Consider the following 115,343-nt stretch of genomic DNA (forward strand, 5'->3'; position numbering starts at 1 on the left):
TAAGTAAGGGTCAGTCCTGTCAGGTAATTCGGTTGGTTTGTAAAACTTTGCTTCAAGAACTTCCACCCCATCTGGCTTCAATTCTCCCTCATACTCCGTGCAAACATAACCAATGACCACATTGTAGTATTCATGCCCGTTTCTTAATTTCGTATATAACTCTTTTCCTGAGAAGACGCCATACAGATGAAGTTTCTTAATCTCTATCCCAATCTCTTCTCTGACCTCTCGTATTGCAGACTCTTCCACCGATTCGCCGAGCTCCATAAATCCACCCGGTAGTCCCCAAGTGTCATCCAGATGTCGAACCAATAGAATCTCACCCGTCTTATTCAAGATCAAAATACTCGGTCTTACCAAAATAACAGGAGCATTACCAACCATTCCTCGCAACGTTTCAATGTAACCCATGGATTGTTCCCTCCCTTATGTGAAGCCATGACCTCATTATAGGCATGTTATATATTTCCATATAGAGAAAGAATCTTCTTCGTTTTTTCCTATTTTTAAAGCTCTTCCTTTGAAAAAAAGATCACAAAAAATAACCCGTCTGCACAATTAATGTGCAAACGGGCATTTCATTGGTGCATCTCCGGCCTGTGGCTGGGGATGCTCTACCTGTGCATTCTGCTGCTCGCTGCTTCGCAGCTCTGCGGCAGATGCCACGCCATCTTTCAGCGTATACGCCTGATCCTGATGGAAAAAGTTCGGCTTCACAATCTCATTGCGATAGGAGCTGTGGAAAATATGCGTTGTCGCCGGAGATACCGGCGGAATCAGCCACACCCAATCTCCAGTCAGCTCACGTCCAGCCTTCTCTTCCCGCTGTTCAAACATCGCAAATTGCGCTGCCGCCGTGTGGTGATCCACAATGCTCACACCTGCTTTTTTGAACGAATGCAGCACAGCGACATTCAACTCCACCAACGCCCGGTCCTTCCACAAAGTTGTTTCACTTGACGTATTCAACCCAAACGCTGCCGCCACCGCAGGCAGCTTGTTATACCGGAACGTGTCCGCCAGATTACGGGCACCGATCTCGGTACCCATATACCAACCATTAAACGGCGCTGCCGGGTAGGATATACCACCAACCTCCAGACGCATATCAGCGATCATCGGCACACCGTACCAGCGCATGCCAAGCTCAGCAATCTCCTTCTGCTCCGGGTGCTCAATCATCACTTCCACAATCTCTTCTTCGGGTATAACATACCACTCTGGCGCTTGTCCTTGTGCCTGAATTATGAGCGGTAACACATCATAAGAGCCACCTGCTCCCTGCCAGCCAAGGGACATGGCCGCCTTGGTCAGCTCCACGGAAGCAGGATCTCCAATAACGCCTTGCTCTGTCTCATATCCTGCATATCGAATAAGCTGATGATTCCAGAGACGTACCAGAGCTCCATTTGGTCCATCCGGTGGAAGGATCGTAATCATCGGAATGACCTTGCCTCCGTTGGATGCCACATGAATATGGTTCAACACAGCATCCGCTGCCGTTCCTGCTGTATCGGCATGACGAGCATCCACGATCCGCAGTTTATCCCAGAACAGCCGCCCGATGCAACGGTTGCTGTTCCGCCAGGCCATTTTGCAACCTTGTTCCAATTCTTCTGTGGTATGCACATAGGTACCTGTTGCTTCGATCTCGCCCATAACGGCAACAAGCCGGGCCTGCGCGTCTTCACGCGAATGGCCCAGCTCTTCATAACATGTATATATAAACCGTTCAGCTTCTTCCTGCAATTGTTCCAGGTCTGACCGCATCATTCATTCCACCATTCTGTACATCTTGGATGCCATCATTATACGGCAAGCGCACCGGATTTGTAAGCGAACGGATACTTTGTTCACGGACTCTACATATCGTTGTCAGGATGAAGGGTGACTTTGCTTATTTGCCCAGAAATGCGTTTAACATCCAGACCTCTTTATCCAGCGCAGCGGTGAATCCAATTAGCATATCTTCCGTTGCGTTATCTTCTGCTTCTCCCGCTTCGTGAATGCCTTGATGAATCACTTCTACCATTGTACGCAGATCAGCAACCACCGACTCTACCATACGCTCAGCAGACAACTGGCCTTGTGCCTCTTCAATTGGAGACAGACGCAGTTGTTCAGCCATTGTAGCCACCGGACGTCCACCAATAGCCAGCAAACGTTCTGCAACTTCGTCCATATTTGCCGTAGCCAAGTTGTACAACTCTTCGAATTTGGCATGCAGTGTGAAGAAATGAGGTCCTTGGACATACCAGTGGAAGTTATGCAGTTTCGTGTACAATACGGACCAACCTGCAATCTGACGGTTCAGGACATCTTGAAGTGCTGTGGCATTGTTAGCAAAAGTGTTGTTTCTAGTTTGGATTGTGCTCATGGAATTTATCCCCTCTCGAATATAAAAATAGAATTTGAATGATTGTAATGGCGTTGCTTTAATTCATCATTTTAATTTAGACTTAATCTAAATCTTGTTTTAATTATAACACTGCATATACGGTTTGGGAAGGCTTTTGTACGGTCTTATAAATGAAGATTCCATGAAGTACAGCTTCATAGAAACGATGGCAAAGGCAGTTAACAAAGTGAGAGTTGTAAACAAACTATTCCTCAACGATTGGAGCTATGATAGACTCATCTGATTGGGTTTCCATATCTTTTTGGAGTAGGATGATACCATCATAAGGAACGTTGCCATTGTAGGAAGTTAACTTAGTCACGATTGCGGAGGTAAACATGAGGATATTTCAATTTAAACGAGAGTCCGGGAAGAAGATTACCAAATTCGATTCTAATTTCGTCATGTCACGTATTACGCAGACCGACAAAACAGCTCATATCGGGTGTATGCACTTGCCCGAGGGTGGAGTAGTAGGTTATCACCAAGCAGTGGTTCCTCAACTCCTTTTGATCGTCAGCGGAGAAGGCTGGGTTAGAGGCGAAGCAAATGAATACATCAAAGTTCATTGTGGCGAAGCGGTTCTGTGGGATACACATGAATGGCACGAAACCAAAACAGAAACTGGACTCATGGCCATTGTAATTGAAAGCAAAGAGTTAGACACCTCATTATTAATGCCTTTATAGAAGGTATAACGTAAGAAATGAAGTCCTTCTTTAACACCAAAAAGCAGACCTGCACCTAAAACGGTAACAGGACTGCTCCTTTAAAACATAAATCTCCTTAAACACGGACATATTCAAAAGTCAGAATACGACTGATCTCTTCATAGCTTGATGCTACAAAATGAGGTTGATGATCGGACTCCGGCAGCGCCTCCCGATGGTTGAACCAGATAATTGTCCACCCCGCATCGACCGCACCTACCACATCATTACGCCACGAGTCTCCAATATAATAGCTGGAACGGGCATCTGTCCCGGACTGCTTACTCACATATTCGAACAACCTGCGATCCGGCTTCGCATAACCAGTCGTACCGGAAATGAAGATCAGATGCTCGTCCACGAGACTGAGCACATCCAGTGCTTCAAGTTTGCGACGCTGATGCTCTCTTTCTCCATTGGTGATCAGACCAACGGTATGGCCCTCTGCCTGGAGCCGTCTAATCAACTCATAGGCTCCTTCAAAAGGCACAATCTCAAACTGTCTGCTCAGATACTGAGCTTGCAGTTCTTCAGCCTGACCCGATTGTAGAGGGAGTCCAAACTCTTCCATCGTCAGCTCAAACCTCCGACGCCGCATTCGCTCCACCGCATCCGGCTCCGGTGCAGCAGACAGATCTTCTTTTGCAGACAGCCAGTCACTATAATAACGAAAACGGTGATAGGCATCAGCAAAAGGAAAATCATCTGATAGGCCGAGAACATCCTGCAACGCCCCGCGAAGCGGCTGTAAGTGATCATATAAAGTATCATCCACGTCGAAAAATATGGTCTTGGCATCATTTTTTATATTCATAGTTGTAACTGATCCTCCTGCTCCTGTCTCAAACATTCTCTTCTTATTACTATATATGTAATCCTATGCCTCGTCCAAAAGGGATTTGGTAAACGTGGACAATCCATGATTGCCACATCCCAGTTACTGGAATATAATTTATTAAAGATCACAACCAAAATCATGAAAAGGTGGAATGAACATATGAGTACTACAATAGAGAAATGCACCGATTGTGGAGGCACGTCCTTCGTACAGGCATCCGACTTCATCAATCTTCGTCCATTGGATAAGAAATTGTCGATGGGTTCAGAAAGAGTATATACCGTGTGTTTGGACTGCGGAGAAGTGGTCTCCATTAAGGTGAAGAATCCAGAGAAATTAAAATAAGCAGGGTTCGTATTTAATATAATTACAAGAACATGATAATACGAATATGAATCCGTGAAAAAGAAGCCCTGGCTCACCTGAGTGAACTGGGGCTTCTTTTTCTTATGGAGCAAACAAACGATATAACAACGAATCATCTAATGAATTATCGGAAGAAGACCACCAGATGTCTCTATCCACTTATACAATCAACGATACAACCTTACCTGCATTCACATCAATCAAGCCATGGTCCGTGATCTTCAGCGCCGGACTTACCGCAAGAGAGTGAGTACTGATCGACATGATCGGGTTGTAATGTACATACCCAAGAGACAACATGGCTGCGCGCAATTCCTTCACTTGATGGGACACCACTGCGAGTGGTTCTTCCGTCAAAATGCCACCTACGGGAAGTTCCAGATGGGACAGCACCTTGCCGTCTTCTACCACGCAGAAGCCACCCTGGCTCGAAATTACGGTGTTAGCTGCCAATATCATATCTTCACGATTACGTCCTACCACCAGCAGGTTGTGATTGTCATGTGAATATGTCGTTGCAATGGCACCACGCTTGATGGTGTCTCCACCGATCAGACCATGTGCTCGATTGCCGTTCACGCCATAACGTTCAAAGGTCGCAATCTGCGCATATCCGCTTTCTTCCCACAGCAATTCGCCATCCGAAGACTGAACCGGTGCAATATGTTCTTCCACAAAAGTAGAACCATCCTTCACCATCATGACACGGCATTGGTACTCACCTTCACCAGCGAGATCAACACCTGATCCAATGACTTTTGGGTCTGACAACTGAATTGCAAAATCAGCTACGCCCAGCTTCTCCAACTGTACACTCTTATAGAAGTGAGGTGGGAACTGCCCGGTTATGCGTTCCTGCTTATACGGTTCGTAATCGTCATAAGCTTTGCGGCCGTTTTTGTACACCTGATCAATAGCGAGCTCCTCCAGGTTGGATAACAAAACATAATCGGCCACTTTACCTGGGGCCACGCTGCCACGATCGGTCATTTTCATCCGGGAAGCAGGGGTTGATGTTGCTGCGTAGATCGCATCTTCCGGACGCATCCCCATCTGAATTGCTTTACGTACGATATGATTCAGATGACCATGCTCCACCAGTGAATCCGGCATCACATCATCCGTTACGAAGCAGAAATGCTGCGCCACATCATGTTGAATCAGATACTCCATGACTTCCGGGGTCATTGATTTCTCCTGAATTTCAATAAACATACCTGCCGCAATCCGCGCCTGTAATCCCTCAATGCTCTGATGAGTATGATCGGAATCAATACCTGCGTATATAAGTCGATGTAGATCAAGTCCAAGCAGTTTCGGTGTATGACCTTCGATCACAAGATCGGGATAGTTTTTGCGGATATGCTGTAAAATCTGGTTGGTCTTGCACTCCGGATCACGGATGACATCGACATAGTTCATGATCTCGCCCAGACAGATAATCTCGCCAGTGGCGAGCAGCACGTCCATATCTTCAATCTCGATCGAACCGCCTGTTGTCTCCATCGGGGTTGCCGGAACGGAACTTGGGATCGCATAGAACATATCCACGGTGGTGTCCCGACTCACAGCCATCATCTCCTGCACACCTTCCAGCCCGAACACATTTGCCATCTCATGCGGTTCTGCGACAATGGACGTTACCCCGCAGCCAATCAGACCATGAGAAAAGGTTTCCGGTGTCACCATCGTACTTTCGATATGCAGATGGATATCAATCAAGCCAGGAATCATGTATCTTCCTCGTGCATCAATGACTTCGTCCGCCTGAAACATCTCCGTTCCACCGGGTCCAACATATAGGAATCTGCCGTCCAACACAGCAACGTTATTCATCTCAAACCGTTTATAATAACTGTTATACACATGTACATTCACAATTAGTTGATCTGCACGCATGGGGCATAATCTCCTTCTTCACAAACATTTCACCGCGATCCGGACTGGACAATGAACCTGTACTTTAATCTGATGTACTGCACTTGATCGCGTACCACTGCCTCGTCCAGAAACATCGTATGAAATGTCTTCTTTACTGCTCTTATTTCTTCAAGCTATTCCTACATTTCACGGCTACTCCACCAGTACAAGCTTGTCCTGTGGGAAAATCAGGCTAACACGCTGTCCACTAAGGTACGGTGTTTCCATCTCCTGATTTGCTGTAAAGTCACCCAGTTCCGTCTCAATCACATACTGATAACTGCGTCCCAGATACGTGCTGACCTTGATAATCCCCGGCAAAGCATTCACCACTTCCGCAGAGGTATCTCCACTAACGATTAGATCATCCGGGCGAATCGCACCTTTACGTGCACCGGGACGTGCTGTTCCAGGATGCGCGGTTGCTGTAAATGTGCGTCCACCCGCATGCAATGTGATTAATTCACCTGCATCGCTGCGATCCGCGAATTCAATAAAATTATGGAAGCCGATAAATCGTGCGACAAACTCCGTTGCCGGATATTTAAAAATCGTTTCCGGGCGGTCGAGCTGCTCGACCACGCCTTTGTTCATAATCGCGACCTGATCCGAAATCGAGAAGCATTCTTCCTGGTCATGAGAGACATACAACGTTGTAATGCCCAGCTCCTGCTGAATCCGGCGAATCTCCACCCGCATGTTAAGACGCAGGTTAGCATCCAGGTTACTGAGTGGTTCGTCGAACAAGAGCAGGTCAGGCTCAATGACCAAGGCACGAGCAATGGCCACACGTTGACGCTGTCCACCGGACAGTTCTTGTGGAAAACGTTTCTCAAATCCGTTCAGGTTAACAACTTCCAGGATTCGCATTACACGTGAAGAGATATCCTTGTCTTTCACTTTGCGCATCCGCAGGCCAAAGGCCACGTTGTCATAGACAGACAGATGCGGGAATAACGCATAACTCTGAAATACAAATCCGAAGTTCCGCTTGTTCGCCGGAACCTTCGTATAATCCTTGCCGCCGAACATAAACTTGCCCTGTGATGCTTCCAGAAATCCGGCGATGAGGCGCAGCGTAGTTGTTTTGCCGCAACCGCTCGGTCCGAGCAGGGAGAGCAGTTTACCTTTTTCCAGCTCCAACTGAAAATCCTTCAGGATTGTCTGCTTATCGTATGCCACGGATACGTGGTCTAATGTCAGCAATGCCATAGCGTTCTGCGCCTCCAATTAACGTTTAGTAAAGTATGAAAATCCGCCCATGATCCGTTCGATCACGAACATTAAGAGTCCAGTCAGTACCATCAATAGCACGGAAATCGCTGCAATCGTTGGGTCAAAGTAATTCTCCACATACGTCAGCATCTGAATTGGCAATGTACTTACCCCTGGTCCGGTCATGAACACCGAGATATCCACGTTGTTGAACGACTCCAGGAAGGCAATCAACACCGCAGCGATAATGCCTGAGCGGATGTTGGGAAGTACGATCGTGAAGAACGTTCTTACCCGTCCCGCCCCAAGACTCAGCGCAGCTTCTTCCACGGCGAAGTCAAAGCTCGACAGACTCGACGCGATAACCCGAATGATGAATGGAAGCATGATAATCGTATGACCGATCAACAATCCGAGATACATCGGCAGATGGTAGATTACGATCAGATATTTCATCAATGTAAAACCAAGCACGATTCCCGGGATCAGTACCGGGGAAAGGAACAGTGCGTTCAGCACGGACTTGCCTTTGAAATCGTAACGACTAAGCGCATAAGCAGCCGGAACTCCGAGTACCAGTGCCAACAGGTTCCCCAGCAGGGAAATGATGATGGACGTCTGGAATGTGCGGAGGAAACCGCCTGTGTTGAAAATATTCTCATACCAGCGGAAGGAGAACCCTTCCGGTGGAAATTTGAGTACCGTTCCCGGTTCAAACGAAGTGACCGATATGATCAGAAGCGGGCCCAGCAGAAAGATAAAGACCAGCAGACTGAACAGGCCCAGCCCGATATGTTTCTCCCGCATATGTCTACCCCTTCGGATTTAAAGTTTTGGCCATTTTGTTCATGACACCGACCACGACAAATGTAATTACAATCATAATCGCGGCAACAACCGAGGCCAGATACCAGTCGTTGAGGGTCATGGCGTTCTGATACAGGAACGTAGCAATCACGCGCTGCTTGCCTCCAAGGAGGGCAGGTGTGGTATACGCCGTCAGGCTTCCGACAAAGACAAGCACGGCTCCGATCACAAGTCCTGGCACAGCCAGCGGGAACACAACCCGGCGGAATGCCGTAATGCGTGATGCGCCCAGACTTTGTGCCGCTTTGAGCAGATCACCGTCAATATTCTCGAGCACACCCACCAGAGAGATAATCATCAGTGGCAGGAACAAATGCGTCAGACCGATCATCATCGCTGCCGGCGTGTACAAAATGTCCAGCGGCTTGTCCACGATACCCAGACCAACAAGGGTGTTATTAATCAGCCCTTTTCGTCCAAGAATGATCATCCAGCTAAACGAGCGCACGACCGGGCTCGTCAGCAGCGGGAAGATCGCCAGTGCCAGCAAAATGCCTTTGCGGCGTGGCGCTTTCTGCGAGATATAATAAGCTGTCGGGAATCCGAGCACCACACAGACGATAGTGGTGACCACGCTGACTTGCAGCGTCGTAAGCAATATTTTCAAAAAGTATGGGTCTCTGAAAAAATGCATGTATCCTTCAAACGTGAAGGAGTTTTCTTGGAAAAACGTCGACCCGATCGTCAGGACAATCGGAATGATCATAAATGCCGCCAAAAACACGAATCCCGGCAGCAATAGCCAGTAGATTACTGATTTCTTCATCGCGATACTCCTGACTTGTAAATTTAATTCGAGATTGATACTTGAATACTCCGATTGAAGTACCGTCCTTCGATCCCTGTTATCCCCCGATTTATTGATTGATTTTCATAGGTGAAAATCGAGGGATAAAGGGGAACGCTTCGCTTCTCCAGATCGGTTCTGCACTCTCCGCAAGCGTATAAATATCTAATTGGGGCAGAGCAGCTACGCGTTTAACGCGTTGACAAATAGTTCAAGGAACGCTTCTGCGTCCACGGTTTCGCAGACGAGGGTGTTGGGCTGCTCGCCCAAACGGTTTTGGAAGTCACATACCATCTGGCCATCGCACAGGCGGCTGGCGGTTTCGACATCCACGTAATACGATTTACGTCCTACCAGTTCAGGGGCAAGGGCTACGCCCACGGCTAGTGGATCATGTAAAGCGCAAGCGCGGACGCCGTTCATTTGTTCGTAACGGTTGATGTATATCTCCGTGCTCTGAGCGACGTATTCACGAATTACAGGATCTGTGAGACGCTCAATCGTTGCTTCATTCAGCAATGTTTGACGCGTTACATCCAATCCGACTTGGGTAAGCTTCTCGATGCCTGCGTGCAGTACAATGCGTGCCGCCTCTGGATCAGCGTATGTGTTGTACTCGGCGGTCGGTGTAATGTTGCCATGTCCGCGAACCACACCACCCATGAAGATGACTTCCTTCAATAAAGAAGGCAATTCAGGACACTTCATCAGCGCGAGTGCCAAGTTAGTTAAGGGTGCGGTCATGATCAGAGTCAGTTCGCCGGGATACAACTTGGCTTGCTCCACGATAAAGTCTGGCGCAAAACCTTCCTCGGCTTGCTTGGACACCGCCGGATCAGGCAGCGCACCGCCCAATCCGTCCTGTCCATGTACCCGGTGTTCATAATGCGACTTGCGAGTGAGCGGTCCAGCTGCTCCGGCAATGACCGGAATTTCAGGTGCACCCGCTAGTTCAAGAATTTTGCACGTATTCTCTGTTGCCTGCTGGAGTGATACGTTCCCACAGACTGTGGTGATACCGAGAATGTCCAGCTTCCGGCTTTTGACCGCCAGCAAAATTGCCAGTGCATCGTCAATCCCCGTGTCCACATCCATAATGATGCGATTCCGCGATTCATTCATCCGTTCTCAACTCCTATATGGTGATTGGTTGCTTGCTGCAAATGATAAGTTGAACTAAAGAATATTTACACTTACCACTCCGATTACAGAATAACCTTCCGATCGCTGTTATCCCCAGATTTTTTTGAATCCCCTTCTTCAAAGGGAAAATCCGGGGATAGCGTATGCTTCCGAAGCAGCTTTCTTTCAGAAAGCTTTTAGGCGAACGCTTCGCTTCTTCACGTTATTTCTGCCCTCTCCGTTCTCGTGTAAAAAGTTTAGTTAAACTATATAGATCAAAGATAACTATTTAGTCGGTTACTTGTTTTTATTGTGCAATCTCGCGGTTCCAGCGATCTGTCCAGCCTTTAACCTGTTGATTCACAAATTCCATATCCAGCTTGTTCAGCTTCTCAACAACTTCAGCGCCGTATGTTACGCCTTCTGCTTCTTCAGCAGTCAGTTCAACTTTTGTGTTAACCGGGGAATCGACTTTAGCTTTGGCAGATTTCGCTTGTACATCCTGGCTAAGCTGCCAGTTGATGAACTCTTCAGCGAGTTCTTTGTTTTTGCTGCCCTTCACGACATTGATTGTGTTCATCACGGCATATGCACCTTCGCTAGGTGTAACAAACTTTGCATTAGGCACGGCTGCTTTCAGATCTTTGAAATACATTTCCATGATCGGTCCGCCCGCAATCTCTTCTTGGGAGAACATGTTCACGAACTCGGAAGTTTGGCTGTAGAATTTCACCACATTGCCGCTCAGTTTTTTCAGTTCAGCAAATGCCGCATCTTCATTAAACGTATCGTTTCCGGCTACACGGGAAGCTGCATCCACAACCATTGGGCCTGCTGTTGCCGTAATATTCGGGATGGTCAGGTTACCTTCGAACGCCGGGTCCCACAGGTCACTCCATGAAGTCACTTCTTTGGATACGAGATCCGGATTATAAGCGATACCGAGCTGTCCAACCGTGTAGGCCGGGCCATAATCTTCACCAAGTGGTGCTTTGGCAATATCATAAATGTCATTTACATTTGGAATTTTGGAACGGTCGATTTTCTCAAACAGACCTTCATCGATACCTTGTTGTGCATAGTAGTCAGACAGGTAGATGACATCGACATTGGATGTACCCTGACGGATTTTGTTCAGACGTTCAGCGTTATTGCCGACTTCGAGCACGATGTCTACATTATGTTCTTTTTCAAAGGGACCAAATACTTCTTCATTAAAGAAATCTTCGGAGAAGCCCCAAGTGGAGATAACCAATTTGTTCGCTGCGGTTCCTCCACTGCCTGATCCGCCTGTTGCATCATCCGTGCTGCTGCCACAACCTGCAAGTAATACTGATGTCATTGCCACTGCTGCCAAACCGCTAATCCACTTTTTCATCATGATCCTGATTCCCCCTGATATATGTGATGTGTATGAAAAAACAAAAAGAAAAGCATTCTTGTATAAACAAGAACACTTTTCTTCGTAAACAAAGGAAAGCGACACCCGCTGCCGGTACATCATCGGTTTCTGCTTCAGAATCAATCCGAAGACAAACGCCATCATATGAAATTGTACGGAACCTGGTCATGAATCCGGGTCATAACCTCCATATGCATCAACAAGAATCTATCCTTCCGATCCATCCTTAGGCCTGTTCCAGAATCACATTTGTGATAGCCCACTGAGTGGACGCATCATAATCCCGCAATATAGCTTCAATTGGCAAACCCATGTGTTGCTCGAGCTTCTCCCGGAATTTCTTCTTATATAAGACAGACATGCGGAAGTCCACTTCCAGCTTTAAGCCGGGGGCCTCCCCTTCCAGGGCGTCAGAGCGCGGTGAACGTCGGTGCTTCGCGTAGAAGGTCACAATGTTCTGGTCAATGGTCACTCTCAGGAGAGTGGTGCCAAATCCGAACAGTTCCTTCGAGATTTCGTTATAATACTGGCACATCTTCTTCTTACTCTCATTGCTGTCCAGTAGTTCCATGAACTCACCCACATCTCTTACTACCGTACATTCGACGTGTTAACACGATTGATTATACATAAATCTTCTGAAATGAGCAACCCAAAAGATATACTTAACATGTAAATCACACACAGAAGCGAACGATAAGACATTTACCTCCAAAAACAATTCGTCTTAAACCACAGTAAATTTACATTAATATGCCTGCATGTCAGTCCTATACTATTGTTACTTCTAAACTTCGTTTTAATACACAGTAATCGAGTCTTCGTTTCAACTTTCCCTATAAGGGTATTAATTCCTGCGAAACATAGACAAACTTCGTCAACAACCGTTAAAATGAGACACAATGTTGACATGTTTTTATTTTCTAGAAATTGGAGGCTTAACCCATGCAATGTCCAGTATGTAATCATGAAAATGGAGATGCCCAGTTTTGCGAGAGGTGCGGAACTAATCTAACGCGAACTACCTCTTCACCCTCACTTGTAAAGAACCCGGAATCTGCTGCTGCTTCAGAACCCGAATATACTCGCTGGTCCAGCACGCAGGCTACCTCTTCCCAGGCATCCGTTCCATCCAACACACCATCCGTCTCCATCCACAAGGAACAGGCGAGAGAATCAACAGGTACCAATGACCATGCTTCTGCGGGAGACAACAGCTCCAATCAGTGGAATAATATCGTGCAGAATGAGAAAGTTCAGCAAGCCAAAGAAGTAAGCAAACAGTACCTATCCTATTTCCTCAGTGTATTAGCCCGTCCTTATCAGACGATGAAAACCGTTGGTGACCAGCATTCACTAAACGGATGGCTAACAATGGCGCTGATTGCAGTCCTATCTTCTACATACTTCTTAATTACCTTTAGTCGTATAGGCATGGATGGCTTGTTCATTGGTGGATTTATCCGGCCGCTATTGTTCACCGTCATTATCCTGATAGCCTCAATTGCACTGATGTACACTATTCTGAAAATTGAGAAAATAACCTTCCGTCCCAAAACACTGGTTGCCCAGTTCGGTACATTGCTTGTTCCTGCTGTCGTATCCCTTGTTCTGGCGAATCTGTTTATTATCATCTCGTATTCCATCGCGATCGCCTTGCTTGTGGTCTCGTATATCATCATATTTGTCGCTCTAAACTCGGTGCTATTCCAATATCCATTGAATCGTACCAAAGCAGCCATCGACAGTATGTACAGTGTACTCATCGCCAATGTGGTCGTATTCTTTATTCTGTATCGTTTGTTGGGTGAGGTTATTATTGGACTGATCCGGCTGATGCTTTCGCCGTTTGGCCGTCTGTAAACACTTGTTATTTCGATGACAGAAACCTGCCGATCGCTGTTATCTCCAGATTTTTTTAATTCACTTTTACAAAGGTGAAAATCTGGAGATAAAGGCGACCGCTTTCGCTTCTATTCCAATAGATATAGATTCCTCTGACTCTTTAGAGTTATATAAGGCGCTCCCTGCTCACGTGGGGGACGCCTTTTTTAGTTTCCCAAGGCAGCATTGCACTGTGCATGTATCATACACTATAATGTGTAGTGCTAGAGGTGTGTTCTTATTTACGTAATAAACTAATCCAGCAACTCCCGTTACGTAATAAGATGATTCATCTTTGCCATCAACACTACATCACGTAGTGTTATGTCACTCATTTTATAAAGAAAGCAGAGGAACTCTCTATGGACATGACTCATATGAATCATATGCAAATGGAGCACGAGGTAGGTACATCCTACCTGTGGCTCTTCGTAGGTGTAATCGTGTTGCTGTTCTCCATCGCCGCCTATATCTGGGCATCGCGCACACAGGGAAAAATCCTGGGCCACATGAAAAAGAAAGAGCGGGCGGACATCCAGAAAAAAAGTCGATCCCTTCGGCTGGCTGCACATGTAATGATGGCTGTGTCGATTATTACGTTTGGCCTGTTCTTCATGCAAGGAGCAGGTAAAACATATAATGTAGCCGATCTGGAATCCAACGCGACAATCGACGTGACTGACGATAAATATTATGGGGCTGACCATACGGAGGACCCCATTCAGTATGAGATGACAATTCCAACATCGGGGCCGCATAATCCGCATGATATCAAGTTTGGATTTTACACCGACTTCCCCGGCTATAATTACCTGGTACACAATCTGGAGCACGGGGATATCATCATCTATTATCGGGAGAACGCAAGCGAGGATTTGAAGGAACATCTGAAATACCTCGCTAAATTCCGCGAAGCCGGAGCAGGTATTCTGGCTGTACCAAACAAGGATATTCCCGAAGGCAGTGAAGTCGTGGTGACCGCATGGACCAAAACGATGAAACTCGACCAATTCGACGATGCCAAGGTAGGTACTTTTATCAATAAATATATTAATCAGGGACCTGAAAAGATTCCTGCCTCTGTTCGCCAGGGCGGCGGAACGATGTAATGACGTAATCACTCAGTCATGTGAAGCCCCTCTAAGTAGTAACAATCGGGTGTGTCCCAATGATGGGCATGGTCAATATAGGATTGAAACGAAACTAGCTCCCGGATCAAATTGACTCGGGGGCTAATTCTTTATCGAACAGATGCCGATATTTCAAGTAGAAAACTGTATATTTGATATACAATACATACGAACCAAACAAGAACGACAAGCACCAAGTAAAGAGACAAAGAGACGATTGATTCAACAGATCAAGGGGGAACACTTTTACCAATGAACAGTTTGTTTATGAGGATCTTTTTATTTTTTTCCTGTCTGATGCTGGCTGCGGGTGCGGTTCTTGGCATTACCATGTACCGTTCATCGGCTCAACTGGTCGAACAATCCATGGGGATGCAGGCACAGGCTGTGGCTGAACGGGCTGCTGCATTAATTGACACCTCTCTGTATGCACCACTCAGTACCGGACAGGACGAGACAGCGTATTACGGCACATTGCGTGAGCAGCTTAGTCAGCTGCGCGAGGCCAATGGACTCAAGTATCTGTACACCCTTGGTACACGCGAAGAAAATGGAACAAATACATATTTCTACGTTGTAGATGGGGCTGCTGCGGATGTGGCAGAGGATGACTTCTCCCCTTACGGCTCCGCAGAAGAGACCCATTATGAAGGAATGCTGCAAGCTTTTGAACAGAATGAGCCTACTCGGGGTGAACTCACACAGGATGAATATGGCGCTACCATTACTGCGTATGTGCCAATCCATGGAGATGACGGGAAAGTACTCGGATTGGTCGGTGCAGATCTGGACTCCACTGCGGTCTATGAACTGATGTCCCGCAACCGTATGACCATGATCTGGACAGCCTTGGCTATTGTTCTGCTGAGTGTCTTGTTGGTGTATGGATTCGCCCATTACTTGACCCGACCATTGGTGAAGTTGAAGAAGTTAATTACCCAGGTAGGAAAAGGCGACCTGACCGTCAACGTTGAACTTAGTCGCAAGGACGAGGTGGGACAGCTCGCTTCCGAGTTCAAACATCTGGTTACAGGTACCCGTGATGTCATGACGGGCATCCGTCAAAGCTCCGATTCTCTGCTACAGGCTGCAGAAGGTGTATCGAAACATTCACAGGCGACTGCAGAAGCCAGTCAGCGTATTGCCGAGCATACGAATCATACGGCCAGTGGAGCTGCCGAACAGGTAGCTCGTGCGGGCGAAGTTACGGTAGCCATGGAAGAGATCACGCGCAGCATGCAGCACATTGCGAATTCTTCTTCTATGGTCGCGGATGTATCACAGGAAACGACCAATAACGCGGTGCAAGGTCAAGCCAACATCAACACGGCGATGGACAGCATGGACAAAATTCATCAAGCAAATGTGCAGATGGTGGCCTCCACCTCTCAGCTGGAGCAGTACTCAGGTAAAATTGAGTCGGTGGCACACCTGATGAAAGGCATCGCTTCACAGACCAATCTGCTTGCACTTAATGCAAGTATTGAAGCGGCTCGGGCAGGAGAGTATGGCAGCGGGTTTGCGGTGGTTGCCTCAGAGGTTCGCAAGCTTGCGGGGGAATCAGAGCAATCGTCCCAGCATGTCACCGAACTGATCGCCGAGATGACACGCCAGACTGCCCTGTTGTCAGAGCATATGTCTGCCAGCACATCAGCAGTCCAATCCGGTCTCGCTGTTGTTCAGGAGGCAGGCCGTTCATTCACATCCATTCATACCGGGATTGAGACGATGAATGAACGTCTGCACGAAGTATCCGCAGCATCTGAGCAGCTGTCTGCGAGTGCAGAAGAAGTGTCCGCTTCCGTGGAGGATATGGAACATATCTCACGCGAATCCTCTTCAAGTATCCAACAGGTGTCTCATGCTACCGGAAGCCAACTGCAATCCATGGATGAGATGAGTGCATCCGCTGAATCTCTGCGGGTACTGTCCAGTGAGCTGAACGGATTAATTAGTCGATTTAAAATATAACGTGCAGCTTAGATTGTTAGATATCAGCCCAAAACAAAAAGCCGCACGGCAGGGAAGGGATCATGGGGTTCAACCCCATACCCTGACCACTGCCTGCGGCTTTATTTTTGTACCTTTAATGTTGGCACGCCCTGAGGCTGCCTGAATTAATAGCGCTGCGGAGCAGCTTTTTTACCCAAATCCGTCATGTACGTAAAGAACGCTTCCGGATCGGTATCATACACCAGTTGTACTGGACGTCCGTCTGCTTGCTCCACCGTGCGGCCCTGGCTAGGACCATCCGGGATAACAATACAGTTTACGGTTTTTTTCTTCACGATGTCCTCGCGTCCAACGGAAGCCGTTGTCAGCACATCCCACAGATAGTATGTGGAATTTGTCTCACTGTACACCAGTGGCGGACAACCTGCGTAACAGTTACCCAGGAAATCAACGCCTTCGAAGCGACGCTCTGCTGCCCAGCGGTTACGAACGGCTGGAGTCAGAGGTACTTTGTTCGTGCTTTCCAGTGCAACCAGATCGATCTGGATACCACTCTGCCATACACGGTAAGCCGCTTCCGGGTCCCAGAATACGTTCCACTCTGCTGTGCCATCATGCTCAGGCTCTTCTACGTTACCACGCTCGAATGTACCACCCATCCATACCAGCTTGTCGATTTTCTCTTCAATGTCTGGTGCTTCGTCCAGTGCACGCGCAAGGTCAGTCAGTGGGCCTGTGAACAGGAGCAACGTTTTACCTTCGGTATTGCGCACTTTCTCGATTAGATGCTGGTGTGCAGGAACTGCAGAAAGTGGTGCTTCCATTTTGCCGGACTCGTTCAGTACAGGAAGTGCATCTACATAGAAGGAATGCAGTCTCCACGCCGCAGGAAATGGATTTTTCCCTCTGGAGTTGGATTTGGATACCTCTACGGAATATGTACCGAAACGATCGATGATTTTACGGCTGGCATCTGTTGCTGGCTCCAGATATCCGTCTGCCGGAATAACCGATACACCGGTTACATGTACATTGTCCATTTGCAGAAGCATGAACAGCGATACGAGGTCATCCACGCCGCCGTCATGGTTAAAATACACATTAAGTTGGTTCGTCATGCTTGCTTTCATCCTTCCCCTGGTTGTCCCATTGATGTTGATCATCCGTCTGCCCCAAGGCCGACGCTCTCTCTATTATGTCCCATAACCCTTGGCTACGTAAACCTTCCCCATGCAAAGAAAACAAGGATCACGCCTCATCATGCGGATATTTTACAGTTCCACCATTCCATCTCAGGAGCAGACCCGTCCAACTCAATTCCGTGCCATTGTTGTGCAAAAAGAAATGGACAGCAGGCTTGAAGCCCCGCCGTCCATCTCACCCCATCCATGCATTACATGGACTGGTTTTGTTTCTGTTTCTGTTTCTTCTCATTCTTCTCAGCAATCGGAATATACTTGCCTGGCCAGAAGGCCCATTTGCCCAGCAATGTGGTGATTGCCGGAACCATGAACGGACGTACCAGGAATGTATCCAACAACACACCAACAGCCGTTATAATTCCGAATTGCACCAATACTTGAATCGGCAGAGTCGCAAGTACCGCAAAGGTTCCTGCCAGAATCAGGCCCGCAGAGGTAATAACGGAGCTCGTCTCACCGACGCCTTCCTTAATGGCTTGACGAAGCGGCATCGTTTTGCGTTTTTGCCAGATGCTTGAGATCATGAAAATGTTGTAGTCTTCACCCAATGCCACCAAGAATACGAAGGAATACAGCGGAATCGCTCCCTGAATTGCATCTGCTCCAAGTCCATAGTGAATGATGATCCAACCCAGACCCAGTGCAGAGAAATACGAGAGAACAACCGTTGCAATCAGGTACGCTGTAGCTACAACAGAACGCAAGTATAATAGCAGCAACAATGTAATCATGCCAATGACCACTGGAATAATGATCTTGGCATCCCGTTCTCCTGCCATTTCAATATCATATTGTTCAGCCGTCTGACCATCAATCCAGACCTGACTGTCCACATTGGTTACTCCAGCATCTTGAAGCGCCTGTTCCGCAGTAGCCCGCAGATCCGGAATATGCTGCATCGCCTCCATGGAATATGGATTCAGATTAAATTCCACGTCATAAGCCGTAATGTTAGCATTCTTGGCACCCTGTTGGGCATCGCCTACTTTGCTAATGTAATCCAGCGATTCTAGCCGCTGCTTCAGATCAGTTTCTTTACCTTCGGCATCAATGATCACTTTCACTGGAGCCAGCTCACCTTGGGAGAATTGTTCGCCGATGACGGTGAAACCTTCGCGGGAAGGTACATCCTCCGGGAAGGAAGACAACAGATCATACGTGAATTTAACCTGAGTAGAGAATGCCGCCAGTCCTCCCAGCAATACCAACGTAATTGCAAGAACGGTCCATGGCTTCGTTACTACAACACGGCCAATCCAGCTTTCCTTCACTTTGCGCGGGGCAGGAGCCGGTTTGCCTTTTTTCTTCGCACGTTCGACTTCCATCTCATGTGTACGTGGTACGAACGGGTAGAATGAACCCCGACCGAAGATCGCCAAGAGCGCCGGAACCAGTGTCAGACTTGCAATAAACATAATAAAGATGGACAGACTGAACGGTACGGCAAAGCGATGATACGCACCATATTCAGCCAGCAACAGCACCAGTAGTGCTGCAACGACCGTGAATCCACTCATGGCAATGGCGCCGGAAGATCCCGTAATGGCCTGGAAGATGGCTTTCTTTTTGTCCGGCTCATGGTAGAGAATTTGGCGGTATCTGGAGATCATGAACAGGCAGTAATCCGTTCCTGCTCCGAATAACAATACAGTCATGATTGAGATTGACTGTGCGTCCACCGTAATCCAGCCTTGATCCGCCATGAATCCGAGAATCGGACTGGTCACCATATACGCGAATCCAACCGCAATAATTGGGATAATCGCTAGCACTGGCGAACGATAGATCAATAGCAGCAGCACCAATACCAGTACAACCGTAGCGATAAGCAAGGATACATCGGCGGAAGAGAATAGTCCGCTCGCATCAATGGATATCCCTACTGGCCCTGTTACACGAGCAATCAGTGTATTGGCATCATCTATAGCTACATCGAACGGGTTTGCCCCGAAGATGTCTTGTGTTTTTTGCTCAAGTGCTTCAATGCCTTGCTCTAATTGTTCTGCATCGGCACCTTCATTGAAGAAAAGCGGCATAACCAGGGTGCTTCCGTCTTCCGAAAGCTGGCCTTTCAACGCCTGTGGCGGCAATTGATAGAGTGGCACAACGGACTGCTGTTGTTCTACCGGATCTTGATCCAGTCGCTCCGTTAATGCCTGAATGTTCTCAATCTGCTCATCCGTCAAACCGCCTGCTTGACGCCATACGATCAGCGCGGGCAATCCTTCACCACCAGGGAATTCCTTCTCGGCAAGTGCAGCTGCCTGAACCGATGGTTTGGATTCACTCAGATCCTGTGCGTTATTAGTTTCACGATCACCAACAGCAGGCCATACCATGCCAAGCACAACGGCGATAATGATCCATACCAACAGTGTAATCCATTTGCTTCGTTTGCCAGCAACCCAGCGGCCATAACCCGAACCTTCTTGCATTGTCTCTTCATCTCCCTATTCTGTTTCTATGAAGCCCTATTTATGTGATGGTGTAGTAATGAACCATGGGTCATAGTATAATTGAGTTAATTATATATACCGGAAGGTTAATTTTGCAATGCCTAATTTGTGAACATGCTTAGCCAGCGATTAAATACGTAAAGAGGTCAGTGATTATGAGCAAAAAAACAAACATCCCCCGGTCACCGGGCAGACCCAAAACGGGTGCCGATCAAGCATCTGTCCAAACCAACATATTGATGACAGCTTCACGTCTGTTTATGGAATATGGGTATGAACCCGTCTCTCTCCAACAGATTGCTTCATTATGCAATGTAACCAAAGCATCAATCTATTATCACTTCACCAGCAAAGCCGATCTGTTCACCGTTGCCATTACCCGCATAATGATGATGAGCATGCAGCAGACTTCGCTCCGCTTGGATGAACCCGGCACATTACAAGAGCGGCTGATCAAGGTTGCGCAAGCGAAGATGCAACACTCCCATATTGAGACGGAGAGCATGATGCGAGAAGCCGAGAAACATCTGAATACGGAGCAACTCAGCCAGATTCGAGAAGCTGAGGTTCAGATCTTCGAAGTGCTTGCGACCCACTTCAAGCAGGAGATGGACAATGGTTATTTGCGTGTTGCCAGTCCCATGCTGCTTGCCCATGCATTTACGTCACTGCTCATGCTCGCGAACCGCGAAGATGTGCGCAGCATGAATGGCGGCAGCATTGAGGAACTTGCACGGGAACTTGTGGCGCTATTTCTGGATGGAGCAGTTAAGCGGAGCGAGAATATATAGCTGTATCTCTAAGCAGTTATGCCAAAAAACCATCGGGCGATGTAATGAACACACCTACCGATGGTTTATTGGTTGAAATATAAACATGATTATAGGACTCTGCTCCCGACAATGTTGAATTGATTCTGTAATTACTTACCTGTTACTTAGTCAACAGTGATATAAATAGATATATTAGGGCCATCACTACTATTCTCCGTATAGAATTTACCTTCACCCGTTGGTCTTCCATTCTTAAACATGCCCACATAGACTAACTTACCGTTCAAGTACCCTTTACCTTTGCCGGTAATAGCTCCATTTTTAGCCTGCCCATCATAGATGATTACACCATCTTCGTACAATTTAATTTTGCCAGAATACGTGGGTACTCCTTTATCAAATGCACCAACATAGGCAATTTCTCCATATTGATATGTTTTACCTTGTCCCTGTGGCAATCCATTCTTAAATGTGCCCTGATAGAACATCTCACCAGATTCTGTATACCACTTACCTTGACCATGAAACGAACCCTTCAAAAAATCGCCCTTATATTTAACTGTTCCATCTGGATAATATTCGGTGCCCTTACCTGAAGGAAGCCATGTTTCCATATCCACCTTACCAACATAATTAAACTTTCCATTTGGGTAGTAGAGCTTTCCCTGTCCATTAGAAATATCCGAGTACAGTTTTCCATCTGCGTTATACCTTTTTCCTTCATGAGGCCTTCCCGCTACAAACTTACCTTCAAAGCTCTTCTTCCCATTTGAAAAATAGGATATTCCTTTACCATTAGGTACGCCATTTTTGACTTCTCCCACATATTTGTGTTTTTCACCAGAAAGAGTAATATAGATCTCTTTTTTCGCTGCTGAGACCTGTCCCGGTGAAGTAAACAGCGGTGTAACCAAAATTAAAAAAACAGTAAACCACTTCAAACAATTCTCTAACTTTCGCATTTCTGTAAATCCCCATTTCTATTTTTATAGAATCTATCGGCCTGCTAAGATTAAACTGATATGCCTCTTTAAACTATGAATGTCTGGTTTACTACAACACAGCTTTGTATACAGTACAGCAAATCAAAATATGTAATTCGAGCAGAGTAATACGAATCTTCAAAAATGAGTTTCTCTTCGACTTAGCAAGCACGACAATACTTATATCGACCATTATAGCTACAAGCATGAGAAAATATGGTAAAGTGTTGTTAATTATCTATTTCCCGTTGACTTATACGATACATAACATGATTAATACAAACCTTGAACCCATAGGAGGAAAAACCATGTCACCACCAAAATCATCCCCACGCATCCCCCGTCTGCTGGAAACAAAGCGCATATACCTGCGTCCTTTCGAGATTACAGATGTGGATGCTTACTTCCCCGGTCTGTTTGACGCCGAGATGCGCAGGCTGACAGGAACACAGAATAGTTTCACACGCGCTCAGGTTGAACGTTATGTTGAGAGTGCTGCACAAGATGACACCCGACTCATGCTACTTATTGCTTTACAGGAAAATGACCAGATCATCGGAGATGTCGTCCTGATGGACATGCATGCCAAGAATCGCAGTGCACACATCCGGGTTGCCATCGATCGGGTGGATCATCAAGGAAAAGGCTACGGTAGCGAAGCATTACTGCTTATGCTGGACTACGGCTTCGGCATCTGTAACCTGCATCGAATCGAGCTTGAGGTGTACGCCTTTAACGAGCGAGCCATTCGCACGTATGAGAAACTCGGATTTCAGCGCGAGGGTGTGAAGCGGGATGTCTTGTTCTACAATCATCAATACCATGATGCCATTCAGATGAGCATGCTGGAGGATGAGTTCAGGCAACGTCATATGATAGATCAGGTAGGTAATAATTAAGTTTCCGTTCAGCCAAAATCAAACCAAAAAACCGGGGGATTTAATAACCCTCCCCGGTTAGAAACTTCAGATGACCCGTGAGCACCGACAGCTCGGCGGGTGTCTTCATATACAATTCGCCATCCGTGTCGGCTGACATTTGGGCATCTGTCTTCACTTTTAACGTAGATGCCTTGAAGTATGAAATGCTCTCACTCTGAGGTTGCCAATCTCCCTCCGGCTTGTGCGACAGAATCTCTCGCAGCAGCGGAATGCCTGTCTCATGAATAATGAGCACGTCCAGTTCGCCATCCTGCAACGCATCCGGTGCAAAGGGCAGGGCATTCGTTCCCAGAAAACGGCCATTGGCTGCGTAGATCATCACAGCTTCGCCTTCCATCTCTTTCCCATCCGCCTCCAGTTGGTATCGAAACGGCTCTGTATGACTAATTGTCTGTAACGTGCTGATGAAGTAACTAAGCTTACCCAGCGCGCCTTTCAGATTCTCGTTAATATTCTGCGAAGCATCACTGATCAAGCCAATGCCAAAAAAGTTCGTGAACACCCGATCATTAGCCCGTCCAACATCAATGGATACCACCCGACCTGCCAGCATTTCTTGTGCCGCAGTCTCTGCATCCGGTGAAATCCCGAGCGAACGCGCAAAGTCATTACACGTGCCTCCAGGTAATATACCAATCAACGGAGGATGTTGCAGATCGGCCAGTCCATTCACGCATTCATGCACCGTGCCATCCCCACCCAGGATAAACACCACATCGAATTGTTCCCCGCGCTCACGACACAGCTTCTCTCCTTCACCAGCTTCATCCGTACGCACAATGACAAGTTCATGGACAGCGGGAGCCAGCACACCAGCCACAAGGCCCACTGTATTCTCACGATTGGCCTTGCCTGAATGATGATGATGAATTAACAACGCTTTGTTAAATTCCATCCTTTTCTTCCTCCATTCCAATGCTTGTTACCCTTTACCCACAAAGGTCGAAGCCGTAAACAAACCCTTCGCTACGCACTCATCATGATTCCAAATAGGTTTCCCAATCAGGTATGCATCCTAATCCTCATTCATTCGTAATAGCTAGATAACCCTTTTACCTAACTAGCAAATTCCTTTTTTAACCAGATGTATGCATGAGAAAAAGGGTTTCTCCGCACCTTAATGTCATAAGGATGCAAATTTTGCTGGTGAGAACCCATTCAAAACGATTCAAAACGGTTATATCTATACCATATACGAATGGAGGGATTCCCTATGATTCCGGCAACGTTGGAACAATTGGAGCAAGTTCGCAAGGAATGCCGTACCATGGTTCGCAAAAGAGCTACCGCATCTGCCGGTACAACACTCGTTCCCCTGCCCGGTACAGACGTACTGGCTGATGTGGGGATGCTGATGCAGCTGTTGCCTGCCATTAACAATAAATTCGGATTATCACAAAAACAGTTGGACGGCATGGACCCCGAGACCAAATCCATGATCTATGGATTCGTCATGTCCATCGGAAGCAAAGTCATCGGACGTATGGTGACGAAAGAGCTGGTTGTACAGGTTCTGAAAAGAGTCGGCGTACGCGTAGCTACCAAATCCGTCGCTAAATTCGTCCCATTTGCTGGACAGGGATTGGCTGCTGCACTTAGCTTCACAGCCATGCGATATGTGGGTAACAAACATGTGGATGACTGTTACGAAGTCGTCAAACGCATGATTGAGCAGCGCGAATTGATTCCAGGCGAACCCGCTCCATCTGCACTGGAGGAAGCTAACAGTGACGACATGAAGATAGAAGCGAGGTCGATCTCTAGCAACGGCGCAGATGAACCTGCTAAGGAGTCTAAGGATCAGTAACTAAAACGATCCATATCCTAATGTCACTCCTCTGGATATACGACAAATAGCCGGGAACCCTACTAGGGGGCTCCCGGCTATTCTTGTTATTTACATTGTAATCAGATCGCCTGCGGTTGCTGCTCCGCAAACTGACTATTGTACAGATCCGCGTAGAAACCTTGACTCGCCATCAATTCATCATGATTGCCCTGTTCGATCACGTTACCATGATCCATAACCAGGATCAGATCAGCGCCGCGAATGGTAGACAAACGGTGTGCAATGACAAAGCTTGTGCGATCCTTCATCAGATCATTCATTGCTTTCTGGATAAATACTTCAGTCCGTGTATCCACGCTACTCGTCGCTTCATCCAGAATGAGGATGGCCGGGTTCGCCAGAATAGCTCTTGCAATGGTCAGCAACTGTTTCTGCCCTTGAGAGATGTTCGACGCCTCTTCATTCAGCACCGTATCATAACCATCAGGCAGTGTACGGATAAAGTGATCCGCATGTGCCGCAACGGCTGCCTTGATTACATCCTCTTCCGTAGAATCTTCTCGACCATAGGCGATGTTGTCCCGAATCGTTCCGTTGAACAACCAGGTATCCTGAAGCACCATGCCGAACAGACTGCGCAGCTTACCCCGCTCCATGTCCTTAATGTCGGCACCATCAATCGTAATCCGACCATCCTGAATTTCGTAGAAACGCATTAACAGGTTGATCAGAGTTGTTTTACCGGCTCCCGTTGGTCCAACAATGGCTACCGTCTGTCCCGGTTTTACATCAATATTCATGTTATGAATGAGCAGTTCATTTTCTTTATATCCAAAATTAACACCTTGGAATGTAACCGCACCTTTAGGCTGCTGTAGTTGCACGGGTTGTTTGGACTCCGGAACTTCTTCCTCTTCATCCAGCAGCTCAAATACCCGTTCTGCCGAAGCAATCGTTGATTGAATGATATTGGAGATATTAGCAATCTGGTTAATCGGTTGTGTGAATTGACGGGAGTACTGCGTGAAGGCCAGAATATCCCCGATGGAGATCGATCCGCGTGTAACGAAAATTCCACCAACCACACAGATCAGTACATAACCCAGGTTACCGACAAAACTCATGAGCGGCATAATAATACCGGAGATAAACTGGGCTTTCCAACCGGATTCATACAGTTCTTCATTGACTTTCTCGAATTGCTGTACCGATTGTTCTTCGCGTCCAAATGCTTTGACAACCTTGTGTCCCGTGTACATCTCTTCGACATGACCGTTCAGTTCCCCAAGGGATTTCTGTTGACCCGCAAAGTGCTTTTGCGAACGGGAAGCGACCAGCATGACAACAACCACACTGAGTGGCAACGTCAAAATCGTGATCAGTGTCATCCATGGACTAATCGTCAGCATCATGATAATTACGCCGACAATTGTGACGATGGACGTAATGAACTGTGCCAAACTTTGCTGAAGTGTATTGCTGATATTGTCCACGTCATTCGTGGCACGGCTAAGTGTCTCCCCAGTTGTGCGGGAGTCAAAATATTTTAAAGGCAGGCGTCCAACCTTCGCACTGATCTGCTCACGCATGTCATACACAACACGTTGGGCCACACCGGCCATCAGGTATTGTTGAACATACATAAATGCAGCACTGAACAGATAGAGTCCGCCCAGCAGGTATAATACTTTCATCAATGCAGGAAAATCAATCCCGGCTCCCTGTACACCCTGAAGGATGGCAATGGCGCCTTTACTGAGAATATCCGTCCCTTCGGCCATAACTTTTGGACTGATGATGCTGAATACGGTACTCAAAATGGCTGCAACCAGCACACCTAGCAGACGAGAACTATGGGGCTGGAGATAACGAATCAAGCGACGCAGTGTGCCTTTGAAATCTTTTGCTTTCTCAGCGGGAGGTCGCATGCCCATTCCGGGACCTGGACCCGGCCCACCATGGGGACGAGGCGACTTGCGTTCTGTACGTTCACTCATGCGATCTCCTCCTCTGTCAGCTGGGAGGATACAATCTCGCGATACACTTCATTGTGCTCCAGCAGCTCTTTATGTGTTCCTGAACCGACAATTTGGCCCTCATCCATAACCAAAATGCGATCGGCATCCATTACTGTACTTACGCGTTGCGCAACAATTAGCACAGCCGCTTCTGTCGTTTCGGACTTCAGCGCAGCACGAAGTTTAGCATCCGTTTTGAAATCAAGAGCAGAGAAACTGTCATCAAAGATATAAACTTCCGGACGGCGAACAAGTGCGCGAGCGATGGACAGACGTTGCTTTTGTCCACCAGATACGTTGTTACCACCTTGTGCGATAAGGCTGTCATATCCCTCTTTCATCTCGGTAATGAAGTTCTCCGCCTGAGCCGTACGGGCCGCATGCACAATTTCATCCATTGTGGCATCGTCTTTCCCGTGACGAATATTCTCCATAATTGTACCCGTGAAGAGAACTGCTTTTTGTGGTACAAAGCCAATTTTGGCACGTAAATCTTCCTGCCGAAGCTCACGCACATCCGTACCATTTACCCGAACACTGCCCTCGGTCACATCATAGAATCGTGGAATAAGACTGAGCAATGTCGATTTCCCAGAACCCGTACCGCCAATGATGGCTGTTGTCTCACCTGAGCGAGCTGTGAAGGAGATATCGGACAAAGCTGGATTCTCTGCACCTGGATAACGGAAAGTTACATTGTCAAACTCAATCATACCCTGCATGGATTTCATACCACGAGGTTGCTCGGGATTGCTAAGATCCGGCTGCATATCAAGCACTTCGTTGATCCGTTCTGCCGATGCTGAAGCTCTTGGAATCATGACAAAGATCATCGAAACCATAATCAGTGAGAACATGATTTGCATTGCATATTGGATGAAGGCAATCAATGCACCGATATTCATATTGCCGCTGTCGATCCGCATTCCACCAAAATAAAGGATGGCAATCATCGAAAAGTTCATAACCAGCATCATCACAGGCATGATGGTCGCCATGAGCACATTAACTTTGATCGATGAATCTCTCAGTTCTGTGTTGGCCCCGTTAAAGCGCACTTTCTCATGCTCCCCACGGTTGAATGAACGAACAACCCGAATCCCTGTTAACTGCTCACGCAGCACCAGGTTGAGACGGTCCAGCTTTTTCTGAATGGTTTTGAACAAAGGTAAACCCTTGGCACCAATCAGCGCAATAGCTCCACCCAGTACCGGAAGCACGACCAGGAAAATCGTAGACAATTTGGCGTCCTGAGATACCGCCATGAAGATACCCCCGATACACATGAGCGGAGCCATAATCATCATTCTCAGCATCATTGTAAGTACATTCTGTACCTGGGTGATGTCATTCGTCGTACGCGTAATCAGTGAAGCAGTACCCATCTTATCGAACTCCTGGAGAGAGAAGTTCTCCACATGGCGAAATACTCTGCTCCGCAGTTGTTTGGCAAATCCACCCGCTGTTCGAGATGAGAGATAACTGGCAATCACCGAACACGCTGTTCCGCCAATCGCAATGACCAACATCCATCCACCAATCTGCCAGATATACGGGATATCCCCTTTAATGATGCCGTCATTCACAATATCTGCCATTAACGTAGGCAGGTACAATTCAGCAAGCGACTGAAACAGTACCAACACCAGAATGAAAGTAATCGGAATTCGGTATGGCTTCAGCATGCTAAACAGTTTCATCATGGCGTATCATCTCCTCTTGTCGAATCATCCTTTTGCAAGGAAGTTAATGTATCAAAAAAGGTGTATACCTTTGTCAACAACTCAGCCAGCTGAGTACTGTCTTGCTCACCCAAATGCTCAACTAACTTATTGAATATTTCCATGCGCTCTTGGTGAGCAGCCCGAATAATTTCACGACCTGCTTCAGTAATCGTGATGCGGACAGCACGGCGATCCTCCGGGTCCATCGTCCGTTTGACCAGCCCCTCATCTTCAAGGCCACGAATAACGGGTGTAATGGTCGGTGACTTCACTCGTAGCAATGCGCTGATTTCCGAGACTTTCATCCCGGGATGATTGGATTCGATCGTGTCATTGAAATCAGGCGGATTGTCCTGCCAGTTCAATTGTTCTCCCGGATGCATCCCGTGGAGTAAACAACCCAGCACCATAATTTCATTGTGATTGCGCCCATGAGGTTTATGTTGCCTCCATTTGCCTTTATTAAACTGCATAATGGAGTACAAAAGCTTCTGAGCGACCGGATCTATACCAGTCATAATGGGTCCCTCCTTCTTTCTTTATCATTCCATAGACATCCAACATCATAGGACATCTATTAAATAGCAGTACAATTAAATAGATGCACAATTAATTAGGTGTACTAAGTATATTATCGTAAGAAATGAATGTCAAACATCTAAAAATAACCAATATAAACCCATAATCAAGAGCATACACGCGCTTGATTATGGGTTTTGTCATTTTGCCGTCATTGGAGCCAGATATACTTATTTCAAAATGTAGTAACCAGAATTTAAGGAGATGAAGATTGAAGATGAACAGATTCAAAATAGGAAAAACAGGTATGTTATTGGCTTTGTTTGCAGTTTTATTAAGCGGATGTGTAACCAACAAAAGTTCCATTATAATACAATATCCCAATGATAAACCGAGCGAAGGTACTCAAGTATTCTTCAGGTATTCCAGTGGAGAAGTTGTACAGGTTCCAGATATCGGAGTTAACAGCAGTGTAGAAGCTATCATGGATATTAATAAAAAGATCGTCGGGGGATACGCTGAAACAGATGGAATAGCATGGGTTCCAGATAACAATATCCCTGATATATCTGGCAATCTAATTAATATTCTCAATATTCAAAGTAATAAACCAGCATCTGCCGCACATCATGTCCAGTTAATTGCGGCATCCCAGCCTTCTTCTTATTCGGGTTATCTAAATTATACGTTGGCTGTTTACGATGAGCAGGGGCAACCTGTTAACAACCGAACTGAAGTCTTCCTGCATGGAGACGATCCAAATTTAGAATTTCATAGTCTGAATGGATATGGTGACCAAACCGTAGCCAATGGATATTCCTACTATACACAGGGTGGACTTGTAACCTTTCCAATCAAATCGGGAACAATTACAAAGCCGATCAGCGTATACTCTGGCTCAAAATTGCTTAATGATAACTTACTATCCATCGTTACCAATGTGAAAATAACCACTCCGGACGATGTCTATTCTGTAGTCACTGGTGAGACGTTGGCTCTGAATGCTACAATCTCACCTTCTAACGCGATCAATCCTGCCGTGACTTGGTCTGTCTCGGATCAAACCGGAACAGCCACGATCGATCCGACTACAGGCGTACTTACCGCCGGAAACCCGGGAACCGTGTTGGCTCAGGCGGCTGCTACAGATGGTAGTGGCGTTGTCGAAAATGTGCAAGTCACCATTACGCCGACTCCTGTTCTCGTGAATTCCATTACCATCAGCGGGAGCGATTCTATGCAAACAGGTCAGTCCATTTCCCTGACGGCAAATGTCCTTCCAGCCGATGCCAAGAATCCTTCTGTAGTCTGGTCAGTACAGGACGGAACAGGCAAAGCGACCATTGATGCAAACGGAAAACTAACTGGAACTTCAGCAGGAACTGTTCTGGTTAAAGCCGAGGCCGCAGATCTATCAGGCGTATTCGGAACCAAAACCGTTGTGATTACCACAATCAACAACGGGAACAATGGAGGAAACACAGGTGGTAACTCTGGAGGAGGTTCAAGTGGCGGTGGATCAGGCTCACCCGCAGCACCTGCACCAGTTCCTACGCCTGTACCAACACCCGTGACACCATCTGAGCCGAGCCCTCAGCCAACACCCGGAACAGATGTAGTATCTGGACCTACATTCAACAACCAGGTTATCAATATGGATGCCTTCATGGCGAGCTTCACCCAGAAGATTAAAGCAGCACAGTCCAATCTTGCGTCAGTTCAATTAACCGATACAAGCACACACTGGGCAGATGCGACAATAAATAACTTCGTGAAGCTAGGGGTCGTAACAGGTTATGCCGACGGCTCCTTCCACCCGAACGCCAGTATCACCCGTGCCGAGTTCGCAACCCTGATCGCCAAAGTATTTGATCTGTCGAGCAACCAAGGCAATACAATAAGCGACGTATCAGGTCACTGGGCAGAGTCTTCCATTCGCTCTCTGCAAAGCAAGGGTGTGTTATCCGGTTACCCGGACGGTACATTCAGACCGAATCAAGAGATTAAACGTGCTGAGATCATCGCCATCATCTCGCGCATTATGGATCTGAGCAAAGTACCCACCGCAGAAGCACCTGCTTTCTCCGATCTGGAGCAAATCTGGAATAAAGATCAACTCCAGCAAGCGGCAGCAGCCGGGATTATTCAAGGAGATCGGAATGGAGAATTCCATCCTGCGAACTCCGCTTCCCGTGCAGAAGCATTGACTATTATTTTGCGAGTGCTACAGACCAATCCTGAATTTGCCGCACTTCTACAATCCCTATAATTAAGATGCAATAATTGAAGCCTTCCAAGCCTGTTTCCAGGCTTGGTGGGCTTTTTAAACAGATTCAACCTTCTATGGGGACTTCCTTTTTGATTTCAAAAATAAAAGTCATTACCCGCTCTCAAACACGTATGTTTTTAATCCTGATTCTGATAACATAGGAGGCATATCTTGCATGAATATATCTTAGATCGAGGCGGCCCATCCATGAACCCTAATATGTACTTATCTGCATTGCTGATGGCTGCGACCTGCTGCACATTAATGCTTGCTTACCTCTCCTATAAAAGAAGAAGCTCGCCCATTGCCGTCAGTTACGGGCTGGGGATGCTTGTCAGTTCTTTTTATACATTCGGCTATGGCTTCGAGATCATTAGTCAGCAACTGGACCATATTCGATTCTGGCTTCGAATCGAGTATGTTGGAATTCTGCTTGGGCCGGTGTTCTACTTCCTTATGGTACTGCATTATACAGGCCGTGAATCATGGGTGCGGACACGCAATGTGGTTCTATTGCTGATTGTGCCTGTTTTTACGTTTATCACACATAATACCAATGAGTGGCATCATCTCTTCTATACCAACATGACGATCGATACATCCTGGGGATTTCCACTCGTGTCTCTTGAGAGAGGACCTTTATTTTCTGTTCATGTCGTCTTTTCCTATGCACTGTTCTTTATTTCTGTGTTTTTCCTGATACAGATGTTGCTTCGTGCCGTACCCCCTTTGAAAAAACAAGTGGTGTTCATGATTATTGGCTCCTGTGGACCATTCATTTTCTCACTAATTTACCTAAGTAATATCTTTCATTCACCCCTTGATTTTTCTCCATTTGGATTTGTTATATCGGGCATCTTCTACACATGGGGAGTCTTCCAATTCAATCTACTTCGTCTGGCTCCGCTGGCATACCAAAAGGTATTCGAATCCATACAGGATGCTGTTATTGTGTTCGATCTGGACCATGTGTTGACCAGCTACAACCGTTCTGCCCGGCGTATCATTGAGTCTCTTCATCCCAAAGGCTTGGGCCAACATGCCAGTCAGGTACTTGTACAATACCCACAGCTTCTAGCAAAGCTGCTTGAACAGGAACCGCTTAACGATGTCCGTAAAATTCAACTCTCCAACGACCCGAGTAGTAGAACCTATAACGTTCATCTTTCTCTTGTTCAGCATCAAAGTGGTAAACCCATTGGCAAGATGCTACTGCTTAATGATGTGACTGAAGCCGTGCAGGCCGAGAAGAAACTTCGCGACAACGCCCAACAGTTAAGTGAGCTCAACACGTTCAAAGACCGAATGTTCAATGTCGTGGCTCACGATATACGTGATCCAGTAGCCGTACTGGTTAATCTGATGGACTTGCTTGAGGAAGAAATACAAGGATCCAATGCTGATCATGAAGAGATTATCCATGAAATGAAGCACCAGATTCATAATACGTTTGCTCTGGTAGAAGGACTGCTCGAATGGTTCCGCAGCCAAGGCGGAGGACAGGTCTTTCATCCGGTGGAACGGGATCTGCACTATTCTGTGGAGGCCAGTATACGCTTGTTACGTGTTCGCAGCGAGAATAAGCAGATTCAAATGGTATCGAATATTTCACCAGGAGTGTGCGTCTATGCGGATAAAGAAATGCTTGACCTGATTCTTCGAAACCTTTTATCCAACAGCATTAAATTCAGTAATCCGGGAGGACAGATCACGTTGAACGCCGAACGAAAGGATCAGCACATTGTGGTATCCGTCAGCGATACGGGAGAAGGAATTACGGATGAACAGGCCCGTTCCCTGCTTCAGGATGAGTATCCGGTATCGGCAACGGGAACAGCGGGAGAACGAGGCAGCGGGTTTGGTTTGAATCTCTGCCGAGAGTTCGTACGCCTGAATGGGGGCGAGATCTGGTTTGACAGCAGACCTTCGCAAGGCAGCACCTTCTACTTCTCTATACCCCTCCCACCCGAGACTACTGCAAGCGGGCCTCTTCCATACTCCGTGCAGGTGGGGGACAATACATGAAGGTCATTCTGGTAGACGATGAGAAGGCCATGCACCTGATTATGAAAAAGATGCTGGCAAAGATCGGGGAAGTGGAGGTCATGGGTGCATTTCTGAATACTAAGGCCGCATCATCATATCTTGACGATCACGAGGTAGATCTAATTTTTGTCGATATTAACATGCCCCGGGAAAGTGGACTGGAATTCGCAGAAGGACTGCGAAAGCAGGGAAAACAGACCCGGATTGTATTTATAACATCTCATGTAGAATATGCCTTATCTGCATTCGAGGTCTTTGCCTTTGATTATATGGTGAAACCAGTGAAACAGGATCGGCTCCTCCAAACGGTACACAGAGCGCTGGCAGAGTCGCGCAGCAAGTTACCTGAGGAAGAAGTCGTGGCAACGATTGAAGCGCAAGCGGTAGAGTTCAATGCTCTGGGCAGAGTCGAGATTCACAGCGACCACGGAACCAAGACCAAATGGAAATCCAGCAAAAGTATTGAATTGTTTGCATATCTGCTTGTCCAGCAAGGACGGCTTGTATCCCGTACCCGTCTCATTGAAGATATTTTCGGAAACATGCCACAGAAGAATGCCGAAGTCTACCTCAACACAACTGTTTATCAGCTACGCAAGTTGCTTAATGGGTATGGACTGAAAAAAGTACTTCATACGTACAATAATTATTACGCTCTGAATTTATCCGATATTACGGTGGATTTTATCAGCTTCGAAGAAGGATGTAGGCGGCTATCCATCATTCAATCCGGAGCAGACATGGAACAAGCCCTATTGATTGAGCAAATGTATGTGGGTGATTTATTTGGAGAGTATGGATACACGTGGTCCTTAAGCGAGGTTGAACGACTGTCACTTATGTATAACGCATTGAACCAGCGGTTGTGTAATGCCCTACTGGAAGCCAAAGATACCAGTAATGCTATCCGCCTACTCAAAAAACTCCTGCATCGCAATGAATTGCACGAAGAATCGCTGATCCTGCTCATCCGAGCACTTTCCATGCAGAATAACAAGGAAGCCCTGATCAAACATTATGAACAATATTCAGCACATTTACTTCAGGAAATAGGTGCTGCTCCTTCTCAGGAGCTTGCTGCTCTATATGCACAATTATTATCGGAAACCCAATAGTGATAGGGTCAATGGATGTAATGGCTCGAATATAGCATACAAAAGAAGCTCCCTTCTATACTCCAGTGGATGATGACCCGGGGTAAGAAATGGGAGCATTTTTATTACGTTTGAAAAGTAGAAACTAGAGAATCTTCTTATTGCATAACTTGCATGATTAGATGCGCTTGTTAATCATCAGGACTGTGAAGCAGAGACTGTTTTAGGAACTGAAGCAAACGGGAAATACTCTTTTGCATTGTTGTAGGCGATGCCCTGTACGATCTGACCAAGCAGCTCCAGATCCTGCGGCGCCTCCCCTTGTTCAGCCCATTCACCGATAAGGTTGCAGACCAATCGACGGAAATACTCATGCCGGGTGTAAGAAAGGAAGCTGCGTGAATCGGTCAGCATACCGACAAATCGGCTGAGCAGACCCACATTCGCCAGTGCCTTCATCTGGGCCAGCATTCCGTCCTTCGTATCATTGAACCACCATGCTGCACCAAGCTGAATTTTGCCAGGAATACCCCCGCCCTGGAAGCTGCCGATGATCGCCGCGAGCACTTCGTTGTCCCTTGGATTTAAGGAATACAGAATCGTTTTGGGTAACGCCTGCTGCTGCTCTAACGCATCAAGCAATCCAATCATTGCTGATGATAGCGGTGTATCATTCACGGCATCGTAACCGGTATCTGGCCCAAGCTTGGCAAACATCCGCGTATTGTTGTTACGGGCTGCATTAATGTGGAACTGCATCACCCAGCCCCGCTCTGCATACAGTTTGCCAAGGAACGTCAGCGTCACTGTCTTGTACTTGTCCTCTTCCTCACGACTTACCTTCTGACCCGCAAGTGCCTTGGCAAAGATGGCAGCTGCTTCCTCTCGCGTAGCCACACCGTAAGGGACATAATCGAGTGCATGGTCAGAGACTCTGCCGCCGACAGAATGGAAGAATTCCACACGTGACTCCAGCGCAGCAAGGAAGGATTCATAATCTGAAATGGCAGTGCCAGATGCCTGCGACAGCTTGCCCACCCATTCCACGAAGGTATCCCGGTTCAATTCCAAGCCTTTATCCGGGCGGAAAGAAGGTAATACCGCCGTGTCAAAGCCTTCGATTTCCTGAATCTTTAGATGATACTCCAGAGAATCCGTTGGGTCATCGGTTGTGCACACAACAGTGACATTAGATTTGGTAATCAGATCACGTGCACCGAATCCGTCACTGTTCAGTTTGGCATTTACTTTTTCCCAGATGGCCGGTGCGCTTGTCTCATTCAATACTTCGTAGACGCCGAAATATCGCTGTAATTCCAAGTGAGACCAGGCATACAGCGGATTACCGATCATCATAGGGACCGTTTTGGCGTAAGCCAGGAAACGATCGTAATCAGTCACTCCTCCGCCGCCGGTCACATATTGCTCTTCAATTCCGTTTGCGCGCATGAGCCGCCACTTATAGTGATCACCGTATAACCAAGCCTCTGTAAGATTGCCAAAGGTTTTGTTCTCGTAGATCTCCTGAGGACTGAGGTGGCAATGATAATCAATAATCGGCATGTCTTTGGCATAATCCTCATATAACTTGATCGCCGTTTCATTGTGCAGCAAAAATTGTTCATCCAGAAAAGATTTCATTCGCCTCGCACGCTCCCTTTAGGTGAGTTTACGTTCATATGGGTTCACTTCCCATCTTTACGCTACACTGTTTATCATCAAAGTTCAATATAAAATGATAGCGTTATCAAAAAAGGTTGATTTAGGCATATATTCGGGAACAGGGTATACTGGATTTAACGCAAGGATGCTGATCTGAAGATCACACAAGGAGATGAAATGAATTGAAAGTTACTTTTCTGGGCACAGGAGATATGTTTAGCGTGGAGCAGCACCACAATAGTATGCTGGCTGAATTCGGTGACACGCATCTGGTCATTGATTTTCCGGAATCGAATGCCAAAGCACTCAAGGAATACGGTTTTCCAATGACCGATATCCACAACGTGTTCATTACCCACCTGCATGAGGATCATATTAACGGTGTACAGATGCTGGGTTATTACGCACAGATTGTAGGCGACCGCAAACCCCGTCTGTTCATCCATGAACAATTGGTAGATCCACTCTGGAACATTCTATCCCCCGGAATGCGCTACACAACAGATGGTGAACGTACCATGAGCGATTACTATGATGTCGTTCCCCTGCCAGATGGAGGCACATTCGAACTGGGCGGCGTGACGTTTGAGACGTTTCGGACCCAACATGTTCCCGGTATGGTCAGCAATGGGCTTCTCGCCAAGCCTTACTTCTATTACAGTGCAGACAGTACACTCGACCAGGAACGGGTGGAGCAAGTTGCCGCTGATGTGCAGCTGATTTTCCATGAATGTCATATGCATGATCTGGTGATCAAATCCCATACCTCATTGAAGGATCTGGAGCAGTTACCCGCGGAAGTGAGACAGAAAACCGTACTGATGCATTATCATGATGAGTACGCGGATGCGGACAAACGGGAACAGTTCAACCGCGCGCATGATCTACGGATGGTTGGTACGTTGGAATCATTTGAACTGAAGTAGGTAAACGGAGAGAGGACATCGGATATTATCGTATTCGATCTATATTCTAATGGAGGTCATTGCTATGGAATATCGAATTGAACAAGGTTACTTTCTGATATATTCTCCTGCAAGAAGCACCAGTAGTGGAGACATCATGGTGGTTAAATTACTGGAAAGACCCTTTAAGGATAGAGTTGAATTCCTCATTAACAGCAAAAACTATGAGTGTACTACACACCATGAATACTTAAACTTTGAGCCAACTTCTCATCATAAACCTGAGAAGCCTGGAGCATTTTCAATGGAACGAAGTGAGTTCAATCAAATGTGGGATACGATGAATCAGTATTTTGAAGAGTAATAACCTTATCCTGCTGTTAAATCTAAGCTGATTCCTTTCTCATTTCATGTTTTCACTTGCAGCAGTGATTCGTTTGCCTATGGCGGCGAGCCTTAACTCAGTTAAGCTAACGAATCTGAGAGGCCTTATTCGGCTGAAATCCGAGTTACCAGTATTCTAACGAATCTCAAATACGTTAATCTGATGATAGTGCTCCAATTGGCGCTATTTCAATCGTTTTTGAGAGTAATAAGGTTTCTGAGATTCGTTAGAATTCCAATATCGCTAATTCAGTGCAAATAAGGTGCCCTCGGTTCGTTAGGATGGAGTTTTAGTTGTACCTAGAAAAATGCAAAAAACCACCTGGACACAGGTATACTCGCTCTCCTGTTCAGATGGTTTAACGATCAATCTATATACTGTTTTCATATCAATCGGTGCACCTTTTCTTATCCTGCCTGGCACATGCCATTACTCAGCGTCAGCGCAGTCCTCATTCTGTTCGGGAAGGGCCCATACCGACACGCCCCCACCGCACACATGGAAGGTGGCCCAGCCGTCTTTCTCAATGGTAATCTGATCCTCACAGCTCTTCGTCAGATCCACCCAGACTTCACCAGCACGATGCTCGCCGATGAACATTCTCTTCTCGCCGTCATCGCCGTTGGAGATGACCACAGCACAACCGGAACCTTCGATTTCCTCTACGCCACGACGTACCCAGCCAATCGTATTGGCGTGATCGAAGTAATCTTCCTGCTCTCCATACGCCTTGTTGCAACGGGCAGACAGCAGAATGTCCAGAACTTCTTTTTTGCCATCCACAGGTTCAGGTCCACCAATGCCATAATAATCCCCGTAAAATACAACGGGATAACCATCGCGACGTAATAACGTCAACGCATAAGCGCTCGGCTTAAACCAATCTCCAATCCATGATTCCAACGCTTCATGAGGTTGGGAGTCATGGTTATCTACAAAAGTTACCGCATGGGTAGGATGTGTCTGCACCAAGGTATCATCAAAAATTTTGGAGAGATCAAAGTCTCTACCTGCAAGCGAAGCCTCATGCAACTTGTAGTGAAGAGACACGTCAAACAGGTCGATCTGATAGTCTACCGTATCAAGGAATTCACGACATGCATCCAGGTTCGAATTCCAGAACTCACCTACGATGTAGAAATCCTGACCGCGTTTGCGGATCATCTCTGCTGCGAACTCCTTGATGAATTCGTGGTTGATATGCTTAATCGCATCCAGCCGGAACCCACCACACTGGAGGGTATCGATCAGCCATTTTCCCCAATCAATCATCTCGCGCCGAACATCCGGGTGGTTATAATCTATATTGGCGAACATCAGATAGTCATAGTTGCCAAACTCATCATCGACATTCTCATTCCATTTTTTATTCTCTCCTGCGATGCGGAATACACCGGTTCGTTCTCCCTTGGCGTCAAAGTCTGTACCGTTGAAATGTTCAGAGCTCCACTTAAAGGAGGAGTATTGATCTCCGCGACCCGGAAATGTGAATTTGGTCCAGCCCTCAATTTCGAACGGCTCGGAAATTTCCTTCGTTCGATCATTGGGATCAACCTCGATCACTTTGAACACTTCCGTCTCATCTGCTCCGGCCTTGTGATTCATAACCAGATCCACATAGACGGCAATGCCGTTCTTCTGACACTCAGCAATGGCCTCCACCAGTTCCTGCTTGGTGCCATATTTGGTCCGTACGGTACCCTTTTGATCAAATTCGCCCAGATCGTACAGATCATATACACCATAACCTGTATCTTCTGCTGACACTGCCTTGGTTACGGGTGGTACCCATACCGAGTCAATGCCTTTGGCTTTCAGTTCCGGGGCCATTTCAGCCAGTCGCTTCCAATGATCTCCGTCTGCAGCCAGGTGCCATTCAAAAAACTGCATCATGGTATGATTTCTCTTCATTATAACCGACCTCCTTGATTGCTTTCGAAGCGGACCGCGGAACGGATAGGGTAATCGCCGTTGTTCGTTCGTTGCTAACCAAGTTATAACCCTTTCACCCTACCCTTCAATCATATAAAGGAAAGAAATCTGAGAAAAATCGTGTAAATGATTAGTTCAACTTATATACATGGATCATTTCATCCGTAGTTCATTCATCAAATTCGTTTATAGTCCCGCCACTCCTCGGGCAACAGGGAACGATACGGTTCTTGGATAAAACGATCATCGACCAGGACCAGCACACCCCTGTCTTCCTCCGTCCGAATCAGCCGTCCACCCGCCTGCAGCACCTTGTTCATACCCGGGAAAATATAGGCGTAATTGAATCCGTTGCGTCCTGTCCGATCATAGTAATCACGTAATACGTTGTTCTCCAGACCAATCTGCGGCAGCCCCGCACCTACCACAACGACGCCATTCAAACGGTCTCCCGGCAGATCGACCCCCTCCGAGAATACGCCACCCATGACGGCAAAAACCAAGCGTGTTCGTTCAGGATTCGGCTGAAATCCATCCAAAAACTGCTCCCGTTCCAGTTCGTTCATGCCTTGCTTTTGTATGACCGTATCCGCTTCACTTGGAAGCTGTGCATAGGTCTCATATATCTCGCGCATATAAGGGTAGGAAGGGAAGAAGACCATTAAATTACTGCGCGGCCACTCACTTACCAGCTGTTGCAGCATCTCCGCAATGGGTCGCCGGGATTGCTCCCGATCCTTATAACGCACGGATAAGGGCAGGAGTCTCACATCCAATTGTTCGCGCTGAAATGGAGATGGAATCTGCAATGTATAATCCTCTTCCTCTGCACCCAGCATATCCCGGTAATAGCGAAGGGGTGACAATGTAGCCGAAAAATGAATGAGGGAGCGAAAGCCTTTGGCAGTCTGACGAAGCAGTACCGAAGGATCGAGACAAAATAACTTCACTCTCACTTCGCTTCGGACACACTCTGCATACGTAATAAAACGTTCATCGTACAGCTTGGCAATGCGCAGGAAATTCTGTGCCGTGAAGTAGGCATCTAACAGCAGTTGATCCGTCTCGGCATTCCCCGAACCACCTTCAACAAGGCATTGCTCCGCAACCATGACAAAAGGTTCCAGTCGTTCAATCAGTTCCTCCGGTGCTTCCTGCTGGATGATCTTTCCTTCTTCTCTACCGTTTTTCCGAAGGGTAATCAGATACTTATCAATGGCCCCGGTGTAGTCAACAATGGCTTTGGCAGCAGGCACACTGCTGTCCAGCGACTGAAATTCTCTTTTCACATCTAGAAATACTGCCTTCTCCAGCTCAGCGGAAAACATCATTCGGCCACGATCGACCAAATTATGAGCCTCGTCCACCAGTAGCACCGTCTTGCGTTTCTGCTCCTCCAACATTCGTTTCAGAGAGATCCTCGGATCGAAAATATAGTTATAATCGCAGATCACCGCATCGGCTGCATACGCCGCGTCCAGGGAAAACTCAAACGGACACACTCGATGTTTGCGCGCATACTGCTCGATGACCGGACGTGTCATCAACGTCTCATGTTCCAGCATGTCCAGCACGGCCCCGTTAATACGGTCATAATACCCTTCACACATGCCGCACTGCCCCGTATCACAAGCTTCCTCTTCCTTAAAACATATCTTGTCCTTCGCGGTCAGACTGATCACATGCATCTTCAATCCTTCCGATTGCATCCGGGCAAAAGCTTCTTCTGCCGCCACCCGTGTCGTCGTCCTCGCAGTCAGATAGAACAATCGGCTCGCTTCGCCTTCGCCAATCGCTTTGACCGTGGGGAACAGTACGGACATCGTTTTACCGATGCCTGTTGGTGCTTTGGCCATCAATCCCTGACCCTCGCGGATCGTTTTGTATACAGCTCCTGCCAGTTTCCGCTGTCCCTCCCGGTATTTGCGAAAAGGAAACGGCAGCTCTTTCACACTGATATCCCGCTTTTCTTCATACGCAGCGATCATCTCTGCGTATGGCGCATAACCAGCAATCACTTCTGCCGCAAACTGCTCCAGTTCCTGCCGTTCTGCCATTCGGCGAAACCGTCTTTCTTCATGGGTTATCGAATGCACATACGTCAACTGCACTTGCATACGTGGTTCATCTTGCTGAACGGCGTACATATAGGCATACATCATGGCCTGCGCCCAGTGCACGGGAAGTCCTTCTCCCAGATCATCCAGATTGCCCGCAGTTGATTTGATCTCATCCACCGTCAACTGACCCTCCAACCGGATCAGGCCATCACATCGTCCCTCCACCACGTAGGTCAGATCCCCATGTTGAATCTCAGCTTCGAGCACAATCTCTTTCAGATCCTCTTCGGTGTACTCCTTCTGTACCCGCTGGTGAATCCGAGTCCCCTCTTGCATCGAGGCATTGGTCCGGAACCCTGGACGTATGCTGCCACTGCGGTACACATACTCCACCAAAGGTCTAACCGATATCCGAATTGTTGTTGTCATACGATCACCCGTTCTGTTTGTAGTGATTATACTTTATCATGAAAAGACGTACTCAAACCAGTTGACTCGCTGATTGGACTCGTACAATCCCATATGCTATCTTGAAATAGAATGTACTTAATGAGGAGGCAGCTTCTATGTATATCTATTTGGTTCCTTCACCGATTCCGGATGCACTTGCTGCGTACCCGCATCTAACTTTGCGAAGCGAAGAGCATGTGCGTCTGGCTATTGAATCCGCAGAACGCCTGATGAATATCGAGTCTGATGATAAAATAGCCGCATATGAAGCTTTTGATGCCGCAGGCTCCTGGACTGGCGGTGGTTACGCTGTTCTGAACAATATCCCTGTCACAGAGGATGGTCGTAACGATTTCGAAGAACGGTTTAAGAACCGTGCCCGCAAGGTAGAAGACGAGCCTGGTTTTGTCGGTATTCGTGTGCTTCGCCCTCTCAAGGATGATACGTATGTTGTACTTACACTCTGGCAGTCGGAGGAACATTTCAAAGGCTGGCAGGAATCCCAAGCCTATAGTCACGCTCACCGAAACCGCAGTACAAGCGAAGGGCTGACTGCACAGAAGCCCACCATGTTCCCCAGACCTTCTTACGTCACAACGTACACGATAGAATAACGGATTGGGTCTCACCTGTCTTTTAACGCAGCAGCCCATGTTTTTTTCAAACCTCTTCCTGCATGGAAGAGGTTTTTTGCCGTCAATTGTAGAAGGCTCTCATTTTTGACACAGCCATGCTGAGATAGGATAATACTTGTTAAATGAAACTTCGGAAGGGAAGGCGGTACCTTGTCACGCAGTTCACTCACCCGATTTCTAAGCGGACCTTTTATATTCTTTACCATTATTATGATGATCAAAAGCTCACTTGCCTGGATTGTTATCTTCGATGACATCCCTGTCTGGAAACCACTGCTGACCGAATTGCCGCTCATCTGGATCGGCTTCTGTCTAATTGAGTGGTTTGCTGCCAAGCGACGGATGTGGATGTACCTTGCCGTGGATCTGCTGCTTTCAGGGATTTTCTTTGCAGCCATCATGCACTACAAATACTATGGCGTAATCGTTAACTATCATGCGCTGGCACAGGTGAATCAGGTGACCTCAGTCAAGAGCAGTATGTTCTCTTTACTTGATCCCTATTATTTGTTTATTTTTGCAGACGTTTTGATCATTGGGGGGATACTCACTCGTCGTCGGATCAAGCTCGGGAGTACAGAACGCCCAAACCGTATTCCACTTGAACGACGTGCCAGAAGACGGGTCGCTTCGGTCATTCTGATCCTGTCCATGATCCTATGCATGCTTAACATCTATCCCAATCGGGCCAGCATGAGTGAGCTTACACAAGCAGAACAGATGGGCATCCTCGGTTACGAGGCGTATACCATCCTGGATCGACCTGATAAACCTGTGCCCATTGCTCAGATTGATCAGACTGACATCGACCAACTGAAGCAAACGACCGAACTTCCTGCAATTTTGGAGAAGGGTGCCGCGAGCGGACGCAATGTGATTATGCTCCAGTTGGAATCGTTTCAGAACTTTCTGATTGGATTAGAGGTAGATGGACAGGAGATCACGCCCAACCTGAATCAATTGGCTAGAAAGAACCTGTATTTTCCGAACTTCTATCAGCAAGTGGGACAGGGAAATACATCGGATGCAGAATTTGTTGTGAACACATCGTTCTACACCCCACCGAACGGGGCAGCAACAACTGTATATGCGGATAAAGCTCTGCCGAGTCTACCCAAGTTGATGTCAGCAAACGGATATCAGACAGCCACATTCCATACAAATGATGTTCGTTTCTGGAATCGGGATCAGTTATACAAGGCACTAGGGTTCGACCAGTATTATGATATTGATTATTTCGGCACACAGGACTCTATCGCCTTTTCGGCCTCGGATGAAGTACTGTATTCCAAGACACTGGATAAGCTGGAATCCATGCAGTCTTCGGGCAATCCCTTCTATGCCCATATCATTTCTATGTCAGCCCACCACCCGTACACTTTGCCTAAAAACAAGGTAAAGCTGACGCTGCCAGAACGTTACAAGGATACGTTGCCCGGTAATTATCTGATATCACAGCATTATGCGGATCAGGCAGTTGGACAGTTGATTGCTGGATTGAAAGAACGGGGATTATGGGAAAATAGCTTGCTCGTCTTGTACGGGGATCACCTGGGACTTCCCATCTACTCACTGGATAAGGATGACAAAGTCCTTATGAAAGAGTTGTATGGCCGGGAATACACATCAGCAGATATGATTAATATTCCGCTCATGATCTCGGCTCCGGGCGTTACCCCGGGTGTACAACTGGAACAGATCGGAGGCCAGGTGGACATTCTGCCAACGATTGCGGGACTCACCGGAGTATCACTGAAGGACCAATTACACTTCGGACAGGATTTGTTACACGAAGGTGGAAATCTCCTACCCGAACGTTATTACCTTCCTTCCGGGTCGGTGCTAAACGATGCTTCTCTCTTCATTCCGGCAAAAGGATACGGGGACGGGACGCATTATTCCCTAGCTGATGCAGGCAGACAGGATGCTGGGCAACAACGGACAGGTGTTCCGTCAGACGAGACACCTCAGATTTCGGGAGATGAGGAATCTCCAACTATCGCCACACCCAATAACAGTGGGCTGTCTTCTTCACGGTTTATAACGAAGGATCAATATGATCGAGCATTGGATCTTGCACACTTGTCCAACAGTTATTTAAGCCAGTTACCGGACCGAAAGGCTAAACAATAATTGAATCTTTTCACTCGAACTCATCCATGCGGCGACCCTCCTCTTTAACATAGAGAGAACGGTCGCTATTTATTTTCAGAACCAGACTAGTGGCCTATCCATTCGTAAGCAGACCATTAAAGAGCCAATATCCTTTCTCGGAACGAATAAAATAGAAATCCAATGCACTGTTTCCATCAGACCATACTGTAGCCATATGTAAAATGACACGATCTGAATCCAGAGGATTAAATCCACGATACTCCAAATTATTCAGGCTAACGTTTTGCAGAAAAGGTACTTCGTAATCCCCCTGTTCCAGTTTCGAAATAATGATATTGTTCTGCTGCGATATTTCTATATTCGGAGAAGACACCGATTCAAGATATGTATAGTTATTGGATTGCATCGCCGCCATCAGTTTAAACGTTATGTTCAGCGTTTCTCTTAAACTTTCTATTTCTTCTTGCTCTGTTGCGTCTTTTTCATCTTTTCTCTTCTGGTTGTTACGTACCTGCTCCTTCAGCAGTTCATTTTCCTTCCGCATTTGTTCGGTATTTATGGCATCCTCACGTTCCCTCTCCTGTGCATCTGGTAGTGAAGCATCGTCACTCGAACTGCAGGCTGTTAAAAATAAAGCGAGCATCCATATCAATAAGATTCTGCTTTTTCTCATCTAATCCCCTCCTTAATAAAAAGTGAATAATAGAAACACATATCTTCCATATTTATGGTAACATATTCCAAACAAAAGAAAATACTATCTTGTTTATTCTGAAAAATAAACAAAAAAGACCCGAACCCAGTCCAGGCTCGGGTCTTTCATATGATTACAACGGCAGTAGCGCAACCGACTTGCGAGCAGTCAATTGTTCTACCATGGCAAGCCATTCTTGTGGTTTATTAGGAAGTACAGCATAATATCGATTCAGGAAATCAGCCACCAGACTTGCTGGCAGTTCACCAAGCGACTCATCACCTGGCATGAAGCACAGATCCAATCCGCCAACCGCTTCACCATCCCCTTGCCAGGATGGATGAACATACGGGAAGTCCAGACGCTGGTATCCCAGATGGGACAATACTTCACGACGTACATACGGGTCCATCGGCTTGATACCGCCAAACTCGTGATCCTGACTCAGATAAGGGTTATAGATTTCGGCAAACATACCGAACAATTCTTTCCCGTTTGCTGCAGCCAGCTTTTGCAGATCACGCTTGCGGTGATTCGCCAGGAAACTGCCGATTCCCAGTCCTTCGCGCCCAATAATCGTGAAGTCCGTCATGGCCACGTTCCAATCCTCGTAATAACGGTATTCTGTCGCCCCAACAACTTGTCCCTCATGTACAGCCACGAACACCCGTATACCCGGATCTTCCAGCGGTTCTTCCCACAGGGAGAAGTCCAGCACTTCTTCCCGCGGGAAAATCTCCTGCATCAACTTGTGCATTTGGGCAAACAATGGATCTTTAATGGATGTAATACGCGTAAATTCCATGGATAAATACCCCCTTGATTGATGATGTATTTCATTTAATATTTTTTATTTGAACGGATTCCGCCACTCCATCAGGGCAGCATAATTACAGGATTCCTCATCGTCCAGATAGTCTGCGGTCACACCAACGGGCATGCGGCCACAGCGAAGCAGGAACGATATCACCGGGTCACGCCTCTCTCCCGCTGTTACCTGATCCAGATATTCCTGCGCAGACAGTTGGTCTGCAACCAGATGATAACCGGGCATTCTACCAGCGCCTAGTAACCGATCCATACCCTGTGCAATCACAAGATGGTACATCGCCTGCATCATCAACTGAGCCATTCCCCATTTTCGGTACTTTGGACGAACACAGAGATCAACAATATACAGCGTGTTGCCATCCGGCTGATGGTTACGAATATAACCGTCATCCGTTACTTCGGCCCAGGTATGACTTGCTGGATGTGCAGGGTCCCACTGCATCCGTAGCGAGGTCATTGAGCCAGCCAATTCTCCATCGACTTCAATACAGATGGCACCCTCCGGGTAATGCTGCACATGACTGGTGAGCTGCTCGTGACTCCAGAGCAGCTCTTCCGGATAAGGAGGAGGGAAACTCTCCGCCTGAATGCGAATGAGTTCCTCAAAGTCGGCTGCAATATAATTGCGAACGACTGCTTTTACCCTTTTACCATTCCGCTCCGGGTCGGTGATCAGCATTTCTTTCGTATACATGTTGCCGGTTCACCCCTTTCCACTGACAAATGAACTCCAAAACTCTGTTTTGCTTCGGTTTTAAACGTAGTTGCCTAAACCCAATCGGTATACAGATCGGTACGGCGGTCACGCCAGGTCGTTACCGATCCACGTTCACGCACCTCATACAGCAAGTCCAGATCCAGATCGGCGGTCACGATCATATCGTTGTTAATCTCACCCTCGGCCAGAATGCCACGTGGCGGGAATGGGATATCATTCGGCGTAATAATGGCAGCCTGTCCATAGTTGGCACGCATGAAGTCAACGGTCGGCAGGTTACCCACTGTTCCGGTTAACACAACATACACCTGATTCTCTACCGCACGGGCATGACTCGTATAACGCACACGGTAGAATCCGTGACGATCGTCCGTACAGGAAGGACAGAAGATCACGTCAGCGCCTTTGGCTTTGGCCATCCGTACAATTTCCGGGAATTCAATATCGTAACAGGTCAGCATGGCAATACGGCCTTTGTCCGTGTCGAACACCTCAAGTCCCTCTCCGGGAGCCATATTCCATTCCTGGACTTCGGTTGGTGTAATGTGAATCTTGTCCTGGCGAGCGATGCGACCATCTGGATAGAACATGTGGGCTGTATTATACAGCTTCCCTTCACGGCGAATGACGTGGGTTCCCCCGATGACGTGCATGCAATACTTGGCAGCAAGTGAAGTGAACAGTTGTTCATATTGTTCCGTATAGTTCGGCAGATCCTCAATCGTCAGTGCATTGCCTTGTTTGTCCCCAATGGACATTAACTGCGTTGTGAAAAATTCCGGGAACAGCACAAATTCGGTTCCGTATTCGCTCGCTGTCCGTATGTAATGCTCAGCCTGAGCGGCGAACTGCTCAAACGAGCTGATTGTGTGCAATTGGTATTGTACAGCGGATACCCGCAGTTTCATGTTCGTACACCTCCATCATGATTATGCTTCCATTGTAACAACGATCCGGGGTCAACAAAAGAGTATTTGCTCTGGGCACTACAATGACAGAATAACCTTCCCATCACTCCCTTACTCACCCAGCATCGACTGTGTGAATGCAATCCACTCTCTCGTGGCAAATGAAAGATAACGATCCTTCCGCCAGATCATGCCGAGCTGCCATGGAATCACCGGTTCCACCACGGGTATGATGCGTACACGCATATGATCCACCTCACGACAGATCGTCTCCGGCAGTAAGGCTACACCCAGATTGGCGGCAACCATCGCGCTGAGCAGATCCCACTGAGAGCTCTCATATACCACACGGGGCTGGAACCCCGCATGCTGGCAAGCCACAATAATCCGGTCATGCAATGCAAAATCCTCCCGGAACAGCACAAAGGCGTCGTTTTCCAGTTCATGCAGCGCGACCGACTCTTTCTCCGCAAGTGGATGTGAAGGGTGTACGAGCAGGTTCAGCTTCTCTTTCACAAACACAAAATGATCCAACAGCTCATCCACGGTTGGCAGTACGGCAACGCCAATATCCAGTGCACCGCTGATCACATCAGCCTCCACTTTTTTGGCGCCATCCTCAAACAGTTGAATGGTCACCTGCGGGTAGGCTTTGTGAAATTCACCAATGATCATGGGGAAAAAGCTTGATCCTACCATTGGCGGCAAGCCGATCCGCAGATGGCCTTTTTTCAAGTTCATCAGATCGTCCAATTCTGACGACAGACTACGGAATGATTTTTCAATCTCCAGTGCCTGCCGAAAAAAAACATGACCTGCATCGGTTAGTTCCACCTTTTTTCCATAACGGTCCAGTAGCGTGATCCCCAATTCCTCTTCAAGACTCTTGACCGTCTTGCTGATCGTGGGCTGGGTGATATACAGAACTTCGGCGGCTTTTGTGAAGCTCTGCTGCCGGGCAACTTCCAGAAAATATTGCAAATGGCGGATATCCATCGGTTGATCCCCACCTCTCATAGATAAATGGAATAGTAAACATTCTTAATATGCATTTTACTCATGAAAGAATGCCATGTAAAATTTGTGATATCAAATGAAACATTTTCAAAAAAAATTAAACGATTACGTTGATTATATAAGGAGGGATTGAAGTGAAAAAATGGGGCCTTGGTATTGCACAGGTTGCGCTCTTAATGGTTTTTTCACTGCTTATGGACCTGCTGGCCCGTACTCTCCATCTTCCTGTACCCGGTTCAATACTCGGTATGGTTGTGTTATTCATTCTGCTTCAGACTCGTGTCGTGAAGCTGCGTTGGATTGAAGTTGGGGCTGCCTGGCTGCTCGGTGAACTATTGTTATTTTTTATCCCGTCAGCCGTTGGCATCATGAACTATATGCCCATGCTGGAGCATGACGGATTGCAGATTTTATTCATCGTACTGCTTAGTACATTCCTGGTCATGTCCTGCACAGGCCTGGTTGCTACACGAATTGCCAAACGAAAGGAGCGTCACACCGGATGATTGGATTTCTCTGCCTGCTGTTAACCGTCGGTATCTATGGGGTCGCCAAACGAATGTATCGTAATCTGCCGAAAGTGTACCTGTCTCCGTTGCTCATTACGCCACTACTTGTCGTTGGCATATTACTTGCAACCGGAACGGATTATGCCACGTATAGCAGTGGCGGCAAATGGCTGAGTCTGCTTCTTCAACCGGCCACCGTGGCTTTTGCCGTTCCGCTCTATACCTTTTTCCATGTACTCAAAAAACATATTTCCGAGATTGTCTTCAGTGTCATGACCGGTTCAGTCGTTGCCGTACTCTCTTCTGCCCTGCTCGCCAAATGGTTGCGCCTGGATTCCGGTCTCATTCATAGTCTGATCCCAAGATCGATTACCACCCCAATTGCCATGAACGTATCCGCCACCATCGGTGGCATACCCGCAGTGACAGCTGTTTTTGTTATTATGACTGGTCTGCTCGGAGTGATTATGGGCCCTTCTATTGTCAAAATGCTGCGCATCGATGGGGAGATTGCACGAGGCACACTGTTTGGAACCGGTGCCCATGGCACAGGGACATCCAAGGCGTTTGAACTGAGTTCCCTGACCGGTACCATCTCCAGCATCTCCATGGTGCTCGCTGCATTGTTCACTTTAGCCGTTGCACCCGTCCTTTCCAAACTTATTTTTCCATAATAGATGGCATTATTCCACTTTTTTGAAATATTATTGTTGTATTAAAGCCCTTTCTTCCTTACAATAAGGACAGGTTTTTAATTGTGAATATTGCGGGGGAGATGCGATGAAAAGAACCGGAATGAAGAGATCTCTGGACCGTCTTGGACGAATTGTCCTTCCCAAAGAAATGCGGGATACGATGGAAATCCATATCGGCGATCCGCTTGAGTTTTTCATTGAAGGGAAAGAGTTGATTTTAAGAAAGTACAAATCAACATTATGTATTTTTTGCGGTGATGTAGATACGGAAATGTATTTCAAAGAACAATTCATCTGCAGGACTTGTGCAATTCAATTAAAACACCCGGATGACTCTCCCGACTGGTTCGTACCTCAGAACAAACAGGCTCCTGCACCCGTGGAGCGTCCTGCTTCCAAATCCGCCCCAGTCTCATCTCCCGCTAGGGAAGAAGGGACCACAGCTGACAACCAAGAATATCCGGACCTGCGGCCAAAGACGGCACGCATGCTGCAACAGATGAAAGAAATTGTTGAACAGAATCCCGGTTTGGCTCAACAGCAAATTGCGGAAAAGCTTGGCATCAGCCAAGGACGCGTCTCTCAATTAAAAAAGTTACTATAATCAAAATGGCATTCGATCATTTATAGTCAGAAGACCTTCCGATCAGGAAGTCCCGCTGCAAGAGAACCCGTTGTTTTTCGTGGGTTCTTCTTTTTTTATTCAACTTGTAATGGAAAGGAGTTCTATGGATAAAATTCTGTATTTATCACAATTCGACCTCATGTCCTCCTTATCCGAGGCAGACCTGATTGAAATGGATGGGATGACCTCTATCACGACCATACCCAAAAACAGACAGATCCAGACACCGGATACGTTTGCGGAGGGTTTCTATTTTGTAAAACGGGGAAAGGTTCGTTTATATACATTAAATCCGGAGGGCAAACAGTTCACTCTCGATATGTTGACGGAAGGTAACGTGTTTGGAGAAATGAACGGAATCTCACTCGGAACACGCGCCGTTTATATCGAAACGATGGAGGAGTGTGATATTTGCCTGATGAACAAACAACGTTTTGAACAGTTTTTGATTGAACATCCACAATTTATGATGAGACTGATGAACGTACTAAGCGAGCGGATCAAGCAAATGAGTGAGTTGACACAGACGCTCGCACTCGGAAACCTGCATGAAAAGGTGCTACATAATCTCTTCCGCCTGGCTGAACAGATGGGATGGATCGAAGAAGATGAGTTCTGCAAGATTCAACTCGCACTTACCCATCAGGAGATTGCCTGGATGGCGGGGGCTACACGGGAATCGGTTACGATTGTCATGCAAGACTTGGCAAAAGCAGGTCGTATTCGTACCGGATTCAAATCGGTCTCCCTTCATCGTGACGAAATCGCTACCCTTCGGAAAATCACTGCCCACTTGTAAGATGCCTTACATCCCCTTTCTCCAGCAAGTTGTACTGTATAACTCATGATGCTATACAGCTAAGGAGGAATATACTGTTGAATGCTAAGCCAGATCTATTTATCCCTGAAGACGTTTTTCTTCGCAAAGGTGCCCGTAGAGCAACGGAGATCCCTGAGCATATCCGCAATTGGCTGCAAGCAGGACATATCGAATCTGTCAATCTGACCGAATGGCTGGCTGTAGATCATGTTTCTCTTTTTCAGAAGGTTACCCATGAATGGGGAATGGATACCGAAACCAGAGCAATTACAGAGCAGTTAACACAGATGGATGAGCAGCGAATCATGAAAATCATCCCGGCCATAGCCATGCAATGGCTTGATCTGTTGAATCGTCTAACCATGAATGAACAAACGGATCTCTTTCGTTCCATTGCAGAGCATCGTTCAGACAGTGTTCGCTGCTGGGCGGCTTATATCATTGGGCTGAATTCTGGTCTGAACCTGACTGAAAAGTTGAAGCATATTCGGCCCTTTGGAGCAGATCATCACTTTGGTGTAAGAGAAATCGCCTGGATGGCTGTACGGGAGTCCATCTCTGCCGAATTATCCTTAGCCCTGCAGCAGTTAATCCCATGGAGCGTTGACCCTGATCCACTGATCCGTCGCTTTGCCATAGAATCAATCAGACCTCGTGGCGTCTGGACCAAGCATATTCAGGAGTTAAAAGAAAATCCGGCCATGGCCCTTCCCTTGCTTGACGCGGTGAAATCCGATGCCCATAAGTATGTACAGGATTCGTTAAGTAACTGGCTGAACGACGCCAGCAAGACCAATCCAGAGTGGGTGCGGCAGGTCTGTGCCACTTGGACTCAGCAGTCGGATACACAATATACACGGCGAATCGTTAGACGTGCCACGCGAAGTCTTACATAAAAAAAGATGACCACCGCTTACTGGCAGTGGTCATCTTCTGCATAGGCATCCGCGTTTACATTCCTTTTGACAGGAATACCCTTTCCTCGGTAAATAGCCCAATAATGTTCCCTCTTATCATTAACTTACGCCTGAATCGCGTCCATCTGGCCTTCTTCTTCCGCTTCCAATCTGCGCATGCCTACCACCAGAACAATGATGTTAGCTACCAACAACACAGCCGGGAACGGAACAGCAGCGTATTGTGCATAGATCAGATGACTTCCCACGGCCCCAATCAGAATGAATGTCAGTATGCCTGAAGCCAGGATGCGAGTACGCGGAATCAGCAATCCTACTGCACTAAGCAACTCCGCAGCCCCGAGCAAATACATCGTCCATGTCGGATAAGAGAAACTTTCGAATGTCTGAATCATCATGTCTGCCCCACTAATCTTGTTAAACCCTGTCATGACGAAAACACCTGCTAACACAACCAGAAAAACGTAACCCAAAATCTTGTTCATGTGTATATCCTCCTGTAACAAATTATATGTTCCTACTATGTAATGATTATTTTTGCTGCCCATTGTAAAAAAAGAATCTATGTTAAAGTTCCCAAAGGTCACTCTGTTTTCAACCGTTCAGCCGAGTTTAATTTTCAGAATGGTACGCGTTCATATTATACGTATTATTTATCACCAACTTACTTTTGTGAAGTTAGTATATAATAATAATATAATTTCTTCAAGTAATTTTTCACTGTATGATGTATAATACATACAAAAGGTATGTTACAGTATATTTTGTAGTAACCCTCATTTACTTGGATGTCCTATATTCTTAAAGCGGCAGAAACCATGTCCTTTCATATACAACCTGCGAAGAAAATAATCATGAATCGAGGTGAACACGTTGAAGCTAAAAAAAGTAAAAGCACCAAGTCCCTGTATGATCACTCAAGCCATAGACATCATAGGAAAGAAGTGGGTACTGTTAATCATGTACCAACTGTTGTCCGGACCCAAACGGTTTACGGAGCTTGAAGCAGAGATGGCGATCAGTGGACGACTTTTATCGGAGCGTTTGAAGGAAATGGAGACAGAAGGTATCGTAACCCGACACATGTTTCCCGAGATACCTCCCCGTGTAGAGTATGAATTAACACCTAAAGGCAGAGCCATTGAACCTGTCATTGATCAGATCTACAGTTGGTCATCCGACTGGTTGAAACAGCAGAAATCCGAGTAGTTGAATTGCTGTTCAATAATCTCTACTCAACACAAATACGCCTGAATCGGGCCGATCTGCGGATCATTCCCTGATTCAGGCGTATTTATATTACGTTCAACTTTTATTAATGAGAGAGATATTTTGAAGGCTGAAGCTGTACCGGCAGACCGGAATCTGCCGATGCCAAGGCCGCCGTTGTAATCTCCTGTGTAAGGCAGGCATCCGCATAATCGGACAGAATTCGTGAACGGTCTCCCGTACGAAGGGCGTGAATGAACGCTTCATTCTCACGCTCGTATGGATTATGTCCTGCCGGAATCTCCAGACCTGCCATCGCATGTTTTGCCGCACTTGGCAGAAGCAAACGTTCTGGCGTCCAATCCCACACGCCTGCATCCGTGTAGAACTGGAGCCCTGCGCCGCCCTCTCCGTCTGGCAACAGACATGTATTGGCGATACTGGCAATCGCTCCACTTTCCAGCTTGAGCGTCACATTCGCCACATCTGCTACGGTCACATGCTCATGCTTCTCATGCATGCTTCGCTGAGCTGCTACAGCATATACCTCCGTAACTTCTCCTGCACAATACCGAAGCAAGTCTACAATATGTGTAGTCTGCTCTACGAATTGTCCTCCTGAACCGTCCTGACGCCGCCACCAGGCGACCCCTGGCATTCCGCCCATCCAGCGGCCAAGAGCCATGCCGACCGTCTGTTCTTTCATCGATTGCTGCAGGACCTGCGCGGCCTCCTGATAACGGAAATGGTATCCTACAGAGGTTAACAATCCGCTCTTTTGCACCTGATCCAACACCTGACGCGGAACATCCATTCCGGTGCTCAAAGGTTTCTCCACCAGGAATGGAATACCGCGGCGGATTAATTCGGACTCAATCGACCCGTGAGACATCGGAGGCACACAGATATACACCGCATCCAGCTTCTCACCATCCAGCATATGTTCAAGTTCCCCGTAACCAACTGCATCATAAACGGAGGCCATAGCCTCTGCCTTTTCGAGCGATGTTCCACAGACACTCGCAACACGAACACCTTCCATCCGTGCGAGAATATCCGCGTGTACCTTACTGAACCAGCCTGTTCCAATGATTCCGATCTGTAATGTCATGGATGTAATCCCCTCTCTATGTTACACGCTTACATGTTCCATTCGACTCTTGACCTTGAAATCCTGCCTCAGATTTTGCCGGATGCTTCCAGCAACAGCTGATCCAGTTCCTGTGTATGTTTAACCTCTTCCTCTTCAGACCAGTTCAAACGACCTGCCATATACGAGATAACCGCTGTTTTATAGCGACGAACTTCATCAATACGGAAGAATAAATCACCTGTTCTTCGTACCAAAAAGTCAGACGGGGTTACAGCCATCTCTTCATCAATCGCGTAAAGCAGCATCAGCAATAGCTCCTGTGGCATGCCATGAAGCTCGGACTTGGTGCGTGGATCGGGCATTCGCTCATACAGTGCCTCCACATTGGAACCATACGTGCGAACCAGCCGCTCCGCAGCAGGTCGGGCAAGCCCGAGGGCAACACCGTCCTTGATCTTGCGCTCCGCATACGATACAAATCCAGCCGATCCCCCTACGTCACCGCCGGAGATGGGCATCTTCTTCGTTACACAAGGGCCTATGGAATGCCCACTCTCCTGCTCCATCTGGCGTGCGACCAGATCAACAACCATCTCGGCCATTTTACGGTATCCGGTTAACTTGCCCCCGGCAATCGTAATCAGATTGGAATCGGATACCCAGACTTCATCTTTACGTGAAATTTCGGAAGGATTCTTGCCTTCCTCATGAATGAGTGGACGTACACCGGCCCATCCGGATTCCACGTCCTCGGTACCAATGTGTACATCTGGAAACATGCCGTTGACTGCATCGATCACATAATCGCGATCTGAGTCGGAAATTTGCGGGTGTGCAGGATCATCCTGATATACAGTGTCGGTTGTTCCTACATAGGTTTTGCCATCACGTGGGACAGCGAATACCATTCGACCATCTGGTGTATCAAAATAGACAGCCTGCCTCAATGGGAATCGTTCACCATCAAAGACCAAATGAATGCCTTTGGTCATCTGTAGCGTTTTCCCCTTGCGCGAACCATCCAATTCCCGCAGCCCATCCACCCAGGGGCCGGAAGCGTTGATCACCTTGCTTGCTTTTAGCGTATATATCTGCCCATCGATCTGATCCCTAGCTTCAATACCTGTAATCTTGCCATTCTCCTTCAGGAAATCTTTCGCCTTGACGTAGTTCACTGCCTGTGCCCCACGTTTGACAGCTTCTTTCAACACTTCTATGGTGAGCCTGGCATCATCAGTCCGGTACTCCACATAGAGTCCACCACCCAACAACCCCTGTTTGCGTAATAAAGGTTCACTGTCTGACACCGCTCCAGCATTCAACATTTGGCGCCGTTCACTGCGCTTCACCCCGGCGAGCCGATCATACACCATCAGTCCAATGGATGTGCTGAAGCGGCCGAACGTGCCAGCCGTATAGATCGGTAACAACATCGGTTCCGGTGTGGTCACATGTGGCCCATTTTCATAAACTACAGCCCGCTCCCGTCCTACCTCAGCAACCATCTTCACTTCATATTGCTTCAAATATCGTAATCCGCCATGGACAAGCTTGGTCGAACGACTGGATGTACCTGCTGCAAAATCCTGCATTTCTACAAGCGCCGTCTTCAATCCACGGGAAGCTGCGTCCAATGCAATCCCTGCGCCTGTAATTCCACCACCAATAATTAATACGTCAAAATGTACATTCGCCATGTTTTGCAAATATTCGGTCCGGTATGCTGACGAGAACGTTTCTGTCATTCTTGAACCTCCTATTGATTTTCTCAACTTTTCCGTAAAAAAAACAAAAAAAGGACCACGTCATTCGCTCAGCAATTGCTGAGCGGCACGTGGTCCCTCCCGATCTCCAGACATCATTTTTTAACTTGTGCCTTTATCCTATCACAGATTTTTGACGGCGTGAAGTCCTGAAATGACACATTATTCAAAAAAAATTCAAAAAGTTGTTCTGCCAAAGGATGGAATTTCAAATGAATCCACTAACCTTGTTTTTTTCCTTATAGTGGGTATGGATTTTGCCTTCTCCAGGAAGAATAACCCTGTAAATCATGCATCATTTTCCACCAGTAAATATCATTTATAACATATGTTTAGTTAAAAAGTACAAATACCCACACCAAGAAATATTCATTTCATTTCTTTTATTTAAAAGCCATTGCTGCGTTCACTGCACGTTTCCAGCCTGCATACAGTTCTGTCCGTTGTTGCTCAGCCATAACAGGCTTGAAGACACGCTCCGTATTCTCATGATCCGTCAATTCATCCGCACTCGTCCAATATCCAACCGCCAATCCTGCCAGATAAGCCGCACCCAATGCAGTCGTTTCATTCACCGTTGGGCGTTCGACAGGAATGCCCAGAATATCACTCTGGAACTGCATGAGAAAATCATTCGCCGCCGCTCCTCCATCCACACGCAGAGCATGCACGGGAATACCCGAGTCGGATTCCATGGCCTCCAGTACATCTTTGGTCTGATACGCCAACGCCTCAAGCGTAGCACGGATAAAGTGTTCCTTCGTCGTTCCTCGGGTCAGGCCAAACACCGCACCCTTAACCTCACTATCCCAATATGGACTGCCCAGTCCCACAAAGGCAGGTACCATATAAACGCCATCTGTGGAAGGCACACGTGAGGCGTAATCCTCGCTGTCTTTTGAAGAGCGAAGCATTCTTAATCCGTCACGCAGCCACTGAACCGCTGAACCTGCAACAAAAATGCTGCCTTCGAGCGCATATTCAACCTTGCCATTCATCCCCCAGGCAATCGTCGTAATCAGTCCGTGATTGGATTGTACCGGGTTCTCTCCCGTATTCATAAGCATGAAACAACCGGTACCATATGTATTTTTCATACTGCCCTTGGTGTAACAGCCCTGACCAAACATCGCTGCCTGTTGATCTCCTGCTGCTCCCGCGATCGGAATCCGATGACCGAAGAAATGATAATCTGTTGTGTGTGCATACACCTCGGATGAACCCCGTACCTCTGGCAGCATGGCCTTAGGAATGCCGAGGATAGCCAACAATTCGTCATCCCATTGCAGATCATAGATGTTATAGATCAAGGTACGTGAGGCATTGGATATATCCGTGACATGTGTACCCCCGCTCAGTTTCCAGATTAACCAGCTATCAATCGTGCCAAAGAGCAATTCACCCTTCTCGGCCCGCTCCCGGGCACCAGGGACATGATCCAGAATCCACTTCACCTTTGTTCCCGAGAAGTAGGGATCGATCAGTAATCCTGTTTTACGGCGGAAAAGGTCCCCGAGACCCTGCGTCTTCAATTTTTCACAGATATCTGCGGTCTGTCTGGATTGCCAAACCACTGCATTATAGATGGGTCTGCCTGTTTCTTTGTCCCATACCACAACAGTCTCACGTTGATTCGTAATTCCAATTCCGGCAATCTGAACAGGTTTGATTCCGCTCTCTGCCAGACATGAAGCCATCACGGCAAGAATGGAACTCCAGATTTCGTTGGCATTCTGCTCTACCCAGCCCGGTTTGGGGAAATACTGGGGGAATTCCTGCTGTGCAATGTGCACAATCTCTCCGCCACGGTTAAACAGAATAGCTCGGGAGCTTGTCGTTCCCTGATCCAGAGCCAATATATATTTTTCCATACAGCCAACCTCCTGTTGTGGGTTATTTTTTAATTTGTAAGCGATTTCTCAAAATGTCGGATCAGCTCTGCGTTGGATGTGGTCACTGCCGTAGCCCCGACGCCAAGCGCAAATTCAACCTCTTCAGGTGAACGGATCAATCCCCCCGCAATAATGGGTATCCCTGTACGCACAGATACTTCCGCAATAATATGCGGAATGACGCCAGGTAATACTTCAATGTAATCAGGTTGGGTTTTGGCCAGCAACAGATAACTTTTCTCCAGTGCATGGGTATCCAGCAGAAACACACGCTGAATGGCTGTGATGCCTTTCTGCTTCGCCTTCTGGATGACACTTGCCCTAGTCGAAATCAGTCCTGCCGGGCGAATGTGCTGACACAGATACTCTGCCGCGTACTCATCGTTTTTTAATCCCTGTACCAGATCTGCATGCAAAAGTATCTTTTTGTCATACCGCCGCGCCTCATCCATTACACTCTGAAGCTGTGCAATATGCGTTTCCAGCATCACCCCATAGGTATAAGGGCCTTCAATGATCGCTTCAAACTGCTTCATGCTCTTCGCAGCAGGCAATATACGTTGTCCCTCAAATGGCACCTTGGTTCCTCCCGCATTCATCAGATGACTATATTGTATAATCCGCACTGTCGGAACGGCAAGCCATTCCATGAATCAGGGAAACCTGATCGCTACCCTGTCATCCATGCAAAAAAGCCGCTGTATACTTCTCCATAGCGGAGAGTACAACAACGGCTAATCAGCTAATCGTATATGTTCAATGAATAAAGATTAAGCCTGCGCATGCGGAAGCAGCGTCTCTGCCCCAGCCCAGCCATCACTTTCCGCCAAGTGACCAGAACGGTTCACTTTCGTTTGCAGATATTTCTCGTTGAATGCAGAGCGATCTCCCCACAGTGGGACACGTCCGCCCACATTCAATCCTGCTTCCTGCAAAGCAGCCAGCTTCCGTGGATTGTTCGTGATCAATGTAACCGGTGCGGAGCGAAGTGCACGCAGCACAGAAATCGCATCGTCATAATTACGAGCATCGTCCGTGAATCCGAGCTGCAAGTTCGCATCTACCGTGTCCAGACCTTCTTCTTGCAAAATGTACGCCATGGCTTTGCTGAACAGACCGATGCCACGGCCTTCATGATTCGCAAGATAGAACAGTGCACCCGCTCCGTGAGCGGCGATCATTTTCATGGATTGCTCCAATTGGAAGCCACAATCACAACGCTTGCTGCCAAAGATGTCGCCTGTATGACAGATGCTATGCATCCGGATCAGCGCTTCTTGTGCTTCAGCAAAGTCACCGTACACCAGAACACTGGATTGTTGACGCTCTGCTAGTTCAGCCTCAGCAAGGGATTCGATTAACTCGCCGCTCTCCATCGCTTTGTCCGATTTCATCCAGCTGTACCACTGGAATGTCTTGGTCTCCCCATCGAGGTTAACCGGAAGCTTGATTGGTCCCACCAGGTATATAAACTCTTTTCCACTCGGAAAAGTCTGAATTTTAGGGGCAAGCAGTTGAATAATATGTGAATTGATCATTGTCGTTCCTCCTGTTTAGGCCAACTTGTATGTTGATTGATTCGCACCCAGCGTGAAAATGGATCACTTGGATGTTATATAGTACGCATCTATATTATTCTCATCATCATTAGTTACTTTATGTAAGTTAGTTTAGAATAAAAATTATAATGTGTCAAGTAACTTTTATTTTTAAAGTAACTACCCAATTTATGTTACGCAACGGACACAAATATGTGTTTCATTTCAGGAATATTGGGTATGAGTTTATAAACTGCTCATACACTAATGTTGTAGTCCAAAGCACTTCATGCCTCGAACTTAACGATGAGGGGGTAATGCACATGATCCGCCGGAAAAGAACATGCTGGACAGCCATACTGATAGTCTGCGTCCTGCTCATAAGCGGATGCTCCATCTGGCCCGGACAGGACGATTCAGCGAACAACAAAAAGGTAACGCTTACATTATGGTACTGGAACCGTTCCATTGATGATAAGTTGATTGCCAGGGCTAAGGAAAAGTTCCCCAACATTGAACTGACAGCTCAGAAAATCGGCGGTGATTTCAAAGCAAAGCTCAAAACAACACTCGCTGCACGCTCAGGTGAACCAGACATTGTGGCATTGAACGACTGGATCATGGAGCTATTCCCCAGTGAGGACCGTTTCTATAATCTGTATGATCTTGGCGCTGGAGATATTGAAAGCCAGTATCTGCCGTGGAAATGGAAGCAAGGCGTTACGCCGAGTGGACAGATGATCGGGTTCCCGATGGATACGGGGCCAACCGCTCTCTTTTACCGAGAAGATCTGTTCAAGGAAGCCGGATTACCATCTGATCCCGAGGACGTTACACGTCAGATTAACAGCTGGGATGCTTATGCTGCTGCCGGAGAGAAGATCAAGGAAAAATTCGGAGGCAAGGTATTTCTGACCGATAACATTGGAAGCGTTTACAACCAAGTGTTGTCACAAGGCGCTGAACGTTATTTCCGTCCAGATGGTTCATTCATCGGCATGGATTCTGCTCTGGTGCGAACAAGCTGGGATACATCCATAGCTTTCAAAGAGAAGGGACTGCTTGCCAATGCGGACGGCTGGACTCCAGGCTGGAACGCAGCGATGAATAACGGTGAAGTCGCCTCGTTCGTGGGTGCTGTCTGGATGAAGCAAGTGCTTCAGGAAGCTGCACCGGATACATCCGGGAAGTGGCGGGTAGCTCGGGCTCCGGGAGGGGATGGCAACAACGGGGGATCATTCCTGTCCATCCTGAAGTCGAGTGAACATCCTCAGGAAGCCTTTGAACTGGTTCGCTGGCTGCAAAGTCCCGAAAATCAACTGGAGCAATATCAGACATTGAACCTGTTCCCTTCCGCACCAGGTGTATTTGATGATCCTGCCATGAAAGAAAAAGAACCTTTCTTCGGCGGACAGGCGACAGGGCCTGTATTTGCCGAATCGGCACAGGAGGTGCCGGATGCTTTCTTTGGCGAAAGATACCCATCCGTACACAACATTATCACCCGACGGCTGAATGATGTGGCGAAGCAAAATGCCGATCCACAGCAGGTCTGGACAGATACGGTACACCGCGTCGAGCGGGAATTGCAGCGTTAACCTGAAGAACGTGTGGTTTCGTTATCCGCAAAGGAGGAATTCATATGGCTGTAACTGAACCTCGTCTTACTCCCGATCCCGGAAATGCAAGACCTGATCTGGATCGGCAGAAGTCACTATGGGCGAGAATGTGGGAGCATCGTGCACTTTATGTTGCGATATCGCCGTTTTATATTCTGTTTGCGGTATTTGGCCTGTTCCCGATTGGATTCTCACTCTATCTGGCTTTTCATAAATGGGATGGCATCGGTGTCATGACGTACAACGGGTTCAACAACTTCAAATACATGCTGACCGATGCCGAGTTCTGGCAAGCCGTGGGCAACACGTTCATGATCTGGATCTATTCGACGATTCCGATGCTCTTCTTCGCGCTGATTATTGCCTTTCTGCTGCATGCACCATTTGTGAAGTTCCGTACATTATTTCGGGTCGGTTATTTCCTGCCAAACGTCACGTCCATCGTAGCGGTAGCCATTATCTTCGGTGCTTTATTTGCCAACAATTATGGCTTTCTCAATTATCTGTTGCAGTCGGTCGGGCTACCTGTTGTGGAATGGCTTAATGCACCATGGGGCATCAAAGTCGCAATCTCCTCCATGGTGGTCTGGCGCTGGACCGGATATAACGCCGTCATCTATCTGGCCGGACTTCAAAGTATTCCGCAGACATTATACGAAGCGGCCAAGATTGACGGCGCATCAGCGATACAGTCCTTTTTCCGAATTACAATTCCGATGCTGCGTCCTGTGATCCTGTTTACAGTCATTACATCAACGATAGGCGGAATGCAGCTGTTCACCGAGCCGCAAGTATTGGTAGGTAATGATGGCGGCGCTGGTGCAGCAGGCATGACGATTGTATTGTACCTCTACCGTGAATCCTTCATTAACAATTACTTCGGCTATGGCGCTGCCGTTGGTTGGGGCATGTTCCTCATTATCGCCCTGTTCTCGATTGTGAACTGGAAGCTTGTTCAAGGCAAATCATCCTGATGTGATAAGGGGGAGCGCTCATGGCGACCAAACACCTCAAATCGCTGGTGTTGTATACCGGTCTTATCGGGGGCATGCTCATATCCATGTTCCCGTTCTATTGGCTGATTGTAATGTCTACCCGGACAACGTCCGATATCTACAAGTTCCCACCGCAGCTCTGGTTCGGGGGTGAGCTATGGAATAATATTACGCGGGTATTGCAGCAAATTGATTTCTGGGGCGCCTTTCTGAATACGTTGTTTGTGTCGGGCCTCGTGACCATACTTGTACTGTTTTTTGACTCACTGGCGGGGTTTGCGTTTGCCAAGTTTGAATTTCCCGGCAAAAAATGGCTCTTCATCCTGCTGCTCGCGACCATGATGGTACCTTCCCAGCTGTCGCTGGTGCCTTCCTTCGTACTGATGGCAACGTTCGGTTGGGTCGGTTCCTTCAAAGCTCTCATTATTCCCGGCATGGTGAACGCCTTCGGCATCTTCTGGATTCGCCAGTATGCGACAGAGTCGATTCCAAACGATCTGCTGGATGCAGGCCGCATCGACGGCTGTAATTTCTTCCGGCTCTATTGGAACGTAGCGCTGCCAATTCTGCGACCTGCCTTTGCTTTCCTCGGCGCGTTCACTTTTATCGGGGTATGGAATGATTATCTGTGGCCTTTGATCGTCCTGACGGATGAACGCAAATATACGTTGCAGATTGCGTTGTCTCAATTAAACGGACTGTATAACACAGACTATGCGATGGTCATCGCAGGTACGTTGCTTGCCGTCATTCCACTCATCGTTATGTTCCTGTTCATCAGCCGCCAGTTTATTTCGGATATTGCCGCAGGGGCAGTGAAGGACTAAGGTTGTGGCATTTTGATCCATCCCTCAAGTCTGATATTCTTATCTGTAGATGAAATAACAGATGTCATATAAGTTGGATGAATAGCGCCACGTGCACGAAGGGGACAGAAAGAGCCTGAAGAAATGGAGTTAAAAGCTTTCCAGAGGAAAGCTACTTCGAAAGCATATGCTTCGCATTTACGCGATCGGAAGGCTTTCTGTACCCGAAGTGTTAACGTGTAACAGCATTCTTTCACTTATATATTTAAGAAAGAGGGATGACAAAATGGCTTCTTCACCCTATATGATCGGCGTAGATATCGGCACGACCTCCACCAAGGCCGTCTTGTTCGAACAGAACGGAACCATTGTGGCTCAAGGCAGTGCCGATTATCCGTTGCACACCCCCACACCTGCGATTGCGGAGCAGGATGCGGAAGATATTTTCAAAGCAGTCATTGAATCCGTTAAACAGGCCACGTCCAAAGCGGGAGTGAAGCCAGAGGACATCCTGTTTTTATCCTTCAGTTCAGCCATGCACAGTATTCTGCCAGTCGATCAACACGGCAAACCGCTGATGCGAGCCATGACATGGGCAGATAATCGCAGTGCCGAGTGGACCGAAGCACTCAAATCCGAGATGAATGGCCACGAAATCTATCTGAGAACAGGTACGCCCATTCATCCGATGTCCCCACTCACCAAGATCATGTGGCTCACTCGGGATCAACCGGAACTGTTCAGACAGACGTACAAATTCATATCCATGAAAGAATATGTGTTCTATAAATTATTTTCTGAATACGTCATTGACCACTCGATGGCCTCCGCCACCGGACTCATGAATCTGGAGAAACTCGACTGGGATGCAGAAGCACTGCATGTGGCGGGCATTACGCCGGAACACCTGTCCCGATTGGTCCCAACCACACATGTGCTGAAACATGGATTGCACCCGGAGTACGCCAAGGAGATGGGCATTGCGGTCACCACACCGTTTGTCATCGGGGCCAGTGATGGTGTACTCTCCAATCTGGGCGTGAACGCCATTGATCCGGGCGTCGTGGCCGTGACCATTGGTACCAGTGGGGCGATTCGCACAGTCGTAGATAAACCGGTGACCGATCCAAAAGGACGCTTCTTCTGTTATGCGCTCACGGAGGATGCCTGGGTCATTGGCGGACCAGTCAATAACGGCGGTGTTATTTTCCGCTGGATTCGGGACGAGTTTGCGGCTTCCGAGGTGGAGACTGCGAAAAGACTTGGTATCGATCCGTATGAGGTGCTCACTCGTGTTGCAGAAAATGTACCTCCGGGTTCGGAGGGTCTCTTGTTCCATCCGTACATGACAGGTGAGCGGGCTCCGCTCTGGAATCCGAACGCACGGGGTTCGTTCTTCGGCCTGACGCTACATCATAAGAAAGAACATATGATTCGCGCTGCGCTCGAAGGTGTGTTGTTTAACCTGTACACGGTCATGCTGGCGATTGAAGAAAAGATCGGTCGTCCAAAAAAAATTCAGGCAACTGGCGGCTTCGCCCGCTCTGAGTTGTGGCGCCAGATGATGGCCGATATTTTCGATCAGGATGTCATCATCCCCGAAAGTATCGAAAGCTCCTGCCTCGGCGCAGCCGTACTGGGCTTGTATGCTCTGGGCCGCATCGATTCCCTAAGTGCCGTCTCCGGCATGATCGGATCAACGCACCGGCACCAGCCTGACCCGGACAGTGTCCGTGTTTATCGGGAGTTGCTGCCCATCTTCATCCGCATCTCCCGCAAATTCGAAGAAGAGTACGCGGATATCGCTGCTTTTCAGAATAAGACGATGCAGGGGTAGGGAAGGCGTCGGATGTTACACGTCGGAGATTCAAAACGTTGAACATGGAATACGCTAACGAATCATAGACACTTTATTTGAAGCTTATAACATGTTTTCAAAATCTAACGAACCTGAGCCACCTTATATCGGCTTACATGGGCAAAAAACTGCAAAATATCTGAACATGTAGCCTTTTAACGTGTCTGTGTTTCGTTAGAATCTTGAATTCACGAAATACCTTCCAATAGCGTGCGTCTGGTCCGTTAAAAGTGACCAAACAACGTTAATACAAAGGAAATCACCATCTCCTAAGCTACATCCGGCTCAGATTAACATTCGACTCTAACGACTAGTTTTATACACGTTTACGAGGACCCTCCCGCCATGTTTTGGACATGCGGGAGGGTCTTTTTCATTTACAAATCAGATCTTCACAGACTGTTTTTGTGTACCAATTATCTTGAGGAAATTGCGCTATTCGATAAATGAATCCCCCCACCTCAGCGCCTTTCAAACTAGCTAAATATACACAAAAAAGCCACACAGCTTAAAGACTGTGGAGCTTCGTTTCTAACCATTTCAATTTCTCATATTTACACTCCGCTGTTACTGATTATACTTGCTGAACGCATTCCGGTCGGCCTGTACATTCTCCAGATACACAATCTGGCCCGCATCATTTACACGCGCGATATCAATGCCTGCTTTGGCATATACCGTTCCGTCTGCCGTTTGTCCGCATACCGCCCAGTTGGTTTGGTAGCTGCCGTCAGGCTGTTCCACCCAACCGTCCCACATATGTTTTACGTCCTTATTGTATTCGTAGAAAGCTTTCATGAAACCATCGAACCCTGATCTGCTGGTGCCGTTAAGCACAATCTCTGCGTCCGGTGTAAACAGGGACAATAAATCCTGCATGGCGCGCTCGTCTGTACGTGAAGCATCAAATAAACGGAAATAGTTGTTCAACAGTGTAGTGGTACTTATAGTACTCATATTTATATTCCTCCTAGAATAAAAAGCCATTTTCCAATCTTTCAGTTCGAATATTTTCGAAATAACTGAAAAGAAATGTAACACACTTCTTATACTGCCCGCAAGAGATAGTTCGATTTTTTTCAAACATTGAAAGAGGAAGCCGAATATGCTAACGTCAAGATATGAGAACTCCAACGATACCTATGGCTTCGGAATTGAAGCTGACCACGGTCTGCAATGCATTGGGCGATCCGATCCGTATGAAAATTGCACACTGTCTGGCCAGCTCTGGCGAGAAAAACTGTTCCGCCTTCGAAGTAGACCATATTTCCAAATCCACGTTGTCCCATCACATCAAGATTTTACGTGAAGCTGGCGTGATCCAGCCGCGCATTGAAGGTAAACAGCACTTTTACTCCCTACGAAAGGAAGAACTAAACGTACGTTTTCCAGGCCTCGTCGAGATGATTCTGAATACAACCGCGGAATACGTAACATTAAAGTAAGCAGGTCTGGGATAAACAAATGATGATCGCAATTCCCATAAAGGAGGCTAACTATATGGACAAAAAAGCGGCAAAGATACTGCTGAGCACATTCTGGGGAGGTGGCGGCTGGAAAACAACCTCTCTACCCTTCTCTGGAGATGAATTTGAATATGCCAAAAGCAAAGGCGTTATGTTCGATCCACTCACGATCACGCATGACGAGATTGTCCAGCGTCTGTACGACATGCATCAGGATGACTCGTTTAAGGAACGGGTGATTTCGGCATTTCTACATAGTCTGTCCACCAAAAAAGTCTATCTACGTAGCGCATTATCCAGCTGGGCTTTAACATCGCACATGCCTTTACACACCTATGCGGAACGACCTGCCCTTCACCCTAACACCAGTGCCTGTGGGGATTGTAACTTCCTGCGTTTGCAGTCAGACAAGGAATATTCCAACGTCGACTTAAACGTCCTTAATTTTGAACGGATCAAGTGGGGCGGCGTGCGTCACGGTTGGCTTATCTATTGCCTGATGGATCTGGAATTACTGCGTAAGGACAACGATACAAGCTATGAAGTAACCCCTGAAGACCAAGCTATCCTTGTAAAGCTGCTTGAAGCAGCTCAGACGGAAGACCCCAAGGACAGTGCACGTTCACTGGAGAAAAAGTGGAAAGATATCTTGCCTTCCAGCAAACAGGAGCGGGATGCCCTGCTGGAAATCTGGGCGGCAGCCGGAATATTGGTTCCTGGAGATAAACCGAGAAAAGGCAAGGGTGGTTCCGGTGATTTCATCTTTGCAGCAATCTGGCAAGGTGATGATGGATATCATGCGGAAACTGTAAATCATTATTTCGGCTCCTATCTTCCTCAAAAGCAATAGAATCCGATTTCTGCTCACTATTGCGTACGTCTGGTTACAATAATGACATCGACAGATTTCCTGTTTAACTCGTATAATAAGGGGAAATTGGTAGATGGGAGTGAAACAAGCGAGTTTATGGTATACATACTGGCTTTTATAGTGTCTTTTGCTGTCGTGGTTCTGCTTATTCCGCCGCTTGGTCGACTGGCTCACCGGCTCGATTTTGTGGACAAGCCTCGGGAAGATGTGGAGCGTAAGCTACACAGGCAACCTATCCCGCTCACGGCGAGTTACGCGATATTTACTGGATTTTTCCTGACATACATTGCTCTGACGAAAGAAATCACATGGGAAACAGCGGCTCTGGTCGCTGGTGGTATGCTTCTGCTAACGATTGGTACCGTCGACGACTGGTACAAAACAAAAGGCAAAGATTTTCCTGCCCTGCCCAAAATGCTCGTACAGGTCTCTGCGGCAGTACTCGTATTTGCTTCTGGCATTGCGTTCACCGGATTTGTGAATCCCTTCAACGCGGAGTATGTCATGCTTCCAATCTGGCTGCAATTCATTCTCACGATCCTGTGGATCTTCGGGGTGACAACAGTCATCAACTTCTCGGACGGCATGGACGGACTGGCTGGCGGGTTATCGGCCATCTCGGCAATTACCCTGTTCATCGTGGCGCTTGCCAAAGGTCAAAGTGATTCCGCACTCATGTCGATCATTCTGGTCGGTGTAACGATTGGTTATCTGAAGTACAACAAAGCTCCTGCCAAAGTGTTCATGGGTGATGCAGGCGCTACGTTCCTTGGCTTCATTCTGGCGGTTATCGCTCTGGACGGTGCATTCAAACAAGCAACCATGTTGTCCATCTTCATTCCAATTCTGGCGCTGGGTGTACCGATCTTCGACAACATCTTTGTCGTTATCAAACGTTTCATTCAAGGTAAAGCGATCTACCAGGCCGATGCGAGTCAAGCCCATTATCGACTGCTGCGTGCAGGATTGAATCAAAATCAGGTGGTGGGTGTACTGTATCTAGTCAGCACATGTCTGTGTCTATCCTCCATTATTCTGATGTTAGTGGAGTTATAAAACCAAAATAACGATGAAAATAATAGAAGCCACCTTCATTGCGTTGAAGTGCACCCTGTCAAGTAGACAGACAAAAAAACAAAATCATCCGTGTGCAATCCCCTCGGTTATCCAAGCTGAGGGGATTTATTTTTTCTTCGTTAAGCTGCTCGTCGATATTCGTTAGGGGATAAACCATTTAGTCGTTCGGTGTATCGATAATTATTGTAATAGCGCATATAGGTTTGTACACTTCGCAGGAGATCGTCGTACGTGTCATATTTCTCCAAGTAAAATCGTTCTGCTTTAAAGGTACCCCAGAATCGTTCAATAGGCTGGTTGTCCAAACACCGGCTTACACGAGACATACTTGTCCTAAACTTGTATTTCACTTGAAGTCGCTTGTACTCGAGCGAGGTATATTGAAAGCCTCTATCACTGTGTAAAAGCGGCTCAGCGCCCGGGTTTCTTCGGTAAGCTTTCTTTACCGTATTCATGACAAGCTCATTGTTATTGGAACGGCTGAGCACCCATGAAACAACAGCGTTGTCATATCCGTCAATAATGGCACTCAGATAGGCCTTGCGGCCATTTCCGTACTTTAACTCTGTTACATCCGTGCACCACTTTTGGTTGGGTGCCTCCGCTTGGAATTTTCGGTTCATGACATTTTCAGCGATATGAAGGGCTGGAGCTTTCACGTAATTTGGCCGTTTTTTGCGAATCACTGCTCTTAATTCAAGTGCACGCATGATGCGATAATACCGTTTACGGTTGTAGCTTTTTTTAAGCTTACGATTCAACTGAATACGCATTTGGCGATAACCAAGTATCCCGCTTCGTTTGTCGTAGCGACGTTTGACTTCTTCAGCCAGTGCAAGATTTTCGAGTTCTCTGGTAGATGGCGTCCATTTCAGCCACTTGTAGTAGGCCGATCGGGCAATCCCTGCGAGCTCACAGAGTCTTGTGACCGCATATCCTTTTTCTTCATGCATTTCCTTAATCGCTCGATAGATGTCCACATGCCGAACGAAGGTTAGCGCGGTTTTCTTCGCCGGATCTCTGCCAACTTTTTTGCAAATGCATTCTCCATTTCAAGATACTCATTACGTGCTTCGAGTTCCTTAATCCGAAGCTTTAATTGTTCCTGCTCATCTAGCTCCTTTAGCGGTTTTTTACGACCACGATGATCTTGAAGAGCTTCCTGACCATGGGTTTTAAATTTACGGACCCAAGCGTATACCTGCTGGTAAGAGACCTTGTATTTTTCGATTGCCTTCTGATAATTCAAATCATGAGCGAGGGTATATTGTACAATTTCAATGCGTTCTTCGTAAGTGGTTTTCCGTCCTTTGTTCATGTGTGAGGATCCGATCCTTTTCCGAGTTGGTTTTCCCTCAGTATACTTGGAAATCCATCTCACCAACACACTTTTACTCGATATATGATACTTTTTGGTTACAGCTCGAACGGAGTAGTTCCCGGAGAGTACATCCTGAATCGCTGCCAGTCGTAGCTCCTTGGAATAAACTTTCCAACTTTTGGATTCGTTTAATCCTTCCACTTCATCTGCTTGATATTTTCTTATCCAATCGGTAACCGTGTTTTTATGGACCCCCAGTTGTTTTGCCTCCTGGTTGGGATTGGATTCATGTCGCAGGCAACGCCTTACAACCTGAATCTTTATTTCATATGAAATTGGGCTTCTTTTTGACATTACAAAAACTCCCATCAAGGTAGAGGTAGAAGTTTTGTTTTTTCTACTGTCTACTATGATGGGAGCATATCACGTTGAGGGTGGCTTTCTTATGATGTTTTTTTGAAAAGCTGAGTGATTCTAACTTACGATTTAACAGCCCCTGCCATAGCACCTCCAACAATGAAACGTTGCAAAGCAACATAGAGGACAACCAGTGGCAAGGTAACAATCAGAATGCCACAGGCGAGCAGCGGCCAGTTGTTCATGTACTGTCCATAAAATGTAAAGAGTCCTTTGGTTACCGGCTGATAATTCGGATCAGATAAATAAATGGTCGGCCCGATAATATCGTTCCATACACCAATCGCAGTAAGAATAATACCTGTTGCCAGGATCGGTTTCATTAACGGAACAAGGATAGTGAACAGATAACGTGTATATCCACACCCGTCCATGGCCGCCGCCTCATCCAGTTCACGCGATATTGATTTGATATAACCCACAAACATGAGAAAGGCAATGCCCGTACCTGTCGTCTTCAATAAGATGTACCCGATTTGGGTGTTGTAGAGACCCAGATTATTGATCAGGGAAAACTGCGGAATGAGCGGGTTGGGAAGGTACATGGAAATCAGAAAGAAAATATAAATGAGTGTGCTGAATTTAACATATCTGCGTGCGAGCGGGAATGCAGCAAATATAGATAAAATCAACGTCAGCAGGGTGGACATCCCTGTATAGAGCACACTGTTCCACATATACTGAGAGAAGTTCCCTTTGTTCCATGCTTCGGAAAAGTTCTCAAGCCGGATCCCTTCGGTAAGAGCTACAGGATTGAGCAGATACTCTGTCTGTGTCTTCATGGATACATTGAACAGATAGAATAGAGGAAAGACGTACAACGCAAGCATGAGCAGAACGATGACGTAGCTGACCATTCTGGACGTTTGGCTCTGTTTCATTACGCTTCCACCTCTCTTCTGCGAAGGTAAAATAAAGCGACCATCGATATGGTAAATACAAAGAGGAACTGAATCATCGCGACAGCAGAAGCCAAACCGTAATCAGCCGTTCCTGTGCCAAATGCTGTAGCATAAACATCAAACGCAAGCGTCGTTGTATTGAACTTTCCGCCTGTAAGTACATAGATAATATCAAAGGTTTGCAATGCCCCTATGATAGACAAGAGCATGTTAACCGTGAATGCAGGAGCAATCATGGGGAATGTAATGTTCGTAAATGCTTTCCATCCCGAAGCACCATCCATGTAACCCGCCTCATACAGATCGCTCGGAATGGACTGCAGACCTGCAAGAAAAATCGTCATGGAGTAACCCATGTACATCCAGATTTGAACAAAAATAATCAGTTCAAAGGCGATATTATAATCGCCAAAAAAGTTGGAACTGGTACCAAAGAACTTCAGAAAGGACTGGGCTGGTCCGCCCAGCGGATTTGCAACGAGTTGCCAAATGAGTCCAGACACAGTAACCCCCAGCACCACTGGCAAAAAGAATACCGCGCGATATAATTTATCGCCTCTAAGCTTTTTATTGATCAAAATCGCTATAAACAAACCCACTGCATTTTGTATGATCACAACAGCAAACGCAAAGTATAAGGATCGCCCAATAGCATCCATTCGGTCTCCAGCATTGGATGCACCAAAAAATGTTTTATAGTTTTCAAAGCCGATAAAGCTCCATTCCTGGCCCCGAACACCAGTAGCATCTGTAAACGAAAACAGTATCGTTACAAGTGATGGACCGAAGCCAAACACGACATAAAGTAACAACGGAATGCTTAAATACAGATAAGGAATCAGTCTTGCCTTGCCTTTCCCAAACGGATACATCGTCCTCACACCTTTCATGGGGTAAAACTAAGACATAAGAAAACCGGAATAACAGCCTTGTCTGGCCTGAAGGCTCAGACCCGAGCGCTATTCCGGCGCATACGGCCAACTTGTGCCATGAATATGAATGATTATGAACTACTTTGGAGCAGCAGCATCCCAGTCCGCTTGGGATTTACCTGCAAGCTCTTCCGGTGTTGCAATCGGTCCGGCTGGCTTGAGCATCTCTGCGTGAACGCTGGCCTCCGAAATGTACTGTCCTACATTCTGACGATTAATGAACAACTGATCCCAAGAAAGTTTAAAGCCCTCCAGGTAAGGCTGAATGCCTTGGATAAACTCACTTGTCATCTCCACATCAGGCTGTGTGGGCAGGAAGCCTGCTGCATTCACAAATTCCGTGTAGTTCTCTTTCTCCGATAACATATCAAGCCATTTCATTGCGTAATCCTTGTTCGGTGAGTTATCCACCACCATCCAGGTCATATCGTATTTACCCGCCAGATTTTTGTTCTTGGCTGCATCATTGCTACCTGGAATTGGGAAATATCCAAACTTCAGATCAGGGTTGGCCGTTTGAATTGTTGTTGCATCCCAAGTGCCGTCAGCAATCATAGCTACCTTGCCTGTAGCGAACAAACTGGGCAATGTTCCGTAGTCAATACCCATGAAACCAGGCATTGCATTGTTCATCAGATCCTGGGATTTCTGCAAGACTTCAAGTTGAACCGGATCAGTCAGCTTGGTTTCACCAGTCCATAGACCTTTGATATAAGCAAGCTGATCTTCATGAATAGAGGCCTGGAGCCCTTGCACCGCAAGACCTATTGGCCATACATCTTTACCCGCCAGACCCAGCGCTTCGACACCATTGTCTTTGAACACTTTGATAACATGTTGCAATTCATCCCAGGTTGTAGGGATCTCCAGATTATATTTTGCGAAGAGTTCCTTATTGTAGAACAGTCCTGTGAATGCCACCTTGCCCATGTTTACACCGTACACCTTATCGTTATACGTCATTGCGTTCTGTACATCCGCTTCATTGTAGTTTTTGATAAAAGATTGATCTGACAGATCACTGATTAACCCGGCATCGATCCATTGCTTCCACATCGGATCAGCAGCACCACTGGACCATTCCTGCGGAGCGCCTACAAAGCTTGATTTGAGTGGAAGGATATCTACGTCCCCATTACTTCCGGCGTTCATTCGTGTTTGCATCAACTGATCGTAAGTCGCGTCTGCCGGAACCGTAGTATATTCCACCTTTACGTCCGGATATTTCGCTTCAAATTTCGTATTAAACTCTTTGATGTAGTTGTTAATATTCTCTTGCTGCCAGTGAATGATCTTCAAGGTAACTTTTTTGCTGCTGTCTGTAGCCTGAGTTCCTTCTGATTCCGAAGAGCTGTTACTACAAGCGGCGAGCACACATAATAAAGCGGTTACAAGTACAATGGCTAAAGTCATTTTCTTCATTTTCGTTGTCCCCCAAATTTTTGAATTAAATCTACGAAATCAGTTTCGTTAATTTCACCCTTATTATGACTTCAGATCTTTATTTTGTAAATAGTCATTTTGTTTTTTTGATTCCCATACTCCAACCCGCTTGATAAAAGCTTTATTTATTGCTGTATACGTTGAAGTCAAGGTAACCTTTACGACAGTTACGAAAGTTACGAAAAACAGCACATGACATGATTTCATGTACAGTCCCAGATAACCCGATATTCCTTTAAATGGACTCGAAATCTGTAAAACAATTAAGATTATGAGCTAAAATTAGCCTTTATTTTCGCAACAAACCTCCTTGATCGCTTCAAACCTATGAATGCATATTATTTCAAGTGTGATTCCCCCTTTCTTCTGTTGACTGTACGGTCTTTGTAGCATAGAATACTTGCAAGAAAGCAAAAAAACCGATGCAACCCCAGTTTACGAAACTAGTTTAGGAATCCGAGGGATGTTTATGAATATCAAAACGATAGCGGGTTTAGCCGGCGTGTCTGTAGCCACGGTGTCCAAGATTATCAATAACTATCCAGACATTAGCGAGGAAACGCGCCAGCGTGTGCTTAAAATTATGGAAGAGACAGGCTATCGTCCATCTTCTTCAGCCAAAACGCTGGCAACCAAAAAATCCAGCCTCGTTGGCGTTGTGTTTGCAGGGAAGCTGAACGTGGATTTCAGCCACCCTTTCTTCGTACAGGTTATCAATGCGTTTAAGAAACAAATTGGCTTGCTTGGATACGATCTACTCTTCTTCTCAAATGAGAAGTTTCTGGATCAGGGTGAGGACTACTTGGCGAGATCCAAGTATTTTCAAGTGGATGGCTGTATTATTATTGCGGGGGATGAAGTCGAGAGCAGTATATTTGACCTGGATGCCAGCCCGATTCCTTGTATCGGAATAGATATCGAACTAACAGGACAAAGCTCCTGTTACATCATGTCCGATAACGATAAGATCTCAACCAAAGTTGTAGAACAATTTTATATGAATGGTTATCGAGAAGTTGGTTTTATCGGGCTGGAGCGCGCCTCTCTTGTGATGCAACAGAGAGAGATGGCTTTCAAACGTTCACTAAATCAGTTTAGTCTTGATGAAAAGCCCGAGTGGGTTGTATACAGCAAAGATTATGCCGCAGCGGATGGATACGAAGCAGCCAAGAAAATGCTTGCCTGCAAGACTCTGCCACGTGCCGTGTTTGCAGCCACAGATCTACTTGCCTTTGGAGCTATTCGCGCCTTTAAGGAAGTGGGGTTACGCATTCCAGAAGATATAGCTGTGGCAGGTTGTGACGACATCGAAGCCTGCCGTTATACCGATCCAGCGCTAACAACCGTCAAGCAGGATACGGATAAAATTGGACGCCTTGCTGCCATGATTCTGTTCGATCTGATGAACAAACAAATGGATAATCGTTGCATTAAAGTAGAGCCGGAACTGGTTGTGCGTCAATCCTGTGGCACAGCCATGCTGCTGGCACAGGAAATCTGAGCGTTACCAAGAAGCAAAAAGGGGATGTCCCATAGTCATGAATATGACAGGGGACATCCCTTGTTTGTGTTATTTTGTTTTAATAAACCTGAGACACACTATCCGCTCCCATTTGCGATGCTGAGTGAACGGACAGTCCCGACTCTGAGATCATGGTTATACCGGGAAAGTTCCTGCTATCTGGAAGCGGCAGTAGGCAGCTTGCCCTCTACTGTCTGCAAGTCAGACCATCCGGGTCGATCGAGTTCGATGAGACGGCGGTATCGCTCTTCTCCAGCCAGCAATTGTTCGTGAGAACCCTGCATGGCAATCTGTCCATTTTCCATAAAAATAAGTTCGTCCATCTGTTCCGCACCAATCAGGTGATGGTTAACCCAGATCATCGTTTTGCCTTGCAAGCTGTCCAGAATGGTCCGCATCAACTCGCGTTCCGTCACTGGATCAAGCCCTACGGTTGGTTCATCCAATATAATAACAGGTGTCTCCCGAAGCAGTACCCGGGCCAGAGCAATCCGTTGCCTTTCCCCACCGGAGAAACGCAGTCCCGTCTCCAGCATTGGCGTATCATATCCCTGCGGCAAAGATTCGATCAGACCGGATAAACCTACCTGGGCGGCCACCTGACGAATCTCCTCATCCGTTGCATGTGGACGACCAATCCGCAAATTATTCGCTACTGTGGTGTCGAACAGGTGTGGGCTCTGATTCAGCACCGCGATAACATCAGTGACACTATCACCAAGGGTCTGCACAGGCATATTATTGATCAGAACTTTCCCCGCAGACGGAAATAATGCCCCCTGAATCAGCTTCAACAATGTCGATTTGCCGCCGCCGCTTCGTCCAAGAATAGCTAATCGTTTGCCTTGTGGCAGATGAAGGGATACATCATGTACGGCGTAGGAATCATCCGCTGCATAACGGTAACTTACGCGATTAATCTCCATGTCTGCTCTTAGTTTGGGTGGAATGCGAAGACGAATTCGTCTGTCCGAGTCGCCCGTTCCATCAACATCATTCGCTCCATTCTGCCCCGGAAGATACCCTTTCCCTTCGAGCTGCTTCAAGCGATCCAGTGATTCTCGATACTGTGGAAGATGCTCCACCGCATCCCCTACAGGCAGAAGTGTTTCCGTGAGCGGGAATAACACCAATACAAAAGCAGCAATCATCACGGCAGGCAACTGTCCGACAGAAGCCGCGTTTCCGGCCCATAACGTAACCGATACCACCAGCAGGCCAATGACGCACTGGGCCATCAGATCACGCCAGCGTGTCCAACGCCGCAACTTGCGACGAATCGCGTCGACCTGTTCCTCCGCTTCTTCCTGCTGCTGAACAAATTCGGCCGCTCGTCCACTTGCAAGCCAATCTCCCAGTCCAAGTACACCGTCGGTCAGACGGGTATACAACCTGCTGTTTTCCTTTTTCAGCCGTACACGCCATTTCCACGTCACTTTCAGGGAGATCGCAGGTAACACGGCAACGAGAAATAACATATACAAACCCATCCACACCGCAAATCCCAGATCCACACTGCCAAAAGCAATCACAGCCCCACCGTACATCACAAGTGCGGTAACGGCGGGGAAGACTGTACGCAGATAGATATCCTGCAGCCGCTCCACATCATCGGCGAGTGCTCCGAGTACATCTCCGGTCTGCATGCGAGAGCGCAGGAACAGGGCCTGTGGCTCCAGAATGCGATATAACTTCACCCGTTGATCGGCCAACACACGCAGTACGGCATCATGTCCTGCCAATCGCTCGATATATCGAAAGACGGCGCGAAATATCCCAAATGCACGTACACCGACAATAGGTACATACACCATCAGAATATTTTCAGGACGCAGCGCAGACTTGGAGATCAGAAATCCGGAGGTGAACAGCAGCAGTTCCGCACACAAGGCAGCGCATGTACCCAGCGCAATGACTGCGATGAATCTCCAGCGGTACTGTGCCACATACGGAGCGATCCAGCTATTTTTTTCTTTTCCGTTACGGACGGTCTCCATATGTTCATATCCGGACTTCATTTTATATCGCCTCCATCTGAGCCTGAATCATCTGATAATATACACCTTGTCTTGCCAGCAATTCCTGATGTGTTCCCGTCTCTGCCACTGTGCCGCCATCCATGACAATAATCCGATCCATATGTGGCATCCAGTGCAGACGATGGGTAGCCAAAAATACAAGTTTGCCTTCAAACAGCGGCAGCATCGTCTGTTTCAGTTCATACTCTGTTTCCACATCCAGATGAGCTGTCGGTTCATCAAGCAGCAGGATGTTCCGTTGACTAAGCAAAGCTCTTGCCAGCGCCACCCGTTGCTCCTGCCCACCACTGAGCTGTCTGCCACCAGCCCCAATAGGCTCATGCAACCCAGCGGATAATGAGGTCAGTAACTTGGTTAATCCAGCTGCACTAACGGCCTTGGCCACTTCCGTATCCGAAGCCTCTGGCATGTAGAAACGAACGTTATCGGCTAAACTTCCACTAAAAATATATGGATGCTGCGGGATAGCTGCCGTCTGTCTTCGCCAGGATTCAAGCATATCCGGTGTCACCGGCTGCCCGTTGGCTAATACCTGGCCTGAAGTAGGTAGCTGAAATCCAGCCAATACATCGATTAATGTGGACTTGCCTGCTCCGCTGGCACCGATAATACCGATTTTTCCAAGACCTGTGATCTGAAATGTGACATCCTTTAGCGAATAAGGACCTTCATCATCGTGTCGTACCTGTACATCCGTTAGTGCCAACCTGCTATTCTCATTCCAGGAGAACACTGAGGAAGAACCAAGATCAGAAGTAGTAGAAACAGGATCAGGATCAGGAGCAAGATGTCCCACAGCCGTTTTATCGTTCAACACGACACGTATGGTCGAAATGCCTGCTTTCCTTTTACCCGAAGGTAACGATGATGCAGATTCCGTCCCATCCTCTGCCATGTCCGTGTGCGCAACAACGTTTGCATAAGCTTCTTTCTGTTTCCGTTCAGCAGCTTTCCCCCGTTCAATCACCTGATTAATGGCCGCTCCGGCTTCCTTACCGTCCAATGTGGCATGATAATCAGCGCCGAGCATACGTACAGGCAGGAAATATTCGGGTGCCAGAATCAGTACCGTCAACGCAGGGCCAAGCAGCATATGCCCTTCCGTCAGACGTAATCCCAGACCAACCGCCACGGAAGCAACGGACAGCATGGTGAAGAAATCGAGTGCAAATGAAGAAAGGAAGGCCATACGCAGGGTGGACATCGTCGCCTTCCGATACCGCTGACTGACCCGCCGAATGGAGCCTTCATGTGTTTTGCTCTGTCCCAATGTTTTTAGCGTCTCCAGCCCACGCAAGGTATCAACAAAATGGTTAGCGAGTGCTTTGTAGGATCGGAATTGTCCGTCTATCTTCCGCTGGGCTGCGAGGCCAATCAGAATCATGAACACGATCAGGATCGGTAGTGTCAGCATCAGAATAACCCCGGACATCATATCCAGCTTGAACACATACAGCAAAATGACGATGGGTGTGAATCCTATGCCTAGCATGCGAGGAATGAATAGTTCGAGATACGTCTTGTATTGAGCGGTTCCCTCACGTGCCAGCGTAACCAGATGCCCTGTGCCCTCCGTCTTGGCATAACGCGGTCCAAGTCTGAACCACTGCTCCACCATCTGTCTGCGCAGATCAGTCCCTGTCTTATCCGCATATCGTGAAGTCACAAGTTGTAACCAGAAGGATAGGGCGTAGCGGGCGGCAAAAGCAGCCAGGAACAACAGCAGTACCGGGTACTGCTCCGTTATGGATGAACCTTCAAACAATGCCGTGATGGCCTGTGCCAGCCATTTGGCTTGCATAATGATCGTCATCGCCTGTAACAGTACCAGCGCTGATGCCAGCGCGAGTACTGGCCGGATGCCCGGCAGCTTCAGCAGCCCCCGTCCCATATCAGTACTCCAGGTGGTGCTGCTCGTTCAGACGTTTGCGGAAGATATAATAACTCCAGATCTGATAGCCAAGAACAAACGGCAGCAATGTGCAAGCTACAATGGTCATTACTTTCAATGAATACGCACCGGATGCGGCGTTGTATACAGTCAGGTCATATGCCGCTCCAAAGGAACTCACCATCACTCTTGGGAACAGTCCAATAAAGACCGAGGCAAAGGCAATTGCAATCACTGCTCCAGTCATACCAAAAGCCCAGCCTTCACGCTTCTGACGAACAAAGTATGCCGCAAGTGCAAGCGCGACTGCGCCAAGTACAACCATGATCCAAAGAGCCCAGCCCCGTACGGCGAACACATCCGTCATGAAATACGTCATTAACGCGTAAACAGCGAGTAGTGAAGCCAGCGGCAGCATCAATTTTTGCGCTGTCTTCAAGGCACGCTCTCTTAGATCACCAACTGTTCGTAGTGATGCAAACAGCAATCCATGAACGAGACACAACAGCGTTACGCTCAAGCCACCAATCACGGTGTACGGATTAACAATATCGAGGAATCCTGCACGCAACTGCATCTCCCCATCAATGGGCAGACCCTTCATGAACGTGGCAAAGACTACGCCGAACAGGAAAGGCAGGAGCGCGCTGGATACCACAATGATGATATCCCATGTTTTGCGCCAGCGCTGCTGTTTCATTTTACTGCGGAATTCGAAGGCAACCCCGCGACCAATCAAGGCAAGTAACACGACCACAAGCGGCAGGTAGAAACCACTGAACATCGTGGCATACCAGTGCGGGAAGGCAGCAAACATTGCGCCCCCTGCTGTAATCAGCCATACTTCGTTACCATCCCAGAACGGACCAATCGAGTTGATCAGGGTCCGGCGTTCACGATCCGTTTTGGCAATAATGCCTGTAGACATCCCCACACCAAAATCAAAACCTTCCAAAAAGAAGAAACCAACAAACAATACGGCAATCAGCAAAAACCACAACTCACTTAGTGACAACGGAATAACCTCCATCCACGCCGAACGGATCGGCCGATTCATCGTGATCTTCTGGCTTATCGACCGCAAATGGTCCTGCCTTGATCTCACGTACGAACAGGTATACCATCACGATACCAAGAACCGTATACGCGGCTGTGAACGCAATCGTGGAGAACAGGATCATTCCTGCGGATACGTTCGGTGAGACCCCGGCCTCGGTGGTCATATAACCAAATACCGTCCATGGCTGTCTTCCAACCTCGGTCATGATCCAACCTGATGTATTGGCGATAAACGGCAGGGAGATGGCAAATACCATCAGACGCATAAACCACTTTCCAGCGACCTCCAGCTTCTTGCGCACAGCCAGAAACGTACCGTACAGAGCCAGCACAATCATCAAACCACCCGCTGCGATCATAATACGGAAACTCCAGAACGTTGTCCGTACCGGCGGGATGTAGTCCCCCGGTCCATACGTCTGCTGATACTCAGCATTCAGTTCCTTCATGCCTTTGACACTACCGGAGAACTTGCTGTAGGACAGGTAACTGAGCAATCCAGGGATTTTGATCTCACCCGTACTCTCCTGTTTATCCGGATCGATAAAAGCGACCACCGTCCATGGTGCCGGATCTTCTGTCGTTGTCCATGTGCCTTCACTGGCTGCCATCTTCATCGGCTGTGTCTCCACGAGATATTGAGCCTGGAAGTGTCCAGAGAAAGCTACACCAAATGAAGAAACAAGCGCGATAATGATCGCGATATTAAACGATTTGCGGAAGATCTCCACATCCTGCTTCTTCATTAATTTGTAGGCACTGATCCCGGTTACAACAAAGGCCCCTGTCATCAATGCCCCAAAAATCGTATGTGGGAACTCGACGAGCAACTGACCATTCGTGATGAGTGCAAAGAAATCATTCATCTCGGCTCGGCCGTTGTTAATCTCAAACCCGACCGGATGCTGCATAAATGAATTGGCTGCCAGAATCCACAGCGCGGACAGGAATGTGCCGACAAACACCAGCCAGATGCAGGCCAGGTGCACTTTTTTGGACAAACGATCCCATCCAAATATCCACAAACCAATAAATGTAGACTCCATAAAAAACGCCAGTAGCGCTTCAATAGCCAGTGGCGCACCGAACACGTCCCCGACAAATCGGGAGTACTCGGACCAGTTCATACCGAACTGAAACTCTTGCAAAATACCTGTGACTACCCCGACGGCAAAGTTAATCAGGAACAGCTTGCCCCAGAACTTCGCCATCGTTTTGTAGATTTCCTTACCCTTAACAACGTACAACGTCTCCATGATTGCAACCAACAGTACAAGACCGATGGATAGCGGGACAAAAAAGAAATGGAAAATCGTTGTAAGTGCATATTGGATACGCGATAACATAATCGGATCCATACCGTTACCCCTTCTTTCTGTTCACTTCGCAGTATGCGTATCTGGCATTGAAGCTGCACCTTCGCTGTCTGTCCGCCAAATACGTTGATGAACGTATTGTGCCAGATTCCCTATTTTATACATGTGATAATTATCACAATCTCCGTCTCCAGAGCAAAAAAAAGTGATCCTGGTCACACAAAAGATAAAAATCAGCCTATTGTAGTGCGAATTCAAATATCTTTTTTTCAGTATCGAGAACGTGGAATGAAGCCAAAATGGAGGATTGGAGCTTAGGGAAGCTCTATAATGGCTTGCCTACTTCATCTATTCATGGAAGATACTCATGTTTGGGACGGAATGCCCATATGTTAGTCTCAGGCATATCATGCGAAGTACCGTGAGGGCTTTACATATGAAGTGAAAGCATGAAGTACATGCAGAACGAATGACGCGCCATATTACAGTCAAGGTGAGGTGAACGATTCATGGAAAAACCTGCGCCATTACCAGGTGAAGACTCCGAAGTCAGCCTGAATAAGGCCAGTACAACACAGTCCCCGGTCCGATATGTTCTCTTCCCTCGCAAAGGGGGCTGGTCATCCTTTCCCTATCCCGATATTGCTGCACTGCTGTCGATCGAGGGAGAGGTCTACTACGTCAGCAGCCTGACGCAAACAGAAGATGTACCTCCAGCCATTACCGTCATCTCCCTCCCTGAAGCCGAGCAGCTATTGCTGAAACCTCGCACCGTAGCCGTAGTCGCCCATCCCTACTGGCTAATAGCTACGGCTTCGCTGGAGCCTGAGCTATGTATTGCCCTGCTCCCTGAGCCTGCTGGAAACGAAGCAGAATCTCCGCTATGGGAGAGTAGTATTTCCAAACTGGTCGGCATCGCCGATCTGGTCGGCACATCCTCCGAAACACGTTATATGAAGCTGCTTTTCCAAGGCGTACGTGCCATCTGGCTGGGCGGTGAAGACCCTGCACCTGCAGGTACGATGCAAAAAGATGATCTCGAAGTCCCTCTCCGGGACTACGAACTGTTCTTCCTGCATGCGCTGCGGCAGATCCTGTCAGGCACTCCGGATAGCGTCACCCTGCTTCAATGCAGTGTACGTGCCGACTTCTACCGACAGCTCCGAGCCAAAGCAGGTGCACATGAGACGATATCCTTTTTGCTGGCAGCCTATGAGTACTTGCTTGAAGATCCGCGGTCTATCAATTCACTTCAAGAGGCATTCTCCCATGCGGTATTGAATGGTCGCGGTGACTGTGTAGTCTCCCACTATAGATTCCTGTCTGCCATTCATGCCCGGGCCGGACAGTTGGAGGACGCCCTGCGGGTGTATGGAATTAGTGCAGCCGATGAACAAGAACGGCATCATTATGAACAGTTATGTCGCTGGCTTGAGGCGGGAGAAGATCAACTTGTACGAGCGGAAGTACTGCGTATGAACGATGATTACGGAAATGCCCTGCGTATCCTTGACGAACTTGGCGGAGAAACCGCGAGACATTGGAAATTCCGCATCTACCAGGAGACTGGACGCGTGGAAGAGGCACTGGCGCTGGTGCATGCAGTCGATATTCAGGATGATGCCAGTCGCCGGGACTATCAGCAATTATCCGGCAGTGCGCTGGCACTGCGAGGGGAACGACACGGGGCAGTCCGACATTTCCTTGAGACAGCACTGGAGGATGAAGATGCGCTGGCCCGGATTGTCGAGCTGGAGCTGTTGGACCATGCTGTACAGCAATTGCTTGGGGAGGTGCCATGATGCTGGACCCGAAGAAGCGTAGACAACAGTTGAATGGACCAATGGTGCACAGGAATATCCGAACCGAAACCACTTACACGCCAACCGAAACAGTCGATCGAACACATACAGACGCATTGGAAAATGGAGATCATCCCCCGGATCATGCACAACCAACGCAGGACATCCGAAGCCAAGTGCATCACTGGAATGATTCACAAGGTCAGGCAGAACAGAATGCTGCTGTATCACAAGAGGAAACGAGTGTATTCAAAGAACCCTTCTCCATTCGTCGGGTTCGCAAAAGCAAAGGTAACAAGCTCACCGCCATGCTCCAGGTTCGCAATGAACGTGGCCGATACCTGGAAGAAGTATTGCATGATCTGAGTGAGTTCGTGGATGAGATCGTCATTGTGGACGATGCCAGCACAGACGGAACACCGGATATATGTAAAGCCTACCCTAAGGTGGTCCGTCTGGAAGTACTGGACAAACCGCTGTTCGCTGAGGAATGGCGTCTTCGCAACACTTTGTGGCAAGCGGCTGCGGGAACATGTCCCGACTGGTTGCTCTCAGTTGATGCGGATGAGCTGTACAGCTCAGAGGCCAAGAAAGCCATCCGCACGCTGATTAATCAGGAGTATGCGGACTGGTTTGCATTCCGTTTCTACGACATGTGGGGTGGCCGGACCCACTACCGGGAAGATGATCTCTGGTGTCTGCACAAGCGGCATACCGCTTCACTTGTACGTTATATGCCTGGATATCCTTATTTCTATCCACAACAGAATCATCATGTTCCCCGCCTTCCCTTGTCCTGCACGGTATTGCCTGGGGTCAGTACGGAACTGAAGGTTCAACATCTCGGCTGGGCCGGCAGTCTGGAGGACCGGGTTCGTAAATATTTGCGTTACAAACGCATTGATCCTAGCGGTGAGTGGGGCAATCTTGCACATTACGAGTCTATTCTCGATCCGGAACCTCGGCTGATTCCCTGGAAGGAGGGACCGTGAGATGGGCGTGGTGAGTATTCTGACACATAGTTTCACCGACGGGTACAACCGGGAATTCGGTCGTGTATTTGGTGGTGGACTGGAACGCTATATTCTGGAACTGTGCAGTGTCATCCGTGGACTCGGGCATATTCCTGAAGTTCATCAGCTCTCTTATTTTGAAGCATTCCAGACTCGGACGGAGCAGATTGACGTATTTGGTTATTCGTACGACATGGATAATGTACCGGAAGCCTTTGACCGGATGGCAGCCGCAGCGCGCGGCCCAGTGATCTATGCCAGCTGTCTGTGGCAACCCATCACCTACAAACCCGGCAGTCTTGGCATCTGTCACGGCATTAACTGGGATCGTCCCGGACTGCCACTGGAGACCAAACAACAAGTCGCGGAACATATTCAACTGGCTCTGGATGGACTCGTGCGCATTGTATCCGTGGATTCTCATTTTCAGACCTTTTGCCGGGCTGCGTGCACCTATACCGATCCAAGACAGGTTGTCCTGATTCCCAACGCAGTGGATACGTCCTATTTCACACCAGCCCCGCCAACACGGACCTTCGAGCAGAAACAGGAAGACGAATGGCTTGTCGCATGGAAGAATGATCTGGCGAGTCATGGAGAAAATGTTGGTGCAGTTATATCAGGGATGAAAGCTGAGGAAAGCCAGGCTGGACCAAGTGGTGATGGAGCGTACAGTGCGAAGGCTAACGGAGATGGAGGTGGGGATACAGACGATCAAGAACGAGAGGAGAAGGGAGCGGTAGATCTCCATTTGGAATTATCAAAACTGGAAACAGCCGAGGTAAATGGCGAAACGTATAGGGTTGCTCGTAACCTCCGAAATGCAACGGATTGGGCTACAGATGTTCTAGCAGAAGCAGATGCTGAATATCAGGTTAATGGTCCCATTCAGGGACAGGTTGAAAAGAAAACTGTAGATGCCCGGATGACCTCTCCCCGCCCAATTCGCATCATATATCCGCGTCGCATCAGCATGGAACGGGGTATTATTCCAATGATGCTGGCGGCGGATAAACTACTCGGAGCCTTTCCAGATCTGGAGGTTGAATTTGCCGGGGAATTGGTCGAAGGCAGTACGGTCGGGAGAGTCTTTCGTTACTGGCATCGTACTCATCCACATGCGGGGCGAATTAACCAGCGCACGTATGATTTCAGGGATATTCGGGAGGCCTACCATCAGGCAGATATCGCCGTAATTCCAACAATATTCTCGGAGGGTACCTCCTATGCCTGTCTGGAAGCGATGAGCTGTGGACTCCCGGTAATTGCCTCCAATGTCGGCGGATTGAATGATCTCATTCAGGATGGTTTTAATGGGCTACTGGTACCTCCCGGCGAGCAGGAACTAACCGCTGCTCTGGTTCGTCTCGTACAGGATCGGGCCGAGCGAGAACGACTGGGAATCTATGCGCGCGAGACTGCACTGTCCTATGATCTTGCCAGGTGGCGGAGCCGGTGGAGCACGGTGTTGGAATCATTTTTGGCAGAGACAGGATTAAAGGAGGGAATTCGGGGATGATGGATACGCCCAAGGCACCGGAATTCATGGAATCAAGATACATTAGGCAAAGTGACCCTAAAACGGACACATTGGTCTTCCCCCTGCATCCGGCATGGTGGAGCCGTCCCTACGAATATGAATGGGCCCGGCGGTTTGCACGTCCAGACGATGTAGTCCTTGATGCAGCCTGCGGCATCTCCCATCCGTTCAAATTCTGGCTTGCCGAACACTGCCGTGAGGTTCACGCCTGCGATTGGGATGAACGCATTTTGTCTGAAGAGGCGATAAGACTGGATATTGTTTCTGATTTTGGCGAGCAGGCCGCCCATGATCTGCCGGAATCCACTCTCGTCCGATTGCAGCGCGCAAAGGCTAATCTGGCCCAGCTTCCGTATGAGTCGGGTAAGTTTGATCGGGTGTTCTGTATCTCTGTACTGGAGCATCTGGATACAGGCACGATGCTGCGGGCGTTTCGTGAATTCGCTCGGGTGCTGAAGCCAAACGGACAGTTGATCGCTACTTTCGATGTACCCGAGATGCGGCCTGATCTGCTGGAGACAATCATGGCTGTCACCGGATTAACCATTGAAGATAAGCTGAATGTGGTAGAGCCGGACGATGCCATCTGGTCTGACATGTACGGCACGCCGATCCGCTGTTTTCGAGCGGTGATATGCAAAGGTTGAGACGAATTGGGTTACGCTGATTTAAGTGCAGAGTGGAAAATTGAGGGCTTGAGGGCTTCACCCATTAGCAACGGAACCATGCACGGTTCGGGCAATGCTCCGATTACCGGTAGCTCCGTTGCTTTTGCAATTTCAATCGGATGGTCTATTGCGGGAATATGTGGGGATGTACAGGGGGGTTGGAGGTTGGGGACTAGGAATCAGAGATTAGTGATTAAAGATTAAAGATTAAAGATTAAAGATTAAAGGAAATTATAGGTGTACCAGTAACATGTTGCACTGGTTGGTGTATTCATCAGCAGAGGCTGCGCCGGGTGCTGTCAGGCGCAGCAGGGTGTGCAGGCCCGGCGGAATTGTCGTCGCCGGGCGACCTGTGGCGGCAGATTGCCGCGCAGTGAGTTGGGCCGATTCAGCCCATTCACGCGCCAGGTTCTGCCGCCCGGCGAGCAGCGCGAGCGTGCCCGCGAGGAGCGCGTGAGCGGTGCGCTCCGGGGTGGGCACCGCGTCCGCGTGGGGCTGCTGCGCGCCGTCAGGCGTGCCGCATAGCGCAAGCAGCCCTTCGCGGACGCTCGCGGGTGCGCGCAGCAGCCCGCAGCGTGCCGCAGGCGGAAGCGCTGCGAGCAACGCCAGCGCGCCGCGAGGCGGCAGGGCTTGCAGCAGACGCAGCCATGCGGCCCAGGCGCCTACGCCGGCGAGCGCTTGCGCAGCGGCGAGCACGCCGCCAGGCACAGGCCCGGCAGAGCCGCCGGGCGTTGCATCGCCGGGCGGGCTAGACGCCATGCTGCTGCGAGCCCTGGCCCCGCGCTGCAGCAGCGCCTCGGCGGCGTGGGCCGCGGCGGGCAGCGCTGCCTGCTGGCGAGCCGCCGCTCGGGCGCTGCGCCTGCCGGGCTGCTTGTGGCCCAGCGCCCACAGCGCCAGGGCTGCCTCTGGCCCGTGCTGCGCATGCGCCGCCCAGAGCTGCAAAGCCGCCCGAGCCGCGGCGTCCTCGCCCAGCTGGGCCAGCGCAAGCCCGGCGGCAAGCGGCTGTGCAAGCAGCGGGGCAGCAAGCGCCGCCGCGTGGCGCAGCAGCCACTCCGGCCGATGCGCGGCAAGCGCGGCCGGGATCAGCGCTTGCCATGCCGCAGGCGGCAAGCTTACCCGAGCGGCAACGCTGGCGATGGAATGCGGCCGCCCTGTCGCTGCGGCCAGCAACAACAGCCGCTGCCATGCAGGCAAGCTGCCGGGTTGTATGCCCAGCGCCGCTATGTACGCGGCTTCTGCCTCTGCCCAGCGGCCAGCCCTCTCATATGCCATGCCTTCCAGCGCCAGGCTCCGATAGGTCCCGGCACCAGAGACTGATGTATACCTGCTGGCTGTGGAGGCAGCTGATTTAGCCTGATTTAACCAGTCTAAGGCCACATCCTCTCTCCCTTGATCCAGTTCGAGTACAGCACCAAGCTCCAACAAATCCGGAAAATCCTCATACACGGGCGCCCATGCTTCCACTACAGCAAGTGCCCGTTCTGGACTACCAATCTCTCGCCAGGCGTAAGCCGTTTTCAGCACCAAATCCGAGTGATATCCACACTCCGGCATAAGTTGTGCCAATAATGGCTGCAACAACCGGAGTGCTTCATCATACTTCGCTTGCTGAAACCATTCGGTAGCCAGAGCATACAACAACTCCGGTTGATCTACCTCCTGATTCAACGCGGAACGTATCAACTGCATGTTGCGTGCACCTTTATTTTTGGCAGTAATCGCCTGCTCCAGATATCCGTAATGAATGACCTCAAGTCCAGAATGAAGCACACCTTGCGGAGCCAGTGCCATGATGGAAGAAGCAATCTCTTCATGAATTCTGCCCTGAAAGGCAATTCGGGGATCATTTCGGAACAATCGACATACCGCATCCGTCACACGTTCTTCACCGGACACACCCAGCAGACTCGTGACTTGTAGCCAATATCCCCATACATCGTCTCTGCTTGCCGCTAACAACTGCACGAGTTCTTCCTTCATCTGCGGAGTCTGTACCCATACTTCATCCGCATCAAGCACCAGAATCCACGGTTTCGTAGCAGCAGCCAGCGACAGGTTACGGGCTTCACTGAAATCTCCGTTCCATTCCGTACGAATTACAACGGCACCATGAAGGCGGGCAATTTCGATTGTATTATCTACCGATCCGGTATCCACGATGATGATCTCATCCACAACATTCCTGACTGCATTCAAGCACCGCTGAAGTGATCCGGCTTCATCCTTCACGATCATACACAAGCTAATCCCTATGCCCATATTCATCACCACCCCTCACCAACGGAGTTCGGCCCCACCCATTAGCCCGCTGAATTAAGTTGAACCCCCGCACCTGCCTGATCCCCTCTCAGCTCTCAAACCCGTCCGCTCCCGGCAACTCCAGCCGAATATGTTGAATAACAGGCCAACATCGATGCCGCTGTCCATCTGTATGCTGAGCGAACAACCCCAGATGATGATCCGCAGCACTAACCAATCCTTTCACCAACCAACTGGTTCCCACCAGCGTATCCAAAGATCCAGGGAATGCTCCCATATCTTCTCCTTTTTCCCTATCCATATCCTTATCCTTCTCGCTCCTCTTCCCTTCCTCTTTCTCCTTCTCTCCCACTCGAACGCTCTCTCCCGCAGATAATCCTGCTCCCACCAATTGGTGTCGACACATCTGAATCAGGCCATGCAGCTCTTTCCATCTCCCTGACTGTACACATCCCTCCATCATCAGTCCAAGGGCCTGCCAGCCATCATACTCTGTTCCTGCAACCGTTCCGTCTATGCTGGAGCCCCTGTCCTTCTTCGTTGTTACTCTCAGACCCACCGTTCGCCCTGTCTGCACAGTAGATTCCTCATCATCAGTTACTGCTGCACCTCCCTGAGAACTACGCTTCAACCACAACGTCAATGGATCATCTCCGTTGACTTCCTTCCCCTCGATCCACTCCAAACGTTCGAGCCACCGGGCAGATGAAGTTGCGAGCAACCCTTTTTTGCGCTGCACAGGTTCCAGTTTCAGACGAGCCTTGTTCCATCTTCCCTGTTGGATTTGGAGCATCGCCTCCGCCACAGATAAACGCTCCCTCATCTCTGCGGAGGGTTGTGAGGATACACCCAGTAACAATTGCAGAGCCGCTTCATAACAACGACTTTGCTCCAAAATGCCCAATACTTTGTGTGTAGCCTCTTCCGAACCGATTGCAAAGCGCTCCCTCACCAGCTCAGGAATCTGATGTTCCTGCCCGGAGACTCGCATAATTCGGAATATCCGATAGAGCGGCGGTAACAGACTCGATTTGGCACGTACCGCTTCCACGTAAGCATCCACCGCACCCTCCAGATCTGCCCTTCCTTCCAGTAATCGTCCTAACATATACCACGTCTGATAGGTGCCGATGCCTTCTTCCGTATGATATATGGGTGGAGGTGGTCCCATACGGACAGCTTCACGCAGCGAATATTCTGCCCGATCTGCATCACCCAATGCGTCTGCACATACCCCGCGATGGTGCATCAGATCCGTGTACTCTGGAAAGAGTTCAAGCGCAGCATCAATGCGATCCAATGCCTCCTGCCAGCGATTCAGGTGCTGGAGACAACGAACTTCATATTTGAACAGCAAATGCGCGTAACTGGTCACCGCAGGATCAATCCCCATCCGAGCCACACCAAACGTCTCCAAAGCCCGCTCCGCTTCCCCCACACGCAGATACTCGACACCCAGATTATAGTGATGGAATGGCTGATCCGGTTCTTCCTGCACTGCCTGTTGCAGCAGGCGAACATTACGGTTCACCTTATCTTTGCGCTCCACAATCGCCGTCTGATACCCATAATGATGGATGACCATGTCCGTCACATAAAAAGCCGCCTCTGGATTCCTACGGCAAATCGCCGCCGCAATCTGCTCATGAATCCGACCTTCGAACCGATGCTCCGGGGCATTACGGAAGAGACGCAAAACCGGATTCACGGTAACCCCCTGCTGACCCGTACCTGTATAGTTATGAATGTTTAAAAACAATCCGTCACATCCGCTGACCGACGTCCAGCTCCTGATCTGCTCCCGCGCAGCCCTATCGAGCACCTCGTCCGCATCAAGAAAAAGAATCCAGTCGCCGGAAGCCTGCTCCAGGCCAGCATTCCGTGCTGCGGCAAAATCTTCGCACCACTCAAATCGCACAACCACCGCTCCATATTGCTGCGCAATCTCCGCGCTGCGATCCGATGAACCGGTGTCCACCACAATAATTTCGTCCACCGATCCCTGGACACTGGCAAGACAATGAGGCAGTAACTCTTCCTCATCCTTCACGATCATGCATAGGGAAATTCGTTCCGCTCGCAAGCTGATTCCTCCTTTCCTTTGCATGGAAAAGCGTACGCCACGGGATGCCCCCGGTGGTTTGCAGCCTTTGTTCCAATGCGGTATATTGTGCAGCGAGTACCCCTGAAGACGGAGAACGTACCAATTCCTGCTGAATCGCCTCCATTGCCAATTGCATGTAACATACAGCTACTCCAGCTCGGGCCTGCCACATATCAGGCTCCCGCTCCAGAGCCTGCTCGAACAGAGAGAGCGCTTGATCATTGTGACCTTTGGCATACAGCGTTTCACCCAGCCAGAATAAACCTTCGGCATCCAGTTCACTCTCGGTCATGCACTGAATCAGGATGTTCGCGGCTACCATGGTATACCCCTGACGATACAGCAGACTTGCAAACTCCCGTCGTAAAGTTATAGCCGTTCCCCAATGGTCACACATCATCATGGCCCGCAACTCATGCAGTTGCTCAGCAAGTGTAAGCTGTCCTGTCTTTATGGCTTGCCGCACAACCTTTTCTGCTACCATCTCTGAATGCGGACCCCATTGCATAAGCTTTTGTTCATGTGAAGCAAGTTTCATGCTTCGCGGCTCCTTGGTTAACTGATTCAGCAGTCGATCCATGACCTTCCAAACGTTCTTTTCTTGTGGAAGCGTAGTTGCGAGGAACGCCTCGGATAATGGTAATCCGTTGGTCCAACAAGCCAGTGCCCAATCCATTCTGTGCTCAGCCAGCAGATTGACTTCATTTACACACCCCACGCTCCAGTGTTCTTCTGCCAGTTGCAGTGCTTCGGAAACCCTATTCGCACATAACATCCAATGTATTCGATCCACAACATGGATACGAGCAGTACGCGCATCTGTATCCAGCATTTTCAATGCCTGCTCATATGCTCCACAGCCTGTTAGAACATAAATCACTTGCAACAGATGATCCTCATTTGTCATTGCATATGAATGGGGCATTTTACCACGAATCAAATCACCTTGATCTAACTCTCCGATTCCGCTGCTTCTGGAAAGTAATGTTTCTGCTATGTTCTCATCGGTTTCACCAGATTGTTGCAGCACGTCTGCCAACCCGGCCCATGCCGGAGCATATGTGAACATACTGTTCAGAGCCAGCCCGTACAGATGTGCAGACTCATTCAGGAATCCCCTTTTCTGTGCAAGTCTTGCCATGGCAGTATAGGCTCTGTAACTGTTAGAACCCGCTTCCGTTACATATGACGCGTCTAACATGCTACCGCCATCACTCTGTCCAACACGGTTCGTTCTCTCCCAGCAGTCCGTTGCTCGGGCATACGATTGATATGCACGCTCCTCCAAACCTTGCTGCTCCAACGTCTCCCCATACAGCAGGTGCAGATCAGCATAAGATGGATATCGCTGTCTTTCCAAAGCCAGAATTGCATGCGCCTCGTCGTAATGTTCCGATCCCACAAGGGTCTTTGCATAATCTCTAACCAGTGTTGGTCGATATGGCGCGAGCAACTCTGTCAGGTGTAATGATTCACGGAACACTTCAATTGCCTGTTCGATCTGACCAAGCTGGCAATACGTTACTCCCAGATTGTACAGGTGAAAAGGCTGTGCAGGCTCATCTGCGAGTTCCCGCTCAATCAGCTTTAAATTACGTCTTGGTTTATGTTCCTTCGAAATCGTTGAGGCCAGATATCCATCATGAACCAGACATAGTGGAGCAAGCGGTTCTGTTTCGATCAACATATGTTCCTCACCTGTAAAGGTCTCGCTCTTATCCATATCACCAGCCTCTTCCTGGACAAGCTCGCTTGGGCCACTACGAACCAATTGCTCATGAATACGCCCCTTGTATCGATATCCCTGATGAGCACGGAACAGTCTCACTGGCTGAGAGATAACGTTCTCTTCTACCTCTTCACCGTATCGATTCTCTATGGTGATACGTAATCTCGAAATGCTTTTATGGACTTTAGGTAAAAAATTCAGCAGTTCTTCCAATCCCTGCGTAACGTATTCATCCGCATCCAAACACAGGACCCATTCCGTGCTCGCCAGAGGCAGACTGATATTTCGTGCATGGGCAAAGTCATCTTGCCAACAGGCGTGCAACACCGTTGCTCCGTACGTTCTGGCGATCTCGGGTGTACGGTCAGATGAGCCGGTATCGGTAATAAAACATTCCGTGCTGATATGCTTCAAGCTGTCGAGACAGCGGGGCAGGTGATGTTCTTCATTTTGCACAATCATATGGATTCCAAGTAAACGGTTCTTCAATGCAAACACCTCCAATACAAAAAAATACATGAAGTCCATCAAAGGAACTCCATGTACCTATATGACAAATAAATGGGTTATGTGCCTTGTCCATTGAAGAACACATCAATCGTGCTTGGTGCACCGATTAGGCTGGAGCGGTAGGAAAGACGCGTGTATTTGAGAAAACGCTGCGGAACCAATACATCGACTGACCCGGACAAAATGCCTGTTACCGTCGTTACATCCGTGTACCAGTTCGTTCCGTTGGCGCTGATCTCAACAAGAGCATCTACCCGGTTTACACCCGGCCCCCGGTTATATACAAAGAAAGAATACGTGCCAAATACACTGGTCGTAACCGCTGGGAGCGCTGTGAAGGTGTTTGCGGTCGGGGTGCTTATGAGTTGGGACTCCTGAAAACTCTTCTGTGAAATGGACGTCACACTGCTAAGTGTTCCCGCGGTAATTGTAGCACCTAGCACGCTGGTGATTGTACCATTCAGCAGGTTTGTCAACGTCCCTGCAGTCACGGTTGCGCCAAGTACGCTTGTGATGGTTCCGTTCAATAAGTTTGTCAGTGTTCCTGCGGTAATCGTTGCTCCCAATACACTCGTGATCGTACCATTCAGCAGGTTCGTCAGTGTTCCGGCTGTAATTGTCGCTCCGAGTATACCTGTGATGGTACCCGCTGTAATCGTTGCTCCAAGCACACTGGTGATCGTTCCGGCGGTAATCGTCGCTCCCAATACACTTGTGATTGTACCATTCAGCAAGTTGGTCAGTGTTCCTGCGGTCACCGTGGCTCCGAGCACACTCGTGATCGTTCCGGCGGTAATCGTCGCTCCCAATACACTTGTGATTGTACCATTCAGCAAGTTGGTCAGCGTTCCTGCGGTCACCGTGGCTCCAAGCACACTCGTGATCGTTCCTGCGGTAATCGTCGCTCCCAATACACTTGTGATTGTACCATTCAGCAAGTTGGTCAGCGTTCCTGCGGTCACCGTGGCTCCGAGCACACTCGTGATCGTTCCTGCGGTAATCGTTGCTCCCAATACACTCGTAATCGTACCATTCAGCAAGTTCGTTAGTGTTCCGGCTGTTACGGTGGCTCCCAGCACACTATTAATCGTACCTGCCGTGATGGTCGCTCCAAGTACACTCGTAATCGTTCCGTTCAGAATGTTGGTAATGGTTCCTGCGTTAATTGTAACGGTAGTCAGACCTGAGATATTACTAATGGTCCCGTCCAAAATAATGCCAACCACATTCCCGCTCGTATCGGTTCTGACAGGCTGGGCTGTCCCTGTACTATCCTGGCCGAAAATCAACGTTCTTAGATTATCCGGATTCGTATTAAACGTCGTAAAGTTAGGCATGTGCCTCGTCCTCCTCCCTAGTCAAATCTGTGAGATCATACTCCCTTACGGCATACGTTGTGCCTGAAAGTAAACGTCGAGCCGGGTCGGTTGATCCGGTTCAACGGATCGAATGGCAAGCCGGGTATAGTGTAAAAATCGCAATGGTACCAGCGCTTTGGTCTGGCCTCCCGCGACCACCTCCTGGCTGTCCACAGCATAATCCACGGCATTTGGGCTGATCTGGATCTGTACAAGAGCCGGATGTTTTCCCCGATTCACAACGCCATAGGTATACATGCTGAGTGATGAGGTGTCTTGTGCCGGGAGTGAATCCATACTGCTACTGGTTTCGGCTCCGACATACGTATGCTCTGTAAAACAATGAATAGCACCAGGGAGTTTCGTACTACGTGAGGAAGCACCCTGCTTGAACCGGGGACGAGTAATCCGGGAACAAGGGGGTTTCAGCAATTTAGCGCGGCAGGAATGACGGGAACGGCGGCGACTGACATATTTAGTTGGTTGCTTCGTTCTCTTCTTGCTTTGCTTTGCTGTTCGACTCATCTCGATTTCCCCTTAAAAAATGTGCTTACGCATCGTATGCCCGGATCGGATTTACGGGCACGGCATCTGCCGTTATTTTGGAATTTGCAGTCCGTTCCCAAACGCTTTCTCTTGTTCTTACATACAATGCAAGTAATGAGGACATGCGAAACAAATAGTATCGCCAGACCATTTCCATCTATTCAGAGGGGGGGACAAGATGACAAACTCTAATGTATTCAACCAGTCTAATGGGCCCCTGTTCACTCAAATGACCAACACTTATGCAGCCCCGGGTATTGAAGCTTCAGTAGATACCGGTGCGGCTGCGGCAGGCAGTTTTTTTGCCCTGACGACCAATAATATAGCGATTCCTGCCAGTCAAAATCTTCTTCTTCAGATCCTGAATGCAACTGGAAGTGGCAGAACAGTACGTATTGCCAGCCTTTCGGGAGGTACAACTGCTGCAGCTACTCTGGTCGTTTATTCCGGCGGCACTGTAACCGTAGGAACTACACCTGTACCCGTTAATACGTTGCTTGGTAACACCAACACCAGCATCGTTACCACCCGGCAAAATACCGGAACGCTTGGGGGGACTTTCACAAGCTTGCTCAGCATACCTCTCACTGCTGGAATGTACTCTTTGAATTTAAACGGTTCCATTCTTGTTCCACCGGGACAATCACTATCCATCAGTTTAGGAACTGGCAGTCAGACGGCAGCCATTAATCTCTTCTGGTGGGAATTCTGAACATGATTCTGATAAAAGGAGGTGCACACTGTGCCGAACAACAATGTATTTAATCCATTAAATCTGCCCGTCTATACGTCCAACACGAACACATATATTTCTCCCGGCATTGTTGCTCCTCCGGAGAATAATGCTGGCAGTACAGGCAATCTGTACAATGCAGGTTCCACCAACTCTACAACACTGGGGTTGCTGGGAGGAACGGTTATCGCCACCGTACAATTGGCCAATCCTGTAGGGAGCGGGAAAACCCTATACGTATCGCGGCTCTCTGGTGGAATTACGGTCTCACTTAATCTGTTATCTTCCTTCAGCGGTTCCATGAGTCTGACCGCAAACGGAACGCTAAGCTCTCCTAGTACACTCACGGCGGTCAACAGCAATCTTTCCAGCAGCAATACCAGTGCAGCCATCGTACGATTCTCTGCTGCTGCACCTTCAGGAGCAACCCCATTGATGGCTATGCCCCTTCAAGCGGGACCGTTTCTATCCAATGAATTTGGCCGTTATGTGGTTCCTCCAGGTCAAGCTATTAACCTCTCTGTCAGCGGATCACTTTCGGTTGGTGGACTGCTGGCCTCTACTGCTTATTTCGCTTGGTGGGAAGTGTGATTCGCTTAATCGTGCTTAACAATGTAATGTGCAAACAGCCGCCTTCGGATGAGTACCGAAAGCGGCTGTTCATTTTTATTGCAGATGCATTGAAGTTAACAAATATTAACCGGACGAGTCTGTCAGACCGTTTCCTGCGGGATGGTCTCTTTTGATTCCGATATGAGAGGCTGTTTCCCCTCCCATAAGATGCGTTGCAGCAGTATGCCAGCAAGACCAATCGCCAGCGTAGCGAGACCGATATATTGAAAGGTAGGGCTCGGACCCGCAACTCGAATGAGCGCTCCACCTGCAAGTGGAGCTACGACCAGTACAACACTGGATAGTGAATTTTGAATGCCAAAGACGCGCCCTACATAGGCAGGAGGGGTTTCCTTTTGCAGCAAATAATTCAGTGTTACCATAAAGAGCCCATTGCCTACCCCAATGCATAACCCCCAGATTAAGACCCAATTTTCAGGTGTTTGTGGGCTAATCCACCCTAATGCAGCAATTCCGGCCCCGATGAACAGATATCCTCCACCTAGCCCCCACCCATACCCAATTCTCGGCAAGCGATTTAACAACAAAATGATGACGACTGCCCCGGCTCCTGCCGACGACCCCAACCAGCCGAGCAGTGATTCATTACCTGGCTTGATCTCCCGAAACAGGGTCGTAAACTGATAATCAATCATGAGAATGGCCATGAGTCCAAAACAGCCGAACAGAATCGTACTCAGCACGGTGCGACTGCTCCGTATAAAACGCCAGCCTTGCTTCCACTGGGAGAACAAAGATTCCGATCCATCCTTTTCATTAGTAACACTTCCGTCTGATTCAACGGACTCCGACTTCTCCACCAAACGCCGCAAGGGCCATAACACTGCGCCCGACAACAGGCGGGTACAAGCATTGATTAATATACAGATCTGTGGTGAAAAAAAGGCTAGTATGACGGCTCCCAGAAGTGGCCCTGCGACCTTCGAACATTGGCTCACAAAACCATTTAGGGACGATGCCTGAAACAGATGCTCCTCTGCCACCACCTGGCGGGTTAGCGCCTGTTGGGCGGGAACGTGGAACACTCCCATCATGGCACGCAGAGCGAGCAGTGGAAGCAACCATGCCGGGCTTGGTGCGAATAAAATAGCAACGGTTAATCCCACGGTGATTACATCACACAAAATCATGATTTTCACTTTGTGCAGTCGATCAGCCAGAGCACCTGCAAAGGAGCCAAGCAGTATACCCGGGACAGCCATACATACAGGAATAAGTGCAATAATCAGCGGATCAGCACCCCAGCGGTAGGCCACCATCACCTGTATGGCAAGTGCATCGAACCAATCTCCAAACGTAGCTAGCGAGTATGCAATAAACATGCGGACAAACCGGAGGTTAGTCCATAAGCTTTTGGAAGATTGTGCAGATGAGGCGGGCGATTCGGTGGATTCATTGGATGTGGATTCAGTTGAAATGACGGTCATACATGTACTTCCTCCCTTGATTACAGCCGTTAGCGGTCTGTATGTTCCTTGGCTGTAATCATAAAGAAGTTATATCAGAGGAAGATCAGAGGATGGGGGGATAGGGGATAAAAAGTTACGTATTTCATCTACAATTTGCTGTCCATATGCGGGAACACCGTAACTTTTGCCGATCTCAGCATACACTTGTCGATACTTACTCCGAAGTCTGCCTTCAATTCGATGATGACCCAGGAATAGGAGAATCTGATATGCAGCATTCAGATATAGCGGTGCGTTCAGCGACATTTTCAATACATCCAGACCGTCATCCATTCTTAACTCTGCCTCACGAATCCGTCCCTGCCGAAGTAACCATAATCCTTCCATCACCTGAAAACGTCCGATCTCTCGCAGATAGGGTTCATCCTTTAATCCTGACCGCAGAACTGCCATCTGGGCCTCAACAGCTTCACCGCTACCACCCCACAGTTCCACATACAACGCTGCAAGTGCCACAGGCAGTCTGAAATTCTTGAGCTCGTCAGTCTCTATTACACGATACGTTTCCTCCAGTTGTGCTTTGGCCCGTTGATATTGGCCCACCTCTACATAGACTTCAATGATGTTCAGAATGCGGAGTTCGCGAAGCTGATCGGCAGACAATGCCGATGAATTCAGCGCCTGTTCATACAACTGAATACTATCCGCCGGCTCGATCAGGGGGTGCACGAAAATTAGTAGCCAGTATAGTCGCTCCTCAAAGGGAATTTCCTTTGTTGTAATCAGCCATTCCAGATCTCCCTGTATAAAACGGATATACAACTGATAATAAGGGGCGATCTGAATGCCGAGTGCTTCCTGCTGTTGAACCAGGGTCTGTATGGCATTTCCCTGCCCAAACAAGTGATATTTACGAAGTAATCCGTGAATGACTTCCTGCATTTCTGGGTCCTGAGCAGAAGGGCTAGCGGGTAGAGCGGACTTGTTCTCATGCACAGCAAGCCGATATCCGTAGCCCCGTACTGTATCCAGACGGATCTCATCCCAGCGTTTCAGCTTCTTGCGCAGGCGATAGATATGATCGTCCACGGTGCGTTCAACCGGATATTCCAGTGGCCATACCCGATCCAGCAGTTGGCTGCGGGTGAAGGCTTTTTCCTTGTTTTCATACAGAAAATGCAGCAGTGCAAATTCCTTGGCGAGTAGACGAATGGATTCCGTTCGCCGTGTTACCGTATATGTCCCTTCATCCAATTGCAAAGACATGCCTGGTTCCCCCTACTATGTATAATTCGCTAATCCGAAATCGTATAGATTCATTCCATTTTTTCAACGTGTTCAACATACCATAAAAACCCTTTGCGAGAACGCAAAAGGTTTTTATCGTCTATCTTATAGATAGCTAGATTGTAGACGCTACGTATATGGTATTACCTTGCCTTAACCCAGCACGACACGATCATCCGCCATTTTTTTGCCGCTAATCCGCTCGAATTCACCAAGCAACTCAGGTACAGTCAACGTACGCTTGCGCTCTTCGCTGACATCCAGAATAATTCGGCCTTTGTCCATCATGATCAGACGGTTACCCAGACGAATGGCCTGCTCCATATTGTGCGTCACCATCAATGTAGTCAGTCTCATCTCACGCACAAGTGTCTCCGTTAGTTCCGTGATCAGTTCAGCACGTGAAGGGTCAAGTGCAGCCGTATGCTCATCCAGCAGTAGAATCTGCGGTTGGGTAAAGGTCGCCATCAATAGACTAAGTGCCTGCCGCTCCCCACCTGACAAGAGACCGACTTTCGCGTTAGGCCGCTTTTCCAGTCCGATTCCCAGCTTCTCCAATTGCGTGTTAAAAATCTCACGTCTGGCACGGGTAACTCCGAAGCCCAGTCCGCGTCCTTTGCCACGTTTGTATGCCATTGCCATATTTTCTTCAATGGACATATGTGGTGCTGTTCCTGCCATTGGGTCCTGAAACACCCGGCCAATCCAGCTGCTACGCTTATGCTCCGGCAGGTTTTTAATGGAGCGGTCATTGATCAGTACATCGCCCATATCCGGCTTCATCACACCCGAAATGATGTTCATCAGCGTGGATTTACCGGCTCCGTTACTGCCAATCACCGTCACAAAATCCCCCGGATTCATCGTCAGATTCACGCCAACCAGCGCGGTCTTCTCGTCCGTTGTGCCTGGGTTGAACAGCTTGGTTACTTGCGTAATCTCCAGCATGCTCACATACCTCCCTTCGCCTGATGACCCCCGGATCGCATCAACTCTTCCGTTCGTTTGCGAGCCAGACTACGCTGCTTCATGGAGCGCTGCATCGTTGGGAATACAAGAGCAATAATGACAATCACCGCGGTGATCAACTTCAGATCAGATGTATCAAACCATTCGACCTGTAGGGCAAGCGCAACCACAATTCGATAAATGATTGAACCAACGATCGCTGCAAGTGTAGCCCAGAATACCGTTCTTGCTCCAAGAATGGCCTCACCGATAATCACTGAAGCCAGTCCGATGACGATCATACCAATACCCATCGTGATGTCCGCAAAGCCGGATTGCTGTGCAATGAATGCACCAGACAGGGCAACCAATCCATTGGATAAGCTGACACCTACAATCGTAGTCACATCCGTATTTGCACCAAAGCTGCGAATCATGCGTTTGTTATCACCTGTCGCGCGGAGTGCCAGTCCAACATCTGTTTTCATGAACAGATCGAGCATGATTTTAAACACCAGCACCACGATGATAATTAGTACCATGACATGCTCACCTGAGAATGGATTATCCATACCCATAATGGATTTATTCGGTGCGCCAAGAATACGCATATTAATGGAGTAGAGCGCGATCATCATCAAGATCCCGGATAACAATCCATTAATCTTGCCTTTGGTATGAAGCAGGCCCGTACAAGCTCCGGCTACCATACCGCCAGCCATTGCCGCCAGACAGGCGAGCCAAGGAGAAAAGTCATTGGAGATCATCACCGCCGCGATTGCGCCCCCTGTTGTAAAACTTCCGTCTACGGTAAGGTCAGGAAAATCGAGTATGCGAAACGTAATATATACACCAAGTGCCATCAGTGCATATAAAAGCCCCAGCTCGATCGCCCCTTCAATTGAATTCCAGCTTATACTCACACTACTTCCTCCCTGTCTATCGAAAAGAATGAGGCGAACCCGTTGCATGTTCGCCTCGCATCCATACTGCCGGATTTACACTCCGGTCAGATTATTGAATAATGTTGTTTTCCTGGTCTTTTACTTCCGCTTTCATCTCATCCGTAACCGTGATACCTTGGGCTTCAGCCGCTTTCAGGTTCAGGATCAGATCCAGTTTGTCCGGAACGGTGACTTTCATATCACCAGGTTTTGTACCATTTTTCAGAATGTCCGCAGCCATCTCACCCACCTGATATCCATGATCATAATATTTGAAGCCTACCGTTGCGAAAGCTCCTTTTTCAACGGTATCCCGATCACTGGAGAAGAACGGAATTTTATTACTGTTCGCCGTTTGGATAATCGTATCAACCGCACTCACGACAGAGTTATCAAGCGTGATGTAGAAAGCGTCTACTTTGCCAACAAGAGAATCCGTTGCCTGTTTTACTTCAGATGTATTTGTAACCGGTGCTTTCACCAGCTTGATATTATGTGTTGCGAGCGCTTTTTCTGCATTATCTGCCATAACCACCGCATTTGGTTCACCTTCGTTAATGACCAAGCCCACCGTTTTCACATCCGGCAGATTTTTAGCGATAAAGTCAGCCAATTGTACAATAGCTTCCGGATTCGTATCGGATGCACCTGTAACATTGCCACCCGGCTTGTCCATATCGGTCACCAGTTTGGCACCCAACGGGTCTGTTACCGCTGCGAACAGCAATGGCTTGTCCTTCACTTGTTGAGCCAGCGCCAGCGCAGATGGTGTTGCGATGCCGAGTACAAGATCATTTTTGGAATCACCCGAGATTTTCTGTGCAATGGACAGGTTGTTCGTCGAATCACCTTGCGCGTTATTGTAATCGATTTTGAGGTTCTTGTTCTCTTCAATGCCCGCTTCCTTCAGGGCTGCAATGAATCCTTCACGTGTAGCATCCAGAGATGGATGTTCAACAATCTGCGAGATGGCAATCTGGTATGATTTTTCCTCGCTTCCTCCACCTGTTGTGGTCCCTGATCCTTCGGATTCCGAGCCTGTACCGCTGTTATTTCCGCAACCTGCTGCAACGATCATTGAAGCAACCATCATCAGTGACATCCAAAATTTCTTTTTCATGTGTGAGAACCCCTCTCCATCTTATAAAATGTGGTTACCCTTATCGAGATTCCATTGACACGATAGGGCGGGACAAAACAAACGCTTCAACGCATTGTTGCTTTGGTCGACAAAAGCAGACAAATATAGACTTTTCTCATGCGACTGAAGTCCATGACCCGTGTTGGTGTTTTATTGTTCCCCTAATATTAAGGGGCGTCCCGATATCCGTCAATGGTTGAACCGCTTCCAATTTAGTTTCATCGTATGGTTGTGATAGAAAACATTACATAAGATCAAAAAAGGCAACCCACATGTTATGCGAGTAGCCTCATATAGATAGCTTATTTTTCTTCTTGAATTGCTTTTAGCTCAGCAGAGGTTAGTCCCGTCGCTTTGACAATGGTCTCATGATCAAGACCCAAGGTGAGCATATTCAATGCAATTTTCCGCTTGCTCTCAGCTTCACCTTCTTTAATTCCTTCTTTAATTCCTTCTTTAATTCCTTCTTTAATCCCTTCTTCGATTCCTTTTTGAATTCCTTCCTCCATGCCTTTCTTGAGACCCTCTTCTCGTGCGCCCTCAATCATGGAAGCTTCGTCCCATAGAAATTTCTGACGGTCGATATATCGTTGACGTGCTTGCTCATCTTGGCTCAGAAACTCTAATACACTCATGGCTTTTTTCAAAGCCGGTTCCGGTTCGTGCATCATTAACGCCTCCCAGCTTGATTTAGTCATTCCTTTCAGAAATAACAGCCAACGCACCAATCCATCCTGTATTTGAATATTTTCATCATTCAGCTTTGGTATTTCCATAAAATGAATCTCTATAACATCCGTCAACGGAATATCGGTATGGTCTTCTCTTAAATGAAATACGTTGTGGTACTGGTCATTAGCGAGCATTTTGAAATTAACAATGTTGATTGCAACACATTTTTTGAGTTGACTATATCTCTGTCCTTCAAGTAACTGTCCAGAATATTGTTTACCCCAATAGAACAAAGTCCTCTTCTCTAAATCATACTGATTAAACAACTGCATTTCAACATTAATTAGCTCACCTTGATCTGTTTTAGCCCGTATGTCCAGAATGGACTGTTTATCCCTCGGGGTATCCTTGTCCAGAATGGACTGTTTATCCCTCGGGGTATCCTTGTCCAGAATGGACTGTTTATCCCTCGGGGTATCCTTGTCCAGATAAGGATTGATTAATACAATCTCAGTCAGTAAAGATTCACCTGCATTTTTGAAGGTATGATTCAGAAAAGCCAGAAGAACATCCTTATTCTCTTCACTTCCAAAGATTCGTTTGAACACATAATCGTTCTTGGGATCAAGCAACTCTGTCATTATTATTCACTCCTACGCGCAAAATGAACAGAATATATCTGCTGAAGTATCAGCAAATATAAGGATGCGAACATGCACTGGATGTTAGCTCCATTATAACACGCATCCCCATACCAGAATAGCGTATATACGTAATTTATTATCAAAAAGAGAGACTATCTCGACGAATCGTCGAAACAATCTCTCTTGTATTTATACTAGTTCCCCGATGCTTCGCGAATCTCATACTTGCACCTTTTGCCGCCATCGGCGTAACATTCGGTACGCTCCACCTCAGCTTGAAGTAGCGAGCGAAACAGTTCCAGTTCACAGCGGCAAGCCTGCTTGTATACACTCGCGACTTGTACAATCGGGCAGTTCATTTCCGTAATGACGTAGGTTCCATCTTCTTCTCTGGACGCATCCGCCATATATCCGTTGGCATTCTGAATTCGCGCGAGTTCCTCCACTCGTCCGGCCAGATCTTGGCCCTCCATCTGGGGCAATCCGCTACGAAGCAGCTTGTCCCGGCGACTCTCGAACAATGCATCCACCACACCGCTACCGGCAGAGTCAGACAATTCTTCAAGCAGTTCCAGCGTAAGGGACGAATATGATTTTGGGAAAAAGCTGTCCCCGCGTACCGTCAGTTGGTACACCGAGGACGGACGTCCGGCCGTAGCCCGGGCCTCCCGAACCTCAATCCAGCCGTCCTGCTCCAGTGCCGTCAGATGACGGCGAATGGCCATGCCGGTCAGACCCAGATCAGCTGTCATTTCCCTCGCGGTCAATGTACCTTGCTGCTTCAGCATGAACAAAATCCGTTCACGCGTCGTTCGTTCCTCTTCGCGCTTCACGATCAGCACCTGCTCTCCTGCTTATGCGTGTACCGGTGCTGCCTCCCGGCAGGCATCCGAGCAAAAGCGGTTATGCGTCTCTTCGCAATCCTCACAGCTTACGTGCTGCAGGTTGCAGGTTGGACAATTAATATATCGGTCATGTGTCGTTCCACAGTGATAACAGCTGGCAATGACAATATCCTCTTCTGTCCGGTTAATCGGTACAGAGATCCGCTCGTCAAACACGTAACACTTGCCATCAAACAGATGGCCTTGTACTTCCGGATCTTTACCGTACGTGACAATACCGCCGTCCAGTTGAGCCACGTCCTGGAATCCTTCATTGATCATGAAACCAGTCAGCTTCTCGCAGCGAATGCCGCCCGTGCAATAGGTAATAATTGTTTTGTCCTTCATGTCACCGAGGTTCTCGCGAATCCACTCCGGGAACTCGCGGAACGACTCAACATCTGGACGGATGGCGCCGCGGAAGTGACCAATTTCGTATTCGTAATCATTGCGGCCATCGATAACGATGACATCATCCCGTTGCAAATGCTCATGGAACTCTTTCGGAGAAAGGCGTTTGCCGCTGATCACATTCGGATCAAGATCTTCGTCTACGCGGAACGTAACCAGCTCTGCTTTATGACGAACAAAGATTTTTTTGAACGCATGCTCTTCCACATCATCAATCTTGAACACCATATCGCTGAACAGCGGATTAGCCAGCATGTCTTTCATATACTGTTCCGTCTGTTCAGGCGTTCCGGATACCGTACCGTTAATACCTTCGGATGCGATCAGAATACGGCCTTTCACACCGAGGTCCTTGCAGTATTGCAGATGCTCTTGTGTAAACGTCTCGGGGTCTTCAATCTTCACGAACTTATAATATAAAAGCACGCGGTACGCGCTGTTACACATGTATATCACCTGTTCCTATTCCATGTTGTTATTAGCCGGATCATCCGGCAAGACGACTACGTCGCACCCTTACTGTTAAAAAGAAAATAAACAGCCGCCCGAAACATCGTCTCGAACTGCTGCCTGACATTCGACTTTTATTCCTGCATTCTAGTTTATCGGAAGCGGAATAGCTTAGTCAATATAAATGTATAGAAAGGGATGAAAGATATGGAACACTTATTCCTTTAAGCATCTTAATTGAAGATCAAGAACATTTTATTTCATTCTCAGTTTCCTGTTTAAATATACTTACTATTGTATTGAGAATAAATGCTCGAATTCAAATGGGATTGTTGTTCAACAAGATTGATAAGTAAATTCAACTGATCTATATTCTCTATGCCCCACTTCCGAATATCCCCCTTCGACTTATTGTCTGTTAAATAATCAAATGCAGGAGATAATTCCTGATATCCGCTATCAATGAGCTCAAACAAATATGGAATAGCCGGAGTGCCTAACGCCTTTAATTGATAGATTTTCTTACTATCGCTGATTGATTCATCAGCTATCCTTTTTACCTTATTGGGGATTTCTTTTAAATAAACCGCATACTTTTTCAGAAATTCTTTTCCGGAATCCCAGTCCTTCTCTTTTCTAAGATCCACTTTCGATATCTGTTCAAGAGCTATGGCATAGATGTACTCAACGAAGACTTCTTGCTCTGATTGGTCTAACAACTGCATCAGTTCAGGTAACGCAGCAACTCCTAAAGCAACAATCCCTTCAAAATCTTCGTTATTCATTACATCATCATACAGACTAGAATCAGAGTTTATTTCCCCTGAAATTGGAATATCCATGGATTGTTGAATATTTTTGACCCTTGAATTAATCTGTTCATTAACATCGACTTGGTCCGTAGAACAAGACGACAACAAACTAATTATGACTATAGCAGCAATAAAAACAGATAACCTACGAACTGTATTGAAAAAGAAACTAACCTTGCTCATCGTTACCTCCTGTCCAATAATTAATATAACTTTCTGCCTTACAATATAGCCTCTATTTACTTACACCTGCTTACGGTGTGGTTCATTACTAATTGCTTGTAGACGCTCCATAATGTATATTGATCGCTCACTTCGATTTTCTCCAATAATATCTTCAGCACCGTACTCATCAACAATTCGTCCATCACGGAATAGAACAACACGATCACCATATGTAGCGACATAAGGATCATGAGTAACGATGAGCATTGATTGTCCAAGCTTATCACGCATACTGAGAAGCAATTCAAGTATATCTGCTGAATTACGAGAGTCCAGATTGCCTGTTGGCTCATCGGCAAGCAATATAGTCGGTTTATGAATCAATGCACGCGCAATAGCAACCCGCTGTTGCTGGCCTCCAGATAACTCTGCAGGACGATGCTTACTTCGCCCAGACAACCCTACTAAGTTCAACATTTCCTCTGTTAATGCTGTAACCTTCTTCTTGGGTTGCCCTGCCAGAATTAGCGGCAATGCTACGTTCTCTTCTGCTGTTAAGGCGCTAATTAGGTTAAAGAATTGGAACACGAACCCAATCATATCCCGCCGATAATGAGAGACTTCTGGTTCGTGGTAGAAATTTTGCCACTTACCATCCTTAACCTTGATCTTTCCTTCAGTAGGTGGTTCGAGCCCGCCTAGGAGTTGTAACAGTGTTGTCTTTCCTGACCCACTTGGACCCATTAACATAACAATCTCTCCCGCTGCCAAATCCAAGTCTACATGGTCTAGCGCCAGGACTTGATTCTGTTCTCGCCCATAAATCTTCGTAAGATTTCTTACTGCTAATATTGAATCCCCCATGAGTACCTCCTCCTCATCGCATCTCTTGTCAAAAGATATCAATGTTTATCCAACAACATCATAAACGCTGTCCTCTTGATACCACTCTGCCTGTGCCTGGAACATTGCTTTATATTCACCATTTAATCCGATCAATTCATCATGATTCCCTTGCTCAACTAGTGCTCCATCCTTCAATACAAGGATACGATCTGCCAGACGTGCGGGACCTAAGCGATGAGAGACCATGAATGCCGTTCTACCCGCTGCTAACTTTTGAAAGGTTCGAAATATCTCCAGTTCTGCTAATGGATCTAGGGCAGATGTAGGTTCATCAAGAATCAGTATTTCAGCATTTCTAATAGCGGCACGTGCAATAGCTATACGTTGCCACTGTCCCCCAGACAATTCAACTCCACCGTTAAATTCCGATCCCAGACGTGTACCCATTCCTTCAGACATACGATACACCATCTCGGTTAGTCCTACTGCCTTTAATGCATCTAGCGTCTCGTCTTGGCTTAAATGCTTATGCATTGCTCCAAAAGCAACGTTATCATGAATGGAATAGTTATATTGTACGAACTGTTGAAAAACTGCCGATACATGAGTAAGATAGCTGTCTGTACTGAAACTTTGCAGTGGTTCTTTGTCTATATAAATATTTCCTTGTGATGGTGAGTACAAGCCAAGTAAACAGTTCATAAGTGTTGTCTTACCTGCACCGTTCTCTCCAACAATAGCTATCGTCTCTCCGCGTTTAACCGAAAAAGAAATATCCGATAGCACTTTAAGTTCTGTATTGGGATAAGTGAAATGTAATCCACTCACTTCTAATTGTTCGTAGTGCTTCGGAAACTCTAATTCACCTGAAGACTTAGAAACCTCAGGAAGAGCTAAATATTGATACAAATGATTAATAAACGAACTCATTTCCAACACTTGACCTATATTTGCGCCAATACTTCCCATCGTTCCTTGCACAATCACAACTGCACTCATTAAAGCCACGTAATCACCTAGTGTCAACACGTCCTTATTGATTTGCATCACAAGCATAATCGCCACACCTAATGCAGATAGCTGCAGTATGAGTACACCTACAATGCGTCCTCTTCCTTCTTTAGCATACTGCTTTAATACTTTATTACGAACATTAACAAATAAATGAGCCCACCGTTCGATTAATATATCTCCTAACTGAAATATTCGAATTTCTTTCGCACCATGTTTGGACAACATAAGCCGAAACGTATAGTCAATCTCCCTGCCTTGTTGCGTCGTCGCAACCGCTAAACGATACCGTTTTTTCTTAGCGATTAGTAAAATAATAATACCAGGAAGAGTGGAGCTTATGAGTAACAGAGGCAGGCTCCAATGAACAATGCTCAACATCACTACGACTGTAATTAAGGAAACAACGTTACTAAACGAAGTAAAAGCACTTCGAATAATCTCTGCCCCGCTACGACTTAACGCTTGTGAAACCATACTTAATTCATCATAAAATCGAGCATTTTCATAATAGTGATAGGGAATACATACTGATTTACGCAAGATGCTACGCTGTAGGCGAAAGTTCGTATCTTCCTTTGTAATATTAAACAAATATTCACTTGTCTCAGATAAAATGCTATTAATAATATTAAGTCCGTACATCGAAGCAACTAGCACTAATACAGGTAACAAATTTGCAGTATACGCAACAGAAGTACTAATGGCATCTATTGATACTTTCTGTAACCAAATTTGCATTGCAGGTATTGCTGAAATTAATAGCAACATTATTACCCAACATGTTACTGCCAACGGTCTTACTTGCCACATAACACTGACAATTCTCCATAAATTATGCAGGGAGGTTCTTAGATCTACCTTTTTCCGATTAACTTTGGACTTCATAATGGCTACGCTCCGTTACAATTTTGTCCTCTCGCTCTAGAAGCTGATTTAAGAAGTGCTCAACCTTCCCCTTGTTAATCGACTGACGTGCTACAATGACTCCTTTTTCATTTATTACATAAGCAAATGGAAAGCGATGTATACGCCATTTCTTTACGACTTCAATATCTGAGATTACTCTAACAGCTGGCAGCGCTCGTCCTGCTAAAGACCACATCATTTCTGCCTGTTCTGCATTGTTATCCATGATAATCAATTTAATTGGCATATGAGAATATGTCTTTGCTATCTTAGGTACAATCGTCATCATTTCACGGCAAAATGTGCATCCATAATCAACAATGAACAAGATAGTATGACGCTCCTCTTCTGCTTCGTAAACAGTAGAAAACGGCTGCGCCTCACCATTAGTAAGCGAGTAAACAGCTATTGGAGGAATAGCCAACCCAGGTAGTAATCCTTCTTCTGAAAATTCTCGATAGGATAACTTCCATAACCGGCCAAACAAAATGAATAATATAACAATTCCCAGCCAAAGCGCTAACATTGATTGCTGCCAAATCGACATAACATACCCTCCATCCATTCCGTCTCCACAGTACTGTCCACACAACACTAAGCTCCCACTACTTGATTGGCTTCTCAAATGAATACACAGTTGTACACATACTAAGAACAAGTAACAAGAAAGCAGGTAACAATATCAAGGTAATAACTTGTTGAATAGAGGTAGTGATCAATAGAGACAATGATGGTTGTGTTGACCAGAAAATAATTGGCAATGCATAGATAAGATAAATACTATTCTGCACAATCCCAGCCTTACCCAACCTTGTACTTATCCATTTCCCATGACAACCGCAAGTCATATCTATCTTTCGTGCTAATGCATACCGATGCAACCCGATAAAGCCGATAAATAGCACACTACCTACAATCGCTGCTGTACGAGCCAAGTACCCAAATAAGATCAAGCTACCCGTTGCGAGTTCTGCACCTACGAGCAAAACAGCAATCAACTTATTTAGGTTCTTAGGCGTTAACCTTAATAAGTTCATAATATCCAGCAGACTTCCTAGCGATAATAGTTTCAATACCGCTGATAACAACAATATCAAGCCAAGTGCAATTTGCATAATAAGTGCTAAATAATCCATACACACTACCTCCAACTACTCGACCTTTAATTCCTCAGTAATAGAATTCAGTCCGATTTGTCTAGCATATAAGAACGAAATAAGAAGCGTTATAACGCCAACTACGATAATGGGTAAAACTATAGTGTACCAGCTGATCGTCCATCCATTGAATTCATCCGTTCCAGTAAATAATCCAATGATAATCCAACCCCCGGATAAAATTCCTATAACAATAGATGTAATTGCATACAATAAGCCTTGCACAATCATCACAGATCTTAGCTTCGCCGTGGTTAGATGAATCGCTCGCAATATAGCGTACTCCCTACGGTGTGCATGGAATGTTGCACCAAGTGTATTCATTATTCCTACAATGCCCACAATTACGAATATAACCATTACAGCCCATAAAATGGTGTATTGCTCTCTGGACTGTTCTGCAATGCGCAATAACTCCGAATCTAGATCAGTAACCTTGATCAACGGATCATCTTCTAGTAGTTTCTGTAACGCAATTCTTACACTTGTAATATCTGTACCTTCACTAACTTGCACATAGATCTTTCTGGCCGAAATCTCTTTAGAACTGTTGTTATTATCGCCTTCAATCCATAATACCTTTGGATTGTGATGATCTACTAAACCCAGCGTTTCTTCTGTAGTAAAGTTTAGCTCTGTCACTCCGCTTACGGGCAACTCATATTGTTCTAACCTTTCACCTAGTCTAGTTCTTTGCAAAAATACTGTATCTCCTAAGCCTATTCCCATATGCCTAGCATACTCCGGCTGTATGACTATCCCCGATGATAATTCTTTATAATCTACTTTCAGTAAACCCATCTGCCGCATCAGCTTCAAATCCGTCTGTGCAACTCCCAGCCACTGATAACCATACGTGTTATATAAGGGTGTGCCTTTTTTAAAATACTCGGGAGAATTGCTGTTACGCTTCAACCAGTTCTGATCCGCTCGCTCGTAATCCATATCTCCGAGTAGTACAGCATGGAATGATCCCATGGGCAGCGCCTGGTCAACGCCTTTTACTTGACGCACTTTCTTTACTACGCTAGAAGACATCACATCACGTTTCTTCTCAATCACGATCGGCGTAATGTGCTCACGCATGACTTGTTCCTCATTTGCACGGTTGAAATTTTCTATAAAAGTTGGAATAGCAATGAAGGCAGTCACGATACTCGCTAATAACATAACAATGAACGAATTTTGCCTGCGTAATGCTACGAATTGCTTCACTGCATAATAAGCTTCAGCAATTGCTAACTTACGAAAGAACCAACCACTAATGGAAGAAACGATAGGAATCAGATATCCTGTACCAAGAATACATCCTCCCGCTGCCAATAGCCCACCTATAAGCGTAAAGAGCAAACGCACATTACTACCGATAATACCCAGCCAGGCAAGAACTAAAATTAGACATCCGATGACAAACAGAATTCCTGCACACCAGGCATTTAATCTGCTTAATCCCTGTTGTTCGCTATGTCGAACGGCAACAAGTGGAGCATCAGCAGCCGCAGTCACGGCAATTCTCATAACAGACAACGTCAAAGTCAACCATCCGAGCACAGCAATACTTGCGATTAATCGCAGGTCTATTGCTAAATTATTCAGGGGAAACCCCATCATCGAGTCAATAAATTTAGTTGATATACTGCAGAATACAATACCTATACCAACACCGAGCACAATACCAAACACATTTAACACTGCCGCTTCCATCATGACCATTTTATAGATGACTCGCCGACTAGCTCCAACCATCCGAAATGTGGATAATTCCCTTATTCGCCCGAGCAACATTAGTTTAAAGCTACTAGATAAGAACAATATACTGACTAGAAGTAGTATGCTCCCTAATCCGATAGAAATAACTCTAAACATTATACGTTGCTTTATTACACCATTATCTTGTGACTGAAGAGATATATCCATATCTGGATCGATTTCTGATCGAATAGTTGCCTCAATAGCCTTATCGGATATGCCGTCTGCTAAATCAAGATATACGGTATTGGCAACCTCTCCTAATGAATATGCTTCGCGAATGGCATCTATATTGAGAATCACTGCTGAACCTGATGTGTACTCAGGAATAATCTCAGCCACAGTCTTTCTAAGAACGATGTCATTATTCATGGAGAATTCCTTCGAGTCTCCCTGCTTTACTTCCCAACGTTTTGCTACTTCTTCGGTAATCACCATCTCATCAGGATTTAAAGTCGTGGTAAACCCATAGAAATTCTGTGTTAACTCGTTAGACTCAATTGCAGCATAGTTAATAGCATCCTTGTTTCTAGCTTCATAATCATATCTATCTGTTGCAAGTTCTGGAAATATGATGGCTATCCCTGAATCAATGACACCATCAAGATTCCTTAATTTGTGGATCTCCTCTTTTTCGAGTAATTTTTTTTCACTCGTACCATTTGTCGGACTGTATCCAACCATTAGATCAAACGTACCATATTTCTTATCTATAGTCTTTTGAACAGAATGCTCCATAGAAATGTACAACGAACCTATAGCGATAATCAGACCGAAACTAACACCAATCCCGATACAAGTTAGAATGAGTCGCTGTTTCTTAGCAAATAACATTCTCATTGCAATCCCAAAAGTAGAGCGTTTCATCATTGACCTCCTTACATAACCTTACTAGCTTCCTTGGTGAACTAATAATCAATTGGGAGCGGATTGGCTCATTAAAATGTCAGATTCCAAAGGAATAACTTCAGGAGCTTTACATCGGGATGAAGGCTACCTCCAATCTTGGCTGGCACCTCGCATATCAAAATCTTTCATCCTACAGCAAGTAACCATAAAACTACAGCTACCTGCACAATACACAATACAAAATTCCCCCACACATGCCGAACTGTAATTACGCTTGGAGCATTCATCTTAAAACAACCGCATCCATAAGGAAAACTTCTTCCTATGTTAGCAGACATTAATATAATAAAAATCAACTGCAAGCTTGCGCCTAAAGCGAAACCATAAATCCGCGTCCATGGTAATAAAACCCACACTGCTGTCAATAATTCAACGACAATCAGTAATGGTGCCAATTTTGTTGCTATAGCTAGTGGCATGTGGTACGTGCTTAATTGATATTCACTTACGATATAACTGAATGTATACGGTGTACGTAATTTTTGGACAGAGCTTTTGTAGTATAAAGCAGCTATTACAAATGATACCATCCAAATCATAATACTAATAATCACGATGCTATCACACCCAACTTATTCGATATAAACTGTTGAATAGCAGTAATATCCTGATCAATATGCATTTGATAAATAAACATTTGTTCTTTATATTGATCATACGTATTGACTGCTATGACACAAGGGAACTTTTTAATTTTTAATATTTGAGCAATCTCCATCTGCTCACTAAATATAATCTGTCCGTCGAATACTAACAATTCTAATCCTTGTTGTTCAATCATTTGCTTCAGAGGCTCAATCCATTTTGAACAATGAGGATAACCAACCACGTCCAAACAAAACACAAACCCACGAAATCCATTTTTTAACTTTGTCTGAATATCATCTACTGACGGCAAGCCCACCACATATCGATGATGTTCCCTTACCTTATGAAGTAGAGCAACATATAACAGAACGGAGCACAGGCCCGTTACTACGATTGAAATTGCTACCGCCACCTACTCATCCTCCTGATGCTTTAGTTTATATTTTTAATGTACTAGATCTAGTCCTATTTGCTCTTCCAATTTATACAACCACAATTCAAGTGTAAGCAGAACCCACATGTCTTCTCTCACTACCATTCCATGTCGAAATTTATATAACGATTGTAACCATTCTTGATGTGGTAATATATTTAACATTTGGATTCTACCCTTAGATGCTACATGAATCACTTCTTTCCATACTTGTTTCAGTCCCTCATGTGTAAGCGGGAGATGCCCCGTTTTGTTCTTACGTTCAATAATTTGTTTAGGTAGATACTTTCCCATTGATTTGCGTAACAATGGCTTAGTCATATCACCTTGAAATCTCACTTCTCCTGGTACACGGAATAAAAATTCGATTAAATCGCGATCAAGAAACGGATGCTGCATAGTAACCCCATATTTTGCAGCTAGTACTCGGTCCATAAACAAATGAGCCGTAGTACCTTTAAACTGCTGGTAGTATTCTTGTTGATTGTATGATGGAATTTGCTTAAGTTCTTTTATGAAATGGTTATGTTTGTTATTACGCAGTTCTTTAGCCCATCCCCTGCCTATTAAAGGCCCTATACCGTAGTTAACAAGTAGCTTTGGAGTCGAGAGTCTATATCTGCTAGCTAATTTTGATGCTTCTTTAATTGCAAGAGATATATCTCCTCTTCTGAACATGTCAGCTAAAACTGGAAATGAACCTGTTAGCAAATGATCACTACCATAACCCGTAAATATTTGCTTAGCCCCGGTGTTAGAAGCACAACTAATAAGAGCACCTGTAAAACTTGCAGAAGCTGCTGTAACAGTGGGTTCATATGTCCATAAATACCCATCGGGAAATTGGTTAAAAGTTCCGTAATCATCACAAACTTCAAAGGTAATGTCATCTCGACTATTGTAATAATCTAGTACAGCATAAATATATTCACGCTCATCACACTCATGCCATCGGTCAAAGACTCCACTAACTGGGATTGTATTTACTGTGGGCATCTCCGTTCTCGCAATGCCATACAGTAATGTGGAATCAAGACCACCGCTCATCATAACCGCATTTTTTACTGGAGATATCATTCTTCGTTTTACAGCATTCACCATTAACTCACGAAAATGTGATTCATACTCATCAGCATTACGATATTGCAAATTGTCACATCGATCATATAAATTCCAGTATTTATGTGTATTCACATTGCTAGCAGTTGCCTCTAACCAAGATGCACTTGGTAGGCGATACACATTGTTATACGGTGTACTTACCCCATCCATATGACCATTATATAAATAAAAATCCATTAAATATTCAGTATTTATCTGTTCAAGAGAAAAGACATCTCGCAATAGACACAGATCACTGGATATCCATAAGGTGTTTTGCTGTTGTGTCCAAAACAACGTTCGCATTCCTATATGATCTCGTACAGCAGTTGCCTTGCGTTTCCGTTCATCCCAAATAACGAAAGTAAACTCACCTACGAAATCATAGACTATACTAATCCCATGTAATAGTATAAGCTCTAGAGCAAGCTCCAGATCAGTGAATTTTTTAGTTGTGCTCGTATGGAAATCAGTAAGTCGCGTTAGTAGGGCATCTCTATTATCTAAACGAATATCACCAATGATAGTCTGATGATGACGCACTGCATACATGTGCTGTGGCATACCAGTCGTGGACGACTCTATGGCTAGTGCATATATTGCTGATTCATAATACACCTTAGAACATAATTTGTTATAAGGTGTGCGTATCTTCTCTACAAGTG

Annotated in this window: 99 protein-coding genes (2 of these 99 cut by a window edge); 35 read left to right on the top strand and 64 right to left on the bottom strand. The window is 47.2% G+C overall.

Annotation, left to right across the window (positions count from 1 at the left end):
* The 3 genes from F0220_RS28145 to F0220_RS28155 all read right to left on the bottom strand — a co-directional run.
* Nucleotides 1-411, bottom strand: partial view of an NUDIX hydrolase gene (locus F0220_RS28145; RefSeq protein ID WP_091012711.1) — the 5' portion only. It extends 54 nt beyond the left edge of the window; 411 of the gene's 465 nt are visible here — the first part of the coding sequence; it begins with the start codon at nucleotides 409-411; the stop codon falls past the left edge of the window.
* A 147-nt stretch (nucleotides 412-558) separates the two neighbouring features.
* Entirely contained in the window at nucleotides 559-1,770 is a 1,212-nt protein-coding gene (locus F0220_RS28150; RefSeq protein WP_149846942.1) for a nitric oxide synthase oxygenase, read from the bottom strand.
* Between the two features lie 127 nt (nucleotides 1,771-1,897).
* A complete protein-coding gene (locus F0220_RS28155) occupies nucleotides 1,898-2,377 on the bottom strand; it encodes a Dps family protein (protein WP_091012708.1) in 480 nt (159 codons plus the stop codon).
* A 359-nt stretch (nucleotides 2,378-2,736) separates the two neighbouring features.
* Between F0220_RS28155 and F0220_RS28160 the strand changes: the two genes are divergently transcribed.
* Complete coding sequence (locus F0220_RS28160) at nucleotides 2,737-3,087, top strand: cupin (RefSeq protein WP_149846835.1); 351 nt, start codon at nucleotides 2,737-2,739, stop codon at nucleotides 3,085-3,087.
* Between the two features lie 97 nt (nucleotides 3,088-3,184).
* Here the strand turns inward: F0220_RS28160 and F0220_RS28165 are convergent, their stop codons facing one another.
* Nucleotides 3,185-3,922 (bottom strand): HAD family hydrolase, encoded by a 738-nt coding sequence (locus tag F0220_RS28165; RefSeq protein ID WP_149846836.1) that lies wholly within the window; start codon nucleotides 3,920-3,922, stop codon nucleotides 3,185-3,187.
* A 183-nt stretch (nucleotides 3,923-4,105) separates the two neighbouring features.
* Between F0220_RS28165 and F0220_RS28170 the strand changes: the two genes are divergently transcribed.
* Entirely contained in the window at nucleotides 4,106-4,291 is a 186-nt protein-coding gene (locus tag F0220_RS28170) for a hypothetical protein (protein WP_149846837.1), read from the top strand.
* A gap of 180 nt (nucleotides 4,292-4,471) precedes the next feature.
* Here F0220_RS28170 and F0220_RS28175 read toward each other — a convergent pair whose 3' ends face one another.
* From F0220_RS28175 to F0220_RS28205, 7 genes are all read right to left on the bottom strand, one after another.
* A complete protein-coding gene (locus tag F0220_RS28175; protein WP_091012703.1) occupies nucleotides 4,472-6,211 on the bottom strand; it encodes an adenine deaminase C-terminal domain-containing protein in 1,740 nt (579 codons plus the stop codon).
* Nucleotides 6,212-6,385: 174 nt separating this feature from the next.
* Nucleotides 6,386-7,444, bottom strand: coding sequence for an ABC transporter ATP-binding protein (locus F0220_RS28180; protein ID WP_149846838.1), 1,059 nt, complete (start codon nucleotides 7,442-7,444; stop codon nucleotides 6,386-6,388).
* A gap of 18 nt (nucleotides 7,445-7,462) precedes the next feature.
* Nucleotides 7,463-8,254, bottom strand: coding sequence for an ABC transporter permease (locus F0220_RS28185; RefSeq protein ID WP_017691790.1), 792 nt, complete (start codon nucleotides 8,252-8,254; stop codon nucleotides 7,463-7,465).
* Between the two features lie 4 nt (nucleotides 8,255-8,258).
* On the bottom strand, nucleotides 8,259-9,080 hold the full coding sequence (locus F0220_RS28190; RefSeq protein ID WP_036612869.1) for an ABC transporter permease: 822 nt from the start codon (nucleotides 9,078-9,080) through the stop codon (nucleotides 8,259-8,261).
* 204 nt (nucleotides 9,081-9,284) lie between these two features.
* Entirely contained in the window at nucleotides 9,285-10,223 is a 939-nt protein-coding gene (locus F0220_RS28195; protein ID WP_149846839.1) for a nucleoside hydrolase, read from the bottom strand.
* Nucleotides 10,224-10,530: 307 nt separating this feature from the next.
* The gene (locus F0220_RS28200; protein ID WP_036613093.1) at nucleotides 10,531-11,601 is read right to left on the bottom strand and encodes an ABC transporter substrate-binding protein; all 1,071 of its coding nucleotides are present in this window, start codon (nucleotides 11,599-11,601) and stop codon (nucleotides 10,531-10,533) included.
* Between the two features lie 250 nt (nucleotides 11,602-11,851).
* Nucleotides 11,852-12,196, bottom strand: coding sequence for a Na-translocating system protein MpsC family protein (locus F0220_RS28205; RefSeq protein ID WP_017691786.1), 345 nt, complete (start codon nucleotides 12,194-12,196; stop codon nucleotides 11,852-11,854).
* Nucleotides 12,197-12,570: 374 nt separating this feature from the next.
* Between F0220_RS28205 and F0220_RS28210 the strand changes: the two genes are divergently transcribed.
* From F0220_RS28210 to F0220_RS28220, 3 genes are all read left to right on the top strand, one after another.
* Entirely contained in the window at nucleotides 12,571-13,488 is a 918-nt protein-coding gene (locus F0220_RS28210) for a zinc ribbon domain-containing protein (RefSeq protein WP_149846840.1), read from the top strand.
* 398 nt (nucleotides 13,489-13,886) lie between these two features.
* On the top strand, nucleotides 13,887-14,618 hold the full coding sequence (locus F0220_RS28215; RefSeq protein WP_188310507.1) for a DUF3105 domain-containing protein: 732 nt from the start codon (nucleotides 13,887-13,889) through the stop codon (nucleotides 14,616-14,618).
* Between the two features lie 273 nt (nucleotides 14,619-14,891).
* Entirely contained in the window at nucleotides 14,892-16,610 is a 1,719-nt protein-coding gene (locus F0220_RS28220; RefSeq protein ID WP_149846842.1) for a methyl-accepting chemotaxis protein, read from the top strand.
* A gap of 146 nt (nucleotides 16,611-16,756) precedes the next feature.
* Here the strand turns inward: F0220_RS28220 and F0220_RS28225 are convergent, their stop codons facing one another.
* Together F0220_RS28225 and F0220_RS28230 are read right to left on the bottom strand one after the other, a co-directional pair.
* The gene (locus F0220_RS28225; RefSeq protein ID WP_017691781.1) at nucleotides 16,757-17,710 is read right to left on the bottom strand and encodes a nucleoside hydrolase; all 954 of its coding nucleotides are present in this window, start codon (nucleotides 17,708-17,710) and stop codon (nucleotides 16,757-16,759) included.
* Nucleotides 17,711-17,985: 275 nt separating this feature from the next.
* The gene (locus tag F0220_RS28230) at nucleotides 17,986-20,229 is read right to left on the bottom strand and encodes an MMPL family transporter (protein WP_091012687.1); all 2,244 of its coding nucleotides are present in this window, start codon (nucleotides 20,227-20,229) and stop codon (nucleotides 17,986-17,988) included.
* A 176-nt stretch (nucleotides 20,230-20,405) separates the two neighbouring features.
* Between F0220_RS28230 and F0220_RS28235 the strand changes: the two genes are divergently transcribed.
* On the top strand, nucleotides 20,406-21,041 hold the full coding sequence (locus tag F0220_RS28235) for a TetR/AcrR family transcriptional regulator (RefSeq protein ID WP_091012685.1): 636 nt from the start codon (nucleotides 20,406-20,408) through the stop codon (nucleotides 21,039-21,041).
* 146 nt (nucleotides 21,042-21,187) lie between these two features.
* Here F0220_RS28235 and F0220_RS28240 read toward each other — a convergent pair whose 3' ends face one another.
* Nucleotides 21,188-21,985 (bottom strand): MORN repeat-containing protein, encoded by a 798-nt coding sequence (locus F0220_RS28240; RefSeq protein ID WP_149846843.1) that lies wholly within the window; start codon nucleotides 21,983-21,985, stop codon nucleotides 21,188-21,190.
* A 329-nt stretch (nucleotides 21,986-22,314) separates the two neighbouring features.
* On the opposite strand from F0220_RS28240, the gene F0220_RS28245 reads away from it, so the two are divergent.
* Entirely contained in the window at nucleotides 22,315-22,905 is a 591-nt protein-coding gene (locus F0220_RS28245) for a GNAT family N-acetyltransferase (RefSeq protein WP_149846844.1), read from the top strand.
* Nucleotides 22,906-22,945: 40 nt separating this feature from the next.
* Here F0220_RS28245 and F0220_RS28250 read toward each other — a convergent pair whose 3' ends face one another.
* Nucleotides 22,946-23,842 carry a diacylglycerol/lipid kinase family protein gene (locus tag F0220_RS28250; protein WP_149846845.1) on the bottom strand — a complete coding sequence of 299 codons (897 nt, stop codon included), beginning with the start codon at nucleotides 23,840-23,842 and terminating at the stop codon, nucleotides 22,946-22,948.
* A 318-nt stretch (nucleotides 23,843-24,160) separates the two neighbouring features.
* Between F0220_RS28250 and F0220_RS28255 the strand changes: the two genes are divergently transcribed.
* Nucleotides 24,161-24,754 (top strand): hypothetical protein, encoded by a 594-nt coding sequence (locus tag F0220_RS28255; RefSeq protein WP_149846846.1) that lies wholly within the window; start codon nucleotides 24,161-24,163, stop codon nucleotides 24,752-24,754.
* A gap of 101 nt (nucleotides 24,755-24,855) precedes the next feature.
* Here the strand turns inward: F0220_RS28255 and F0220_RS28260 are convergent, their stop codons facing one another.
* Genes F0220_RS28260 through F0220_RS28270 form a run of 3 tightly spaced genes read right to left on the bottom strand, consistent with a single transcriptional unit; the run spans nucleotide 24,856 to nucleotide 28,996 of the window.
* On the bottom strand, nucleotides 24,856-26,733 hold the full coding sequence (locus tag F0220_RS28260; protein ID WP_091012677.1) for an ABC transporter ATP-binding protein: 1,878 nt from the start codon (nucleotides 26,731-26,733) through the stop codon (nucleotides 24,856-24,858).
* Entirely contained in the window at nucleotides 26,730-28,457 is a 1,728-nt protein-coding gene (locus F0220_RS28265; protein WP_149846847.1) for an ABC transporter ATP-binding protein, read from the bottom strand. Before F0220_RS28265 ends, F0220_RS28260 begins: the two co-directional genes overlap by 4 nt.
* Entirely contained in the window at nucleotides 28,454-28,996 is a 543-nt protein-coding gene (locus F0220_RS28270) for a MarR family winged helix-turn-helix transcriptional regulator (RefSeq protein ID WP_074092645.1), read from the bottom strand. Before F0220_RS28270 ends, F0220_RS28265 begins: the two co-directional genes overlap by 4 nt.
* A gap of 278 nt (nucleotides 28,997-29,274) precedes the next feature.
* On the opposite strand from F0220_RS28270, the gene F0220_RS28275 reads away from it, so the two are divergent.
* From F0220_RS28275 to F0220_RS28285, 3 genes are all read left to right on the top strand, one after another.
* The gene (locus F0220_RS28275; RefSeq protein ID WP_105600260.1) at nucleotides 29,275-31,266 is read left to right on the top strand and encodes an S-layer homology domain-containing protein; all 1,992 of its coding nucleotides are present in this window, start codon (nucleotides 29,275-29,277) and stop codon (nucleotides 31,264-31,266) included.
* A 171-nt stretch (nucleotides 31,267-31,437) separates the two neighbouring features.
* A complete protein-coding gene (locus F0220_RS28280; RefSeq protein WP_105600262.1) occupies nucleotides 31,438-33,291 on the top strand; it encodes a sensor histidine kinase in 1,854 nt (617 codons plus the stop codon).
* Nucleotides 33,288-34,427 (top strand): response regulator, encoded by a 1,140-nt coding sequence (locus F0220_RS28285; RefSeq protein ID WP_105600263.1) that lies wholly within the window; start codon nucleotides 33,288-33,290, stop codon nucleotides 34,425-34,427. The genes F0220_RS28280 and F0220_RS28285 overlap by 4 nt, the downstream gene beginning before the upstream one ends.
* Before the next feature lie 177 nt (nucleotides 34,428-34,604).
* Here F0220_RS28285 and uxaC read toward each other — a convergent pair whose 3' ends face one another.
* The gene (gene uxaC / locus F0220_RS28290; RefSeq protein WP_105600265.1) at nucleotides 34,605-36,047 is read right to left on the bottom strand and encodes a glucuronate isomerase; all 1,443 of its coding nucleotides are present in this window, start codon (nucleotides 36,045-36,047) and stop codon (nucleotides 34,605-34,607) included.
* A 203-nt stretch (nucleotides 36,048-36,250) separates the two neighbouring features.
* Here uxaC and F0220_RS28295 point away from each other — a divergent pair, with 203 nt between their 5' ends.
* Nucleotides 36,251-36,994, top strand: a complete 744-nt coding sequence (locus F0220_RS28295) for an MBL fold metallo-hydrolase (protein WP_105600267.1) — start codon at nucleotides 36,251-36,253, stop codon at nucleotides 36,992-36,994.
* A 64-nt stretch (nucleotides 36,995-37,058) separates the two neighbouring features.
* Nucleotides 37,059-37,337 carry a hypothetical protein gene (locus F0220_RS28300; protein WP_091012669.1) on the top strand — a complete coding sequence of 93 codons (279 nt, stop codon included), beginning with the start codon at nucleotides 37,059-37,061 and terminating at the stop codon, nucleotides 37,335-37,337.
* A 450-nt stretch (nucleotides 37,338-37,787) separates the two neighbouring features.
* Here F0220_RS28300 and F0220_RS28305 read toward each other — a convergent pair whose 3' ends face one another.
* Complete coding sequence (locus F0220_RS28305; RefSeq protein WP_091012668.1) at nucleotides 37,788-39,269, bottom strand: alpha-amylase; 1,482 nt, start codon at nucleotides 39,267-39,269, stop codon at nucleotides 37,788-37,790.
* 197 nt (nucleotides 39,270-39,466) lie between these two features.
* Nucleotides 39,467-41,779 carry an ATP-dependent DNA helicase gene (locus F0220_RS28310; RefSeq protein ID WP_149846848.1) on the bottom strand — a complete coding sequence of 771 codons (2,313 nt, stop codon included), beginning with the start codon at nucleotides 41,777-41,779 and terminating at the stop codon, nucleotides 39,467-39,469.
* A gap of 137 nt (nucleotides 41,780-41,916) precedes the next feature.
* Between F0220_RS28310 and F0220_RS33340 the strand changes: the two genes are divergently transcribed.
* Nucleotides 41,917-42,414 (top strand): antibiotic biosynthesis monooxygenase family protein, encoded by a 498-nt coding sequence (locus F0220_RS33340; protein ID WP_076253722.1) that lies wholly within the window; start codon nucleotides 41,917-41,919, stop codon nucleotides 42,412-42,414.
* Between the two features lie 171 nt (nucleotides 42,415-42,585).
* Entirely contained in the window at nucleotides 42,586-44,568 is a 1,983-nt protein-coding gene (locus F0220_RS28320; protein WP_223199800.1) for an LTA synthase family protein, read from the top strand.
* A gap of 94 nt (nucleotides 44,569-44,662) precedes the next feature.
* Here F0220_RS28320 and F0220_RS28325 read toward each other — a convergent pair whose 3' ends face one another.
* The 5 genes from F0220_RS28325 to cidR all read right to left on the bottom strand — a co-directional run bounded on the left by F0220_RS28325 (nucleotide 44,663) and on the right by cidR (nucleotide 48,697).
* Nucleotides 44,663-45,223, bottom strand: a complete 561-nt coding sequence (locus tag F0220_RS28325) for a hypothetical protein (protein ID WP_149846849.1) — start codon at nucleotides 45,221-45,223, stop codon at nucleotides 44,663-44,665.
* Nucleotides 45,224-45,377: 154 nt separating this feature from the next.
* The gene (locus tag F0220_RS28330) at nucleotides 45,378-46,049 is read right to left on the bottom strand and encodes a GNAT family N-acetyltransferase (RefSeq protein ID WP_149846850.1); all 672 of its coding nucleotides are present in this window, start codon (nucleotides 46,047-46,049) and stop codon (nucleotides 45,378-45,380) included.
* Nucleotides 46,050-46,094: 45 nt separating this feature from the next.
* Nucleotides 46,095-46,769 (bottom strand): GNAT family N-acetyltransferase, encoded by a 675-nt coding sequence (locus F0220_RS28335; protein ID WP_149846851.1) that lies wholly within the window; start codon nucleotides 46,767-46,769, stop codon nucleotides 46,095-46,097.
* A gap of 74 nt (nucleotides 46,770-46,843) precedes the next feature.
* Nucleotides 46,844-47,701 (bottom strand): carbon-nitrogen hydrolase family protein, encoded by an 858-nt coding sequence (locus F0220_RS28340; protein ID WP_149846852.1) that lies wholly within the window; start codon nucleotides 47,699-47,701, stop codon nucleotides 46,844-46,846.
* A gap of 111 nt (nucleotides 47,702-47,812) precedes the next feature.
* Nucleotides 47,813-48,697 (bottom strand): cidABC operon transcriptional activator CidR, encoded by an 885-nt coding sequence (cidR, locus tag F0220_RS28345; RefSeq protein WP_149846853.1) that lies wholly within the window; start codon nucleotides 48,695-48,697, stop codon nucleotides 47,813-47,815.
* 155 nt (nucleotides 48,698-48,852) lie between these two features.
* Here cidR and F0220_RS28350 point away from each other — a divergent pair, with 155 nt between their 5' ends.
* From F0220_RS28350 to F0220_RS28370, 5 genes are all read left to right on the top strand, one after another.
* Nucleotides 48,853-49,224, top strand: a complete 372-nt coding sequence (locus F0220_RS28350; RefSeq protein WP_017691758.1) for a CidA/LrgA family protein — start codon at nucleotides 48,853-48,855, stop codon at nucleotides 49,222-49,224.
* Nucleotides 49,221-49,901, top strand: coding sequence for an LrgB family protein (locus F0220_RS28355; RefSeq protein ID WP_047840819.1), 681 nt, complete (start codon nucleotides 49,221-49,223; stop codon nucleotides 49,899-49,901). Before F0220_RS28350 ends, F0220_RS28355 begins: the two co-directional genes overlap by 4 nt.
* Nucleotides 49,902-50,007: 106 nt before the next feature.
* Nucleotides 50,008-50,526, top strand: a complete 519-nt coding sequence (locus F0220_RS28360; protein ID WP_047840820.1) for an AbrB/MazE/SpoVT family DNA-binding domain-containing protein — start codon at nucleotides 50,008-50,010, stop codon at nucleotides 50,524-50,526.
* Between the two features lie 124 nt (nucleotides 50,527-50,650).
* Complete coding sequence (locus tag F0220_RS28365; protein ID WP_149846854.1) at nucleotides 50,651-51,346, top strand: Crp/Fnr family transcriptional regulator; 696 nt, start codon at nucleotides 50,651-50,653, stop codon at nucleotides 51,344-51,346.
* A 77-nt stretch (nucleotides 51,347-51,423) separates the two neighbouring features.
* On the top strand, nucleotides 51,424-52,263 hold the full coding sequence (locus tag F0220_RS28370) for a DNA alkylation repair protein (protein ID WP_149846855.1): 840 nt from the start codon (nucleotides 51,424-51,426) through the stop codon (nucleotides 52,261-52,263).
* 125 nt (nucleotides 52,264-52,388) lie between these two features.
* Here F0220_RS28370 and F0220_RS28375 read toward each other — a convergent pair whose 3' ends face one another.
* Nucleotides 52,389-52,769: a DoxX family protein gene (locus F0220_RS28375; RefSeq protein WP_051447288.1), complete on the bottom strand. Its 381-nt coding sequence runs from the start codon at nucleotides 52,767-52,769 to the stop codon at nucleotides 52,389-52,391.
* Nucleotides 52,770-53,193: 424 nt separating this feature from the next.
* Between F0220_RS28375 and F0220_RS28380 the strand changes: the two genes are divergently transcribed.
* Entirely contained in the window at nucleotides 53,194-53,493 is a 300-nt protein-coding gene (locus F0220_RS28380) for a winged helix-turn-helix transcriptional regulator (RefSeq protein WP_026081419.1), read from the top strand.
* 106 nt (nucleotides 53,494-53,599) lie between these two features.
* Here the strand turns inward: F0220_RS28380 and F0220_RS28385 are convergent, their stop codons facing one another.
* From F0220_RS28385 to F0220_RS28405, 5 genes are all read right to left on the bottom strand, one after another.
* Nucleotides 53,600-54,604 (bottom strand): Gfo/Idh/MocA family protein, encoded by a 1,005-nt coding sequence (locus F0220_RS28385; protein WP_149846857.1) that lies wholly within the window; start codon nucleotides 54,602-54,604, stop codon nucleotides 53,600-53,602.
* 68 nt (nucleotides 54,605-54,672) lie between these two features.
* Nucleotides 54,673-56,331 carry a glycerol-3-phosphate dehydrogenase/oxidase gene (locus F0220_RS28390; RefSeq protein ID WP_274599291.1) on the bottom strand — a complete coding sequence of 553 codons (1,659 nt, stop codon included), beginning with the start codon at nucleotides 56,329-56,331 and terminating at the stop codon, nucleotides 54,673-54,675.
* A gap of 401 nt (nucleotides 56,332-56,732) precedes the next feature.
* Nucleotides 56,733-58,220 carry a glycerol kinase GlpK gene (glpK, locus tag F0220_RS28395; protein ID WP_149846858.1) on the bottom strand — a complete coding sequence of 496 codons (1,488 nt, stop codon included), beginning with the start codon at nucleotides 58,218-58,220 and terminating at the stop codon, nucleotides 56,733-56,735.
* Nucleotides 58,221-58,249: 29 nt separating this feature from the next.
* The gene (locus F0220_RS28400) at nucleotides 58,250-58,819 is read right to left on the bottom strand and encodes a glycerol-3-phosphate responsive antiterminator (RefSeq protein ID WP_149846945.1); all 570 of its coding nucleotides are present in this window, start codon (nucleotides 58,817-58,819) and stop codon (nucleotides 58,250-58,252) included.
* A 192-nt stretch (nucleotides 58,820-59,011) separates the two neighbouring features.
* Nucleotides 59,012-59,779 (bottom strand): GTP cyclohydrolase II, encoded by a 768-nt coding sequence (locus F0220_RS28405; protein ID WP_149846859.1) that lies wholly within the window; start codon nucleotides 59,777-59,779, stop codon nucleotides 59,012-59,014.
* A gap of 323 nt (nucleotides 59,780-60,102) precedes the next feature.
* On the opposite strand from F0220_RS28405, the gene F0220_RS28410 reads away from it, so the two are divergent.
* From F0220_RS28410 to gntK, 4 genes are all read left to right on the top strand, one after another.
* On the top strand, nucleotides 60,103-61,377 hold the full coding sequence (locus F0220_RS28410; RefSeq protein ID WP_149846860.1) for an ABC transporter substrate-binding protein: 1,275 nt from the start codon (nucleotides 60,103-60,105) through the stop codon (nucleotides 61,375-61,377).
* A gap of 128 nt (nucleotides 61,378-61,505) precedes the next feature.
* Nucleotides 61,506-62,372 carry a carbohydrate ABC transporter permease gene (locus F0220_RS28415; protein WP_091013252.1) on the top strand — a complete coding sequence of 289 codons (867 nt, stop codon included), beginning with the start codon at nucleotides 61,506-61,508 and terminating at the stop codon, nucleotides 62,370-62,372.
* Nucleotides 62,373-62,392: 20 nt separating this feature from the next.
* Complete coding sequence (locus F0220_RS28420; RefSeq protein WP_036612996.1) at nucleotides 62,393-63,220, top strand: carbohydrate ABC transporter permease; 828 nt, start codon at nucleotides 62,393-62,395, stop codon at nucleotides 63,218-63,220.
* A gap of 265 nt (nucleotides 63,221-63,485) precedes the next feature.
* Nucleotides 63,486-65,036 carry a gluconokinase gene (gene gntK / locus F0220_RS28425; RefSeq protein ID WP_149846861.1) on the top strand — a complete coding sequence of 517 codons (1,551 nt, stop codon included), beginning with the start codon at nucleotides 63,486-63,488 and terminating at the stop codon, nucleotides 65,034-65,036.
* Between the two features lie 588 nt (nucleotides 65,037-65,624).
* On the opposite strand, the gene F0220_RS28430 is transcribed toward gntK, so the two are convergent.
* Nucleotides 65,625-66,014: a nuclear transport factor 2 family protein gene (locus tag F0220_RS28430; protein ID WP_149846862.1), complete on the bottom strand. Its 390-nt coding sequence runs from the start codon at nucleotides 66,012-66,014 to the stop codon at nucleotides 65,625-65,627.
* 164 nt (nucleotides 66,015-66,178) lie between these two features.
* Between F0220_RS28430 and F0220_RS28435 the strand changes: the two genes are divergently transcribed.
* The 3 genes from F0220_RS28435 (at nucleotide 66,179) to F0220_RS28445 (ending at nucleotide 68,450) form a co-directional block, all read left to right on the top strand.
* On the top strand, nucleotides 66,179-66,502 hold the full coding sequence (locus F0220_RS28435; RefSeq protein WP_223199801.1) for an ArsR/SmtB family transcription factor: 324 nt from the start codon (nucleotides 66,179-66,181) through the stop codon (nucleotides 66,500-66,502).
* 55 nt (nucleotides 66,503-66,557) lie between these two features.
* Complete coding sequence (locus F0220_RS28440) at nucleotides 66,558-67,373, top strand: hypothetical protein (protein WP_149846863.1); 816 nt, start codon at nucleotides 66,558-66,560, stop codon at nucleotides 67,371-67,373.
* 117 nt (nucleotides 67,374-67,490) lie between these two features.
* Nucleotides 67,491-68,450 (top strand): MraY family glycosyltransferase, encoded by a 960-nt coding sequence (locus F0220_RS28445; protein WP_036613004.1) that lies wholly within the window; start codon nucleotides 67,491-67,493, stop codon nucleotides 68,448-68,450.
* A 140-nt stretch (nucleotides 68,451-68,590) separates the two neighbouring features.
* Here F0220_RS28445 and F0220_RS28450 read toward each other — a convergent pair whose 3' ends face one another.
* The 5 genes from F0220_RS28450 to F0220_RS28470 all read right to left on the bottom strand — a co-directional run bounded on the left by F0220_RS28450 (nucleotide 68,591) and on the right by F0220_RS28470 (nucleotide 73,465).
* The gene (locus F0220_RS28450; RefSeq protein WP_188310485.1) at nucleotides 68,591-69,451 is read right to left on the bottom strand and encodes an IS3 family transposase; all 861 of its coding nucleotides are present in this window, start codon (nucleotides 69,449-69,451) and stop codon (nucleotides 68,591-68,593) included.
* A gap of 14 nt (nucleotides 69,452-69,465) precedes the next feature.
* Nucleotides 69,466-70,146, bottom strand: coding sequence for a helix-turn-helix domain-containing protein (locus tag F0220_RS28455; protein WP_188310484.1), 681 nt, complete (start codon nucleotides 70,144-70,146; stop codon nucleotides 69,466-69,468).
* A gap of 125 nt (nucleotides 70,147-70,271) precedes the next feature.
* Nucleotides 70,272-71,090, bottom strand: a complete 819-nt coding sequence (locus F0220_RS28460; RefSeq protein WP_149846864.1) for a carbohydrate ABC transporter permease — start codon at nucleotides 71,088-71,090, stop codon at nucleotides 70,272-70,274.
* Entirely contained in the window at nucleotides 71,090-71,983 is an 894-nt protein-coding gene (locus F0220_RS28465; protein WP_149846865.1) for a carbohydrate ABC transporter permease, read from the bottom strand. Before F0220_RS28465 ends, F0220_RS28460 begins: the two co-directional genes overlap by 1 nt.
* 138 nt (nucleotides 71,984-72,121) lie before the next feature.
* Complete coding sequence (locus F0220_RS28470; RefSeq protein ID WP_149846866.1) at nucleotides 72,122-73,465, bottom strand: ABC transporter substrate-binding protein; 1,344 nt, start codon at nucleotides 73,463-73,465, stop codon at nucleotides 72,122-72,124.
* A gap of 490 nt (nucleotides 73,466-73,955) precedes the next feature.
* Here F0220_RS28470 and F0220_RS28475 point away from each other — a divergent pair, with 490 nt between their 5' ends.
* The gene (locus F0220_RS28475) at nucleotides 73,956-74,987 is read left to right on the top strand and encodes a LacI family DNA-binding transcriptional regulator (protein WP_149846867.1); all 1,032 of its coding nucleotides are present in this window, start codon (nucleotides 73,956-73,958) and stop codon (nucleotides 74,985-74,987) included.
* A gap of 176 nt (nucleotides 74,988-75,163) precedes the next feature.
* On the opposite strand, the gene cydC is transcribed toward F0220_RS28475, so the two are convergent.
* From cydC to F0220_RS28495, 4 genes are read right to left on the bottom strand one after another with little or no spacing between them, the layout of a single operon-like run.
* Nucleotides 75,164-77,026, bottom strand: coding sequence for a thiol reductant ABC exporter subunit CydC (cydC, locus tag F0220_RS28480; protein ID WP_149846868.1), 1,863 nt, complete (start codon nucleotides 77,024-77,026; stop codon nucleotides 75,164-75,166).
* Between the two features lies 1 nt (nucleotide 77,027).
* Complete coding sequence (gene cydD, locus F0220_RS28485) at nucleotides 77,028-78,938, bottom strand: thiol reductant ABC exporter subunit CydD (RefSeq protein WP_149846869.1); 1,911 nt, start codon at nucleotides 78,936-78,938, stop codon at nucleotides 77,028-77,030.
* Nucleotide 78,939: 1 nt separating this feature from the next.
* Nucleotides 78,940-79,995, bottom strand: a complete 1,056-nt coding sequence (cydB, locus tag F0220_RS28490; RefSeq protein WP_223199802.1) for a cytochrome d ubiquinol oxidase subunit II — start codon at nucleotides 79,993-79,995, stop codon at nucleotides 78,940-78,942.
* Entirely contained in the window at nucleotides 79,940-81,355 is a 1,416-nt protein-coding gene (locus tag F0220_RS28495) for a cytochrome ubiquinol oxidase subunit I (RefSeq protein WP_091012627.1), read from the bottom strand. The genes cydB and F0220_RS28495 overlap by 56 nt, the downstream gene beginning before the upstream one ends.
* A 467-nt stretch (nucleotides 81,356-81,822) precedes the next feature.
* Between F0220_RS28495 and F0220_RS28500 the strand changes: the two genes are divergently transcribed.
* Genes F0220_RS28500 through F0220_RS28520 form a run of 4 tightly spaced genes read left to right on the top strand, consistent with a single transcriptional unit; the run spans nucleotide 81,823 to nucleotide 86,315 of the window.
* The gene (locus F0220_RS28500; protein WP_091012626.1) at nucleotides 81,823-83,115 is read left to right on the top strand and encodes a tetratricopeptide repeat protein; all 1,293 of its coding nucleotides are present in this window, start codon (nucleotides 81,823-81,825) and stop codon (nucleotides 83,113-83,115) included.
* The gene (locus F0220_RS28505; RefSeq protein ID WP_223199803.1) at nucleotides 83,112-84,107 is read left to right on the top strand and encodes a glycosyltransferase; all 996 of its coding nucleotides are present in this window, start codon (nucleotides 83,112-83,114) and stop codon (nucleotides 84,105-84,107) included. Before F0220_RS28500 ends, F0220_RS28505 begins: the two co-directional genes overlap by 4 nt.
* A 1-nt stretch (nucleotide 84,108) precedes the next feature.
* Entirely contained in the window at nucleotides 84,109-85,647 is a 1,539-nt protein-coding gene (locus tag F0220_RS33080) for a glycosyltransferase family 4 protein (protein WP_223199804.1), read from the top strand.
* Nucleotides 85,644-86,315, top strand: a complete 672-nt coding sequence (locus tag F0220_RS28520; RefSeq protein ID WP_091012623.1) for a class I SAM-dependent methyltransferase — start codon at nucleotides 85,644-85,646, stop codon at nucleotides 86,313-86,315. Before F0220_RS33080 ends, F0220_RS28520 begins: the two co-directional genes overlap by 4 nt.
* Before the next feature lie 252 nt (nucleotides 86,316-86,567).
* Here F0220_RS28520 and F0220_RS28525 read toward each other — a convergent pair whose 3' ends face one another.
* The 5 genes from F0220_RS28525 to F0220_RS28545 form a co-directional block, all read right to left on the bottom strand.
* Nucleotides 86,568-88,595, bottom strand: coding sequence for a glycosyltransferase family 2 protein (locus F0220_RS28525; RefSeq protein WP_181156156.1), 2,028 nt, complete (start codon nucleotides 88,593-88,595; stop codon nucleotides 86,568-86,570).
* 88 nt (nucleotides 88,596-88,683) lie between these two features.
* Nucleotides 88,684-90,678 carry a tetratricopeptide repeat-containing glycosyltransferase family 2 protein gene (locus F0220_RS28530; RefSeq protein WP_181155506.1) on the bottom strand — a complete coding sequence of 665 codons (1,995 nt, stop codon included), beginning with the start codon at nucleotides 90,676-90,678 and terminating at the stop codon, nucleotides 88,684-88,686.
* Entirely contained in the window at nucleotides 90,635-92,917 is a 2,283-nt protein-coding gene (locus tag F0220_RS28535; protein ID WP_181155507.1) for a glycosyltransferase, read from the bottom strand. Before F0220_RS28535 ends, F0220_RS28530 begins: the two co-directional genes overlap by 44 nt.
* 77 nt (nucleotides 92,918-92,994) lie before the next feature.
* A complete protein-coding gene (locus F0220_RS28540; protein WP_223199805.1) occupies nucleotides 92,995-94,275 on the bottom strand; it encodes a DUF6385 domain-containing protein in 1,281 nt (426 codons plus the stop codon).
* A 45-nt stretch (nucleotides 94,276-94,320) separates the two neighbouring features.
* Nucleotides 94,321-94,821 (bottom strand): DUF6385 domain-containing protein, encoded by a 501-nt coding sequence (locus F0220_RS28545; protein WP_105600309.1) that lies wholly within the window; start codon nucleotides 94,819-94,821, stop codon nucleotides 94,321-94,323.
* A gap of 199 nt (nucleotides 94,822-95,020) precedes the next feature.
* Between F0220_RS28545 and F0220_RS28550 the strand changes: the two genes are divergently transcribed.
* The gene (locus F0220_RS28550) at nucleotides 95,021-95,554 is read left to right on the top strand and encodes a hypothetical protein (RefSeq protein WP_105600311.1); all 534 of its coding nucleotides are present in this window, start codon (nucleotides 95,021-95,023) and stop codon (nucleotides 95,552-95,554) included.
* A gap of 30 nt (nucleotides 95,555-95,584) precedes the next feature.
* Entirely contained in the window at nucleotides 95,585-96,166 is a 582-nt protein-coding gene (locus tag F0220_RS28555; RefSeq protein ID WP_105600312.1) for a hypothetical protein, read from the top strand.
* Between the two features lie 122 nt (nucleotides 96,167-96,288).
* Here F0220_RS28555 and F0220_RS28560 read toward each other — a convergent pair whose 3' ends face one another.
* The 17 genes from F0220_RS28560 to F0220_RS28640 all read right to left on the bottom strand — a co-directional run.
* Nucleotides 96,289-97,635 (bottom strand): MFS transporter, encoded by a 1,347-nt coding sequence (locus tag F0220_RS28560; protein ID WP_105600314.1) that lies wholly within the window; start codon nucleotides 97,633-97,635, stop codon nucleotides 96,289-96,291.
* Nucleotides 97,636-97,704: 69 nt separating this feature from the next.
* Complete coding sequence (locus F0220_RS28565; RefSeq protein ID WP_105600315.1) at nucleotides 97,705-98,883, bottom strand: winged helix-turn-helix domain-containing protein; 1,179 nt, start codon at nucleotides 98,881-98,883, stop codon at nucleotides 97,705-97,707.
* Between the two features lie 174 nt (nucleotides 98,884-99,057).
* Nucleotides 99,058-99,852: an ABC transporter ATP-binding protein gene (locus F0220_RS28570; protein WP_036606660.1), complete on the bottom strand. Its 795-nt coding sequence runs from the start codon at nucleotides 99,850-99,852 to the stop codon at nucleotides 99,058-99,060.
* Nucleotides 99,853-99,854: 2 nt separating this feature from the next.
* On the bottom strand, nucleotides 99,855-100,715 hold the full coding sequence (locus tag F0220_RS28575) for an ABC transporter permease (RefSeq protein ID WP_051154091.1): 861 nt from the start codon (nucleotides 100,713-100,715) through the stop codon (nucleotides 99,855-99,857).
* Nucleotides 100,716-100,866: 151 nt separating this feature from the next.
* Nucleotides 100,867-101,916, bottom strand: a complete 1,050-nt coding sequence (locus tag F0220_RS28580; protein ID WP_047840843.1) for an ABC transporter substrate-binding protein — start codon at nucleotides 101,914-101,916, stop codon at nucleotides 100,867-100,869.
* A 323-nt stretch (nucleotides 101,917-102,239) separates the two neighbouring features.
* A complete protein-coding gene (locus tag F0220_RS28585; RefSeq protein ID WP_149846870.1) occupies nucleotides 102,240-103,250 on the bottom strand; it encodes an Rpn family recombination-promoting nuclease/putative transposase in 1,011 nt (336 codons plus the stop codon).
* A 197-nt stretch (nucleotides 103,251-103,447) separates the two neighbouring features.
* A complete protein-coding gene (locus F0220_RS28590; protein ID WP_084174359.1) occupies nucleotides 103,448-104,095 on the bottom strand; it encodes a helix-turn-helix transcriptional regulator in 648 nt (215 codons plus the stop codon).
* A 12-nt stretch (nucleotides 104,096-104,107) separates the two neighbouring features.
* Complete coding sequence (locus F0220_RS28595) at nucleotides 104,108-104,995, bottom strand: oxygen-dependent tRNA uridine(34) hydroxylase TrhO (protein ID WP_105600318.1); 888 nt, start codon at nucleotides 104,993-104,995, stop codon at nucleotides 104,108-104,110.
* A 281-nt stretch (nucleotides 104,996-105,276) separates the two neighbouring features.
* Nucleotides 105,277-105,993: a hypothetical protein gene (locus tag F0220_RS28600; RefSeq protein ID WP_105600320.1), complete on the bottom strand. Its 717-nt coding sequence runs from the start codon at nucleotides 105,991-105,993 to the stop codon at nucleotides 105,277-105,279.
* Nucleotides 105,994-106,053: 60 nt separating this feature from the next.
* Complete coding sequence (locus tag F0220_RS28605; protein ID WP_105600321.1) at nucleotides 106,054-106,839, bottom strand: ABC transporter ATP-binding protein; 786 nt, start codon at nucleotides 106,837-106,839, stop codon at nucleotides 106,054-106,056.
* Nucleotides 106,840-106,884: 45 nt separating this feature from the next.
* Nucleotides 106,885-108,720, bottom strand: coding sequence for an ABC transporter ATP-binding protein (locus F0220_RS28610; RefSeq protein WP_105600323.1), 1,836 nt, complete (start codon nucleotides 108,718-108,720; stop codon nucleotides 106,885-106,887).
* Entirely contained in the window at nucleotides 108,704-109,288 is a 585-nt protein-coding gene (locus F0220_RS28615; protein WP_105600325.1) for a TlpA family protein disulfide reductase, read from the bottom strand. The genes F0220_RS28610 and F0220_RS28615 overlap by 17 nt, the downstream gene beginning before the upstream one ends.
* A gap of 58 nt (nucleotides 109,289-109,346) precedes the next feature.
* Nucleotides 109,347-109,877 carry a MauE/DoxX family redox-associated membrane protein gene (locus F0220_RS28620; RefSeq protein WP_105600326.1) on the bottom strand — a complete coding sequence of 177 codons (531 nt, stop codon included), beginning with the start codon at nucleotides 109,875-109,877 and terminating at the stop codon, nucleotides 109,347-109,349.
* 15 nt (nucleotides 109,878-109,892) lie between these two features.
* A complete protein-coding gene (locus F0220_RS28625) occupies nucleotides 109,893-112,517 on the bottom strand; it encodes an FtsX-like permease family protein (RefSeq protein WP_105600328.1) in 2,625 nt (874 codons plus the stop codon).
* 164 nt (nucleotides 112,518-112,681) lie between these two features.
* Nucleotides 112,682-113,095 carry a MauE/DoxX family redox-associated membrane protein gene (locus F0220_RS28630; protein ID WP_223199806.1) on the bottom strand — a complete coding sequence of 138 codons (414 nt, stop codon included), beginning with the start codon at nucleotides 113,093-113,095 and terminating at the stop codon, nucleotides 112,682-112,684.
* Nucleotides 113,096-113,106: 11 nt separating this feature from the next.
* Nucleotides 113,107-113,556, bottom strand: a complete 450-nt coding sequence (locus F0220_RS28635; RefSeq protein ID WP_105600331.1) for a hypothetical protein — start codon at nucleotides 113,554-113,556, stop codon at nucleotides 113,107-113,109.
* Nucleotides 113,557-113,589: 33 nt separating this feature from the next.
* Nucleotides 113,590-115,343: the 3' portion of an asparagine synthase-related protein gene (locus tag F0220_RS28640; RefSeq protein ID WP_105600332.1), read on the bottom strand. The gene runs 64 nt beyond the window's last position; the window shows 1,754 of its 1,818 coding nt (coding positions 65-1,818); its start codon lies beyond the right edge, outside the window; its stop codon occupies nucleotides 113,590-113,592.

Origin of the sequence: Paenibacillus sp. 37, assembly GCF_008386395.1 — a bacterium.
Classification (GTDB): domain Bacteria; phylum Bacillota; class Bacilli; order Paenibacillales; family Paenibacillaceae; genus Paenibacillus; species Paenibacillus amylolyticus_B.

Excerpts from the sequence above, each read along its gene's own strand:
- F0220_RS28150 (WP_149846942.1), bottom strand. The coding sequence starts at position 1,770 with ATGCGGTCAGACCTGGAACAATTGCAGGAAGAAGCTGAACGGTTTATA.
- F0220_RS28155 (WP_091012708.1), bottom strand. The coding sequence starts at position 2,377 with ATGAGCACAATCCAAACTAGAAACAACACTTTTGCTAACAATGCCACA.
- F0220_RS28160 (WP_149846835.1), top strand. The coding sequence starts at position 2,737 with ATGAGGATATTTCAATTTAAACGAGAGTCCGGGAAGAAGATTACCAAA.
- F0220_RS28165 (WP_149846836.1), bottom strand. The coding sequence starts at position 3,922 with ATGAATATAAAAAATGATGCCAAGACCATATTTTTCGACGTGGATGAT.
- F0220_RS28170 (WP_149846837.1), top strand. The coding sequence starts at position 4,106 with ATGAGTACTACAATAGAGAAATGCACCGATTGTGGAGGCACGTCCTTC.
- F0220_RS28175 (WP_091012703.1), bottom strand. The coding sequence starts at position 6,211 with ATGCGTGCAGATCAACTAATTGTGAATGTACATGTGTATAACAGTTAT.
- F0220_RS28180 (WP_149846838.1), bottom strand. The coding sequence starts at position 7,444 with ATGGCATTGCTGACATTAGACCACGTATCCGTGGCATACGATAAGCAG.
- F0220_RS28185 (WP_017691790.1), bottom strand. The coding sequence starts at position 8,254 with ATGCGGGAGAAACATATCGGGCTGGGCCTGTTCAGTCTGCTGGTCTTT.
- F0220_RS28190 (WP_036612869.1), bottom strand. The coding sequence starts at position 9,080 with ATGAAGAAATCAGTAATCTACTGGCTATTGCTGCCGGGATTCGTGTTT.
- F0220_RS28195 (WP_149846839.1), bottom strand. The coding sequence starts at position 10,223 with ATGAATGAATCGCGGAATCGCATCATTATGGATGTGGACACGGGGATT.
- F0220_RS28200 (WP_036613093.1), bottom strand. The coding sequence starts at position 11,601 with ATGAAAAAGTGGATTAGCGGTTTGGCAGCAGTGGCAATGACATCAGTA.
- F0220_RS28205 (WP_017691786.1), bottom strand. The coding sequence starts at position 12,196 with ATGGAACTACTGGACAGCAATGAGAGTAAGAAGAAGATGTGCCAGTAT.
- F0220_RS28210 (WP_149846840.1), top strand. The coding sequence starts at position 12,571 with ATGCAATGTCCAGTATGTAATCATGAAAATGGAGATGCCCAGTTTTGC.
- F0220_RS28215 (WP_188310507.1), top strand. The coding sequence starts at position 13,887 with ATGAATCATATGCAAATGGAGCACGAGGTAGGTACATCCTACCTGTGG.
- F0220_RS28220 (WP_149846842.1), top strand. The coding sequence starts at position 14,892 with ATGAACAGTTTGTTTATGAGGATCTTTTTATTTTTTTCCTGTCTGATG.
- F0220_RS28225 (WP_017691781.1), bottom strand. The coding sequence starts at position 17,710 with ATGACGAACCAACTTAATGTGTATTTTAACCATGACGGCGGCGTGGAT.
- F0220_RS28230 (WP_091012687.1), bottom strand. The coding sequence starts at position 20,229 with ATGCAAGAAGGTTCGGGTTATGGCCGCTGGGTTGCTGGCAAACGAAGC.
- F0220_RS28235 (WP_091012685.1), top strand. The coding sequence starts at position 20,406 with ATGAGCAAAAAAACAAACATCCCCCGGTCACCGGGCAGACCCAAAACG.
- F0220_RS28240 (WP_149846843.1), bottom strand. The coding sequence starts at position 21,985 with ATGCGAAAGTTAGAGAATTGTTTGAAGTGGTTTACTGTTTTTTTAATT.
- F0220_RS28245 (WP_149846844.1), top strand. The coding sequence starts at position 22,315 with ATGTCACCACCAAAATCATCCCCACGCATCCCCCGTCTGCTGGAAACA.
- F0220_RS28250 (WP_149846845.1), bottom strand. The coding sequence starts at position 23,842 with ATGGAATTTAACAAAGCGTTGTTAATTCATCATCATCATTCAGGCAAG.
- F0220_RS28255 (WP_149846846.1), top strand. The coding sequence starts at position 24,161 with ATGATTCCGGCAACGTTGGAACAATTGGAGCAAGTTCGCAAGGAATGC.
- F0220_RS28260 (WP_091012677.1), bottom strand. The coding sequence starts at position 26,733 with ATGAGTGAACGTACAGAACGCAAGTCGCCTCGTCCCCATGGTGGGCCG.
- F0220_RS28265 (WP_149846847.1), bottom strand. The coding sequence starts at position 28,457 with ATGATGAAACTGTTTAGCATGCTGAAGCCATACCGAATTCCGATTACT.
- F0220_RS28270 (WP_074092645.1), bottom strand. The coding sequence starts at position 28,996 with ATGACTGGTATAGATCCGGTCGCTCAGAAGCTTTTGTACTCCATTATG.
- F0220_RS28275 (WP_105600260.1), top strand. The coding sequence starts at position 29,275 with ATGAACAGATTCAAAATAGGAAAAACAGGTATGTTATTGGCTTTGTTT.
- F0220_RS28285 (WP_105600263.1), top strand. The coding sequence starts at position 33,288 with ATGAAGGTCATTCTGGTAGACGATGAGAAGGCCATGCACCTGATTATG.
- uxaC (WP_105600265.1), bottom strand. The coding sequence starts at position 36,047 with ATGAAATCTTTTCTGGATGAACAATTTTTGCTGCACAATGAAACGGCG.
- F0220_RS28300 (WP_091012669.1), top strand. The coding sequence starts at position 37,059 with ATGGAATATCGAATTGAACAAGGTTACTTTCTGATATATTCTCCTGCA.
- F0220_RS28305 (WP_091012668.1), bottom strand. The coding sequence starts at position 39,269 with ATGAAGAGAAATCATACCATGATGCAGTTTTTTGAATGGCACCTGGCT.
- F0220_RS28310 (WP_149846848.1), bottom strand. The coding sequence starts at position 41,779 with ATGACAACAACAATTCGGATATCGGTTAGACCTTTGGTGGAGTATGTG.
- F0220_RS33340 (WP_076253722.1), top strand. The coding sequence starts at position 41,917 with ATGTATATCTATTTGGTTCCTTCACCGATTCCGGATGCACTTGCTGCG.
- F0220_RS28325 (WP_149846849.1), bottom strand. The coding sequence starts at position 45,223 with ATGAGAAAAAGCAGAATCTTATTGATATGGATGCTCGCTTTATTTTTA.
- F0220_RS28330 (WP_149846850.1), bottom strand. The coding sequence starts at position 46,049 with ATGGAATTTACGCGTATTACATCCATTAAAGATCCATTGTTTGCCCAA.
- F0220_RS28335 (WP_149846851.1), bottom strand. The coding sequence starts at position 46,769 with ATGTATACGAAAGAAATGCTGATCACCGACCCGGAGCGGAATGGTAAA.
- F0220_RS28340 (WP_149846852.1), bottom strand. The coding sequence starts at position 47,701 with ATGAAACTGCGGGTATCCGCTGTACAATACCAATTGCACACAATCAGC.
- cidR (WP_149846853.1), bottom strand. The coding sequence starts at position 48,697 with ATGGATATCCGCCATTTGCAATATTTTCTGGAAGTTGCCCGGCAGCAG.
- F0220_RS28355 (WP_047840819.1), top strand. The coding sequence starts at position 49,221 with ATGATTGGATTTCTCTGCCTGCTGTTAACCGTCGGTATCTATGGGGTC.
- F0220_RS28360 (WP_047840820.1), top strand. The coding sequence starts at position 50,008 with ATGAAAAGAACCGGAATGAAGAGATCTCTGGACCGTCTTGGACGAATT.
- F0220_RS28365 (WP_149846854.1), top strand. The coding sequence starts at position 50,651 with ATGGATAAAATTCTGTATTTATCACAATTCGACCTCATGTCCTCCTTA.
- F0220_RS28375 (WP_051447288.1), bottom strand. The coding sequence starts at position 52,769 with ATGAACAAGATTTTGGGTTACGTTTTTCTGGTTGTGTTAGCAGGTGTT.
- F0220_RS28380 (WP_026081419.1), top strand. The coding sequence starts at position 53,194 with ATGATCACTCAAGCCATAGACATCATAGGAAAGAAGTGGGTACTGTTA.
- F0220_RS28385 (WP_149846857.1), bottom strand. The coding sequence starts at position 54,604 with ATGACATTACAGATCGGAATCATTGGAACAGGCTGGTTCAGTAAGGTA.
- F0220_RS28390 (WP_274599291.1), bottom strand. The coding sequence starts at position 56,331 with ATGACAGAAACGTTCTCGTCAGCATACCGGACCGAATATTTGCAAAAC.
- glpK (WP_149846858.1), bottom strand. The coding sequence starts at position 58,220 with ATGGAAAAATATATATTGGCTCTGGATCAGGGAACGACAAGCTCCCGA.
- F0220_RS28405 (WP_149846859.1), bottom strand. The coding sequence starts at position 59,779 with ATGATCAATTCACATATTATTCAACTGCTTGCCCCTAAAATTCAGACT.
- F0220_RS28410 (WP_149846860.1), top strand. The coding sequence starts at position 60,103 with ATGATCCGCCGGAAAAGAACATGCTGGACAGCCATACTGATAGTCTGC.
- F0220_RS28415 (WP_091013252.1), top strand. The coding sequence starts at position 61,506 with ATGTGGGAGCATCGTGCACTTTATGTTGCGATATCGCCGTTTTATATT.
- F0220_RS28420 (WP_036612996.1), top strand. The coding sequence starts at position 62,393 with ATGGCGACCAAACACCTCAAATCGCTGGTGTTGTATACCGGTCTTATC.
- gntK (WP_149846861.1), top strand. The coding sequence starts at position 63,486 with ATGGCTTCTTCACCCTATATGATCGGCGTAGATATCGGCACGACCTCC.
- F0220_RS28430 (WP_149846862.1), bottom strand. The coding sequence starts at position 66,014 with ATGAGTACTATAAGTACCACTACACTGTTGAACAACTATTTCCGTTTA.
- F0220_RS28435 (WP_223199801.1), top strand. The coding sequence starts at position 66,179 with ATGAGAACTCCAACGATACCTATGGCTTCGGAATTGAAGCTGACCACG.
- F0220_RS28440 (WP_149846863.1), top strand. The coding sequence starts at position 66,558 with ATGGACAAAAAAGCGGCAAAGATACTGCTGAGCACATTCTGGGGAGGT.
- F0220_RS28445 (WP_036613004.1), top strand. The coding sequence starts at position 67,491 with ATGGTATACATACTGGCTTTTATAGTGTCTTTTGCTGTCGTGGTTCTG.
- F0220_RS28455 (WP_188310484.1), bottom strand. The coding sequence starts at position 70,146 with ATGTCAAAAAGAAGCCCAATTTCATATGAAATAAAGATTCAGGTTGTA.
- F0220_RS28460 (WP_149846864.1), bottom strand. The coding sequence starts at position 71,090 with ATGAAACAGAGCCAAACGTCCAGAATGGTCAGCTACGTCATCGTTCTG.
- F0220_RS28465 (WP_149846865.1), bottom strand. The coding sequence starts at position 71,983 with ATGTATCCGTTTGGGAAAGGCAAGGCAAGACTGATTCCTTATCTGTAT.
- F0220_RS28470 (WP_149846866.1), bottom strand. The coding sequence starts at position 73,465 with ATGAAGAAAATGACTTTAGCCATTGTACTTGTAACCGCTTTATTATGT.
- F0220_RS28475 (WP_149846867.1), top strand. The coding sequence starts at position 73,956 with ATGAATATCAAAACGATAGCGGGTTTAGCCGGCGTGTCTGTAGCCACG.
- cydC (WP_149846868.1), bottom strand. The coding sequence starts at position 77,026 with ATGAAGTCCGGATATGAACATATGGAGACCGTCCGTAACGGAAAAGAA.
- cydD (WP_149846869.1), bottom strand. The coding sequence starts at position 78,938 with ATGGGACGGGGGCTGCTGAAGCTGCCGGGCATCCGGCCAGTACTCGCG.
- cydB (WP_223199802.1), bottom strand. The coding sequence starts at position 79,995 with ATGAATCGGCCGATCCGTTCGGCGTGGATGGAGGTTATTCCGTTGTCA.
- F0220_RS28495 (WP_091012627.1), bottom strand. The coding sequence starts at position 81,355 with ATGGATCCGATTATGTTATCGCGTATCCAATATGCACTTACAACGATT.
- F0220_RS28500 (WP_091012626.1), top strand. The coding sequence starts at position 81,823 with ATGGAAAAACCTGCGCCATTACCAGGTGAAGACTCCGAAGTCAGCCTG.
- F0220_RS28505 (WP_223199803.1), top strand. The coding sequence starts at position 83,112 with ATGATGCTGGACCCGAAGAAGCGTAGACAACAGTTGAATGGACCAATG.
- F0220_RS33080 (WP_223199804.1), top strand. The coding sequence starts at position 84,109 with ATGGGCGTGGTGAGTATTCTGACACATAGTTTCACCGACGGGTACAAC.
- F0220_RS28520 (WP_091012623.1), top strand. The coding sequence starts at position 85,644 with ATGATGGATACGCCCAAGGCACCGGAATTCATGGAATCAAGATACATT.
- F0220_RS28525 (WP_181156156.1), bottom strand. The coding sequence starts at position 88,595 with ATGGGCATAGGGATTAGCTTGTGTATGATCGTGAAGGATGAAGCCGGA.
- F0220_RS28540 (WP_223199805.1), bottom strand. The coding sequence starts at position 94,275 with ATGCCTAACTTTACGACGTTTAATACGAATCCGGATAATCTAAGAACG.
- F0220_RS28545 (WP_105600309.1), bottom strand. The coding sequence starts at position 94,821 with ATGAGTCGAACAGCAAAGCAAAGCAAGAAGAGAACGAAGCAACCAACT.
- F0220_RS28550 (WP_105600311.1), top strand. The coding sequence starts at position 95,021 with ATGACAAACTCTAATGTATTCAACCAGTCTAATGGGCCCCTGTTCACT.
- F0220_RS28560 (WP_105600314.1), bottom strand. The coding sequence starts at position 97,635 with ATGACCGTCATTTCAACTGAATCCACATCCAATGAATCCACCGAATCG.
- F0220_RS28565 (WP_105600315.1), bottom strand. The coding sequence starts at position 98,883 with ATGTCTTTGCAATTGGATGAAGGGACATATACGGTAACACGGCGAACG.
- F0220_RS28570 (WP_036606660.1), bottom strand. The coding sequence starts at position 99,852 with ATGCTGGAGATTACGCAAGTAACCAAGCTGTTCAACCCAGGCACAACG.
- F0220_RS28575 (WP_051154091.1), bottom strand. The coding sequence starts at position 100,715 with ATGGCACTTGGTGTATATATTACGTTTCGCATACTCGATTTTCCTGAC.
- F0220_RS28580 (WP_047840843.1), bottom strand. The coding sequence starts at position 101,916 with ATGAAAAAGAAATTTTGGATGTCACTGATGATGGTTGCTTCAATGATC.
- F0220_RS28585 (WP_149846870.1), bottom strand. The coding sequence starts at position 103,250 with ATGACAGAGTTGCTTGATCCCAAGAACGATTATGTGTTCAAACGAATC.
- F0220_RS28595 (WP_105600318.1), bottom strand. The coding sequence starts at position 104,995 with ATGTGTAACAGCGCGTACCGCGTGCTTTTATATTATAAGTTCGTGAAG.
- F0220_RS28600 (WP_105600320.1), bottom strand. The coding sequence starts at position 105,993 with ATGAGCAAGGTTAGTTTCTTTTTCAATACAGTTCGTAGGTTATCTGTT.
- F0220_RS28605 (WP_105600321.1), bottom strand. The coding sequence starts at position 106,839 with ATGGGGGATTCAATATTAGCAGTAAGAAATCTTACGAAGATTTATGGG.
- F0220_RS28610 (WP_105600323.1), bottom strand. The coding sequence starts at position 108,720 with ATGAAGTCCAAAGTTAATCGGAAAAAGGTAGATCTAAGAACCTCCCTG.
- F0220_RS28615 (WP_105600325.1), bottom strand. The coding sequence starts at position 109,288 with ATGTCGATTTGGCAGCAATCAATGTTAGCGCTTTGGCTGGGAATTGTT.
- F0220_RS28620 (WP_105600326.1), bottom strand. The coding sequence starts at position 109,877 with ATGGATTATTTAGCACTTATTATGCAAATTGCACTTGGCTTGATATTG.
- F0220_RS28625 (WP_105600328.1), bottom strand. The coding sequence starts at position 112,517 with ATGATGAAACGCTCTACTTTTGGGATTGCAATGAGAATGTTATTTGCT.
- F0220_RS28630 (WP_223199806.1), bottom strand. The coding sequence starts at position 113,095 with ATGATTTGGATGGTATCATTTGTAATAGCTGCTTTATACTACAAAAGC.